Source organism: Candidatus Eisenbacteria bacterium, from assembly GCA_020847735.1.
GTDB lineage: Bacteria > Eisenbacteria > RBG-16-71-46 > RBG-16-71-46 > RBG-16-71-46 > CAIXRL01.
In genome coordinates this window covers 56,739-140,896 of sequence record JADLBL010000024.1, presented here as the reverse complement: position 1 = coordinate 140,896, position 84,158 = coordinate 56,739, and the positions used below count along the sequence as shown (strand labels likewise).

Below are 84,158 nucleotides of genomic sequence, written 5' to 3'. Positions count from 1 at the left end.
GGCCCGCGGCTATCGCGACCCCGAGTACTTCAAGCTGAAGATCCTCCAGCGCTGCGGGCTACCCCACAACCCGTGGGCGAGGATCACGCTGTGAGCGTCTCAGCACGGGACATCGAGAGGAGCCATTTTCTTCCGCTCGACTCGCTCGAGGCGATGACTCCGTCCTTCGACTGGAAGGGCTACCTCGAGCGGCGCCTGGTCCGGGTGGATTCGCTCAACGTGGCACAGCCCGGGTTCTTCCGCGGTCTCGAGGCGACGCTGACCTCGACGCCGCTGGCCGACTGGCAGGACTACCTGCGCTGGCGCGTGCTCGAGGACGCCGCGCCGATGCTCACGCAGGCGTTCGCCGACGAGGACTTCCGCTGGAGCAGCGTCCTGAGCGGGGCGAAGGAGATGCAGCCGCGCTGGAAGCGCTGCGTGCGGGCGACGGACGGCGACCTCGGCGACCTGCTCGGGAAGGCGTACGTGAAGGAGGCGTTCCCGCCCGCGGCCAAGGCGCGCGCGCTGCGCATGGTCGAGAATCTCGAGGCAGCGCTCGACGAGCGCATCGGTCAGCTCGACTGGATGAGCGGGGCGACGAAGCAGGCGGCGCGCGCGAAACTGCACGCGTTCGGCAACAAGATCGGCTATCCGGATCGCTGGCGCGACTACGCGGGCGTCACGATCGGCCGCACGTCCGCCTACGCGAACCACAGGGCGTGCAGCGTGGCCGAGACGGCGCGGCTGACCGCGCAGATCGGCAAGCCCACCGACCGCGGCGAGTGGCGGATGACCGCCCCGACGGTCAACGCGTTCTACAGTCCGACGCTCAACACGATCAACTTCCCCGCCGGCATCCTGCAGCCGCCGTTCTACGACGACGCGTGGGACGACGCCGTGAACTACGGCGCCATCGGCGCCGTCATCGGCCACGAGATGTCGCACGGCTTCGACGATCAGGGGCGCAAATTCGACGCTCACGGCAACCTGCGCGACTGGTGGACGGCGGAGGACGCCGCCAACTACCGGCAGCGTTCCGAGAAGGTCGAGGCGCAGTACTCCGAATACACGGTCCTGGATTCGCTGCACGTGAACGGCCGGCTGACGCTCGGCGAGAACACCGCCGACATCGGCGGCCTCGCCATCGCCTTCGCCGCGCTGCAGCGCGAACTCAAGGGCAAGCCCGCCCCGGGCCTGATCCAGGGCTTCACGCCCGAGCAGCGCTTCTTCCTCGCCTACGCCCGCATCTGGCGGCGCGTGGACCGCGACGAGGCCCTGCGGCGGCAGGTGCTCACGAACCCCCACTCGCCGGCCCACTGGCGCGTCAACGGCCCGCTCTCGGACCTCGACGAGTTCGAGAAGGCCTTCGGCTGCAAGGACGGGGACGCGATGGTGCGCGAGGCCGCGAAGCGGGCACGCATCTGGTGAACCCGCGGCCCGGCGGCCGATGCGCGCGGCCCGTGCCCTGATCGGCGCGGGCCGCGCGCGTCGCGGACCCGACGCGGTCGCCGCCGGGACGGCTCAGTGCGCCGCCGGCGGCTCCTGCCGGCGCGACCACTCGACGGTCCTCGCCAGCCCTTCGCGGAACGCGACCCGCGGCGACCAGCCGAGCACGGTCCGCGCGCGGCTCGCGTCCAGGTAGATGCGCTGCACTTCACCCGGCCGGGCCGGCAGGTGAATCGCCTCCGCCGTGAAGCCGGTCAGGGGCCGCAGTTCACGGACGATGTCGTTGACCGACGTACCCAGCCCCGTCCCGAGATTCAGCATCTCGCCGCTGCCGGCTTTGAGCGCGAGCACGTTCGCCTCGACCACGTCGTCCACGAACAGGTAGTCACGAACCGCCGTCCCGTCACCGAAGATCCGGGGCGGCTGGCCGGCCAGCATGAGCCCGATGAAGATCGCGTTCACCCCGGCCTCGCCGTGCGGGTTCTGGCGCGGACCGTAGACGTTCGGGTAGCGCAGGACCGTGTAATCGAGGCCGTGGAGCAGCTTCCAGATGTAGAGGTAGTGCTCGACCGTGTGCTTGCTCGCGCCGTAGGGCGACTCCGGGTTCACCGGGTGTTCCTCGGGCGCCGGCAGCACGCGTCCTTCGCCGTAGAGCGCGCCCCCCGTCGAGGCGTACACGACCTTGCGCACGCCCTGCGCGACGCAGGCCTGCAACAGGCCGAGGCTGCCGAGGATGTTGACGCGCGCGTCGAAGGCCGGGTCGGCGACCGACTTTCGAACGTCGATCTGCGCGGCGTGATGATCCACGATCTCGGGGCGGAAGTCGGCGACGGCGGCCTCGACCGCCGACGAATCGGCGAGGTCGCCGACGTAGAGCTTCGCCTTCGCGTTCACGAACTCGCGCCGGCCGCTCGAGAGGTCGTCGAACACCGCCACCTCGTGTCCGAGGGCGACGAACCGGTCCGCCACGTTCGAGCCGATGAAGCCCGCCCCACCCGTCACCAGGATGCGCACTGCGATCCTCCCTCCCCGCGCGGTCCGCCGACCGTCAGCGCGGCGCGGTGCGAAGCTCCGCCGGCTGGCCTTCGGACTGCACCCGGCGCATCCACGCCAGGAACCTCAAGCGCTGGAGCACCTGCAGGTCGCACTCCAGCACGATGGGCTCGTCCGGCACCGGAGCGGGCGCGGGCGCAAGAGGCTCGGGCGCCCCGGCCTGATGCGGCGTCACGACCGGGGTCGGAGGCAGCGTCGTCGCGAGCTGCGAGACGCGCGCTCCCAGGGCTTCGAGCGACGCCTTCAGTACGAACGCCAGGTCCATGCCGGAAAAGGCGATGCCGAACCGGGCGGAAAGCTCCGCGGCGCCGGCGGCGGGGCGACCGTGCGCGCCGGCCCACCAGCCTTCCAGCGGCCGGCCCGCGAGCGCGTCACCGAACTCGCGCGCCGTCGAGCGATCCACCACGAACACCACCCGGCCGAAGTGCTGGCGCGCGTCGTCGAGGCACCGGCCCAGGCCCGCCCAGGCGGCGGTTCGCGCGGCATGGCCGCGCGCGAGAAGGTAGAAACCCGGCCGGCCCGCGTACTGGACCAGCCCCAGCACCGGCATGTCGCCCTGCAGACATTCCATGAGACCCCATCGCGCCTCGCGGCCGAGCCGCTCGTGAAGCCTTCCGGCGCCCGCGTCCACCAGCAGCACGCGCGCGTGGCGCGCGAGCGCGTGCGCCGCCAGCTCGAGCGCGCCGCGCACGGTCGCGTTCTCGTTCGGCCCCGCGACCACGTGCAGCCACGGCTGCAACGCACCCGGGTCCCGCAAAGGCGGTTGCGGATCCGCTTTCGCGGCGCGGGGCGCGCCGCGCCTCAGCCAGAGCCCGAGCAGCGCCGCGCACAGGCCCACGAGTCCGCCGAGCCCCGCGCCGAAGCCGAGGAGCGCGGCCCACGGGCCGGGCAACGCCTCGGCCCGCACCGGCGGCGCGGGAGTGATCGCCGAGAGCGGCGCGTACGGATCCCCGAGCGCGTTCGCCAGGGTCACGAGCTGCGCGCCCGCCGCCGCCTTCGCGAGTTCCTTCTGCAGCCCGGTCTGGCCTTCGAGCGTGCGTGCCGCGAGCGCGTCGAGCGAATCGGCGCGCTCGCGCTGCGCGCCTTGCCAGGCGGCACCGCGCACGGCCGCGCTCGCGTCGCGCGCGGGCACGCCGGCGGCGAAGCGCGCGTCTTCGGCGGTCGCGAGCGCGAGCAGCGCGCGGCGGCATCGTTCCGGGTCGGCGGCGGCGGCCGCGGCGGCGACAGCTTCCGCTTCCGGCAGCGCAGGCGTGACGACGAGCTCCGGCGCCGGGCCGGCGTAGGGCGCCGGCAGCGCCTGCGCGAGGTCGCGCCGGCGGGACGCGTCGGCGAACAGCAACGAGGCGCATTCGGCCTGCGGCGTCATGGGAGGCAGCGGCGCGGCCATCAGCCCGGCCCGCCAGCGGTCCGACACCGCGGCGTACGCCTGCCCGAGCGCGGCGACTCCCGCCGAACGCCGGGCCGCGAGCCCGGCCGCCAGGCGACGGGCGCGGGGCGCACGCGGGGCCTGCACTTCGAGCTCAGGCCCGTGACGACCCCGCGCGAGCCGCGCGAGGGCCGCCCCCTCTCCCGGCTGAGCGGCTTCCGGCCACTCGACGTCCGCAGGCGGGCCGCCGGTCCACGGCACGCGCGCCCGGAACAGCGGCAGCGACGCGGGAGCGGTCACCAGCGCGACGACGACGCCGAGCGAGATCCCCGCGAGCGCGGCGAGGATCAGCGTGGTGGTTCGGGCGGATGGTCTGCGTGCGGGTGTGATCGCGTCTTCCCTGGCGCTCGGCGACGGCCGGATCGGGTGAACGGTCGGAGGCCCGCGTCCTGCGAGGCCCGGCGCCAAGTTACGAGCGCGATGCTCCGGCGGTCAAGGGCGCACCTTGCGCGCGCGACGTTCGCGGGGGCCGCCGGATCAGGCCGCGCCGTGCAGTTCGGTCGAGCGCTCCTCGGCAAGCGGAAGCGTGAACCAGAACGTGCTGCCCTTGCCCGGTTCGGTCTCGACGCCGACCTGCCCGCCATGCTGTTCGACGATGCCCTTGCAGATCACCAGGCCGAGGCCGGTGCCGCCCACCTTTCGCGTCGCGCCGGAGTCGATCTGCTGGAACTTGCGGAACAGCTTGGGAACGTCCTTCGCCGCGATGCCCTCGCCGTGGTCGCGGACCTCGACGCGCAGGTCCCGCCCGTACGGACGCGCGGCGACCTCGATGCGGCCGCCGGCGGGCGAGAACTTGATGGCGTTCGAAAGCAGGTTGGTCAGCACCTGCGCGATGCGATGCGCGTCGAGCAGCGTGTCCGGCAGGTCGGCCGGCAGGTCGAGCTCGAGCTGGATGCGCCGCTCCTCGATCAGCATGCGCAGGTTGTGCGCGGCCTGCCGCACGACCGGCTCCAGGTTCTGGGGCTCGATGGTCATGGACAGCGACGCCGACTCGAGCTTCGAGAAGTCGAGGATGTCGTTGATGAGCAGGAGCATGCGCTCGGCGTTCGCGTGCGCGATCGTCAGCAGCTTCACCTGCTGTTCGTTGTTCTGGAAGTAGCGCTCGTCGAAAAGCAGCTCGAGCGCGCCCTTGACGGAGGTGAGCGGCGTACGTGTCTCGTGCGAGACGACGGCCACGAACTCGGACTTGAGCCGGTCGAGGCTCTTGGTGTGCTCGAAGAGCTGCGAGTTGCGGATCTGCACCGCGGCCTGCGAGGCGAACCGCGAGAGGAACTCCTCGTCCCCGGCGCCGAAGCCCGCGGGCTTGTCGAACGCGACGAGCACCCCCAGGGCCTGGCTTCCCTGGACGAGCGGGACGGCGAGCAGCGACGCGGCGCCGCCCTTCACGCCGGCGACCGCGACGCGCGCGCACCCCGGCCCGCCCTGGCGGACGGGCCGCAGGTCGAACGCGCACATGCCGACGGGGCCGCTGCCGGCCAGCACGGGCGGGCGCGATTCGTCCCCGCCCTCCCACTCGACGCCGTGCGCGGCGGCGGGCCGGTATTCGGCCGTTTCCTCGTTCTGCAGGTACACCGCCGCCGCGGGGGCGTCCATGATCTGCGCGGTCGTCTCGACGATGCGCTTCAGCATCGGCTCGAGGTCGATGCCCGCGCCGATCTCCATCGAGGCCCGGTAGAGCGTGCTCAGATGAAAGGTCGCCTGCGCGACCTTCTCGCGCAGCTCCTGCTCGTGCCGCTGGAGCACCTCGTTCTTGATGCGCAGCTCCTCCAGCAGCGCGCGGTTCTCGGCGCGCAGCCGGCGGTTGCGAAGACGCTTCTCGACCATCGTCGGAAGGTCGGCGATATCGTCGAAGGGTTTGGTGACGTAGTCGTCGGCGCCCTGACGCAACGCGTCGATCGCGGTCTGGACCGACGCGTAGCCGGTCATCAGGATCACCGCGACCTCGGGATCGAGCGCCCGCGCCTCGCGCATCACGTCGAGGCCGCTCTTCCTGGGCAGCGAGATGTCGGTGAGGATCAGGTCGGGCGGATCGAGCGCCACCTTCGCCAGCGCGTCCTCGGCCGAGACGGCGAAGGTGCAGACGTACGGCTGGTCCGCCAGCACTTCGCGGAGCACGTCGGCGACGGTCTCGTCGTCCTCGACGACGAGCACGCGCGGCTGGACCGGCGAGCGATAGCCCGCCGACTCGTCGGCCGCGCGAACGCCGCCGTCGGGACCGCTGCCGTCGTCCATGAGGTCGTCGCTTCGCATCCCGCCCGCGCTCCTAGTGGGTGTGTCCGGTTTCGTGCTGCGCCGTGCGGCGGCGTCCCGCCTTCTTCGCCAGCCCGAGCGCCTGCTCGGCCGAGGCCAGCAGTTCCATCGAGTCCATGCCGTCGCGCGGGCTCGAGGCGACGCCCGCCGAGCAGCTCAGGCGTCCCGCGCGCGCGAAGCGGTGTTCCTCGATCGCGTGACGGAGCCGGTCGGCCAGCCGCCTCGCGGGACCGAGGTCGCAATCCGGAAGCACGACCGCGAACTCGTCACCCGCCAGGCGCGCGAGCAGGTCGCCCTCCCGCAGCGTCACCTTGAGCACCAGCGCGACCTCGGCGAGGACCTGGTCTCCGCACTCGCGGCCATAGTGCTCGTTCAGTCCGGCGAAGTGGTCGAGATCGAGCGCGATCACGGCCAGGGGCTGGCCGGTGCGCCGCGACCGGGCTTCCTCCTCGACGAGCCGGGCATGGAACGCCCGGGAGTCGGCGAGGCCGGTGACCGGGTCGCGGCCCGGAGCGCGGCGGAACCGCTCGAGTTCGAGTCGCGCGCCCAGCGCCGCTCCGAGCGCGCCCGACGCCGTGCGGACGAGCGCGAGCTGGTCGGGCGTCCAGCGCTGTCCCTTGCGGGCCCGCAGGTCGAGCGCCCCGACCCGCTCGCGACCGCGGAACAGCGGCGTGCCCACGCACTCCCGCAGGTCGCCGGGCGCGCTCTGCCAGTCGCCCCGCGCACACCAGGGTTCGAGGACTCCTTCCGGCGAGAGCGCGTACAAGGCCACGCCGTCGCAGCCGAACGCCGTGCGCAGCGAGTCGAGCGCCGCGGGCAGCGCCTCGGGGTCCGAGAGCGAGGCGAGCAGCGCCTCGCACGCGTCCCACAGGCAGCCCGAGGCCACGCGCCGGTCGTCCCGGCGCGGCGTTTCGGCCGGGCCGCGCTCGTCGCCCTTGCGCTCGAGCGGTCCGGAGTGGGCGGGCTTCATGTCCGGCTCAGGCCGCGCGCGCGTGGGAAGCGCCGCCACCGAAGCCCGTCTTGAGCTCGGCGATGCGTCCGGCCGCTTCCTGGATTCGGCTCGACTCACGGAGGACCACCTCCAGGCGTTCGCGAAACCCGGGTTCATGGGCCGCGGGGTTCATCAGCAGCAGCTGCGCGTTGCCGCGCACGCCGACCAGGGCATTGTTGATTTCGTGATGCACGGCGAGCACCGAAAGGACCTGCGCGTTCCACGCCTGCTGCTCGCCCCACCAGCACGCGACGTGGGCGCGCAGCGTGGCGGCTCCGGCCGCGTCGCCCGCGGCGGCGAGCGCGTCGGCCTCGGCCTCCAGCCGGTGCTTGAGCGCCTCCCACGGAGGCTTCATGCCGTCCACTCCACCCACGTTCAGGCCGCCTCTTCGCGCAGCGTCATCGCCTTCTGCAGGCGCAGGCGCAGCCGGCTCATCGCCCGGGTGTGGACCTGCGAGACCCGCGACTCGGAAATGCCGAGCGTCCGCCCGATCTCCTTGAGCGTCAGGTGCTCGTAGTAGTACAGCGCGACCACCAGGCGTTCCTGTTCGGGAAGATGGTCGATCGTGTTCAGCATGACCTGGCGCTGCTGGCGATCCTCGAGCGCCGCCTCGTGGTCCTCGGCGTTGGGGTCCGCGAGGTGATCGGCGAGCGTGCCCTGGTCCTCGCCGTCGTTGGAACGCGACTCGTCGAGGGAGACCAGCACCGCGCCGCGCACGTGGTCGAGCAGGCGGTAGAACTCGTCGCGCGACATCTTGAGCTCGCGCGCGACCTCGTCCTCCGACGCGGCCCGCCCGAGCTTCTGGTCGAGCTTGCGGGTCACGCCGTCGAGGTTGCGCGCCTTGCGGCGCATGGAGCGCGAAGCCCAGTCGAGTGCGCGCAGCTGGTCGAGCACCGCGCCCTTGATGCGCCAGACCGCGTAGGTCTCGAACTTGACGCCCTTGCCCGTGTCGAACTTCTCGTGGGCATCGAGCAGCCCCAGGACGCCGGCCGAATAGAGATCCTCGTGGTCCACGTTGCGCGGCAGCGTCGCGGCGACGCGCTCGACGACGTGCCGCACCAGCGGCGCGAAACGCTTGAGCAGGTCGTTCTTGCCGTAGGTCACCGGGGTGGGCGCGGGAGCGGCCGGCTTGCGACCGGGCACGACCTTCAGGACCGGACGACGCGCGGGGGCCGGGGTCGAGGCACGCTTCGAAACGGAGCGACGGTTCGGGGCGACGGCGGCGCGGGGCATGGGGAAACCTCCTAGGCTTCGAGGCGTTCTTGCGTGGGCTCCGGCTCGATCAGCGACTTCGGTCCGGTGGGGCGGGATTTCCACAGCTTCGCGGCCAGGGCGCGGTACGCGCCGGCGGCGCTCGACTTCGGGAACGCGGCGATCACCGGCTCCTGCAGGCGGACGGCGCGGGGCACCGCCGCGTCGAAGGGCACGACGCCGAGGCAGTCGAGCTCGAGGCGCAGGAAGCGGCGCGCGACCAGGCGGATGCGGTGCGCGGTGTCCTCGGCCTCGTCCGCCCCGTTCGCCATGTTCACGACGAGCTGGGGCGCGCGTGCGAGGCCGCCCTGCTTCTGCAGCAGCTTGACCAGCGCGTAGGCGTCGGAGAACGCCGGCATCTCGGGGGTCGTCACGACGATCACCTCGTGCGCGGCGCGGCAGAACTCGGTCGTCTGTCGCGAAACGCCCGAAGCGGTGTCGAGGATCACCAGGTCGGCGTCGGAGTCGAGCGTGCTCAGGCCGCGCAGCAGCAGCTCGCGGCGGAAGTCGTCGAGGTCGGCCAGTTCGGGGACTCCCGAGGCGGCCGGCACCAGCCGCACGTTCTCGGGGCCGTTGACGACGATTTCGTCCATCGTCTTCTGCCCGGAAAGCACGTGCTGCAGGTCGAAGCGCGGGTGCAGGCCGAGCAGCAGGTCGAGATTCGCCTGCGCGAGGTCGCCGTCCACGAGCAGCACGCGGGCGCCGCGCTCGCCGAGGGCGACCGCGAGGTTGGCGGCCAGGTTGCTCTTGCCCACGCCACCCTTGCCGCTCGCGACCACGATCGTGCGCGCGCGCGGCCGGCTCCACTGCGCCGGGTGTTCGCCTTCCGAAACCGGCGCCGGCGAGCCGTGGACGGGCACGAGCTGGATCGGCGTCCGGGCGGCCGCGCGCTTGCGGTTGCGGGCCTTCACGCGCGGCTCCCGCGCTCGAGCGAGCAGACGGCCGAGACGAACGACCAGAAGCGGATCTGCTGGTGACAGCGCGCGAGCGGGACCTCGAGGCCCAGGCGTGAGAGCCGGCGCTGCTCCTCGCGGAGCGAGCCGAGCGCCGCGTTCGCGGCGTCCTGCCGCGCGCCGGCCGAGCCCGGCATTTCGGCCGCTGGGTCGGCGGCACGCGTGAGCGGGACGAACGCGCTCACGCGGCGTTCCGCTGGCCGCGCGCGCCGGAACCGCGCGCGAGCCGCTGCAGGGCCGTGGCGTACAGCTCCCCCACCTCACGCATCGTCAGCTTCAGCGCGCCGGCGGCCTCAAGCACGGTCAACCGTTCGACGAGCAGCAACGCCAGCACCTGACGCTCGCGCTCCTCGAGCCCCCCGATGGCCTCGCGCATGCGGCGGGCGAGGGCGGGGCCGCGCGACTTCGCGATGCGCGGCTTCATGCGGCCTTCCGCAGCGCGGGACGGCGGCGGCCGTCGGCCTCGAGCAGGGCGCGACGCACCGCGCGACGCAGCCCGTCGATGTGGAACGGCTTTGGGAAGACCTCCACGACGCCCGCCCGGCGCAGGTCACGCGCCCGGTCCGCGCCGGTCTCCGCCGTCAGGACGATGACCGGCTGCGCGCTCGGGCCGCGGCGGAGCTTGCGCGCCAGTTCGAGCCCGCTTTGTCCCGGCAGCCGCAGCTCGGTGATGACGAGATCGCTGTCGTGGTCCTTGAGCCACGCCAGCGCTTCTTCGGCGGAGCGGAAGGTGTCGATGGTGAATCCGTCATCCGACAGGCCTTCGGCGAGCGCCCAGGAGGTCGTCGGCTCGTCTTCCACGATCAGGAGATGCGGCATCTCGGATGGGCTCCGTCGTCGGGTCACGTGCGAGGGGACGGCGGAGCGATTTGCAGCACGCGTGCCATGCGCATTCGGGGAGTGCGAAGCGCACGACCCGGCGGGCCCCGGGGCGCGGAGGAACCCGCCCGCACTCGAACGCGCGGCAACAGGTCGTTGTCAGCGCGCGAGTTACCGGTGCGCGGCCGGGCTGTTCCGGCGCGACGTCCCGATCGAGCCGGGCTGAACCGGGCCGAAGCCGCTCGCAGGGAAACGCCGGCGGCTGCCCAACCTCGCACCGTGCGGCGGCAGCGTCCGATTGCTTCTTGGTCGGCCCCGCCGCCGACTACTCGCCCGGATCCGCCTCCTCGGCGTCGTCGCCGAGCGCGAATTCGCTGAGCTTCGTCCTCAGGGTCTGGCGCGAGATGCCGAGCAGCGAGGCCGCGCGCGTCTTGTTGCCGCCGCAGACCTCCAGCGCATGCTCGATCGCGAGCTTCTCGATCTCGACGAGCGGCCGGACCTTGCCGGCGGGGAACGGCTCTCCGCGGGCGACCGTTCCGCCGGAACCGCCCGCATGGGCCAGCTCGGCGGGCAGGTGCTCGGGCAGGATGTCCTCGTCGGCTTCGAGCAGCACGACTCGTTCGATCACGTTCCTCAGCTCGCGCACGTTGCCGGGCCAGGCGTAGGCCTTCATCGTCGCCAGCGCGGCCGGATGCAGCTTCGCGGGCGGGCGGCCGAGCTCGCGGCAGAATCGCTGCACGAAGTGCTCGGCGAGGGTCGCGATGTCGCTCGTGCGTTCGCGCAGCGGAGGAATCTCGACGGGAACCACGTTGAGGCGGAAGTAGAGGTCCTCGCGGAATCGTCCGTCCGCGACCATCTTCGGCAGATCGCGGTGGGTCGCGGCGACCACGCGCACGTCCACGGTGATATCCACGTGACCGCCCACCCGGCGAAAGGTCCGGGTCTCGAGCACGCGCAAGAGCTTCGCCTGCAGCTGCGGCGCCATCTCGCCGATCTCGTCCAGCAGCAGTGTGCCGCCGTCGGCCAGCTCGAACAGTCCCTTGCGGAAGCGCTTCGCGTCCGTGAACGCGCCCTTCTCGTGGCCGTAGAGCTCACTCTCGAGAAGCTGCTCGGGGATGGCGCTGCAATTGAGCTCGATGAAGGGTCCCGCGGCGCGCGCGCTCCGGGAATGGAGAAAGCGGGCCATCAGCTCCTTGCCGGAGCCCGTCTCGCCGCGGATGAGCACGGTGGAGGTTCCGCTCCGGGCCGCGCGCTCGAGGCGGCCGAGCGCGCGCGTGAGCGCCTCGCTCTCCCCCACGATCGGCTGGGCGCTCGGCGCGGTGGCGCGCAGGTGGTCCACCTCGCGCTTCAGCCGCGCGTGCTCGAGCGCGCGCTCGAGCACGACTCCGAGGTGATCGAGGTCGGGCGGCTTGAGCATGAAATCGTAGGCGCCCATCTTGATCGCGCGCACGGCGTGCTCGACCGTGCCGTGGCCGGTGAGCATGACGACCGGCATGGCCGGGTCCACTTCGCGCAGCGCCTTCAGGACCTTGAGGCCGTCCTCCTCGCCGAGCTTGAGATCGAGCAGCACCGCGTCCACGCCCTGCTCCCGCACGGCGGCGAGGGCTTCACGGCTGCCGGCGGCTTCGAGCGGGGCGTAGCCGGCGTCGCGCGCCCACTCGCCGATGCTGAAGCGGAGCGACCGCTCGTCATCGACGATGAGCAGCGTCTGGGCGGACTGCACGCGCGTCGGGCTGTCGCCTTTCGCCATGACGTTTCTCCAGCGGGAAGTTGAGGAGGACCGTGGTGCCGCGGGCCTCGCGACTGTCCACGGAGATGGAACCGCCGTGCTCCTGCATGATCGTCTGCGAGATGCTCAGTCCCAGCCCGGTGCCCCGGGCCTTGGTCGTGAAGAACGGGTCGAACATCTTCTCGAGCACGCCGCGCGGGATGCCGACGCCGGTGTCGATCACGCGCACCTGCTCGTGTGCGACCCAGCCCGGCCGGAGCGCGCGACCGCGGGGGCGGTCGCCGGCGCGGCGGCCGGCACCGCGTGACGGCGTGCGGCTGCGAACGCGCCGCACCTCGTAGCGGAGCGTCCCGCCCGCCGGCATCGCCTGCACCGCGTTCAGCGTGACGTTGAGCAGGACCTGCGTCACCAGGTCGGGGTCAATGTAGACGTCCGGCAGGCGTGGCGCCACCTCCACCTCGACCTCCACGCGCGCCCCCTGGATCGACTCCGCTGCGAGCGCGAGCACGCGCTCCACGCACTCCGCCAGCGAGGCGGCGCGCAACTCGGGCGTGCGCGGGCGCGCGTACTGCAGCAGGCTGGTGACGATGCGGTCGAGGCGTGCGACCTCGTCGAGGATCACCTGCGCGAATCGCGCCCGGTCGTCGCGAGGTTCGAAGCGCTTGAGCAGGACCTGCGCGCTCGTGCCGATCCCCGCGAGCGGATTGCGAATCTCGTGCGCGACACCGGCGGCGAGCTGGCCGAGCGTCGCCAGGCGCTCGTTGCGACGCAGCTCGTGCTGCATGCGGCGCAAGCGGGTCAGGTCGTTCAGCGTCACCAGCAACCATGCCGGCCGGCCGACCCTCCAGGTGCGCAGCCGCACGGGCACGTCGCCGGCGCCGGGCGTGTGCAGCACGACCTCGCCCTCGGTGCGCACCCGCCGGCGCGCGTCCCGCAGCGGGTCGTCGCCGGCCACCACGGTCCGCAACACGTCGCCGGCGGCGGCGTGTCGCAACTGCGGGCCGCCCAGGCCGAGCAGGCGTTCGACCGCCGCATTCGCCGCGCGAACGCGCGAGTCCGGATCCAGCACGAGCACGCCGGTCTCGGCGTCCTCCATGAGCGCGCGGACGAGGGCTTCCCAGGGCGGCGCGCTGCGTGCGCGCGGGGCTCGGCGGGTCATGTGCGTTCCATCGCGCGCGGCAGTATAGGCAAAGTCGGCGCCGCCGCGAAGGCGCGATTGCGCGCCGGCGCGAGCGCGGACGCCGCCGGAAACGAAAAAATGCCGCCGCGTCGCGCGCGACGGCATCGTTCCCGCGGGTCGGATCAGCCCTTGAGGAGCACCTGGATCACGGCGTCGGCGAGCCGGTCCCGCACGTCGTTGCGGTCGTAGTAACCCGACTCGATCCGCTGCTGCGCCGAACGCACCCGCGGAAGCCGGACGAGCGGAGCATCCGTGTCGGGCACGGAACGCCGGGAGGAACTTGAGGAACTTCCGGGCCTGCTGCTCTTGCGACGGCGGGTCCTGGTCATGACTCCTCGAAGACACCCCGGCCCATCATCCCGCGGTCCGGCCCGACCGGAGCCGGGTCCGGCGTGCCGCCTTGCTCAAGGCTTCTTGCCCGGTTCGGCGGGTCCCGGCGGACGTTGTCCGCCCATCGCCTTCCGGTTCTCCTCCTGGATGCGGGCGTAGATTTCCTCACGGTGCACCTTGACCTCGGGCGGCGCCTCGATTCCGAGCTTCACCTGACCGGATCGAACCTCGAGCACGGTGATCTTCACGGAATCACCGATTCGAATGTTCTCTCCTAACTTCCTTGTTAGGACCAGCATCTTCTCGAGCCTCCGCTCAACCGCACCGCGACCATGCGGCACTGTCCTACCGACGCAGTGCCTATCGGCATGGCGGGAATGGGACTTGACCCAGAATACCTTCCGGCTGCGGCCCCACCAAGCACGATGTGGGCTTGGTCGCCCCCCCTTCCGCTGCTAGCTTCCCGTTCGTTCTCTGACCGGAGGGACGGCCGAACGATGGATCGTGGGCTGGCCAATCGCCTGCTGACGTGGCTGATGCTTCCCGCCACCGTGGCCCTCGTGGTCTCGGCCCTGACGCTCTCCCGTCACGCCTACACGGGCCTTTCCCTGCAGGGCGAGCGGGTGGCCGCGGTCGAGCCCGGCAGCCCGGGGGCTCGCGCCGGACTGCGGAGCGGGGACAGCGTCTTCCCGGCGCCGGGCGCGCCGCCGCTCAGCCTGCTGGACGCCGACCCCCTGCGTGGCGCCTCGCCGGGGGTCCCGCTGGCGCTCCGGCGCGAGCGCGGCGGCGACCTCGCGCGGGTGTGGCTCGCGCCCGAGCCTTTGCCCGACGGTGAGCGACGCTACCGGGCTTTTCTGCTCGCCATCGCCTCCGTGTTCGTGCTGCTCGCCGGCTGGGTCTGGAGCGAGCGGCGCGACCACCTGACGCGGGTCTTCCTGCTCCTCGGGCTGGCGTTCGCGGCGATGCTCGCGCCCGCGCCATGGCTTCCGTCCGGCGGTTGGCAGGTGGTCTACGACCTCAGCGTCCTCGCGGCGCAGATCTACGTCGCGATCCTGTTCCTGCATTTCTTCGCGCTGTTCCCGAATCCCGCGCCGCGACCGCGCGCCCGCGCGTTCGTGCGCGCGGGTTACGTGCTGGCGACCGCGCTGCTGCTTTCGCTCATCGCGGTGGTCGCCGAGACCGAGTGGGGCGCCGGCCGGTGGCGCGGAGCGCTCGTCGCGCTCGAGGACGCGCACGTGGCGCTGTTCACCGCGGGCATGCTCGGCGGGCTGGTGCTGTTCGCGACCTCGTTCGCCCGCACCCGGGATCCGGACGCGCGGCGACGGCTGCGCGTCGCGTTCTTCGGCACGGTGCTCGGCGCCGCGCCCTTCGCCGCGATCATCGCCTGGCGAAACCTCGCCCCCGGCTCGGCGCTGCCGGGGGACCGGCTGGTCGTCGCCTCGACACTCTTCGTTCCGGCCTCGTTCGCGTGGGCGATCTCGATCCATCGCCTGTTCGACTTCCGGGTCGCGCTGCGCGCGGTGGTCACGCTCGCGATCGTCGCGGCGCTCGGGTTCGCGACCTACGCCGCGGGCGAATGGATGGCGGCGTCCTGGTGGCCGGCGCTCGGCCGCGACGTCTCGGGTGTGTCGCTCGCCTGCTTCGTCCTCGTCGCGGCGCTCGCGGGTCCCACGCGCACACGCTTCGCGGCCCTCGGCGTGCGGGTCGTGCCGATCGCCGGCGAGGTCTCGCTCGCGGCCTGGGCGCCGGCCGCGGCGGCGGCGCGCGCCGAGGGCCCCGGGGCGATGCTGCAGGAGGCCTGCGAGAGCATCCGCCAGGCGCTGCGACTCGACGGTTGCGGCGCGCTCGCGGTCGAGGGCCGGGAGTTGCGCGTGGCGGCGCTCTCGGGAGCGGGCGTGGAGGCACAGGGCCTGCCCCAGGCACTCGGACCCGGCCTGCTCGAGGCGATGTCCCGGCAGGCCGGCGCGTGCGCGCTGAGCGATTCCGGGCTGGCGGCGACGGACCGCGAGGCGCTGGAGTCGGCGGGGGTGCGCTGGACGCTCGCGATCCCCGGCGCGCCGGTCGCGGCCGTGCTGTTGCTGGGCCGCCGCGTCGCGGGTGCGTGGCTCGATCGCGCCGAGGCGCGCGACCTCGAGCGCCTCGCCCATCACCTCGGCGTGGCGCTCGAGAACTCGGAGCTGCGGCGGGAGGCGCGCCATCACGCGTCGGTGGCGCGCGAACTGCGCGAGGCCCGGCACGTGCAGGCGCACCGACTGCCCCGGCGGACTCCGGTCTACCCGACGCTCGACTGCGCGGCGGTGACGCTGGCCATGGAGTCCGTGGGCGGCGACTACTACGACTTCGTCGAGACCGGAGCGCGCGACTTCGTCCTCGCGGTCGGCGACGCCGCCGGGCATGGGGTCCCCGCGGCCCTGGTGCTCGCGGGGGTGCAGTCGCGTTTTCGTGACCTCGCGCGCGGGCTGCAGCCGCCGGGAGAGTTGCTCGAGGCGCTCAACCGCGACCTGCTCGCGCACGAGCAGCCGGACCGCTTCATGGGGCTGCTGTGCGCGCGCGTGGAGGTGAGCCGCGCGGTCGTGCGCTTCGCCAACGCCGGCCTGACGCCGCCGCTGGTGCGGCGCGCGGCCACGGGGCGGACCCAGGAGCTGCGCGAGAGCGGGCTGCTGCTCGGCGTGGGGCAGGGCGCCTCCTACCCGACCGTCCCGGTCGAACTGGACGCCGGCGACGTGCTGTTGTTCTACACCGACGGCCTCACGGAGGCCTCGCGCGGCGGCCGGCTGTTCGGCCCCGAAGGCGTTCAGGCGGTCCTCGACCGACACGCTCATCGGCGCGCCCCGGACCTGGTCGAGGAGCTGCTCGCGGCCGTCCGTGCGTGGGCCGACGAGCCCCTGGACGACCTGACCCTGGTGGTCCTCAAGCAGGTTTCCCGGCCCGCCGCCCGGAGTCGGCCCGGCCACTCCACCCTCAACTCCGTCCTCGAGGCTGCCGATACGACGCGGTGAGACGACAGGATGCCGTCTCCCCCGCCCGTGTCGCCAACCCACGGGCGGCCGATCGCGACGGTTGACCTCGCGACGGAAGTCGCGAGCCCTCGAAGTCGGAGGTGCACCGTGGACGTCGGGCTTGTGATGGTCCTGCTGGACCTGCTGTGGTGGATCAGGCGCTGAATCACTGACCGGGAAGCGGCTCCCGGGCGCCGTCCGCAGGGAGCCGCTCGCCCACGCCGTTCACCGGGTGGACGCCGGAAGTTCGGGGCGGACTCGGGCCTCCGGACTCAGGCTTCCGGACTCAGGCTTCCGGAGTGTGATTCCCGTCGCTAAGCGCATCCGCGAGTTCGCGGGCCAGCATCGCGACGCGTTGCACCGCTCCGCGCGCGGGGTCCTCGGCGACGCGCCGCATGAACGCCGCTCCGACGACGACCGCGTCGGCCTGCCCTCGCAGGCGAGTTGCGTCTTCGCCGCTCGAGATGCCGAATCCGACCGCGACCGGCAGCGGACTGTGACGCCGGAGTTGCGCGATCCTTTCCGGAATCGAGCCCGACCAGCCCTCCCCACGTCCCGTCACGCCCGTGCGCGCGAGGCAATAGATGAAGGCGCGGCTGCGCGCGAGCAGCATCGGCAGCCGGGCGTCGTCGGTCGTGGGCGCGACCAGCACGATGGTCTCGAGCCCGGCACGATCGAACTCGTTCCACCACTCCGGGGCCTCGTCGGGCGGCAGATCCGAAACGATCACGCCGTCCACGCCGGCGGCCTTCGCGCGCGCCGCGAACGACGCGACTCCCGCGCGCACGACCGGGTTCGCGTAGGTCATCACCACGAGCGGGAGCGACGAGGCGGCGCGGAAGCGCGCCAGCATCTCGAAGATGGCTCCGGTCGTGACGCCGGCGCGCAGCGCCCATTCCGAGGCGCGCTGGATCTCGGGACCGTCCGCGATCGGGTCGGAGAACGGGATGCCGACCTCGGCGGCCAGCGCGCCCTCGTGCTCGAAGGCGCGAAGCATCTCGAACGTGTCGTCGAGGGACGGATAGCCGGCGGTGACGAACGGAATGAATCCGGTGCGGCCGGCGCGGGCGGCGAACGCGGCCCGCAGGCGTGAATCACTCACGCGGGCTCACCAGCCCAGGTACGGATTCCCGAAGCCGTAGCTGCCGTTGCCGTAGCCGTGGCCGTACTGCAACGGCGAACGCAGGTCCTGGAACTGGAGCCGGATCATCGAGTTTCCGCTCGGCTTCCAGCTCAGGTCGAGCCCCTGCAGGAAGAAGGACGCGCCGCGGCCCGCGCCGCCGGTGCCCAACTCGTTGCCGAGGGTCACGGCCATCGTGACCGGCGCGCGGAACTGGTAGAGGAAACTGGTCGTCTGCAGAGCGCTCGTCGTCCCCCAGCCGGAGCCGACCGCGATCGTGCTGCTCATGTGCAACCGCGCGGGATCGAACCACGCCGCGGGTCGCGCCAGCGCGCTGACAGGGACCCTGGGCGTGAAGCCGACGGCCTCCGGATCGAACAGCGTTCCCGAGTGGGCGGTGACGGCCATGCAAGCGACGAACAGGGCGGCGAAGCAGGCGCGACGCATCATGAGGTGGACCTCCGTTCCAGGAGGAAACTAGAAACCCGCGCGGCCCAAGTCAACGGACGATTGGGGACGGCGCGGGTTCCAGGTTCATCTCGTGTCAACAGCAGGTCAGCTTTCGTCCCCCACCTGGAGCTTGATCACGATCTCGTACGTGCCGCCCCGGGCGATCGAGACCGGCACCACGAGCCGGGTGGCCTGCGGAGCGGGCGATGCGGGCGCCGCGGGCGATGCCGCCACCACCGGCGCGGGGGCGGGTTCCGTCGCCGTCGCGCGCGCGGGCGCGGGCGAGGCCGCCACGGCGGGCGCCGGATTGCGCAAAGCCGCGGGGATCTGCATGGACATCGAGGGGCCGGCGCCGGTCGGCGTCGGTTTGATCGGCGCGGGCTCGCTCGCGCGGGCGCCGACGGGTTCGGCGGCGCGCGCCGCCGCGGGCTGCCTCCCGGGCAACTCGATCTCGCGGCCGTAGTCGATGCGCGCGGCGTCACCGCCGTCCAGGGGCGCCGGCGTCGACTGAGCTTCGTGCTGGATGACGTGGGCCGGCGCGGGGGGCGGCGCGCTCGCGCGCACGCTCTCGCGCGGCGGGTGCGTCTCGGCCGGCTCGGCGGGCGCGGTGCGGCCTCCGGGCGAGCGGCGCAGGTCCTTGGTCACCTTTTCCATGAGCAGGTGCGAGATGCCCCGGAAGGTCTCGAAAACGCCCTTGCCCTCGCGCGCCACGCCTTCGAAGAACGGAACCTTGCCGCCCGGATTGAGCTCGGCGTTCAGCTCGTCGATCGAATAGATGTTGGGCAGGTCGCGCTTGTTGTACTGCATGACCCACGGAAGCGAGTCGAGGCTGATGTTGTATTCGCCGAGGTTGGCCCGCAGGTTGGCGAGCGACTCCTTGTTCTCCTCCATCTTGCCGACTTCGGAGTCCACGACGAAGACGATCGCGTCCGCGCCCTTCAGCACGAGCTTGCGCGTCGCGTTGTAGAACACCTGGCCGGGGACCGTGTAAAGGAGGAACCGGGTCTTGAAGCCCATGATCTCGCCCAGGTCGAGCGGGAGCAGGTCGAAGAAGAGCGTCCGGTCGGACTGCGTCTTCATGCTGACCATCTTGCCTCGGCTCGTGTCGGGCACGGCCTCGTAGATGGCTTCGAGATTCGTGGTCTTACCGCACAGGCCGGCGCCGTAATACACCAGCTTGGCGTTGATCTCCTTGCCTGAATAGCTCACGACGACCACGGTTCATGTCCTCCTTGTAGTGACCCCACCCTGTCGCGAGGGAGTCCCATGGAGCCCCTTGCCGCCCTTTCTCCACGGGGCCTTCGAGGAAGCCGAAACGAGTTCCGTCTTCGGATGGGGTCGCCACCTGCGGTCCGGCATCGTGCCGGTCGCCTCGCGCGCTCGACGATGGCGAGCGACGATTCCTGTCCAGCTTCGCGACCGGTATCGGCGGGGCCCGGCAGGGGCTTCACGCTTTTTCTGGGCCGGCCCGGGAAAGCGCCCGGCGGCCGCCCGACGGCGTCGCGTGGAGGGGAACGGGGCCGGGAACTCAGGCCGGGGCGGCGACGGCCTCGCGGTGAATCCAGATGCCCGGACGCTCGTGAACCTGGGTCTGGATGCGGCCCTCGGGCGAGGCGTAGTGGGACAGGAAGATCTCCTTGAGATCCTCGGCCTCACCGCTCGGGAAATAACGCCGCGCCCGCGTGAACATCTCGTCGTGCTCCGAGTAGATGAACGCCGTGACCTCGGTCACCCGCTCGTACTGGTTGGCCGAATAGGCGGCGTCCGGCGAGTCCTCCATGTCGAGCCACAGCGAGGCCCGCGGCCGCACCACCTCGAAGGCGTGCCGGGACTTCATGAGGTGCTCCCAGAGGCCGAAAATCTCGAGCGGGACGAAGCGCACCTGGGCATTGCCGGTGTCCTTGCGGATCAACTCACAGCGCACGAGCTTCTGGCTCGACATGTCCCCTCCTCGCGAAACGGGCGCCCGCGCCGGCCAGACCGTTCCGGGGCCGGCGTGAAGGCGCTGCGGCGTCCCTGCAGCCAGGCGCATCCTAGCCCGGGCCGTTCCGCGACTGCCAGCCGAGAGTACCGGCTGCGCGGGGCGGCGAATCGGCCCGGCGCGGGGACCGGGCCGGGTGCTTGACACTCCCGGAGAGGTCCACCTACGGTCGGGCGGTCACCGGCCAGGCCGGTTCGGCTCCCCCCCGCCCCTCGCGTCCGCACCGGGCCGAGGATCCTGAGGCCAAGGAATGTCCCGACTCGTCTACGGCTCGCTGACAGCGCTCATTTCCGGTATGCCGGCCTGGCTGGGCTATCTGTTCGCCGACCTGCTGACGGAGGTGCATTTCCGGTTTTTCCCCGCCCGTCGGCATGCGGCGCTGGCCAACCTCGCCGTCACCATGCCGAGGGCCGGCCGGCGCGACCGCGTCCGGATCGCCCGCCGCATGATGCGCAGCTACAACCGGATGATGTACGAGTTCTTCCGCCTGCCCCACCTGTCCCGCGCCCAGCTGCTCGCGTCGGTCGAGGTCGAGGGCCGCGAGCATCTCGAGGCCGCGCTGGCCCGCGGCCGCGGCGTCATCCTCGCCTCCTCGCACATCGGCAACTGGGAGCTGGCCGGAGTGATGATCGCCCAGTTCGGCTACGCGCTCCACGCGGTGGCCGGGGTCCAGCTCGGCCGCTGGCTCACGGGCGCCGTCCGCGAGACCAAGTCGGAGCTGAGCATCGTGACGGTTTCGCCCGAGGACGGATTTCGCAAGCTGCTGCGCGCGCTCGAGCACAACGACCCGGTCGCGCTGGTGGTGGACGGCGACATCTACCAGCACGGCGTGGACGTCGAGTTCTTCGGCCGCCCCTACCGGTTCCCGGCCGGTCCCGGCGTGCTCGCCCAGCGCACCGGCGCGCAGGTGATCTGCGGCTACTGCGAACGGCTTTCGCCCGGTCGCTTCCGCATGGTCATGGAGAAGCCCCTCGACCCGGCGGCCTGCGCTTCGACCGCCGAGCTCAACCAGGCGGTCGCGACGACGATCGAACGTCACATCCGCGAGCACCTCGACCAGTGGTGCATCTTCCGGCCGATGTGGGAACCCGCCCCCGGGGGAGCCGCCGAGCACGCCGGGGGCGCGAGGAGAGTCGAGGCGTGAGGATCGGCATCGTCTCGCAGTCGTACTACCCGCGCTATGGCGGCGTCACCGAGCACGTCCACGCGCTGGCGAGCGAGTTGCGGCGCCGCGGGCACGAGGTCACGATCCTGACGAGCCGCTTCCGCGCCGGCGAGGGCGGCGAAGCGGCCGGTGTGCGCCGGATCGGTTACAACATCCTCATTCCCTTCAACCGCGCGGTCGTGGACTTCACCGTCGGCTGGGGGCTCAAGGGCCAGCTCCGGCGCGCCATGCGCGAGCTCGACCTGGACGTCGTCCACGTCCACTGCCCGACCGCGCCCACCCTGCCGGTCTTCGCGATCCAGGTCTGCGATCGCCCGCTGGTCGGAACCTTCCATTCGACCGGCGGGCGGACGACGCTGCAGGATCTCTTCCAGCCCGTGCTCTCGCGCGTGACCGCGCGACTCGACGGGCGGATCGCGGTCTCCGAGACCGCGAAGGCGACCGCCGAGATCTATTACCCGGGAACCTACGAAGTCATCCCGAACGGCGTGGATGTCGAGCGGTTCCACCCGCTGGCGGCGCCGTTTCCGCAGTGGCGCGAGCCGGGGACCGTGAACATCCTGTTCGTCGGCAGGCTCGACCCCCGCAAGGGCGTCTCCGATCTCATCGCCGCCATGCCCGAGGTGCTCGAGCGCACGGACGGCCGGGCGCGACTGCTGGTCGTCGGCGATTCCTACCTGCGCCCGCAGATCGAGGCCCAGGTCTCGTCGGCGGCCCGGCGGCACGTTCATTTCCTCGGACACGTGCCGAGCGCCGATCTGCCGCGCTGGTACGCGACGGGCGACGTGTTCTGCTCGCCGGCCACCGGCAACGAGAGCTTCGGCATCGTGCTCGCCGAGGCGATGGCCTCCGGCAGGGCGGTCGCCTGCTCGGACATCCCGGGTTACCGCTGCGTCGTGACGCCCGGGCGGGACGCCGCGACGTTTCCGCCGGGCGACGTGCGCGCCCTGGCCCGCACGCTCGCGCAGCTCGTGGACGATCCGGAACGACGCGGACGACTCGCCGAGGCGGGCCGCCGGCGGTCGCTGGACTTCGCCTGGCCACGCGTGGTGGACCGCATCGAGGCGGTCTATCGCGATGCCGTCGGGCACCGGCGGGCGCGCCTGTCCGGCCACTCCGCCGCCTGAACGCATGAACGGGGCGGCGGACCGGCGGCCGCTGCTCGCGCAGCGCGATTTCGCCTCCCTGTGGTGGGGCCAGCTGATCTCGATCCTCGGCGAGCGGCTGAACTTTCTGGCGCTGAACGGGCTGCTGCTCGAGCACACGCGCGCGTTCGCGGACCTGCGGCACTCGAGCGTCCTGCTGGGCGTTCTCGGCACCGTGATGCTGCTGCCCGTCCTGCTGTTCGCCCCGTTCGCCGGGCCCTGGGTGGACCGCTGGAACCTGCGTCGGACGCTGCTCGTCTCCGATTCGCTGCGGGCGCTGCTCGTCGCCGCGATCCCGCTCGGCTACGCGGCGACGCACTCGGTATCCGTCGTCTTCACCGTCGTCTTCCTGCTGTTCACCTGCAACGTCTTCTTCCTGCCCGCCAAGAGCGCGATGACGCCGGAGATCGTCGCCCCCGACCGGCTGCTGGCGGCGAACACACTGCTCTCGGTGGCCGGCATCGTCGCCACCGGCGTCGGCGCGCTCGCCGGCGGATGGCTCGTGGACCACTGGGGCTGGACCGCGGTCATGTGGGTGAACGCCGCGACCTACCTCGTCTCGGTCGGTTCGCTGGCCCTGATCCGTTACCGCGGCCGGCCGCGCCCCCACGCGCAGGCGGGCGGCCCGGCCAACTACCTGCACGAGGTCCTCGAAGGCTTCTCGGTGGTCCGGCGCAGCCGGCCGGTCGGGCTCGCGCTGATCGCGCTCGGCGCCGTCTGGGCGGGCGGCGGCTTCCTGCAGGTCGCGGGCATCCAGCACATCCAGCGCGTCGCCAGCATTCCCGGCACGCAGCGCCTGTCGCTGCTGATGGTCGCATTCGCGATCGGCGCTGCGCTCGGGACCTGGTGGGTCAACGCCCGGGGCCGGTCGCTGCCGCGTGCACTGCTGCTGGGAGGCGGCCTGCTCGCGGCCGGCGGATTCCTGGTCGCGATGGCGGTCACGACCCGGTTCGCGGTGTTCGCCATCGCCGGCTTCCTCATCGGCCTGTGCGCCGCTCCGGCCTTCGTGCTGACCGAGACGCTGCTGCAGGAGGGCACCGACCTGCGCCAGCGGGGCCGCGTTTTCAGCCTGCGCGACTTCGCGATGCGGGGGATCAACCAGGTCGCGATCTGGGCCGCCGCCGCGGTCACGCCGCTGCTCGGCACCTCGGCGGCGCTGCTCATCGCGGCGGGAGTCATCGCCGGTTCCGGCGCGCTCACGATCGCGTACGGCCGCCGCCCGTTACCCGCGCCCGCCGTGCCGGATTGAGCCGGCGCGCCGACTCAGGCGCGATCCTGCACGGCCGGGTCGAGATCGACGCGCCAGCGGCGCCGCAGTTCCTCGCGGAAGGCCAGCGCGTTCGCCTGCCCGCCCGCCGCCCGGCGGAACTGGTCGTACGCCTCGAGAAGCTCGGGCCCGTGATCGCGAAACAGCCGCCGCTCGCGGGCCGACCGCGCCAGTTCCGGCCCGCGGCGCCGCTCGAGCGTTTCGAGAATGTCCGCGGCCATGGCCTGCCCGGCCCGCCCGGGACCGTTCGGGGGCGGACTCCGGCGAGAGGGAGCCACGCCGGGGCGCCGATCCGCGGGCTCCCCCGCCGCGTCCAGCTCGAATCGCTGACGGCAGGCCGGGCAGGTCACGCGCGCGCCGAGCGGTCCCAGCAACCCGCGCGGCAGCCGGTAACCGGTCGCGCACGCGGGGCAGTGAACGATGAGTTCGCGGCTCACGGCGGCGATGCTATCACCCGAGGCGCCCGCGGCCGACGCGCGCTTCAACCGACCAGCGCCAGCTCGAGCGGTTCGCGGTAGTTCGCGACCAGAGCCGCGCGCAGCGCCGCGTGCGCCGGGTCGGCGAGACGCGGGTCGGCGGCCACCACCGCCTGTGCGGCCTCGCGGGCCTCGTACAGCAGTGACACATCGCGCCAGGGGTCGGCCACCTTCAGACTGGGCAGCCCGGCCTGGCGCGTGCCCCACAAGTCGCCCGGGCCGCGCATGCGCAGGTCCGCCTCGGCCAGCTCGAAGCCGTCGTCGGTGCCCGCCATCACCGCCAGCCGCTCCCGCCCGCTCGCGGGCACCGCGCGGCCGGCCACGAACACGCAGACCGAGCGGTGCTCGCCTCGACCGACCCGGCCGCGCAGCTGGTGGAGCTGCGTCAGCCCGAAGCGTTCGGCGTTCTGCACGACCATGAGCGTCGCGTTCGGCACGTCCACGCCGACCTCGATCACGGTGGTGGCGACCAGGACGTGCAGCTCGCCCTTCTGGAACGCGTCCATCACGGCGAGCTTCTCCTCGGTCCTGAGCCGTCCGTGCAGCAGGCCGATGCGCCAGCGGGAGAGCAGCGGCTGCGCCCGCAGGCTCTCGACTTCCGATTCGGCCGCCCGGATCTCGGCCCGAGCGCCCTCCTCGATCGCGGACACGACGACGTAGGCCTGCCGGCCGGCGGCCAGTTCGCGGGCCATGAACTCGATCACCTGCGGCAACTTCCCCTCGTCGGTCACGCGCGTGACCCGGCGGCCGCGCCCGGCGGGCCGCGTCCGCAGCAGGCTCACGTCGAGATCGCCGTAGCAGGCGAGCTGCAGCGTGCGCGGGATCGGCGTCGCGGTCAGCACCAGCACGTGCGGCAGCACGCCCTTGCTCGCCAGCGTCGCGCGGTGCCTCACCCCGAAGCGGTGCTGCTCGTCCACGATCGCGAGCCCGAGCTTCGGCATCTGCAGCTTCTTCTCGAGCAGCGCGTGGGTGCCGACCAGCAGCAGCGGCTCGCCCGCCAGCAGCCGCGCCTGCAGCAGCCGTCGCTGCGTCGCCGGGGTCGAGCCGGTGAGCGTGGCGACCTCGAGCCGCGTGCCCCGCCTCAGGCGCCCGAGCGTCGTCGCATGCTGGCGCGCGAGCACCTCGGTCGGAGCCATGAACGCGACCTGATGGGCGGTCTCGATCGCGTGCGCGGCCGCCAGCAGCGCGACCGCGGTCTTGCCGCTGCCGACGTCGCCCACGACCAGCCGGTGCATCGGCCGCGTGCGCGCGAGGTCGGCCGCGACGTCGGCGATCGCACCACGCTGGTCCTCGGTGAGCGTGAACGGCAGCGCCGCCTCGACTTCACGGGCGAGTCCGCCCGAGGACGTCATCGCCAGGCCGCGGCCCTCCTGCGAAATCACGTGCCGGCGCAGCTCCATGACCATCTGCAGCTCGAACAGCTCCTCGAAGGCGAGACGGCGGCGTGCGGCCTCGAGCTCCGCCAGGCTCCCCGGAAAGTGAATCGCGCGCAGCGCGGCGCCGAGAGGGCCGAGCCGGTGCGCGGCGGCGACCGCCGCGGGCACCGGGTCGGGAATCGTGTCCGCCACCGCCTCGAGCGCGCGGCTCACCGCGGTGCGCATGCCGTGCGCGGTGATCCCCCGCCCGAGCCCGTGCACGGGCACCCGCCGTCCGGCGTGCAGCAGCGTCGCGAGATCCTCGCCCTCGACCTCGAACATCGGGTTCTGCATGCGCCGTTCCACGGGGTCGAACTCGCCGCTCACGACCACGCGCGTGCCGGGTACGAGCGTGCGCGCGAGGAAGGCCTGCCCGAAGAAGTAGCAGCCGAGCGTGCCGGTGCCGTCGGAGATCGTCGCGACGAAGTCGCCGCGTCCCCCGCGGGTGCGCAGCGCCGCCGCCCGCTTCACCTCGCCCACGACGGTCATGAGCTGCCCCGGGACGAGGTCCTTGACGAGGGCGAAGTGGCTCGCGTCCAGCCAGTCCCGCGGGTAGTGGCGCGCCAGATGCTCGAGCGTGACGAGCCGCAGCCGCTCGTACGCCCGCGCGCGGACCGGACCGACCCCGGGCAGGAACTGGATGCGGGTGGACGGCTCGAGGCGCGGGCGGCTCGCGCTGGCGGACGGCGGCGTGCGGGACGCGGTCATGGCTCGGGAGTCACCTTACGCCGCGCGCGCGTGCGCTGTCACCGGACGGGCCCGTCCCGGACGCCGGCTTGCCAGCCGCACCCGCCCTCCCCTATAGTCCCGCGTCCTCTTTCGGTTCCGCTTGCCCCGCGGAAGGAGATCCACCGGTCCGGGGCGCGGCGAACGCTTTCAGGAGATTCCCATGGCGAAGTGCTTCGTGTGCGGCAAGGGCCGCATGGCCGGCCAGAACGTCAGCCACGCGAACAACAAGACCAAGCGCACGTTCAACGCGAACCTGCAGTCCGTGCGGGCGCTCGTCGAAGGCCGTGCGAAGAAGGTCGTCGTCTGCACGCGCTGCATCCGCGGCGGCAAGATCGAGAAGGCCGTTCGCGGCCGCGCGCTGGCGCTGCCGACCGCCTGAACCCACCCGGCCCGCGAACCGGCCCGGCTCCCGCGAAGGGGGCCGGGCCGGTTCACGTCCCGGGCTTCCGCCGGCGGGCGGGCGCCGCTCACACTCGGGCGGCGTCCTCGCGCCGGGCGACGAGCCACTCGCGCCAGGCGAGTTGCTGGCGCGGCAGGGCGACGAGCGGGTCCATCTCGAGGGCCAGCGCGAACTGCTCATCGGCCTCCGCCGGTCGCGCCGCGCGCAGCAGCGTCCACCCCAGGTCGGCCCGGGCCGCGGCGAAACCGGGGTTGATCGCCAGCGCCGCGCGCAACGGGACCTCGGCACCGGCCACGTCGCCACGCATCAGCCGCACTCTGCCGAGCAGCGCGTGCGCGTCCGCCCAGAGCGGGTGCGCCTCGGCGACGGCGGCCAGGGTCGTCTCGGCGGGCCCGAGGCGCCCGGTCTCGAGCCACAGACCGCCCAGCTCGAGCGCCGGCGCGCCGTAGCCGGGCTGCAGCTCGAGCGCCTTCTGATAGGCCTGCGCGGCCTCCTCGAGGCGGCCCTGCGCCCGGCGAATGCGGGCGAGCAGCAGGTGCAGGTCGGGGTAGCCCGGATGCACGGCCAGCGTGCGCAGCAGCGCGGCCTCGGCGCCCTCCGCGTCGCCGCCCTCCATGCGCAGCTGCGCGTCGAGCAGGGCGTTCAGCGGGACTTCGCGGTCGCGCGTCAGCCCGCGGCGCAGCGCCCGCAGCGCGTCGTCGTAGCGGCCGAGCGAATGGTAGACGAGTCCGAGCAGCCGGCTGGCGCGCGCGAACTGCCGGTTCATCTCGAGCGCTCGTTCGAGCGCCGCCGCCGCGCCCTCGAAGTCGCCGCCGCGGAAGCGCGCGAGGCCGAGCCAGAAATGCAGGTCCGGATACTGCGGGTGCGCCTCGAGCGCGGCCTCGACGTGAGCCTCGGCCGCACCGGCGCGGCCGCGCTCGAGCTCGAGCCGCGCGCCGAGCAGGCGCGCCTCGAGGTAGCGCGGGTTCAACTCGAGCGCGACGCGAAGGTGTTCGAGCGCCTCGTCCACGTGCCCCGCTTCGAGCAGCAGTCCGGCCAGCCGGCAGCGCAGGTCGGCGTATCCGGGCCGGTCTCCCACCGCGCGCCGCAGTTCGGCGATCGCCCCCGCCAGATCGCCCTCCTGCTCGCGGGCGAGCGCCCGGTCGAGCGGCCGACCCGCCGGCGGTTCACCGGCGCCCGGGGCCCCCGATTGCAGCAGGCGACGCCACTGCTCGGCGGTCCAGTCGCGCGAGACCGCCGGGGTCACCCACTCCGGCGCGTCGAATCCCAGTTCCAGCGCCTCCCCGAGTTCGGCGGCCGAGCGCTCCCGGTCCCCCCTGAGGCCGAGGCAGACGGCCAGCAGCAGGTGAGCCTCGACGTAGTGCGGGTGGTCGGCCAGCGCCAGCTCGAGATCGGCGATGGCTTCGTTCACCCGGCCCGAGCGCTCGTAGATGCGGGCCCGGTAGTAACGCAGGTCGGGGAAGGTCGGGTTCTCCTCGAGGGCGCGCGTGAACTCCGCCTCGGCCCGCGCGTAGTCTCCGGCGTGAAAATGCGCGAGGCCGAGGTTGCCGCGCGCCTCGGCCGCGTGGACGCGCGCCAGGCAGTGATCGGGGTCGTTCGGGTCGCGCACCTCGCGCAGCACCGCGTCGAAGCACTCGACGGCCCGCGCGAACTCCCCCCGATTGAAATGGAGAATGCCCGCGTTGTAGTGCCGCGTGTGCCCCCACTTGACCAGTGAGGACAGGAACCGCATCGGCTCAGTCCATCTGGCGTCGCAGGAACGTCGGCACCTCGAGCGACGAGCCGTTGCCGTTGCCCCGGCCCCACTGCCCGCGCGCCTCGCGCCGCTTCCAGGCGGGCTCGGCGTAGCTGGCTTCGTCCTCGGCGTTCGCGACCTTCTGGCGCGCCGGCCGGTCCACCATCCGCAGGGACGGCGTGGACACACCGAAACCGGTCGCGACCACGGTCACCAGGATCTCGCCGTCCAGACCCGGGTCGATCACCGCGCCGAAAATGATGTTCGCGTCCTCGCCTGCGGCCTCGGTCACGACCTTCGAAGCCTCGTTGACCTCGTGCAGGCTCAGGTCGCGGCCGCCCGTGATGTTGAGCAGCACGCCCTCGGCCCCGTGAATCGAGACGTCCTCGAGCAGCGGGCTCGAGACCGCGGCGCTGGCGGCCGCGATCGCGCGGTTGTCGCCCGTCGCGCGGCCCGTCCCCATGAGCGCGTTTCCGCGGGACGCCATGATGCTCTTGACGTCGGCGAAGTCCACGTTGACGAGGCCCGGAACGGTGACCAGGTCGGCGATGCCCTTGGTCGCCTTGAGCAGCACGTCGTCGGCGATGCCGAACGCCTCCGAGAGCGGCGTGCCGCGCTCGACGACCGCCAGCAGACGCTCGTTCGGGATCACCAGCAGCGTGTCCACTTCGGCACGCAGCTCCTCGAGCCCCTCCTCTGCCTGGCGCATGCGCCGCCGGCCCTCGAACGAGAACGGCCGCGTGACGACGCCGACCGTGAGCGCGCCGGCCTGACGTGCGATGCGCGCGACGACCGGCGCCGCCCCGGTGCCGGTGCCGCCGCCCATGCCCGCCGTCACGAACACCATGTCCGAGTCCGCGAGCACGTCGGCGATCGCCTGCTGGTCCTCCTCGGCCGAGACGCGGCCCTGCTCGGGATTGCCGCCCGCTCCGAGGCCGCGCGTCGCGTTCACGCCGAGCTGAACGCGCGTGGCCGCGAGCGAACCGCCGAGCGCCTGCACGTCGGTGTTCGCGGCGATGAACTCCACCCCGCGAAGCCCCGCGCCGATCATGCGGTTGACGGCGTTGCCGCCGGCTCCGCCGACCCCGATCACCTTGAGCCTCGCGGCGGCCGTCCGATCGATCTCGAGCTCGAACATCGACATGGGCACCTCTCCTTGTGCCGGCGGAACGGCCGTCCTGGCCGCTTTCGCCCGGTGGGAATGGACTGCTAGAAACGACTGCTGAACCAGTTCCAGAGGTCGAATCGCGCCTTCGGCTTCGCGCTCGCGGTGTCGGAGTACAGGCCGTTGCCGCCCGCCTGCGCGGCCGCGTGCAGCACGAGGCCGACTCCGGTCGAGAAGCGCGGGTCGGCGACGTTCTCCGCCAGCCCGCCCACGCCACGCGGCGTGCCGAGGCGCACGGGCATCTCGAAGACCTGCTCGGCCAGCTCGGCGATGCCGGGCAGCAGCGAGGTGCCGCCGGTCAGAACGACGCCGCCGCCGAGCAGGGCCGCGAAGTGGTTCTTGCGCACTTCCTTGTTGGCGAGGGCGAAGATCTCCTCCATTCGCGGCTCGATCATCGAGGCCAGCACGTGGCGCGAAATCTCGCGGTCGGTGCGACCGCCCACGCCGGCGACGGCGAGCAGCTCCTCGGCGGGCACGAGCGAGGCGAGCGCCGAGCCATACTGGAGCTTGAGGGTCTCGGCCTTGTCGATGGGCGTGCGCAGGCCGATGGCGATGTCGCTCGTCACGCTGGCGCCGCCGTAGGGGATGATCGCCGTGTGCCGGATCGAACCCTCGTGGAAGACGGCCACGTCGGTCGTGCCGCCGCCGATGTCGAGCAGCACGACGCCGAGCGCCCGCTCGTCGTCGTCGAGCACCGCCTGCGCCGATGCCAGCGGCTCGAGCACCAGATCGTGCACCTTCAGTCCCGTGCGCTGGATGGCGCGGCAGATGTTCTTCGCGCTGGTCACCGCGCCGGTGATGATGTGGACCTCGGCCTCGAGCCGGACCCCGCTCATGCCGACCGGATCCTTGATCCCGTCCTGGTCGTCCACCAGGAACTCCTGCGGGATCACGTGAATGATCTCGCGATCCATCGGGATGGCGATGGCCTTCGCCGCCTCGACCACGCGCTCGACGTCGGCGGAAGCGATCTCGTTGTCCTTGCGCGCGACCGCGATCACGCCACGGCTGTTGATGCTGCGGATGTGGTCACCCGCGATGCCCGCGTAGACGCCCTTGACCTCGGTCCCGGCCATGCGCTCGGCCTCTTCCACCGCCCGGCCGATGCTGGTGATCGTCTTTTCGAGTTCCACCACGACGCCGCGGCGCAGTCCCTCGCTGGGCGCGTTGCCGACGCCGACGATTCGCACCTCGCCCGAGGACGCCTGCTCGGCGACGATGCAGTTGATCTTGGTGGTGCCGATGTCGAGACCGACGAACGTCCTTGTCGCCTGGGCCATGGGGTTCCCTCCCGCGTGGCTGCGTGCCCTGTGCTTCTATAGGTCGGCGCCGGGTCGGACGGCGCCCCCGAGGGAGCCTGCCCGCGCGTCGCGCACGATGATCTGCTCCGGAATCCGCACGTCCACCTCGGTGGGCTCGAGTCCCTTGCCCTCGAGGTCGGAGAGCGTCGCCCGCAGCCCGGAAAGCTGACGAAGGTCCGGTGGCCAGGCCCGGCCGATCACGCACACGCCGTTCATCAGCACCAGGCGCGTCACGCGATCTCCGGACACGTCCACCTCGGAGACCTGGCCCGCGAGTCGGAGCGCATTGTCGCTCAAAACCTCGGCCCACGCGAGGCCTCTTTGCACCTCGGGGGTGCGCAGCCTCGTTCCCGGGGTGTAGGCGGAGAAATCGGCGCCGGTGAGGATCGGCACGTCGGCGACGACGCCCCGCTGCAGCGGCGCGAGCAGCACGCCGCCGCGGTCGATTTCCCACGGGTCGCCGTGCGCGACCGCGAGCGCCGGCACGCGCTCGGCGATCCGCAGTTCGATTCCCCGCAGACCCGTGCGGCGCACCTCGGCGCGCGCGATGCGCGGGTCGGCGAGCATCCGGGCACGCACCTTCGCGAGGTCGATCGAGAGCAGGTCCTGGCCCTCGGTGAGTCCGGCCGCGCGCTGCACGCGCGCGGCGTCGAGGTAGCGCAGCCCGCTGACCGTGACCCGGGTCAGCACCGCGTAGCGATGGCGGAGATCCCGCCACGGCACGACCGCGAGCAGCGCGAGCGCGCCCATCGCCAGCAGCACGCGCCGGACCTGGCCCCAGCGCGAGGGCCCGGACCGCTCCCGGCGCGGGGCCCGTTCGAGCGCCCGTCCCTGGTAGGTGCTCATGGACGCCCCGTCGGCGCCGGGGCGGCGGACGCGAGCCGGGCGAGCACCTCGTCGGCCAGCCGCCAGACGTCGCCGGCGCCGAGCGTGATCACCGTGTCGCCGGAGCGCGCCTCGCGGGCCGCCGCCTGCGCGGCCTCGGCCCCGGTGGGCGCGTACTCGACGTGCGCGGCGCCCTGCGCGCGCGCGGAGTCCGCCACCGTGCACCCGCCGACGCCCTCGATCGGCGACTCGCCCGCGCCATAGACGTCGAGCACCCAGACGCGGTCGGCGTCGCCGAAACAGCGCCCGAACTCCTCGCGCAGCGCCGCGGTGCGCGAATAGCGGTGCGGCTGGAAGATCACCAGCACGCGGCCGCCCAGCTGCCGCGCGGCCGCGAGCGTCGCCGCGATCTCGGTCGGGTGGTGCCCGTAGTCGTCGATCACGCGCACGTCGCCCGCCACCCCGCGGGTCTCGAAGCGACGGCCGACGCCGAGGAAGCCCGCGAGGGCCTCGGCGATGTGTCCGAAGCCGATCTCGAGCTCGAGTCCGACGGCGACCGCGGCCAGCGCGTTGAGCACGTTGTGGTGGCCGGGGACCCGCAGCTCGATCGCGCCGAGCGCGCGTCCGGCGGCCCCGACCTCGAAGCGGGCGCCGTGGCCGGACAGCGCGATGGACGTCGCGCGCACCTCCGCCGGTTCGCGGACGCCGTACAGGATCGTGCGCTTCTTCACCTCGGGCAGGATGCCGCGCACGTTCTCGTCGTCGGAGCACAGCACGCTGACGCCGTAGAACGGGACGCGGTTGGCGAAGTACACGAACGCCTGCCGGACCTCGGCGAGGTCGGCGTAGTGGTCGAGGTGTTCGCGGTCGATGTTGGTCACGACCGTGATCGCCGGCGCCAGGCGCAGGAAGGAGCCGTCGCTTTCGTCGGCCTCGGCGACCATGAAGCGCCCGTGGCCGAGCTGCGCGTTCGCGCCGACCGCCCGCAGCCGGCCGCCCACGACGATGGTCGGGTCCATGCCTCCGCGTCCGAGCACCGCGGCGACCATCGAGGTCGTGGTGGTCTTGCCGTGCGAGCCGCCGACGGCGATGCCGTACTTCATGCGCATCAGCTCGGCGAGCATGTCCGCGCGTGCGATGACCGGCACGTTCGCGGCGCGGGCGGCCAGCAGCTCGGGGTTGTCCGGGCGCACCGCCGACGAGAAGACCACGACCTGCGCGCCCTCGACGTTCGCGGCGGCGTGGCCCGGAAAGACGCGCCCGCCGAGCGCCACGAGGCGATCGGTGACCTCGGTGGTCTTGAGGTCGCTGCCCGAGACCGAGTACCCCAGGTTGAGCAGCACCTCGGCGAGGCCCGACATGCCGCTGCCGCCGATGCCGATGAAATGGATGCGGTGCGTTCGCCCGTACATCTCAGTGGCCGCTCCCGGTCGCCGCTTCCTCGGAGGTTTGCGGACGACCTTCCGCGAAGCGGATCAGCGTCCGCGCCAGCCGCTCGGCGGCGTCCGGCCGCGCGAACAGACGGGCGTTCGCCGACATCCGCGACAGCGCCTGTCGGTCCGCCAGCAGGTGCGCGATCTCCTTCGCCAGGCGCTCCCCGGTCAGCTCGCCATCGAGGATGCAGACGGCTGCGCCCCGGTCCACGAGGTTCGCGGCGTTGACCTCCTGGTGATTGTGGGCCGCGAACGGATACGGCACCAGCACCGACGGCAGGCCGCACACGGCGATCTCGGCGAGCGTCATCGCGCCCGAGCGGCAGACGACGAGGTCGGCCGCCGCGTACGCCAGGTGCATGTTCTTGATGAACGGCATGACGGTCGCCGGCAGGCCTTCGGCCTGGACCGCCGCGAGCACGCGCTCGTAGTCGGGACGGCCGGTCTGCAGGATGAACTGCACCTCGAGGCGGCCCTTGAGGCGGCGCAGCGCCTCGATCGCGGCCTCGTTGATGCGCCGGGCGCCGAGGCTGCCGCCGAACACGAACACGGTGAGGCGGCCCGGGGTCAGTGCGAACTCGCGCATCGCCGTCTCGTGGTCGCCCGACAGGATGTGCGCGCGGACCGGGTTGCCGGTGACCTTGAGGTTGTCCTTGCGCGCGAACCAGGTGCGCGCCTCGAGGAACGACAGGTGCACCTCGTTGGCGATGCGCGCGAGCAGCCGGTTGGCCAGCCCCGGAATGCTGTTCTGCTCCTGCAGCACGAGCGGCCGGCCGAGCAGCCGCGCCGCGAACGACAGCGGCGCGCTCACGTAGCCGCCCGTCCCCAGCACGACCTGCGGACTCTCGGCCAGCACCACCCACAGGGCCTGCAGAAGGCCGAAGAGGTTGACGAGGGCGGCCCACGGCCACTCCCACCAGCGCCGGCGATTGAACCCGGCCGAGACCACGTAGCGGATGCGGAAGCCGGCCTCGGGCACCGCCTGCGCCTCGAGGCCGCCGCGGGTGCCGACGAACACCACCTCGCAGTTGCGCCGCTGGTGCTTCAGTTCCTCGGCCACGGCGATCCCGGGGAAGACGTGACCGCCGGTGCCGCCGCCCGCGATCAGGACCTTCACGCCCCCTCCCTCGCCCAGCGCTGCCGGGTGAGCGCCTCGGATTCGCCGTTGAGGGCGCTGATGCGGTACAGGATGCCGGCGGCCGCGAGGTTCACGAGCAGCGCCGAGCCGCCGTACGAGACGAACGGCAGCGGCAGGCCGGTGGTCGGAGCCACGCCGGTCGCGACGGCCAGGTTGGCCAGCGCGTAAAGGCCGATCTGCACGGTGAGTCCTCCCGCCACGAGGCCGGCGAAGGGTTCGGAGCAGCGCGCCGCGACGCGCATGCCGCGCCACAGGAACAGTCCGATGACGACCAGCAGCGCCGTCGTCCCGATGAAGCCCAGTTCCTCGGCGATGATCGAGAAGATGAAGTCGGTGTGCGCCTCGGGCAGGAACAGCAGCTTCTGCATGCCCGCGCCGAGGCCGCGACCGGCGAGGCCGCCCGAGCCGATGGCGATGAGCGACTGGTTGAGCTGGAAGCCGGCGTCGTGCGCGTCGGCGCGGCCGACGGCGAAGTCCGCGAACGTCTGGACGCGGCGCATCATGTACGGGTGCGTCGCCAGCGCCACCGCGGCGGCGCCCACGCCCGCGGCCACCGGCGCGACGAGATGGCGAAGCGGAGCGCCCGAGAGGAACAGCATCACGAAGCCGGTCGCGAGCAGCAGCGCCGCGGAGCTGAGATTCGGCTGCTTGAGAATGAGCGCCGCCACGCCGCCGACGATCAGCAGTGGCGGCACCAGCCCGCGCCAGAAACCGCGGTCCGCGACCGGCCGGCGCTTGAGCCACCAGGCGAGGAACACCACGGCCGCGACGCGCGCCAGGTCGGTCGGCTGCAGGGACAGCATGCCGACCCGCAGCCAGCGCGTCGCGCCGTTCGACATGTGGCCCACCGCGACGACCGCGACGAGGAGCGCGCACGCTCCGCCCAGGAGCCACGGCGCGAGGGACTCGAGGAACTTCAGGCTGAGCGCGCGGGCGCACGCCCACAGCGCCCCGATGCCCAGCAGCGTCCGGAACGCCTGCTGGCGGAGATAGAAGTTCTCGTCGCCCTTGCGGACGAAGGCGGTGAACGAACTCGACGAATAGACCATCACGAGGCCGATCGCCGTCAGCACCAGCGCCAGCACGATGATCCAGCGATCCCCTCGGGTCATTCCCGCACGCCTCCCTGCGCGAGCCGGGCCACTTCTTCCTTGAAGCGGCGTCCGCGGTCTTCGTAGTCCCGGAACATGTCGAACGAAGCGCAGCCCGGCGAAAGCAGGACCACGCCCCCCGTACCGGCCGCACGGTACGCGACCGCGACCGCTTCGGCCAGCGTTTCCGCTCGCTCCTGCGGAACTCCGCGCCAGGCGCTCGCCATGGCCGCCGCCCCCTCGCCGATCAGGACCAGCTGCCGGACGTGCCGGCGGACCAGGGCCGCGAGCGGCGCGAAATCCTGCCCCTTGTCGCGGCCACCGGCGATCAGGACGACCGGCCGCTCGAAGCTCCGCAGCGCCACCGACAGCGAATCGGTGTTCGTGGCCTTGGAGTCGTTCACGAACCGCACGCCGTTGACCTCTCCGGCCGCCTCCAGGCGGTGCTCGAGACCGGCGTAGGCGGCGAGAACGCTCCGAAGCGCCGCCGCCGGCGGCTCCATCGGCATGACGGTGGCCAGCGCCGCCAGCGCGTTGGCGAGGTTGTGCGGGCCGGGCAGGCGGACGTCCGTCCGCGCCATCAGCCGCTCCCGCCCGCCCCGGCGGGCCAGCACCAGTTCGCCCGCTTCGTGAAAGGCGCCGTCGTCCACCGCGCGCGCGACCGAGAACTCGAGCGGCGAGGCCAGACCGCCGCGGCCCGCGACCAGCGGGTCGTCGGCGTTCCGAACGGCGTAGTCGCCCTCGTCCTGGCGCTCGAACAGGCGCTGCTTGAGGGCCGCGTAGTCCGCGAGGCTGCCGTGCCGGTCGAGATGGTCCGGGGTCAGGTTCAGCCAGGTCGCGACGAACGGCTTGAGCTTCGCGACCGTTTCGAGCTGGAAGGACGAGACCTCGACCACCAGCAGCCCGGCGTCGCTCACGTCCTCGGCCACCTCGCACAGCGCCCGGCCGATGTTGCCGCAGACGGCGACCTCGCGCCCCGCGGCGCGCAGCAGCGCGCCCGTCAGGTCGGTGGTCGTGCTCTTGCCGTTGGTGCCGGTGATGCAGACGAGCGGCGCGCGCGCGGCGAGGAATCCCAGCTCCAGCTCGCCGATCACCGCCAGCCCCCGCTCGCGCGCGGCCGTCGCGAGCGGATGGTCCGCCCGGATGCCGGGGCTCCAGACGACGAAGTCGCGCCCGTCGAGCAGCGCCGCGTCGTCGCGCCCCCAGGCGACCTCGATGCCCTCGCCGGCGAGCGCGCGCGCCGGCTCGGGCAGATCCGCGGCGCCGCGGCGGTCGCAGATCCGCACCTCGGCGCCGTGACGCGCGAGCAGGCGCGCGGCGGCGACGCCGCTGCGGGCGGCGCCCGCGACGAGCGGCCGGCGACCGGGCAGCGGATGATGCCGGTCGAGGGTCACTGGAGCTTGAACGTCGTCAGGGACAGCATCGCCAGCAGGACGCCGACGATGTAGAAGCGCAGCACCACCCGCGACTCGGCCCAGCCCATCAGCTCGAAATGATGGTGCAGCGGAGACATGCGGAAGATGCGCCGGCCCGTCAGCTTGAACGACGCCACCTGCAGCATCACGGAGGCCGCCTCGGCCACGAACACCCCGCCGACCAGCACCAGCCAGAACTCGCGCTTGATGAGCACCGCCACCACGCCGAGCGCCCCGCCGAGCGCCAGCGAGCCGGTGTCGCCCATGAACACGTTCGCGGGATGACAGTTGAACCACAGGAAGCCGAGCGAGGCGCCGAGCACCGCGGCGCAGAACACCGTCAGCTCGCCGCTGTAGGCGAGATGGGTGATGTTGAGGTACTCGCTGAACTTGAGGTGGCCGCTCACGTAGCACATGCCCGCGAACGACACGGCCGCGATGGCGACGAGTCCCGAGGCGAGCCCGTCGAGGCCGTCCGTCAGGTTCACCGCGTTCGACGAGCCGGTGATGACGAGGATCACGAACGGCACGAACATCCAGCCGAAGTCGAAGAACGTGCGCTTGAGGAACGGCACGTGCGTGCCCGTGGACGAAACGTTCGGCTCCGGGTAGGCGAGGATGAGGGCGCCGACGACGGCGCCGATCGCGACCTGTCCGACCAGCTTCCATCGTCCGAGCAGTCCCTTGGGGTAGTTCTTCACCACCCGCAGCCAGTCGTCGAGGAACCCGAGGCCGCCGAGCCAGACGGTGGTGAGCAGCGCGATCCACAGCTGACGCGAGTGGAAGTTGCCCCACAGCAGGCAGGGCACCACGATCGAGGTGACGATCAGCAGCCCGCCCATGGTCGGCGTCCCTGCCTTGCCGAGGTGCGACTGCGGCCCTTCCTGGCGGACCTTCTGTCCGAGCCTGACGCGCCGCAGCCAGTCGATCATGAGCGGTCCGAACAGGAAGCTGATGAGCAGCGCCGTGACGGCGGCGTAGGCGGAGCGAAACGTGATGTAGCGAAAGACGTTCAGCACCGACAACCCGGCGATCTCGTGCAACGGATAGACCCATTCGTAGAACACGTCAGTCCTCCGTCCCGAGGCCTTCGAGCACCTGCTCGAGGGCGGCGCCGCGCGACGCCTTGAGCAGCACGACCATTCCCGGCGCGAGCGTCTCGCGCAGGACCTTCGCCAGTTCGGCCTTGTCGGCGAACACCCGCGCCTCGATCCCCGTGGCGCGCGCCCCGGCGGCATATTCGCGCGCGTGGGTCCCGACCGTCCACAGTTCCGCGTCCCGCACCTTCGCGCCGGTTTCCCGGTGCAGCCGGGCGGCCGTTCCCCCCAGCTCGAGCATGTCGCCGAGCACGGCGATCCGCCGCCGCGCCCCGGCCCAGCCGGCGAGGGTCTCGAGCGCCGCCGCGGTCGAGTCCGGGTTGGCGTTGTAGCAGTCCACCAGCAGCGTCGCGCCCCGGGCGCGCCGGACCTCCATGCGTCCCGGGAGCGGCCGGTGCGCCTCGAGCGCGTCGGCCACCGCGCGCGGATCGAGCCGCCACTCGCGCGCGACCGCGAAGGCCGCGAGCGCGTTCGCGGCCTGGTGGCGGCCGACGAGCCGCAGGTGCACGGGCGGGAAGCCCTCGACCTCGAGGCGCGAGCCCTCCGCCCCGAGGTCCTCGTAGCGCGACGGCCGCACGTCCGCATCGCGGGCGAAACCGTAGGTCGTCACCCGCGCCTTCGTGCCCTTCACGGCGGCGACCAGGCGCGGCGAGTCGGCGCCGACGAAGGCCGGGCGCCCGGGTTCGAGCGCCAGGACGAGCGACGCCTTCTCGCGCGCGATGCCTTCCAGCGAGCCGACGCCCTCGAGGTGCGCGGTGCCGGCGTTGGTCACGATCGCCGCGTCCGGGCGAGCGATGGCCGCGAGGGCCGCGATCTCGCCCGGGTTGCTCATCGCCATCTCGACGACCGCCACCTCGTGCTCGGGCCGGAGGGCGAGCAGCGTCAGCGGGACGCCCCAGTGGTTGTTGAGGTTTCCGCGCGTGCGCAGCGTCGGCGCCGCGGTCGCGAAGGCGGCCGCGACCAGCTCCTTGGTCGTGGTCTTGCCCACGCTGCCGGTGACACCGATCAGCAGGCCCGGCCACGCCTCGCGGTACTTCTGCGCCAGCCGCTGCAGGCCCGCGGTCACGTCGTCCACCAGCACGAGCGGACCGAGGCCCAGGTGCGCGATCGCCGGGTGCAGTTCGCGCGCGCACAGCGCCGCGGCCGCGCCCTTCGCGAACGCCTCGTCGAGGAACGCGTGGCCGTCCACGCGCGAACCGGGCAGCGGAACGAACAGCATGCCGGGCTCGATCGCGCGCGTGTCGAGCGTCGCGCCGGTGACGGGACGCGCGAGCAGGGTCTCGCGCGCGGCCGGACCCGGCGGCACGTCGGTCACGATCAGGTCGCCGTTCGCCCACTGCGCGAGACGGACGAGCGTGAGCGCGGGGGCGGCCGCCTTCGGGGTGCCGGCGTTCACGCCGGAACTCCGAGGAGTTCGCGGGCCACCGCGCGGTCGTCGAAGGGCTGCACGTTCGTGCCGAGCGTCTGCGTCGTCTCGTGTCCCTTGCCGGCGACGAGCACGACGTCGCCCGGCCGCGCGGAGGAGAGCGCCGCGCCGATCGCCTCGCGACGGTCGAGGATCGTCTCGAGCGCGCCGTCCGGCGCACCGGCGGCGATGGCGGCGGCGATCGCGGCCGGGTCCTCGGTGCGCGGGTTGTCGTTCGTGATCCAGGCGCGGTCGGCGAGGCGCGCCGCGATCGCGCCCATGAGCGGGCGCTTGCCGCGATCGCGATCGCCGCCGCAGCCGAAGACGCACAGCACGCGGCCGCTCGCGTGCTCGCGGCAGGCCGCGAGCGCGCGCTCGAGCGCGTCGGGCGTGTGCGCGTAGTCCACGAGCACCGCGAACGGCCGGCCGGCCGCGACGCTTTCCAGCCGGCCGGGCACGCCGGCGAACGAGCCGAGCGCGCGCTCGATCGTGCCGGGCGCGATTCCGAGCGCGAGCGCGGCCGCGTAGGCGCCCGCGGCGTTCAGCGCGTTGAAGCGGCCGAACATCGGCAGCGTCACGCCGCGCTCCCCCGCCACCACGCCGTCGCGGTCCAGGTGGAGCCGCAACCCGAGCCCCGCCGGACCCACATCGATCCGCTCGAGCGCCACCTCGAGCGGCAGGGCCGGAGGCACGTCGCCCAGGTCGGCGCCGAATGTGCAGGGCGTCTGCCCGCCGCGCCGCGCGGCGTCGAGCACCCGCGGGGCCGCGGGGTCACCGGCGTTGACGACCGCGACCGTGCGCTTGCCGGCCCCGCCGTTGCGGCCGTCGAACAGCATCAGCTTGGCGTCGAGGTAGGCTTCCATGGTGCCGTGGTAATCGAGATGGTCCTGCGTCAGGTTGGTGAACAGCGTGACGTCGCACGCGAGGCCCCACGTGCGGCGCTGCACGAGCGCGTGGCTGCTCGCTTCCATCGCGACCGCGGCGAGCCCGCGGTCGCGCATCTCGGCGAGCAGCGCCTGCAGGTCCGGGGCTTCCGGCGTGGTGAACGCGCTCGGGCGCTCCTCCCCGGCGATCCGGATGCCGGTGGTGCCGATCCGGCCCGCGCTCCAGCCGGCGGCCGTGAAGATCGCCTCCAGCATGCAGGCCGTCGTCGTCTTGCCGTTCGTACCCGTCACGGCCACGATCTTCATCGCGCGGGACGGGTCGCCGTGGAGTCGGCAGGCCATCGCCGCCAGCGCCAGTCGCGGCTCGGGCGTTTCGATCACCGTCGCGCCCTCGGCGCGGGTTCCGGGCGGACCGACGACGACGCGTGCCCCCGCCGCGACCGCGGCGGACACGAAGCGCGCGCCGTCGTCCTTCGCTCCGGCCAGCGCGAAGAACACGTCGCCCGGCCGCACGCGCCGCGAATCGAGCGCCAGGCCCGTCACCCCGACATCGTCGGAGCCTCGCACGCCGAGGCTGCCGAGGCCGGTGAGCAGTTCGCGCAGCCTCACGGCCGGTGGGCCGGCGCCGCCGCGACGCTCGCGATCGCTCCGGGCTTGCCGGGCGCTTCGGGCACCTCGCACCACAGGCGGCAGACCTGAGCGAGCGGCAGCGGGGTCCCGGGCGCGGGATCCTGGCGCACCACGAGCCCGTGCCCGAAAAGGCGCGGCCGCACCTGGCGGGCGGTGAGCTGGCGCAGCGCTTCGCGCATCGGCAGGCCGGTCAGGTCTGGAAGCATCGCGTGCGACGAATCGCCGGGCGGCGAAAGCCAGGCGGTGACGGAGCCGCCGCGATCCACCGGCTGGCCGGCGGCCGGCGACTGCGAGAGCACGCGGAGTCCCTGTCCCTCGAAGCGCGCGCGCAGTCCGAAGCCGCTCAGCAGGCGCTCCGCCTCCCTCGCCGGGAGCATCCGCAGGTCGGGCGCGATGACGCCCGGGACCGCCGGCGGGCGAGCTGCGACCGGACCGTCCACCGGCCCGAGGAGGCCCTCGCGCCGGCGCATCAGGTCGAGGACGATCTCGCGGAAGACCGGCGCGGCCACCTGCCCGCCGTAATAGAGGTTGCGGGGCGGCTCGTCGAGCACCACCACGCCGACGATGCGGGGCCGGTCGGCGGGAGCGATGCCGGCGAACGACGCGATGTACATGCCCCTGCCGTAGCCGCCGGTCGCGGCGTCGTACTTCTGCGCCGTGCCCGTCTTGCCCGCGATCTCGAAGCCGTCGAGCCGTGCGCTCGTCGCCGTGCCGCTGTCCACGACCGCGCACAGCATCCGGCGCAGCGTCGCGGTCGTCGCCTCGCTGAAGACGCGATGCCGGGGCTGCGGCGACCAGCGGCGCACGAGCCGTCCGGTGCTCGAGCGCTCCTCGCGCACCAGCATCGGCTCCATGAGCACGCCGCCGTTCGCGATCGCGCCGTAGGCCAGCGCCAGCTGCAGCGGGGTGACCGCGATCTCCTGTCCCATCGCGATGGTCGGGGCCGAGCGCGGCTGCCAGCTCGACACGGGCCGCAGCTTGCCGGAGGCCTCGCCCGGGAACTCGACGCCCGTCAGGCTGCCGAAGCCGAGCGCGTTCGAGTAGCGGTAGAGCCGGTCGGCGCCGAGGCGCAGGCCGAGCTTCGCGCAGACGATGTTGCTCGAATGCTGGATGGCGCCGAAGAACGTGTAGCCGGCGCTGGGATGCGAATCGCGCAGCCGGAAACCCGGGAAGATCTCGGCCGACCCGGTGGTCGAGGCGGTGAAGTACTCGTTCGTGCGCGCGACGTTCTCCTCGAGCGCCGCGCCCGCGACCACGATCTTGTACGTCGAGCCCGGCTCGTACTGGTCGGTGAAGGTCCAGTTCTTCGCCTTGCCCGCTTCGAGGTGCGGCACGCACGCGGCGGCGAGGATCTCGCCGGTCCACGGGTCGAGGAACAGCGCGAAGCCGCGCCGCGCCCCGAGCGTGTCCACCGCCCGCGCGAGATGTCGCTCGACGATGGCCTGCAGGTCGGCGTCGAGGGTGAGCACCAGCGAGGAACCGTCGCGGGCGGCACGGTGCTCGGCGCCCGGCAGCCGCAGCAGGCGCCGCGTCCCGGCGCGAATGGCGGTGACCCAGCCGGACTGTCCGGCGAGCCGCGAATCGAACTGGTACTCGATCCCGTCCACGCCGGCGTTGTCGCGGTTCGTCCGTCCGAGGATCTCGCTCGCCGCGGGTCCGAGCCGGTACTCCCGGCGCGTCTCGTCCTCGACGTCGAGGCCCTCGATGCGCAGCGCGCGGACGCGCTCGCCGACCTCGGGCGGGAGGTCCTCGGTGATCCACCGGTAGCCGCGCGCCTCGTCGAGCCTGCGGCGCAGCTTCGCGACCGGTTCACCGAGGATGGGCCCGAGCTGCTGTGCCGCGCGAAGCGGGCTCTTCAGCTGCGGCCGGTACACGGCGATACGGCTCACCCGCAGGTCGCGGGCGAGGACCGCGCCATGGCGGTCGAGCAGTTCGCCGCGCTCCGGGATCAGCTTGAGCCGGAGCTGCTGGTTCTCGGCCGCGCGCGCGAGGAACTGGTCGTGCAGGGCGATCTGCAGCCAGCCCACCCGCACCCAGAGCCCCAGCAGCACCACGAAGAGGCCGGCCGCGACCATCAGCACCCGACTCTTGCGCATTTCCCTGTGGGCCACGTTCCCTCCCTGGAACGGCGGTTCACGCAGACCGCCTGCCCCACGTGCGCGGTGCTGTGGCGCGGCCGGCACATTGAAATCCGGTCGCCCCTGTCGAACGAGCGGATCAGTTCACGCCACGACCTCGCGCCGCGGCCTCGGGCACGATCGCCTCGAGCGCCCGGCCCGCGAGCGCGAGCAGCGGCGTGGTCGGTGCGGACGCCGGGCGTCCCGGCGCGGGTTCGAGATACTCCTCCGGAAGCGTCACGATGCGGTGCGGATCCACCGGCTTCAGTCCGAGCGCGCCCGCGACGGGACCGAGTTGCGAGCGGCTGGAGCTCTGGTCGAGCCGCGAGTTCGTCCACGCCCGCTCGGCGTTCGCCTGCTGGAGGAGTTCGGTGCTGCGTCCGAGCCGCATGCTCAGGCTGGCGACCGTCGAGGTCTGCCAGACCTCGATCAGCAGCACCGCGAGCACCACGGCCGCGAGCAGCACGAACTGCGGCCGGACGGCCGGCGCGTCCGGGACGCGCCAGGATGAAAGGGTTCGACGGCTCATCGCGGCTTCCTCCGAAACGCCCTCAGGCGCGCGCTGCGGGCGCGCGGGTTCGATCGCTGCTCCTCACTCGAGGGAACGACGACCCTGCGCGTCAGCTCTTCCCAGGGACCGGCCGACTCCCCGTCGTCCATGACGGGGAGTCGGCGCGACGGCATCACGCGCGGCGCACCGCGCAGCGCGTGCTTCACCCGGCGATCCTCGCCGGAGTGGTACGACAGCGTCACGACCACACCGCCCTCCCGCAGCGCGTCCGGCAACCACGCCAGCGCGGCCTCGAGGTCGGTCATCTCGTCGTTCGTCCAGATGCGCAGCGCCTGGAAGACCGGCGCCAGCGTCTTCGGGCGCGCGTCGCCGAGCTGCCGCGCGACCAGCTCCGCGAGCTGGCGCGTCGTGCGCAGCGAACCGGCGCGGGCCGCCGCGACGATCGCGCGCGCGAGCCGGCCGGCGGCGCGAACGTCACCGTGCTCGCGCAGCACCGCCGCGACCTCCGCCTCGTCGGCGCGGGCCAGCCGGTCGGCGAGCGGCTCCCCGTGCGTGGGATCCATCCGCTGGTCGAGCGGGCCATCGTGCGAGAACGAGATGCCGCGGGCCGGGTCGTCGATCTGCCGCGAGGACAGGCCGAAATCGAACAGGGCGCCGGCGAGCGGCTCGCCGCCCGCGTCGCGGTGCGCCCGCGGAAGGTCGCGAAAGCGCGCGTGGCGGAGCATCACGCGGTCTCCGAAGCGCGCCAGGCGCTCCGCGGAGACGGCGAGCGCCGCCGGGTCGCGATCGCAGCCGAGCAGCCGGACGCCGGGCCCGGCGCCGAGCAGCGCGTCCGCGTGCCCGCCGTCGCCCAGCGTCGCGTCGAGGTACAGGCCGGGCCCGCCGAGCAGGTAGTGCAGCGTCTCGCGCACCAGCACCGGCTCATGACGCACGCTCACCGAACGACCCGTCCTGGCGACTCGACGGCAGGAACGCCTCGTCCGCCGGACCGAAGGCGCCGACGAGGGGATCGCAGCCCGCGAGGCGGAAGAGATCACGCAGGTAGCGGCTCAGGCCGCCGAGCGCCACGCCGCCGGAGCGCGCTTCGAAACGCGTGAGCGCGGCGACCAGCCGCGGCACCAGGCGGTAGTCGATGTGGCGCACCGCCGAACAGTCCACGAGCAGCCGCTCGACCCCGCGCGCCGCCAGGTCGTCCAGCGTCTGTTCGAACCGGCGCTGGGCCGACAGGTCGATCCAGCCGCGCAGTTCGAGCACCGCGAGCCGCCCCGCCGGGCGCTCGTGCAACTCGATGCGCGCGCCCGCGCCGTGGCGACCGCGCGTGAACTGCAGGTGCACGGTGAGCGCGCCTCGCGGCTCGGGCGTCTGGAGTGGAGCGACCATCACGGATTCCCCAGCGACTCTTCGTACAGCTCGTCGAGGTTCGAGACGGTCGGCTCGGTGTTCTGCTTGAACCTCTCCGGCGACCAGATCTCGAGCCTGCCCACTTGTCCGTGCAGGACGGCTTCCCTGCCGAGGCCTGCACGGTTCAACAGCGACGATGGAATCGAGATGCGTCCCTGCTTGTCCACCGTCACCTTGCTCGCACCGAGGAGGAACGCCCTCGCGAAGTCCCGCTGCTTCCGCGTGCCGACCGAGAGCTGGTAGAGCCGTTCCTCGAACTTCGTCCAACCGTCTTCGCTGAAGAGCCACAGGCAGCCGCCGAGACCGAACACGAGAACGAAGTTCTTCAGCGGTTGCTTGCGACCGGTGACCTTGCGCAGCGACGCCGGAATGACCAGCCGACCCTTGTCGTCAATCGAGTAGTTCTCGGTTACGTAGAAGGTCGTCATCCGTCCGCTCGCGCCACCGGGTTCCACCGCCTCCCCGATTTCCCCCCGTTTCCCCAAAAACTACCACCAACGAGGCGGCACAATAGTCGCGTGTTCGACGGGCGTCAAAGAAAAACGTGCGTCCGACCCGCGAAAAATGCGGCGCTGCACGAACGTGCAGCACGACGCTCGCGCTCGCGGCGTTCCGCGCGGCTCCGGCGCCTCAGTGGCGGGCGGCGATCGAGTCGTACACGGCCCACTCGATCCGGTAGAACGAGTAGACCACCGCGTCGGGCCGGGCGATGCCCAGGTTCGGCACCGCGGCGCTGCCGAGCGGAACCAGCGCGTCGCCGAAGCGGCTGCGCGTCATCAGCTCGTCGGCGCGCGCTGCGCGATCCACGAGGTACTGCGGCCGCTCGACACGGGCGAACGAGAAGTTCGCGACCATGTCCTCCGGCGACTCGTGCTCGAGCAGCGGAACGATCCTCGGCGAGACGAGCCCGGCCAGGTCCAGCACCGGGCGCTGACTGAAGTAGCCGATCGCGCCGATGTCGGGAGACGCGATCGTGTCGCCCGGGCGCGTGTGCTCGCCGAACCAGCGTCCCCACGGCACGAGGCTCTGCCGCAGGCCGGCGCTGAACGACCGCACCTGCGGCAGCACCAGGTTCGTGTAGGTGAAGAGGCACTGGATGAGCGCCAGCGCCGCGAGCGCCGTGCCGAGCACCGCGGCGCCCTTGCGCAGTTCCGGCGCCGGTTCCGCCCCCGCCCACCAGCGCTCCACCGCCCGCCAGGCGAGCCAGGCGAGCACGGGCATCAGCGGCAGCAGGTAGCGGGACAGCACCGGCACCCCGCGCATCACGTACAGCACCGGCAGCGCGAACAGCCACACCCAGGGCAGCAGCCGCTGCGCCTGGAACCGGCTCGGCCACAGGCGGGCACCCCCGAAACCGACGGCGGCGACCAGCGCGCCCGCGAGCACGGCATCCGAGAAGCCGACGATGCCGACCTGCCGCTTGAGCGTGTCGAGCACGTAGGCCCAGCCGACGCCGCCGGCGACCTTCGCCGACAGCGTGTTCGGCCAGAAGGTGCCGAAATACAGCCGCGCGAACAGCAGCCAGCCGCCGTAGATGAACGCCGGCGGCAGCAGACCGGCGATCAGCCGCCGCACGCCCTCGCGCGAGTCGGTGTCGATGACCAGGAACACCAGCCAGAGCAGCAGCAAGAAGACGGCCTCCGGACGCGTGAGAGCCGCGAGCGCCCACAGCGCCCCCGTGCGCACCGGGCGCGCGCCCCACTGCCGGCCCTCGGTGAAGGCCACGAAGCCCGCGAGCACGAGCGCGACCGCGAGCGGCGTCTCCATGCCCGAGACCGACCAGCGGATCATCCACGGGTGCGCCGCCCAGACGATGGTCGCGAGGCCGCGCAACACCGGCAGGCGCAAGTTGCGCCGCATGAGCTGAAGGAAAAGCACCACCGAGGCCAGGGTCGCGACCGCGCCCAGCACGCGCGCCGTCGCGAGGCCGCCGAAGCCGAGCGCGATGCCGTCCGCGATGAGCGCGACCCACAACGGACTCGTGCTCCCGTAGACGCGCTCTCCCGGGTTGAAGACGAACCCCTTGCCTTCGGCGAGATGACGCGCGTACTGCAGGTGGATGAAGGTGTCGTCCGTCAGATAGCCGCGCACCGGCCACATCAGCGCCGCGGCCAGGGCCAGCGCCAGCACCAGGCAGACGATCTCGAGCCGCGTGAGCCGCCCGTCGGGGTTCGCGGTCACGTCCGTCCTCCGCCGAGGCCGCCGAGCAGGCCGGCGAGGCGGGCCGCCAGGCGTGGCCGGGCGTGCTCGTCCAGCCAGCCGGGCCGATCGTCGGGTGCGCGTCCGTCGTGCATCCAGTGCGTGTACCTCGTTTCGAGCTCGCGCGCCAGCGCCGCGCGGTCGCCGGGCGGAAGCACCGTCCCTCCCGCGCGCCGCACGAGCTCGGCGGCCTCGTCGCGCTCCGGCAGCAGCGCGACGATCGGGCGCCCCGAGTCGAGGTATTCGTAGAGCTTGCCCGGAACCATCGTGCGGTAGCCCCCGCCGCGGGGCTTCCACAGCAGCAGCACGTCGGCCGCGCGCTGCAGCCGGCGGGACCCGGCGTGCGGAAGCGCACCCGGAAAGCGGACGATGCCCTTGAGCCCGAGGGCCAGCGAGCGGTCCTCGTAGTCGAGGTCGTAGGGGCCCGCCAGGTCCACGCGCAGCCGGCGGCGCATGCCGGTGTCGCCGGCGAGCACGTCGTGCACGGCCTCGAGCAGCGTGCCCGCGTCCTCCATGAGCGAGAGCGTGCCGGTGAACGCGAGGCGGAAGCGGTCCGCGTCCGCCGCCTCCGGCGGGCCCCCGGCTTCGGGCTCGAAACCGTTCGGAAGGTGCTCGGCGCGACGCGCGAGCGTCGCGACCTGCTCCAGGTGCGTGCGCGAGGCGGCGAGCACCAGGTCGGCCTGCGAGAGCACTCGGCGTTCCATCGCTTCGTGGCGCGCCCGGTGCCAGGCGGTCGGCGGCTCGCGGAACCGCAGTCCCACCCACGGGTCGCGGAAGTCGGCGACCCACGCGACTCCGAATCGCCGCGCGAGCGCGGCGCCGGCCAGGTGCACGCTGTCGGGCGGCGACGTCGTGAGCAGGGCGTCCACGCCGCCCGCGGCGAGCCGCGTCGCGGCCGCGGCCTGCGCGCGGCGGGCCCAGCCCGCGTACGCGTCGGGCAGCAGCCACCAGTCCGACAGCTTCCGCAGGCCGGCGAAGGTTCCGCCGCGGCGGGTGCCGCGGCCGCCGCGCAATCCGAAGCACGAGGCGAGCCCGCCGCCGGCGGCGACCCGGATCACCTCCGTCGCGGCCGGGACGCTCGCGAGCAGCGACTCGTCGCGCACCCAGTAGTCGTCCTCGCCGGCGCACACGACGGTGACGTCCCAGCCCTGCTCCGGCAGGTGGCGTGCGAACGACAGCACGCGATGCACTCCTCCGCCCGCGAGCGGCGGAAAGAAATAGGCGAGCACGAGCAGACGGCGGCTCATCGTGGGGAACCCGGGTCGTCGGGCAGCGGCCGCCCGGCCGCGAGCGCCGCGAACGCCCCTTCGATGCGGGCGAAGTTGCGGTGCCAGTCGCCGCGCTCGGCGATGACCGCCGCGTTCCGCGCCCGCGCCCGATCGCGCCAGCCGGAATCGGCGAGCGCCGCGTCGAGCGCCCGCTCCAGCGCGCCCGCGTCGCCGCGGGCGAACAGTCGCGCGCCCTCTCCGTCCGCCACCCATTCGCGATTGCCCTCGATGTCGCTCACCACCGGCACCGCGCCCGCCGACATGGCCTCGAGCAGCGACAGCGACGTCGAGTCGGAGTGCGAGGCCGAAAGGTACAGTTCGGCGCGCCCGAGCCACCGCGCCAGCTCGTCGGGCGCGAGGCGCCCCAGGAAGCGGAATCGCCCCGCCGGGAGAAGCGCCGACGCGAGTCGTTCGTGATCCGCGAGCCTCGAACCGTCGCCGGCGACGGCGAGGGACGCGTGCGGATGCCGCGACAACACGCCGGCCGCCGCCCGCAGGATCACCGGGATGTCGTAGACCGGCTCGTGCATGCGCGTGCTCAGCAGCAGTCCCGGCTCGCGCGAGGGCGCCGGCGCGAACCGCTCCCGGTCCACTCCCCACGGGATGGCGCGCACCGTCGCCGGACGGGCGCCGAGCGCGAGCGCCGCCCGCGCCAGGTTGTCGGCGTCGGCGATCACGAGCGACGCGCGCCGCAGCACGAAGCGCGCGCGCGCGCGCTGCAGCGGATCGCGCCGGCCCGCCACCAGCAGGTCGCTGCCCCACGCGGCCACCGACAGCGGCCGCAGTCCCGCGAGCGCCCCCATCAGGCCGTAGTTGGGAACGAAATGGGCGTCCACGATCCCGGGCGCGAACTCCCGCAACGCCCGGACCAGTGCCGGCACCGCGAGCGGATAGCGGACGAATCCCGGCAGCGGCGGGTTCGGCAGATGCCGCGCCGCCAGCGCCTCGGGTCCGCGTTCGAGCGAGAACAGCCGCACGTCGTGTCCGCGCGCGCGCAGGTGCTCGACCCAGCGGCGCGTGTGCACGACGGAGGCGTTCGAGAGCGTCGCGATCTTCACGCGGATTCCCCGCGCGCACGGCCGCGGCGCCAGCGCGCCTGCGCCCACGCCACCGTGCGCGCCAGCGCGCCAGCCCGTCGCGCATCCAGCCACAACACCGGGTAGCGAATCTCCTCCGCGCCCAGCGAGTGCTTGAAGGCGGCGACCCCGCCGAGACCCGTGCTCGCCCCGAGGTTCACTCGCACGCGGCCCGCGGCGGCCGCCCACTCGACGATGTGCCAGAGAAGCAGCGGGAACGCATGCAGGCGCCGCCCCGTCGGATGAGTCCCCCCCCACCACACGAACGTCTCGTGCGGGCCGTCGAGCGCCAGCGCCCCCGAGACGAGCTCGCCGGAGCGCCGCAGCGTGAAGAGCCGCGCCACCGGCCGGTCCGCGCCCGCTCCGAGCAGCCGCCGCGAGAGCTCGAGCGGCAGCGCGCGGTGGCCCCGCCACGACCTGCCCTGGGCCACGTGCAGCGCGTAGCAGCCTTCGAGCGCTTCCGGCTCCTCGGCGAACTCCAGGCCGCCGGCGCGGGCGCGACGCATCTCCTGGCGGTGCTTTCGATCCACGCGTGCGAGCGCCGCGTCGAGTCCGCCGGCGAGAGCGACGACGGAGCCGGCGAGCCGGCGCAGTTCGCCGCCCAGCGGTGCGAGCGCCGCCGCGTCCGGCGCGGGGCCCGCGGGACGCCACAGCGCCCACTCGCCGCCCACGGCGCGCAGTTCGCGCGCGAGAGCCTCGAACGCGCCGGCGACCTCGCGGTCCACCCGCTCGTGCTCGCCGGGCAGCGCGAGCGGCGCGCCGGGGAGCAGCATCGGCAGCGCGTGCAGCCAGTGGAGCCCCCCGCGACGTTCCACGATCACGGGCGCACCCCCCAGCGTCCGGCCTTCGCGCTCGACGATCGCGACCCGGGCGGCGCAGCCCGGCATCGCCGCCGCGAACGCCTCCCAGACCTCGGGGCGGTGCGCGGGCGAAGCGGACGGATCCGCGGCCAGCAGCGTCGCCCAGTCCCCCGGCGCGCGGTCCCGCCAGAGCGCCGCCATCGTGGCGCCTAGCGCAGCACGACGACGCGCGCGCCGGCCACGTGCCCGCCGCCCTGCGCGCGCACGAAGTACACGCCCGGACGCACGCGCGCGCCCTCGAGGTCGCGGCCGTCCCAGACCACCCGGTCGTTGCCGGAGGCGCTGAAGCGGTGCACGCAGCGGCCGTTCAGGTCGTAGATCTCGCCGGTGTACGCGCTCGCGTTTCCCGACAGCTTCAGGTCGAGCCCGATCGCGGGGAACTCGGCCGGATTGGGAAAGACGACGAGCCGCAGTGCCGGGATCGAGGGCGGCGGAGGCGGCACGTAGCCCGGGTCGAACCGCGAAAGCCCGCCGGCGGTCGCGAACCACACGACGCCGGTGACCGGATCCACGGCGATCGCGCGCACCTCGTCGTTCGCCAGCGGCGAGTTCGCGGTCCGGTAATCCACGGTCCCTCCCCCGCGGCGATACCGGCGGACACCGTCCACGGAACCGACCCAGACCGTGCCGTCGGGCGAGACGGCGAGCGGGTTCACGGCGCCGAGCGGCGCCGGCGCGCCGGGAATCTGCAGCGACGAGACGTAGTTGAAGTTCGACGAGTTGTAGCGCTGCAGATCGGTCGTCGAGAGCACCCACAGCGAGTCGCCGTAAAGCGCCAGCCCGAACACGTCGAGTGTCTCGGAGCGCGGCAGGGCGGTGAACGCCGGCACCACCGCGGGGTCGTCCGGAAGGCTGGCGTACGCGACGCCGCTGCCGGGAAAACCGGCCCAGATGCGGTTCGGGGTCCGCGAGCGGTCCACGACGAGCGCGCGAACCTGGTTGTCCGGAATGCCCGAGTTGGTGGATTTCCACACCGCCACGAGAGCGCCGCCCGGATCGAAGACGTCAATGCCGATCGGCGGCCGGCCGCCGCGATCCCACGTGTCGCCGCCGATGTAGACACGATCGAGGGCGTCGTAGGCCGCCGACCATCCCGCCGTGTGGGTGAGGAGCGAATCGGGACCGCCGCCGTACGGCAGGATCGGCCGGATCACATGGGGGGTGCCGGTCGAATCGTCGTAACGCTCGATGGCGAATCCCCAGAACGAGAACCACATCCTGCCCCGGGCATCGCGCAGCAGCGTGAAGGCGTTCTGGGGATTCAGGAACGAGGTGTCCTGAGCCGCGCCGCAGCAGTCGGACGGCCAGTTGCGCCAACGCCCGTTCTCGAGGCGCGCGACGCCCTGCGCGTTCGTGTTCACCCACACCCGGGCTCCGTCCACGGCCACGTTCTGGAGGTTGTTGCCCACCGGGCCCGGCAGCGCGACGTCGCTCCAGGGCGCGCCCTCGACGTGCAGGACGCCGTCGCGCATGGCGAACGTGGTGCCCGCGGGATCGGTCGCGAACTCGACCTCGCCGGGCGAAGGGCTGGTCGCGGTCGGCGAGGCGGGCAGAAGCGTCCACGCCGAGCCCGACCAGCGCCACAATCCCGACGCCGAGCTCGCGGTGATGCGGCCGAAGTCGTCACGCAGCAGGCGCACCACGCCCGCTCCGCCCGCGATGCTCCAGCGCCGGGTGGTCATGTTCCAGCGGTAGGGGTTGTTGTTGGCCAGCGCGAAGACCTCCCGGCCGTCGGTCGCCATGCTGAAGACGTTCCGGTTCACCAGCCCGGAGTCGAGCGCCGCCCAGCTCCTGAGGCCGGACGAGAGCAGCGACACGTAGACGCCGTCCCCGGTGCCGACGAACACGGAGTCGCGGACCACGACGACCCCGCGCACGCGATTGTCGCGGAACGGCGACGGCGTGCCGAGGTCCGGGACCGCTCCGGCCACGCGTGCGCCGTCCCAGAGCGCCAGCCCGCCCTGCGTGCCGATCCAGACCGAGTCCCCGAGCGCTCGCAGCGTGTTGACCGAATCCGACGGCAGGCCGTCGAACGCGTTCACGAGATCCCAGCGCGAACCGTCCTCCGACAACCGGCTCACTCCCATGCCCGGCGTGCCCGCCCACAGGCGCCCGCGGCGGTCGAACTCGAGCGCCGTGACGTCGTTGCTGGCCAGCCCTCCCGGCTCGCGCGTGAGGGACTCGAAGCCGCCGCTCGCGCGCAGGTAAAGGAGCAGTCCCGCGTCGTGCGACGCGATCCAGACCGTGTCCGTCAGGGCGATCATGTCGCTGCAATCCGCGAGCCGCACGTACGTCGTCCACGCCCCCGCGGCGCGGCCCGGCGCGGGCACGAGGGACAGGCACACGAGCGCCGCGATCGCGGCGAGCGCGGAGGGCCGCGCGTCCAACCGGCGAAGCATGGTGCGCTACTCCAATCGGCCGAACAGGTCGAGGAAACGCAGGCGCCAGACCATGCCGGCGGCCTCCCAGATGATCCTGCGGCTCATCTTCGAGACTCCCGCGCGGCGGTCCACGAACAGGATGGGGATCTCCTTGATCCGGAATCCGCGCTTCCAGCAACGGAACGACATCTCGATCTGGAACGAATAGCCCTCGGACTTCACGTGATCGAGCCGGATGCCCTCGAGTGCCCGGCGCCGGAAGCACTTGAAGCCCCCGGTCGAATCCGCGAGCGGCAGGCCGGTGACGATGCGCGTGTAGACGTTCGCCGAGTACGACAGGATGAGCCGGCTCAGCGGCCAGTTCACGACCGTCACGCCGTTCAGGTAGCGGCTGCCGAGGACGATGTCGGCGTCCCGTGCCGCCGCGAGGAACTCGCCGATGGCCGCCGGGTCGTGCGAGAAGTCCGCGTCCATCTCGAAGATGTACTCGGCGCCGTGCTCGAGCGCGTAGCGGAAGCCGTCCCGGTAGGCCGAGCCCAGGCCCAGCTTGCCGGGCCGCTTGAGCAGGTGGACGCGCTCGGAACGGCGCTGGTGTTCCTCGACGAGCGTCGCGGTCCCGTCGGGGGAGTTGTCGTCCACGACCAGCACGTCCAGCCCGAAGGGCAGCTCGAGCAGCTTGTCGAGCATCGGCGCGATGTTCTCGCGTTCGTTGTAGGTCGGGAGGATGACGAGCTTGTCCATCAGGACCCTCCCGCTCCCGCCGCCACGGCCGGATTCGTCCGCCGCCGCCCGAGCAGCACGCCGGCGGCGAGCAGCGCCAGTGCGACCGCCAGGCTGACGAGGGACACGACGAGGCCGCGCCGCACGCTCGGCGAGGCGAAGCGGAACACGACCTGGTGATGACCGGCCGGAACCACCACCGCGCGAAGCAGGTGGTCGGCCCGCAGCATCTCGGCGGGCTTGCCGTCCACCTTCACCGTCCAGTCCGGATACCACAGGTCCGCGAGGCGCAGGATTCCCGCGCCCGGCGTGTTCACGTCCACGTCCACCTCGTGCAGCGCGTACTTCGTGATCGTCGCGGTCGCTCCGTCCACCGGCCCGAGCTGGACTCCGGGATTCTTCGTCAGCCACGTCCACTTCGCGACGTCGCGACCGCCGGCCTCGACGGCGTCGAGCGCCGCGTGGCTCGAGTCGGGCACCACCCCGTACTCGCCCACCACCGTCGCGCGCGGCAACGCCGCGCTGTTCTCGTAGATGACGCGTGAACCCTGATGAACGATGTGCAGCCAGGGAGGAGTCTGCGCGGGGTCGAGCGGCTGCGAGAGCACGATGTAGCGGACGTTGAGCAGCCGCCACCAGTTCGGGTTGTCCAGCGCCTGCGCGTCCATGAGGTCCTGGAACAGCCGCGGCTTGGCGGCGTGCGCACCGCCGACGGTGGCGATGCCGAAGCCGGCGAGACGGTTGTCCTGGAACTGCTCCGGCACGAATACGCGGAACGAGCCCCACGGCCCGGCCTTCTCGAGGAACTCGACGACGTCGTCGCGGCCGTAGTCGAGGCTCTTCGCGACCGGGTCGCCGATCACCGGTTCCATGAGCTGGCGGCCGACCGGCCACAGGTTGAAGAGCAGGACGACCAGCACGAGCACGCTCGCCAGTCCGGCGTTCAGCCTGCGACCGGCCGCGAACCACGCGACCGCGGTGACGATGAGCCCCGTGAACGCGACCCGACCGAGGTCCGCGGCGAAGGCCGTGAACGCGGCGTTCGCCTGCTGCAGCGTGAACGACTGCTTGTGGGCGAGCGCGGTCGCGACGTACGCGCCGCGCAGGGCCTCCTGCCCGAACAGCGCGAGCAGCCCCGCCAGGGCCAGCAGTCCGCCGAGGGCGAGCAGCAGCCGGCGCAGGACCCCGCGCCGTGCCTCCTCACCCGTGTCGAGGACGTTGGTCCACCCCCACGCCATCGCCAGCGCGACCGCGAGGTGGAAGAGCAGGATGACCATGACCGGGACGCGGAACTTGTTGAACTGCGGCAGGTGATCGTAGAGGAAGCCGTAGAGCGGGAAGTGGCTTCCGAACGAGACGAGCAGGGCGAACGCGCCGAGCAGCACGGCCCACACGCGCACCGCGCCGCTGAAGCGCACGAACATGAGCACGGCGAGAAGCAGGGCGACGACGCCGATGTAGGCGTTCGGGTAGTCCGTGAACGGCATCGCGCCCCAGTAGGTCATGCCGCCGAAACCGACCCAGTTGGGCACGACCATCGCGCCCAGCTCGTAGGGCGCCATGGACCAGGCGGTCGCGTACGGAATGCCGACGCCGCCGGCGGCGTCGCCGGTGCCGCGGATCGAGTACTGCGAGTAGTCCTTGAGCGGCAGGTTGTAGAAGCCCGCGATCCCGAACGCCAGCGCCGCGGCCGCGCCGATTCCCAGCGCGCGCAGCAGCCGCGGCGCCAGCTGCGAGGGCGTGCGCAGCGAGGCGATCACCTCCACGGCGGCGAGCAGCCCGACCGCCATCCAGGTGTAGACGCAGATCTGCAGGTGACCGCGCAGGAACTGGAAGCCGCCCGCCAGCGCCAGCCAGCCGAGGTCCGCGAGCGAACCGCGCCGCAGCCAGCGCGAGGCGAGCCAGACCATGAGCGGCAGGTACGCCGAGTCCACCAGCTGGCTGCCGTGACCGTGCGAGCCGACCGCGACCAGGTTGGGCACGAACGTGAAGGCGACCGCCCCGAGCAGCGCGCCCTCCGGCCTCGCGCCCCACTCGCGCGCGAGCAGGAAGAAGAACAGCGCGCCGAGGAAGTAGTAAAGGAGCATCCAGGTCATGTCCGGCAGCGGCACGACCTTCTGGATCAGCGCCAGCGGCCAGTCGGGCGGGTAGATGAGCGGGTTGTACGCGCCGCTCGCGAAGGACGGCATGCCGAGGAAGACGAACGGATTCCACAGCGGATAGACGTGGTCCTTCCACAGCGACTGCTCGCCGATCCGCACGAAACCCGCGGGCGCGGTGGCGTCCGGCGCGACGAAGGTCTTGCCGCCCACCGAGACCTCGTGGAAGAACAGCACCGTCAGAAGCGCGAGAATGACGGCGGCCCACGCGGCCGTGAGCGTCAGGGGGCGCGCCGGCTTCGGCCCGGTTTTCGGTGCGGCTTTCTCTTTCGCCATCGCTCCGCCTGCGGAAGGGTTTCGCGCGGCCTTCAGAGCCGCGCCTCGATCTCGTGCACCATGCGGGCGGCCAGCGCGTCCCAGTCGTGGCCGCGCGCCAGCGCGCGCCGCCGCCCGGGGTCGCCGGGAGCCGAGAGCGCCCGGTCCAGGCTGCCTGCCCAGTCGTCGTTCGTGGTCGCGAAGAGGAGGTCGGGTGGGCTTTCCTTCAGGTCGAGGACGGGCGTGGTGATCACCGGGAGGCCGGCCGCCAGGTACTGGTAGACCTTGTTGGGGTTGATCCCCTGCACGAACGGATCGTCGGCGCGAAACGGAATGACGCCGACGTCGAGCGCCTGCATGCAGGCGGGCACCTCCGCATAGGCCCGCGGCCCCAGCACCGCGACGCCCTCGCGCCGGCCGAACTCCGCGACCGCGCCCGCGGTCGCGGGCGAGCCGGGCCCTATCAGTACCACCGTCCCCCCGCGCCGGTTCCGGCGCAGCGTCTCGAGCACCTCGAAGTCGAGGAAGTGGGAAAGAAGCCCCACGTAGCCGATCCGCGGTCGCGGCAGCGCCGCGAGATCCAGGGGGGCCGGGCGCGACGGCTCGAAGTGCGCCATCTCCACTCCGTTGCCGAGCAGGATCAAGGGCCGATCGGTCTCCCCGGCGAGCTGCCGGCGGTAGAACTCGGACACGACGAACACGGCCTGCGCCTGGCGGACCGTGCGCGACCAGTAACCCCGCGCCCAGGAAGGGCTCACGGAGAACTGAAAGGGACTGTCGTTAAAATCGTACAGTACCAGCTTCTTCGGAAGGCGAGAAAGCGCCGCGGGGCAGTAGATGTTCGAGGTCAGAACGACCGGCTCGGGGGCGACTCCCAGCCGCCGCAGCTGGTGGCCCAGCCACAGCTCGGCGCCCAGTTCGATGGCCGCCCGGCCGGCGCTCGAGCCCGCGAGCAGGTTGTACATCGCGCTCCGGGTGCCGGGCTTGAGGAACGGCACCGTGAAGTAGGTCACCGCCCCCTCGCGTCGCGGCTCCCACGGGTCGTCCGCCCCGACCGCCGGCGGCTGCGCGAAGAACACGCGCCACGACGCGGGAAAGCGCGACAGCAGGAACTGCTTCCGGGTCCGGAAGTAGCCCCAGCGCACCTCGGACAGGACGAGCAGGTCCACCCGGCGCGGGATCCCTACGTCCCCGCCGCGATCGCTTCCGCTTCCCGCGCTTCGACCTCGACGACGCCGAGGTGGCGGCCGGCGTTGGGCGAGGGGTCGTCCTCCCGTCCGAAGACCCGCGGATCGCTCGCGACGAAGCGGTGCGACCACGCTTCGAGACTCAGCCAGCGCCACACCTGAAGCCCGATGTCGCGCCGGCCGTCGAAGTAGCCCTCGAGCTCGCGGCGAACAGCCGCGCCGTCCACCCACTCCTGGAATGGCCCCGGCCGCGCCAGCCGGCGTCGCACCTCGCCCGCGTACCGGCCCCGCAGCCACACGTCGGCGGGCGTCTCGAAACCCATCTTGTCGCGCCGTGCGAGCACCGACGGCGGGACGCGGTCGCCGAGCGCGCGGCGCAGGATCGCCTTCGTCGTCGCGCCTTCGAGCTTCTGCCCGTCGGGCAGCGCGAACGCCAGCTCGACGATCCGCCAGTCGAGGAACGGCAGCCGCGTCTCGATCGAGAACGCCATCGAGTTGCGGTCCTCGTAGCGCAGCAGTCCCGGCAGCTGGCGCCGGAGCGTGTCGAACGCGAGCTGCCGCCAGAGCCACGAGCGTTCCGCGCGCGGGGCCCTCGGGGCGCCGGACGGAACGCTCGCGAGCGAGCGCGACAGCACGCGGTCCTTGCCCTGCCCGTAGCGGGTCCGCAGCGAGGCGACGAGCGGCGCCGGCAGCCACGGTTCGAAGGTGTGCAGCAGCGTCGTGGCGAACCCGAGGCGGTCGGTCACGCTGCCCCACAGCCGCGCGAACTCGCCGAAGCGCGCCGCTTCGGCCAGGTCGCGCAGGCGCGCGGGCAGGTAGCGGAAGTAGCCCGCCAGCAGCTCGTCGCCGCCCTGCCCGTCGAGCAGCACCTTGAGCCCGGTGGCGTGCGCCAGCTCCATCACCTTCCACTGCGAGTAGACGCCGGGGCCCGCGGTCGGCTCGTCCTGCTTCAGCGCCAGCGCGTCGAACACCGGCCAGAAGTCCGAGCCGTCCGGTACGACCAGGTGGCTCTGGGCGCCGCTCGCCTCGGCCGCCGCGCGGATCCACGGTCGCTCGTCGAAGGAGGGGCCTTCGTCGTAGGCGCACGAGAACGCGTGCAGTCCGCGGCTGGCGAGCCGGCCGGCGGTCGTCACGACGGCGCTCGAATCGAGCCCGCCCGACAGGCACGAGCCGACTTCGACGTCGGCACGCAGCCGCAGGCGCACCGAGTCCGTGAACAAGTCGGCGAGCTCGCGCGTCCAGTCCTCCGGACGGCCGTGCGCGTGCGCCTCCGGGTCGATCTCCCACCACGCCCGCAGGTGCAGTCCGTCGGGGCCGACCGTGAGGGCGTGTCCCGCCGGAAGCTGCCGCAGGCCCTCGAAGAAGGTGTGCGTCTCGTGATCCACCCAGTCGAGCGCCAGCAGGTCGCGCACCGCCGCCAGGCGCGGCACGATGCGCGCGGGCTGCGTGAGCACCAGCGCGCGGGGCTCGGAGGCGAACGCGAACCGGCTGCCGTCGTACTGGAAGTAGAAGGGCTTGACGCCCAGCCGGTCGCGCGCGCAGAAGAGCGCGCGCCGATCCGCGTCCCAGAGCGCGAACGCGAACATGCCGTTGAAGCGGGACAGGCAGTCCTCGCCCCACTGGCGATAGGCGGCCAGGATCACCTCGGTGTCCGAGGCGCCGAGGAACGCGGCGCCCAGCGATTCCAGCTCGGAGCGCAGCTCGACGTGGTTGTAGATCTCGCCGTTGTAGACGATCCAGCAGCGCCCGCCCGCGTCGCTCATCGGCTGATGGCCGGACGGCTTCAGGTCCACGATCGAAAGCCGCCGGTGAACCAGCCCGACGCCGAAGACGGACCCGGCCGCCTCGCCGCTCGAGCGGGCCGGCGCGAACGGCAGTCCGGAGCGGAAGGCTTCGGCCGGCGTGTCCGGTCCGCCGTGCGACTGCCAGGTGCCGCGCGCGGGATCGATCAGGACGAGGCCTTCGTCATCGGGTCCGCGATGGCGCATGAGCCGCGCCATCGCGCGCAGTCGTCCGATTTCGGCACGGCCGGTCCGCTCGTACAGCCCCGCGATTCCGCACATGGTTCCGTCCCTCCGGTCAGCCGTTCGCGCCGCCGTGCCGCACGGCGCCGCGATCCTTCCACACCTCGAAGACCACCGCGAGTCCCGCCCACGCGAGCACCGCCCCCGCCTTGAGCGCGACCCCGGCCGGCCCCGGCGGCGCCCAGCGCACCGCGGCGAGCCCGGCGAGCAGCGCCGCGGCGAACAACACTCCCAGCCGCGCGCCCCGGTACGGCATGGGCCGGACGCGCTGGGCGATCAGGTAGACGAGCACGGTGGACGTCGCGTGCGCGAGGAACGTGGCGATCGCCGCGCCCTCGGCGCCCAGGCGCGGCACCAGGGCCTGATTCGCGCCGATGGCGACGAGCGCCGCCGCGCCCGCGGCCCCGCCCAGCAGCGGCGTGCGGAGCGACAGGTTGATGCCGAGCGCCGCGACAGAGTAGGCGCCCTGCGCGACCGCGGCAAACGCGAGCCACATCGCCGGACGCGCCGCCGAGGCGTAGTCCTTCGTCGCCAGCAGCGAGACGATCAGGGGCGCGAACAACCCCGTGACCAGCGCCCCGAGCGAGGCGAGCCCGACGTACAGGGCGAGTACCCGCGCGTACAGCTTCGGCGCGTCCGCCTCGTTCGCCTTCGCGTAGGCGAACGGCCCGAACGCGAGATTGAACGCCGAGACGCCCAGGGTGATCACCGCGAAGAACTTCATCGCCACCGCGTAGACGCCGACCGCGTCGAGAGAAGCCGTGCGCTGCAGCGTCTCGCGGTCCACGAAGCCGATGACCGCGTAGGCGAGGGACACGGGCACGAGCGGCAGGCCGTAACTCAGCATGCGGCGCAGCAGGGCCCGGTCGAACACCGGCCGCAGGCTGTGCCGGCACAGCACCAGGCCGGCGAGCGCGGCCGCCGCGTCGCCGAACAGCTTGCCGTAGAGCACGCCCGCGACCCCGAGGTCCTTCGCGAGCACCAGCCAGAGCGTCAGCCCGCCGACGAGCAGCGTCTGCGTGACGTTGAGGGCGATGAATTTCCACGGCTGGAACGTGACGCGCAGCACGTCGTTCGCGAACAACGCCAGCAGCGTGAACGGCAGCGTGGCCGCGCCGATGCGCAGGTACTTCGCGTACACGACGCCGCCCAGCACGCGTTCGGCGAGCGGCGTCGCGAACGCCGCGAGGGCGAGCGCCACCGCGCCGCCGCTGACGATCCGGAACAGGAACGACGACGAAACCATGCGCACGCGCGAGGCGCGCCCGTCCTGCTCGTAGAAGAAGCGCGCCAGCGCGCCGTCCATGCCGAACACCAGCACCAGCAGCGCGCTCGCCGAGTACGAAATCACGAGGTCGGAGACTCCGTACTGCTGCGGCAGCAGCACGCGCGTCAGCACCGGCACGAGCAGCAGGTTCACGGCCTTGCCGCTCACCTGCCCGAAGCCGTAGACGAGCGAGTCGCCCGAAAGGCGCGCGAGGGACTCGCGGACGCTCAACGGGCCCCCGCGGCGCGGTAGATCTCGACCAGTCGCCGGGCGATCACGCGCGCATCGTGTTCGCGTTCCACGTAGGCGCGCGAGCGCTCGCCCAGTTCCCGCCGGCGCGGCGCGTCGCGGAGCAGCGCCTCGAGGTCGGCGGCCAGCGTCTCGACGCCGGTGCGCACGATCGGGCCGTCGCCGAGGCGCGCCTCGAAGTCGGGACGGATGTAGGCCATCGTCGGGCGCCCGAGGGCCATCGCCTCGGCGCTCACCATGCCGTACCAGCCCATCTGCAACTGGTCCACGAACACGTCGCATTCGCCCATCGCCACCCGCAGGGCCGCCCAGTCGAGCTTCTCGACCACGCGGAACTCGACGCCCGGAAACTTCGGGCGGAGCGCCTCGAACGCGCGCTCCACGTAGCGTGTGCCCTTGATGCCGCGGTTCGTCGGCGCGTGCAGCAGCAGGCGCGGCGTCTCGCGGAACGGCTGCGGCGTGTAGTCCGGCAGCCAGACGGCCACGTGCACCTGCCGGGCCCGCGGCGCCGACTCCAGCAGGTCGGGCGTCGAGACCAGTTCGGCGTCCGCGTACTTCGCGGCCTCGCGCAGGATGCGCTTCTGCCGCGCGGGGATGCAGAACGGCGGCGAGCATTCCGCGCACGTCGAGTGCACGTGCGTGGCCAGCATGTGCGCGCGGTTGCGGATGTCGCAGCCGTGATAGTGGAAGACGATCCGCTTGCCGAGGGCGCGGTAGAGCGGCAGGTCGAAGTTGTGGGGCGGGATGAGCGTCCGCCCGAAGTGGAAGTGATAGACGTCCCAGCGGAGCAGGTGCTTCGCGGTGAGCCCGAGGTAGCCGGCGTAGCGCGGCAGCGCGCCGCGCGCGTCGTAGGGCCGCATCTCGTCCACGCGGTGCGCGGCGAACGTCGGGTTGGTCGCCAGCGACCAGGCCTCGACCCCGATCTCGCGCAGCGCGCGCGCGAGGATGCTCGTCTGGCCGGCGATCTCGGACGGCGCGTGCAGGACCTTCACGGGCGCGGCCTCCCGAACGGGTTCGGCCTGCCGCACCACGGGCAGGTCCAGCGCCGCGGCCATGGCCGGCCCGCCTCGACGATCGCGTGCTCCCCGCACTCGCGGCAGACGTGCGTGACCCGCCGGGCTCCCGGCAGCGCTTCGCCCGGAGCGCCGGTCGCGCCGTGCGTCGTTCCGGCCTTCGCGAACGTCAGGACGAAGTTGGCGTCCTTCGCCAGATCGAGACCGGTCCCGCGGTGCAACGCGGCGAGCGTTTCGGTGAACGCGCCCTGCAGCGGCTTGGTGCGCGGATCGTTCATCCACGAGAAGCCGGCCGGCACGAAGGCGTGCGCGGTCAGCGCCATGCCGCGGCGGCGGAAGAGGCCGAGCACGCCGCGCAGATCGAAGCGCTGCTGGTGCTCGATGCGCTTGCCGAACTTGAGCAGCGCGTACTTCGCGAAATACCCGGCGAAGCGGTAGAGCCGGTCGTCGAACGCCGCCGCCCGCGGCACCGACAGGTAGAGCGTCCCTCCCGGCCGGGTCACGCGGACCAGCTCGTCACAGCACGCCTCGAGCTCGGTGACGTGCTCGAGCACGTAGTGGCAGACCGTGAGATCGAAGCTCCCGTCCCGCAACGGCAACCGCGCGAGGTCGCCGCGGAAGACGCGGCGGGTGGTCGCGCGGTCGGGGGGGCCGGGCGGAAACTTGATGTCGAAGCCGGTGATCGCGAGGTCGGGGCGCTCGGCGTAGGGCCACGAGCCCGGCCCGCAGCCGGCGTCGAGCACGCTCGTCCCGAGGGGCAGCGCTTCGATCACCTCGCGGAGGAAGACCGGGGGCTCGTGCGGCGCGCGCAGCGGCCGGTGGGCGACGGCTTCGCTCATGGCCGCACCTGCGACGGGTCGCGGCCGGCGAGCGCGTCGAGCAGCGCGCGGGGAACCGCGGCCGCCGCGGCGAACCGGCCGCGGCCGAGGAGCGCCACCCAGAGCAGCGCCTGCTGCGCGACGAACGCGGGTCCCCAGGTGAGCCGGGCGAGGCCGCGCGCGTGCAACGACCACAGCCGGACGCCGGCGCGCAGGCGCTGGTAGATCTTCCACGCGTTCACCGCCCCCCCGCTGCTCGCGCTCACCTCGTGCCACAGGCGGGCGGTGGGCACGAACAGCAGCCGGTAGCCGGCCGCGCGCGCGCGCAACGACCAGTCGGCGTCCTCGGCGTAGATGAAGTAGCCCTCGTCCAGCGGCCCCACCTTTCGCCACGCCCCGGCGGTCGCCAGCAGGCAGCAGCCGGTCAGGTAGCCCGTCGGCTCGATGGAGCGGAACTGCCCGTGATCCCGCTGACGGATCGCGCGGTGCGAGGTGTGCGCGAGCGCGGGCACGCAGCGCCCGCCCGCGTACCAGATGAGGTTTCCGGGAGCCGCGTGGTAGATGAGCGGCGCGGCGGCCCCCGCGCGCGGGTCCTCCTCGAGCGCCGCCAGGAGCTTTTCGTACAGCGCCGGATCGGCCTGCACGTCGTTGTTGAGCAGCATGACGGCGTCCGCCCCGCTCTCGAGCGCGCGCGCGAGCCCGGCGTTGTTGCCGCCGGCGAAGCGGCGGTTCGCGGGCAGCGCGAGCAGCTCGACGCCCGGGTATTCGGCGGCGATCGCCGCGGGCGAGCCGTCCGTCGAGCCGTTGTCCACCACCATCACCCGCGCGCTCCAGCCCCGCGGCACGCGGCAGCGCGCCAGCGAATCGAGGGTCGCGCGCGTGAGCGCGAGGCCGTTCCAGCCGAGCACGACGACCACGAGCGTCTTCATACCGGGTGCGCGCGCTCCCGCGCGAGCGCGCCGAGCGCGGCGGCCCCGGCGCCCGCCGCGGCGGCGGCGAGCACGATCGCGGCGAGCGCGAGCGGCCACCCGGGCAGCCCGGCGTAGCGCGCGTACAGCCACCAGACGTCGATCGCGCGCAGCAGGGCGTGCTGGTCCGTCGCCGAGATGCCGAGGCGCGGATCCACCGGCCCTCCCGAGCCGAGGACCGGCAGATCGCCGTGCAGGTGAGCGGTGATGTTGTCGGCCAGCATGCGCCAGTGCACCGCGATCGGGCTGAAGCGCGGATTGAAGTGGCTCGCCTCCATGAAACGCGGATCGTCGAGCGCGGTCGTGTAGGGATAGTCGCCGACCTCCCGCATCTCGGCCCCGTAGTGGATGCCGACGCCGCCGAGCGTGACGAGCAGCCCGGCGATCCCCAGGGCCCACGCCGCCCGGCGGCGCGCGCGCGTCGCGGCGGTGAGCGCGAACGCCACCGCCAGCAGCGCGGGCGGCAGCAGCGGCACCAGGTAGCGCGGTCCCCACGAGCCGTCTCCCGCCCAGTGCTGGAAGGTCCCGAACTGGAGCAGCGCCACGGCCCACATCGCGACCGCGGCCCTGCCGGCGCGGCGCGCCGGGCCGCCGTGGCGGGCTTCTCCGGAGTGGGAACGGGAGCGCGTCATCTCGGCGACACCGGCGGGGGCCAGCCACACGGCCGGAGCGAACCACAGCACGCCCTTGCCGGAGGACAGCAGCAGCCCGTACAGGCCGACGAGCAGCGGGGTCGTGAACGCCGCGGCCGAGGCCTGCGCGCCGTAACCGCTCTCGAGCGGGTTGCCGAAGCGCGCGACGTTGTAGGCGAGGTGCCCCGCGGCGGCGAGGGCGACACCGGCCAGCGGCACGAGCCATCGCGAGGGCCGCTCCCGCCCGAGCGCCGCGAAGGCGACCAGCACCAGCGGCAGCATGCTCGCCTTGGCCGAGACCGCGAGGAAGCCGCCGAGCCCGGCGTGGATCAGGCGGCGGCGCTCGTCGGGCAGGGGCTGAGCGCCGCCCGCCGAGGCGAGCGCGGCGTTGCCGAGCGCCAGCAGCAGGCCGAGCGCTTCGAGCGGCTCGGCCATGAAGCTCTTCGCGTACACCCACAGCGGTGTCGTGAAGCCGAGCAGCACGGCGGCCGCGAACGACGCGCCCGGCGTCGCGCCGAGCCGGCGCGCGAACGCGTACAGCGCCGCCACCAGCAAGGCGCACACGAAGGCGTTGAAGAACGAGGCGACGAACCGCGACGCCAGTTCGGCACGCTGCGGAGGCAGACCGGAGACAGCGGCCGCCGCCTCGCCGGCCGCCACGAACGGCGCCGCGAGCATCGCCTGACCCGCGTTGTTCTTGCTGTAGAAGCGTCCGTCGGGTCCGCGCAGCGTCGCCCCTTCGGGCACCGCGATGCCGCCGCGCAGCAGGGCGCGCGAGAGGTCGTACATCGTCACCTCGTCGCTGCCGGTGATGCGGCCGCCGCCGCTGACGGCGTACACGAGCAGCGCCGCGAGCGCGAGGAGCTTCGCCGTGCGCCGGAGCGGGGCGCGGTCCTTCACGCCCATCCCCTCGCCGGCCGCAGCTCGTCCACGAGCCCGACGGTCGAGGCCGCGAGCGCCTCCCACGAGTGCTCGGCCCGCAGCTTCGCCAGGTGCGGGGCCATCCCGGCGCCGAGGCTGCCCGCGAAGAAGCGGACGATCGCGTCGGCGAGCGCCGCCGGGTCCTCGGGGGGCGCGGTCAGTCCGGTCTCGCCGTCGCGCACCGTCTCGGCGATGCCGCCCACGCGGGTCGCGATCACCGGGCAGCCGAGCGCGTAGGCGACGTGCGTGACCCCGCTCTGCGTCGCGCTGCGGTACGGCAGCACGGTGACGTCGGCGGCGCGGAACAGCGCCTCGACCTCGTCGTCCGGAATGTAGCGATCGAGCATCCGCACCGCCCCCTCTCCCGCGGCCCTGGCCAGCGCCTCGTAGGGTTCGGCCTTCTCGTAGAACTCGCCGGCCACCACCAGCGTCGCGCCCGGGCGGCGCTCGCGCACCCGCGGCCACGCGGCGAGCAGCGTGTCGAGCCCCTTGTAGTGACGAACGTAGCCGAAGAACAGCGCCACGTCGCCCGCCAGCCCCAGCTTCGCGCGGGCGCTCTCGCGGGTGAAGCGACCGCGGTCGAACTGCGCGTAGAACGGGTGCGGAACGCGTCGCCGCGGCGCGCCGGGCTTGAGCCGGTCGAGGTCGCGCTCGACGGCGTCCGACATGACGAGGTAGCCGTCGGACTCGCGCAGCATCCAGCGCGTGCACAACGCGTCGTAGAAGCGCGGTTCGTGCGCCACCAGGTTGTCGCACACCAGCACGACGCGGCTGCCGCGGCGGCGCGCGCGCGCGACCGAGCTCGCGAACGACGGGGCGAAGAATGGCATCCACCACTTGAGCACGATCGCGCCCGGCGCGAACGCGTCGAGCGTCCGGGCCGCCCGGCCCCAGGTCCACGGGCCGATCGAATCGAGCTGCGCCTCGACCGGGAAGCTCGGCCGCGGCGCGTCCGGATCGAGCTGGCTGCTGCCGGGAAACAGGAAGCCGGGGTACTGGCGCGTGAAGGTCACCGCGCGCACCTGCGCCAGCGGTGCGAGCGCCTCGCCGAGCAGGCCCAGGTACTGCGCGAGCCCGCCCCGCCACGGATGCAGCGGGCCGAGCAGGCCGACGCGCCGCGCCGGCGGGGTCCCCGTCGCGTCCTGCGAGGCGCGCGCGCTCACGAGCGGTGCGCCCTCAGCGGCCGCGCGAGACCGACCACGAGGTCACGCCGCGCGCCTCGAACTGGAACGGCACGACCTGGCCGCCGTGCTTCTCGAGCGCGGCCGCGACCCGGTGGCGCCGGTCGAAGCGCGTCAGGAACAGGAAGTAGCCGCCGCCGCCCGCCCCCGTCATCTTGCCGCCGAGCGCGCCCTCCCGCCGCGCGACGTCGTAGAGCCGGTCCACGTGCGGGTTCGAGATGCCCTCGTCGAGCCGCTTCTTGTGCTCCCAGGCGCGGTGCAGCAGCTCGCCGAAGCCGTCGATCGCGCCGAGCAGCAGCGCGCGCTTCATTTCGTGCGCCTGCGCCTTGAGGGCGTCGAGCGCCGCCACCGTCTCGCGCCGGCCGCTGCGGTAGGACTTCGTCTGCCGCTCGATGATCTTCGCCGACTGTCGCGTCTGCCCCATGTAGCAGAGCAGCAGCCGGTACTCGAGCTCCTCGAGGTTCTCGCGGCGCAGCTTGAGCGGCGTCACCACCGTGCCGTCGGGATTGAACTCGATGAAATTGAAACCGCCGAACGCCGCCGCGTACTGGTCCTGCCGTCCGCCGGCCAGCCGGAGATCCACGCGCTCGACGCGGTAGGCGAGCTCGGCGACCTCGTACGGGGTCAGTTCGACCTTCAGCCACTCGCGCAGCACGCCGAGCAGCGCGACCATCATCGTGCTCGACGCCCCGAGCCCCGAGCCCGGCGGCGCGTCGGAATGCGTCCACAGGTCGGCGCCGCGTTTCACGCGCAGCGCCCGGACCGCCGCCTTGAGAAGGTCGAGCTGGCCGTCGAACTTGAGCCGCCGCGGGTGGTCGTACTTGGCGACCAGGTCGTAGTCGAGGCTCGCGAGCGTGAGCCGCGAGTCGCGGCGCGGGCGCAGCGAAGCGTACGCATAGTGGTTGATCGTCGCCGACAGCACGCAGCCGCCGTGCTCCTCCGGGTAGGGCGAGACGTCGGTGCCGCCGCCACAGAACGAAATCCGAAGCGGCGCGCGGGCGCGGTAGTAGCGGCCGGGCGCGGTCGTCGGGCTCACGCGGAAAGCTCCCGCTCGGCGCGCGCGTGGTCCTCGGGGGTGCCGATGTCCCAGAACCTGCCCTCGACCTCGCTGCCGGCCAGCAGGCCGCGCGCCGCGAGCCCGGGCAGCACGTCGCGCTCGAGCGACGACACGCCGGCGGGCAGGTGGCGCCAGAGCGCGGGCGAGAACGCGTACTGGCCGCCGTTCACCCACGCCGGCCCGCGAAACGCCGCGTCCTTCTCGACGAACCGCGACACCCGCCCGCCGGCGTGCTCGACCCGGCCGCGCGCGCCCGCATCCTGCACGCGGTAGAGCGCCACCGCGCCGAGCGCGCCCCTCTCCCAGCGGTCGCGCTCCAGCACCCACGGGTCGCATTCGCCGAGCGTGTCGCCGTTGACGACCAGCGCCGGGCCGTCCACGAACGGCGCCGCCAGGCGCAGAGCGCCGCCGGTGCCGAGGGGCTCGCTCTCGACCGAGTATTCGAGCGAGACGCCCAGCGCGGCGCCGTCGCCGAGCGCTTCGCGCAGCTGCCCGGCGCCGTAGCCGGCCAGGATCACCGCACGGGCCACGCCACGGTCCCTCAGCCACTCGAGCTGGCGCGCCAGGAACGGGCGGCCACCGAGCGGGGCGAGCGGCTTGGGCAGGTCGCCGAAGCGGGGCTTGAGCCGGGTCCCGAGTCCGCCGGCGAGCACGAACGCCTTCACGGTCAGGAGTCCAGGTTGAAGCGCTTGCGCACGGGATAGTCGGCGCGCGCGGCCTGGTGCGCGATCATCTCGCCCAGCAGCCCCATGAGGATGAACTGGATGGCGAGCAGCACGCAGGCCGCGGCGAACAGCATGAGCGGCCGGACGCGCAGCGGGTCGCCGTGCAGCCACTGGGCGGTGAACCACACGCCGAGCCCCAGGCCGATGGCGAGGAACAGCACGCCGATGCGCCCGAAGACGTGCAGCGGCTTGAGCGCCGAGGTCGAGATGAAGGCGGCGGCGAGCAGGTCGAGAAAGCCGTTCACGAACCGGGCGGCGCCGAATTTGGAGCGCCCGAAGCGACGCGCCCGGTGGTTCACGCCCAGCTCGCCGACGCGGAAGCCGCGCCAGTGCGCCAGCGCCGGCATGAAGCGGTGCAGTTCGCCGTAGACCTCGATCGCCTCCACCACTTCGCGGCGGTAGAGCTTGAAGCCGCAGTTGAAGTCGTGCAGCCGGATGCCCGCGACCCGCGAGGTCACGGCGTTGAACAGCTTGCTCGGCAGCGTCTTGGTGATCGGGTCGTGGCGTTTGACCTTCCAGCCCGAGACGAGGTCGAGCCCGTTCTCGAGCGCCGCCAGCAGCCGCGGCAGCTCGGCCGGATCGTCCTGCAGGTCGGCGTCGAGCGTCGCGACCAGTTCTCCGCGCGCGGCGCGGAAGCCGGTCGCGAGCGCCGCCGACTTGCCGAAGTTGCGGCGCAGCAGGATCGCCCGCACGCGCGGGTCGGCGGCGCACAGCCGTTCGTACAACGCCTCGGAACCGTCCCGCGAGCCGTCGTCCACGTACACGATCTCCCACGGCATGCCGAGCGCATCGAGCCCCGCGACCAGCTCCTCGTGCAGCTTCGCCAGGCTCTCGGCCTCGTTGTAGGCGGGAACCACGGCCGAGATGCGCGGCGCCGCGCTCACGCCTTCGCCCCGTAAAGACCGCGCGCCCACGCCGCCTCGGCGGCGAGCCCGTCGGCGATGGCGATGCGCGTCGCGTAGCCGAGGTCGGCCTGCAGCCGCGCGGCGTCGGCGCGGGTGCGCAGCGGATCGCCGGGCGGGCGCGGTTCGAAGCGCAGCTTCGCCTTCGCGCCGAGCGCGCCGGCCAGCACCTCGATCGCCTCGAGGACCTCGACCTGCGAGCCGCCGCCGACGTTGTACACGCCCTGCGGCGCGCTGCTCCGCCAGGCCCGCACGTTCGCCTCGATGGCGTCGCTGATGAAGGTGAAGTCACGGGACTGGCGCCCGTCACCGTAGACGACGATCTCCTCGTCGCGCAGCAGGGCCCGGCAGAAGCGGTGGAACGCCATGTCGGGGCGCTGGCGCGGGCCGTAGACCGTGAAGTAGCGCAGCGCCGCGACGTTCATGCCGAAATTGCGGCCGTAGAGCAGCACCAGATGCTCCCCCGCCAGCTTGGTCACGCCGTACGGCGAGAACGGCCTCGGCAGGAGCGTCTCGTCGGTCGGATAGCGCTCGGCATCGCCGTAAACGGACGACGAGGAGGCGTAGACGAAGCGATCGAGCTTCGCGTCGCGGTAGCGCTCGAGCAGCCGCTGGGTGGCGAGCACGTTGTGATGCACGTACGAGGTGAATTCCCGCCCCCACGACGCCCGTACGCCGGCCTGCGCCGCCTGGTGGAAGACGACGTCCACGTCGGGCAGCGCACCGAGGTCGGCCGCTCCCAGGTCCAGCTCGAGCAGCCGGTAGGCCGGGTGCGAAGCGGCGGCCTCGAGGTTGCGGCGCTTGAGCGCGGGATCGTAGTAGTCCGTGAAGCAGTCCACGCCGGTGACCCGGACGCCGTCCGCGAGCAGCCGCTCGGCGAGCGTCGAACCGATGAAGCCCGCCGCTCCCGTCACCAGGGCATGGGTCGCCACGCGCTTCCTCCTAGGTTCTGTCCGAGAACGCCGCGCGGTGCCGTTGCGGGCGCCGGTGGCACGGTCGCAAGGAACGCCGACGAGACGAGGGTGTGCCCCCTGTCGAGGAGGCGTGACGCGGCGACCGTGCCGCCGCCGCCCGCAACCCGAAGGGCGGTCCCGGGAATGGCCGTCGGGCCGCGTTGCTCGTCGTCCACAGAGGGATCAACTCTCGTGTCCTCCTCGCTCCTTGCGCGACGGCCATTCCCGGGACCGCGGCGCCGCGGGGCGTTCTCAGACAGAACCTAGGGCACCGGCACCGTCGGAGGCCGCCGGGTCGGCGCCTGCGACGCGTCGAATCCGCGCTCGGCCTGCAGCAGGCCCGACGCCTGCGGATCGTTCGGGACGTTCGTGAGCCAGCGCTGCAACACCGCGATGGCCGCCTCGCGGTTGCCCATCTGCCGCAGGCTCGTGTACAGGCCGTAATACGCCTGAGCGTAGGTCGGGTCGAGCTGCACCGCCATTTCGAACTCACGGATCGCCTCGTCCATGCGCCGCTCCATCGCCAGCGTCGCGCCCCAGTAGTAGCGCGCCTCGGGGCTGCCCGGGAAGCGCTTCGCGAGCTGTTCGTAGAAGCCGAACGCCTTCGCCGTGTCCCCGGACTCCATGTAGAAGAGGCCGAGCGGCGTGTGGATCTCGGGGAAGTTCGGAAACATCCGGGTGATGCGCTCCATCTCGGAGATCGCCTTCGGCAGGTCGCCTGTGCGCCGGTAGTAAAGCGCCAGCTGCAGGTGCGCGGCCGCGTAGTTGCGCGACAGCGTCTCGGAGTTCTCGTCCTTGTACACGCGCGGGTCCCACGACCCGTCGGCCGTGAACAGCCCGCGGTAGAGGAAGGTCTTGTAGAGCGCCTTCGTGGTCGCCGCCACGTCGAGCCCGGCCATCGTCGAATCCGACTTCACCTCGTAGACCAGGCCCTGCAGCGAAAACAGGTTGTCGTAGCCGTAGTGCTCGGGAACCGTGACCGCGAAATAGGGCTGGCGCTTCCAGCTGCCGTCGGGATTGCGGTCCTCCTGCAGCAGGTGGTGGACCATGAACTCGTTGGTGTAGATGACGCGTCCCGTCTGCGGGTCGCGAATCGCCCCGAGCCCGAGCTGGTCGATGGTCGCGTCGTCGAGCACGACCGGGAGCTTCGGCGGCTCGTCGCGAAGCTGGCGGATGTACCAGTCGGTGTTGAGCAGGCTCAGGTTGACGATCCGCACGTCCTTGCGGAAGCCCTCGACCTGCTGGATGTACCAGAGCGGGAAGGTGTCGTTGTCGCCGTTGGTGAACATGAACGAGTTCGGCGCCAGCGGGGCGAGCATGTTGTACGCGTAGTCGCGGGCGATGTAGTTGCCCGAGCGGTCGTGCGTGAACCACATGTTGCGCATCAACTGGAACGGCATCGCCACCATCAGCGCGAGCGTGCCCCACGTCGCCCAGCGCCGCAGGCCACCGTCGGCGAAGGACTCGCGCACCCAGCCGATCAGCCACACCGCCCCGAGCCCGATCCACAGCGTGTAGGCGTGATAGCCGCTCTGGAAGAAGTAGTCGCGCTGGCGCACCTCGTGGTCGCTGAAGTTGAGGAACACGATCAGGCCGGCGGTGTTGAGCCCGAAGAACGCGAGATTGAACAGGAACCCGCGGCGCGGGTCGCGGCGCGCCTGCCACAGCGCCCCGGCGAGGCCGAGCAGCAACGGCACGATCGCGCCCGGCGGAAACAGCAGCCGCCGCGCGTAGTCGAGCCCGCCGAGCACGTCGCCGTTGGCGCGCGTCGCGCCGTAGTACTCGACCGCGTCCCAGTCGTCGCCGCCGAACAGCAGCCACTGGCGGCGGAAGTAGCGCCAGAACTCCTTGTTGAGCTGGATGTCGGCGATGCGCGAGAACGACGTCATGCCGCGGCGGTCGAAGACGCCGTCCCCGTCGGAGTCGGTCATGTTCATCTCGCCGTACTGCTTGCGTTCGAGCAGGTCGCGCAGCTTGTCCCAGGTCGCGGGCGCGCCCTCGTTGATCGCCGGATGCTGGGCCGCGCGGATCGGCAGGTAGAGGTGCGTCGAGTAGCCCGCCACCATCAGGAAGAGCGCGAGCAGGAGCACGCGGCCCTCGCGATGCCTGCGCGACATCCACAGCCACGGCACGACGAGCGACGCGACCGAGGCGAGCGCCGCGGCCGGGGTGAAGTTCGCGTCGGAGGCCGCGTAGCGGACCCCCCACAGTCCCGCGGCGGCGCTCAGCAGCACCAGCCAGCCGGGCAGCTTGCGCTGGAACCCGAACCAGACGATCTGGGCGATGCCCAGCACGAGCACCGCGCCCGCCATCTTCTCGAGGCCCGCCGGCACGCGCAGCAGCGAGAGGAACGGCATCGCGAACAGGATCGCGACCTTCCAGTCCACGAACGCGACCAGCACGATCAGCGGCGCGCCCATGACTCCGACCCCGAGGTGGAGGCCGACGGACAGCCACATCAGGTAGGTGGCGAGCAGCAGCGGGCCGACCGTGGGCCGGCGGTCGTGCGCCTCCCACCATCGCAGGCCGAGCCAGAAGACGAGGATCTGCGCCAGGCTCATGAGCTGGTAGACCTCGGCCTCGACCGAGTTCTCCCAGAAGCCGTCGCTGAAGGCGAGCATCAGCGCGCCGCACACCGCGCCGCCGATCGCCGCCCACTCCTGCCAGTCCTCGCGCGACTCGCCGAAGGCGCGGCGCGCGAGCCGCAGGATCGCGAGATAGCTGATGAACACCGCCAGCGCGCCGGCGACGGCCGAGAGCGCGTTGACCTGCTGCGCGGTCGTTCCCCACGGAAGCATCGTGAAGATGCGTCCGATCAGGACGTAGAACGGCGTGCCCGGCGGGTGCGGGATTCCGAGGATGCGCGATACGGCGATGAACTCGCCCGCGTCCCAGAAGGGCACCGTGGGCGTGAGCGTCTTGAAGTAGGCGAACAGCGTCGCGGCGAGCACGAACAGCCCCGCGATCGCCGGCACACGCGACTTCAGGTTCATTCGGGGAGCCTCCGGCTGCTCCGGGCTTCGGCACGGCGGTGCGGGATGCGCACGAGGAACACCACTCCTCCGATCAGGCTGACCGCGACGGCGACGAGGTAGGTCGTGAACTGCAACGAGAAGGCGCGACCCGGGGAAAGGCCGACCAGGCCGAACAACTGGATTCCCGCCGCTTCGCGCACACCGATGCCGTTCAACGAGATGGGCAGGGACACTATCACCGCGAGCAACGGCACGAAAAGGAAGAAGTAGGCGGCGGGCACGGCCAGCCCGAGCGCGCGGGCGGTCAGGACGTGCACGCCGACGCGCATGACCTGCACGATCAGCGCGACGATGAACAACTCCATGAAGAGTCGCCGCTGGTGCCGGAACCCCTGCAGCCGGTCGGCGAGCTCGTCCAGCGCGGGCTTGAGCCGGCCCAGCCCCAGGCCCGACAGCAGCCGCTCGACGGTGGCGAGCGACCGCGGATGAAAGATCGCCCACAGCAGCATCCCCGAGGCGACGAACACGAACAGCAGCCCGGCATAGACGACGCCGAGGTGAAAGTGGTCAATGGCCGGAAGGGTCGTCACGACCGCGAGCCCGGCGAGCGTGACGGTGCCGATCATGCGGTCGAGCAGCACGGTCGAGAACGAGGTCGCGCGCGAGCCGGTCGTGCGTGACGCGTCCATGACGCGCGCGAAGTCGCCGCCGACGTTCGCGGGCAGGAAGTTGTTGAAGAAAAGTCCGACGTGGTAGTAGGCGCACACCTTCCAGAAGGGCAGACCGATGCCCGCGCCGCGAAGCAGCCGGCTCCACTGGTAGGAGCCGAGCACGTTGCTCGCCAGCATCAGCCCGAACGCGACGGCCAGCCACTCGAGGCGCGCGTGCCGGATCGAGTCCACCTGCGACCAGTCGATCTTGCGGAACAGCCAGGCGAAGAGCCCGAGGGACAGCACGACCTTCGCGCCGAGCAGCAGGGCGGTTTTCGGCGACGGCCGGCCGGGCCCGCTCACGCGCCCTCCCCGGTGAGCGCGTCGAGCGACCGCCGCGCGCAGTCGTCCCAGCGGAATCCCGCGGCCCAGCGCACGCCCGCGTCCGCCAGCCGCGCGCGCAGGCCGGCGTCGCCGAGCACGCGTTCCAGCGCGCCGGCCAGCGCCGCGTCGTCGCCGTAGGGCACGAGCAGGCCGGTCTCGTCGCGTCGCACCGAGTCGCGCAGCCCCGGGCTGTCGGCGGCGACCACCGCGGTTCCGCACGCGCCCGCTTCGATCACCGTCAGGCCCCAGCCCTCCTTGGGGCTCGGCTGGATCAGCGCCCACGCCTCGCGCAGGCGGCGGACTTTTTCGGACGGCGGCAGGAAGCCGTGGAAGCGGACCGTTTCCGCGAGCCCCGCAGCCCGCGTCCGGCGCTCGAGATCCGCCTGCCACGGTCCGTCGCCGATCACGTCGAGGCGCAGGGAAGGGAACTTCGCGCGCACGCGCGGCAGCGCTCGCAGCACCCAGTCGAGGCCCTTGTAGCGTCGCAGGCGGCCGACGAACACCAGCGTCGGTTCGGCCGCCTTGGCGACCGAAGGGTCGGGGGTGTAGCGCTCGTGGTTCATGCCGCAGTGCACGACCGTCACGCGCCCGGCCGGCACGCCGCGCGCGACGAGGTCGTCGCGCGTGCTCTCGGAGATCGCCAGGAAGCGCGAGCCGCGGTAGGCGGCGGGAATCAGCCGCTCGAGCGCGACCACGTACGTGGCGATCGCGGCGTTCGCCTCCTGGAAGGCGGTGACGCCGAACAGGTGCGGCACGATCACCGCGACCGGGGCCTTCGTCCACTGCGCCGTGAAGCACGGCACCTTGTTGATGTCCTCGATCACCAACTCCGGCGTGCGCGCGCCGCCGAACTCGCGCGCCAGCACGCGCGGCACCGCGAGGTTGAAGCTCCACCAGTCGCCGCGCCGCACGATTCGCATGCCGCGGTGCTCGCCCTCGGGCGGCGCGCCGCGAAAGGCGCTCGCCAGCCAGGTGACGTCCCATCCGCGCCGCACCGCCTCGAGCAGGATCTCCTCGAGGTGCAGTTCGGCGCCGCCCGCCTCCGGGTGGGCGGGGTCGCGGAAGTTGACGGCCAGCAGGCGACGCGCAGCGCTCATCGCCGGCGCGCCACCGTGCCGATGACGTGGCAGGTCCACAGCGCCCAGCGCCGCCGGCGGAGCCTCGCGCGCACGGACTCCCAGCCGTTCGACCAGAAGGCCGGTCCGCGCGGATGCAGCGGCAGCCGCAGGCCGAGGCCGCGCTTCAGGACCTCGCGCACGACGCGGTAGCCGAGCCCCGGCACCATCCAGTCCCCGTAGGTGCGGACCACGTCCAGGCCGGTGGCCGCGCACAGGCGCTCGAGCTGAGCGGGAGTGAACTGCGTCTCCCAGCCCGCGAACCACCGGTTCGCGAGGATCAGCGCGTTCTTCATCAGCGTGTAGGCGTGGAAGGTCTGCGGAACGTCCACGATCATCCGCCCGCCTCGGGCCGTCACGCGCGCGTTCTCGCGCAGCAGCGGCATGGGATCGCGGAAGTGCTCGAGCAGGCCCTGGTGGAACGAGACGTCAATGGCGCCGTCCCGGAAGGGCATGCGCGTGGCGTCGGCCTGCACCAACAGGACCGGGACGCCCTGCGCGGCGGCCACCTGCCGCACCACCGCCAGCGAGGCGGGCGAGTAGTCCAGCACGACGCCGCGGGCCCCGAGCTTCGCGAGCGCGATCAGGTCGCGGCCGGAGCCGGCGCCGATCTCCATCACGACGCGGCCTTCGACCGGACCGTCGGCGAGCACCTCGCGCACGAGCCGCCCGCCCGTCGAGTACGTGTCGTGGATGTCGGCCTGGTGCCCCTTCCAGTAGGACTCCCAGTGGTCGAGGGTGGACTCGCGCGCCAAACGGTCCCGTCCTTTCCTATTCGCCCCACTGCAGGCGTTCGGCGAGGAACGCCGGCAGGCCGGCTTCGCGAATGCGCCGCATGGCGCCCGCCACGTCGTACTCCAGCCGCACGTGCTCGAACGTGAAGTGCACGTCGTCGTACACGAGGTAGCCGGCCCGCGGATCGCCGTCGCGAGGCTGCCCGACGCTCGGCACGTTGACGAGGTAGCGCCGTCCGGCGGTTCCCGCGACGCGCGCGTCGCGCGTGTAGCTGACGCGCGGTCCCGCGAGCTCGAACGTGCCCGGGTAGTGCGAGTGGCCGATGAAGCACACCGACTCGGCGCACGACTCCATCTCGTACGCGGCGTCGCCCGGCGAGAACACGTAGTGCCACTCCTCCGGTTCGGACGGCGACGCGTGCACGAGGCGCGTTCCCCGCCACTGGACCGTGAACGGCAGGCCGCGCAGGTAGGTCATGTGCTCGGGCGTCAGCGTCTCGGTCGTCCACACGGCGGCCCGCGCGGCTTCCGGATTGAAGTATCCGAGCTTGATGCGCCCGCACGCGGCCAGGTCGTGGTTGCCGGCGACCGCCGCCTCGATGCGCGGCAGCAGCCGGTCAATGCAGTCGTTGGGCGCCGCGCCGTAGCCGACGAAGTCGCCCAGGCAGGCGATCGCGTCGGGCCGCCGCTCGTCGAGGTCGGCGAGCACGGCGTCGAGCGCCTCGAGGTTGCCGTGGACGTCGGAGACCAGCGCGAGGCGCATCAGAACTCCTCCGGCCGCAGCACGCGCGCGGCGCGGTCGAGCACGCCGTTCACGAACCCGCCCGATTCGGCGCCGCCGTAACGGCGCGCGATCTCGATCGCCTCGTCGAGCACGACGCGCACGGGCGAGCCCGGCCGCGCGAACAGCTCGGCGACGGCGATGCGCAGAACCGCACGGTCGGTGGCCGCGAGCCGGTGCAGCGGCCAGTGCTCGGCGGCCGCGCGGAGGACGTCGTCCACCTCGGGCCCGCGCGAGTCGAGCAGCTTGATCAGGTCCTCGATGAGCTCGAGCTGGTCGTCGGTGAGCTCCTCCTGATCCCGGCGCAGCGACCAGGCGAACGGGTACGAATCGCCGGCCACGTCGGCCTGGAACGCGACGCGGAACGCCACCTCGCGCGCGCGCCGCCGCAGGCCCAGCGCCGGGCCGCTCATCGCGCGTCCCCCGGGCGGCGCAGCGCCGCCATCTGCACCGCGGCCAGCGCCACCTCGGCGCCGGTGTTTCCGTGCTCGCCGCCGCTGCGCGCCATCGCCTGTTCCGCGTCGTGGGCCGCGAGCACGCCGTTCAGGACCGGCACGCCCGTGTCGAGCGCGACGCGCATCAGGCCGCTGGCCGAGTTGTCGGCGACGAGCCGGAAATGCTCCGTCTCGCCGCGGATCACGCAGCCGAACGCCAGAACCGCGTCGAACCGGCCGCTCTCGGCGGCCCAGCGGGCCGCCAGCGGAAGCTCGAAGCTGCCGGGCGCCCAGCGCACCTCGAGGTCGGACTCGGCCGCGCCGCGGCGCACGAGCACCTCGAGCGCCCCGTCCACGAGCCGCGAGACGAAGGCTTCGTTCCAGCGGGCCGCGACGATGCAGAAGCGGTAGCCCGCGGCATCCGTCCCGGGCCGGACGTGGCGCACGCTCACGTCTCCCCCAGTCTCAGGTCGAGCAGGTGCCCGAGCTTGTCGCGCTTGGTGGCCAGGTAGCGGCGGTTGTGGCGGTTCGGCTTCACCGCGACCGGCACGCGGCGGACGATCTGGAGCCCGTAGGCCTCGAGCCCGACGATCTTGCGCGGATTGTTCGTCAGCAGTTCGATGCGCCGCACGCCCAGATCCACCAGGATCTGCGCGCCGATGCCGTAATCGCGCAGGTCGGCGGGAAATCCCAGCTGCAGGTTCGCCTCGACGGTGTCGAGCCCGCGCTCCTGCAGCGCGTAGGCGCGCAGCTTGTTCGCCAGGCCGATGCCCCGCCCCTCCTGGCGCAGGTAGAGCAGGACGCCCGAGCCGTGCCGGGCGATGGCGCGCAGCGCCGCGCGCAACTGCTCGCCGCAGTCGCAGCGCTGCGAGCCGAACACGTCCCCCGTCAGGCACTGCGAATGGACGCGGACGAGCGTGGCGCGCCCCGGCGTCGGCCGGCCCTTGACGAGCGCGACGTGGTGGTCGCCCTCGAGCACGCTTTCGTACAGGTGCAGCTGGAACTCGCCCTCCGGCGTCGGCAGCGTCACGTTCACGAGCCGGCGCACCAGGCGTTCGCGCTGGCGGCGCCACTCGATGAGGTCGCGGATCGTGAGGATGCCGAGCCCGTGCGTCTTCGCGAATCGGCGCAGCTCCGGCATGCGCATCATGCGCCCGTCGTCGGCGAGGATCTCGCACAGCGCGCCCACCGGGCGCAGGCCCGCGAGCCGGCACAGGTCCGGGACCGCTTCGGAATGCCCGGCGCGGCGCAACACCCCTCCGGGCACGGCGCGCAGCGGAAAGATGTGGCCCGGGCGCGTGAAGTCCCCGGCCTTCGCGCCCGGCCGGGCGAGCGTGCGCAGCGTGCGCGTCCGGTCGAAGGCGGAGACACCCGTCGTGGTCCCGACGCGCGCGTCCACCGACTCGGTGAACGGCGTGCCGAAGCGCGAGGTGTTGCTCACGACCTGCAGCTTGAGCTCGAGCCGGTCGGCGATTTCGGGCAGCATCGGCGCGCACAGGATGCCGCGTGCGTGCCGCACCGCGAAGTTGACCAGGGCGGGGCTGGCCTTCTGGGCTGCGAACACGAAGTCGCCTTCGTTCTCGCGGTCCTCGTCGTCCACGACGACAAGCCCGCGGCCCGCCTTGATGCGCGCGAGAGCCTCCTCGACGGTCAGCATCACGCCCTCTCCGCGCGCCCGGCGGCGGGCGGAGGAGGAGGCGGTTGCGCGGCGGGGGCGAACGGCGTTCATGACTCCCTCCCCTGCGTGCCGGCTCCCTCCAGCAACCTCGCCAGGTAGCGCGACAGCAGGTCAACTTCGAGATTCACCCGATGCCCGGGCCGGTACGCACCGGCCGAGGTGAGGGCGAGCGTGTGGGGAATGTAGGCGATTTCGCAGCCCGTGTCCGTGAGCGCCGCGACCGTCAGGCTCACGCCGTCCACGGCGAGCGAGCCCTTGCGCGCGACGAAGCGACGCAGCGGTGCGGGCACCGACAGGGTCACCCGCCGGCCGTCGCCCTCGGGGCGCACCTCGAGCACCTCGCCGACGCCGTCCACGTGCCCCTGAACGAGGTGGCCGCCGAGTCGCTGATCGAGCCGCAGCGATCGCTCGAGGTTGACCGCGTCGCCTTCGCTCCACCCGCCGAGGGTCGTGAGCCGCAGCGTCTCGGGCACCGCCTCGACCGCGTAGCGGCCCTCCGCCAGCTCGACCACCGTCAGGCAGCAGCCGGCGTGCGCGATGCTGTCGCCGACGGCGGCGTCCTCGCGCACGGCCCGCGCCTCGATCCACAGGCGCCGGGCTCCGGTGCGCGGCTCGATCGCCGCGACGCGGCCCTGCTCCTCGACGATGCCGGTGAACATCTACGCCTTCCCCCATTCCACGATCAACAGCGCGCCGTCGCCGGCCCGCTCGAGACGGGCCAGCCGTCCGCGCGGCGCCTTCGCGAGCGCACGTCCGGGCCCACCCAGCCACGACAGCCCTTCGCCCAGCAGCAGCGGCGCCGCGAACAGCGCGACGCGGTCCACCAGCCCGGCGCGCAGCCACGCCCCGCCCAGCGTCGCGCCCCCTTCGAGCAGGACCTCGTGGCGGCCCGCCGCGACGAGGCGCTCGGCGAGCGCCCCCGGCGAGACGCCCCCGCGGAGCACCGGCAATCGCCAGACGGTGACGCCGCGCTCCTCGAGGGCGCGAACGCGCGCCGCGCTCGCGCGCGACGAACAGGCCACGACGGTGCCGCGGGCCAGCGGCGGCGAGAACAGCCGCAGACGCGTCGGGAGCGAGAGGCGCGTGTCGCAGACGACGCGCAGCGGCTGGGCCGCTCCGGCGCCGATCCTCGCCGTCAGGCGCGGGTCGTCGGCGCGCGCCGTGCCGGCGCCGACGACGATCGCATCCGCCGCGGCGCGCAGCGCGTGACCCCGGCGGCGGGCTTGCGCGTCGGTGATCCAGCGCGAGCGGCCGAGCCGGTCGGTGATGCGGCCGTCCAGCGAGGCGGCCACCTTCCAGGTGACGCGCGGGCGGCCTTCGCCGTGCGCCATCCGGTAGCCCGCGAGCTGCTCGCGCGCCTCGGCCGCGCACAGGCCGGTCTCGACCGCGATGCCGCCGGCGCGCAGGCGGCGCAGCCCGCGGCCGTTGACGATCGCGTGCGGATCGCGAACGGCGACGACGCAGCGCGCGATCCCCGCCGACAGGATGGCCTCGGTGCACGGCGGGGTGCGCCCGTGATGCGCGCACGGCTCGAGCGTCACGTAAAGGGTCGCGCCCTGCGCGCGGCGCCCGGCCCGCGACAGCGCCTCGACCTCCGCGTGCGGCCCGCCGAGCGTGCCGTGCCAGCCCTGGCCCACGACCCGGCCGCGGCGCACCACGAGCGCGCCGACCACCGGGTTCGGGGCGGTGCGCCCGCGCCCGCGCTCCGCCAGCCGCAACGCGCGAAGCATGTACTGCCGGTCTTGTGGGCTGAACGACATCGAACTCCCGGACTGGACGAAAAAAAAACCCGCGGCGGGCGGCTGCGGGGTGACGGATTCCGAGGGCAACGCGGCATCGCGGCCGCCCGCGCGCGCGGGCGGTCCGGGAACGGACGCGATTCCCTCCTTCTTCCATCCCGACTCTGACGGTCGGCCCCGGAATCTCGCCGGGTCTGCGGGCGACAGGCGACGTCGTCCGCTCGCGGGCTCTACCGCCGGTGGGGACTTCCGCCCCGCCCCGAAGGAGAAAAGCGGCAGGGAGCATAGCGGGGTGCCGCCGACGGGGTCAAAGCCTCCGGCGCGCGCTTCTAGAAGTGCACGGTGAGCCGCGCGGTGAGCAGGGTCCACGTGCACTGCTCGACCGGAATGACGCGCAGGCCCAGCTCGGCTCCAACCGCGACGATCGTCTGCCGGCGCGGCAGGAAGGCCGCCTCGAGGGCGAACTCCGGCTTCACCTCGCCGACCGGCAGGTCGCGAAACAGCGCTCCGCCTCCCGCCACGGACAGTTCGGCCCGCGCGCTCGCCAGGCCGGGGCCGATCGATACGCGCGTGACCGGTCCGCGGGGCGGCAGGTAGGTCGCCAGCAGAGCGACGTCGAACAGGCTGTAATCCAGCGCGGCGGTCACGCTGCCGCGGGTCACGGTGCTCGAGCCCAGAAGGTTGAAGGCCGCGGTCGCGCCGACCCGCCAGCGCGGCGCGACCGGGTATTCGAGTCCGCCGGCCGCCGAGATCGAACCGGCGGGCGCGAGCGAATCGGACCAGACCCGGCCGTAGCCGACCGACAGGTGTCCCTTCCACGCGTCGAGGCGCATGCCCGCGGCCGCCGGCTCAGCCGCGCACGCGGCCGCCAGCGTCAGGGCCAGCAAGCCGGCCGCGCGCACGATCCATCGGTTCATGCCCCGGACCCTCCTTCGCTGCGAGTTCTACCCCACGGCCTCAGGCGTTGTGCCGGATTTCGAGGCAGTCGCCGTCCTGCACCCCGTAGTCACGACCCTCCAGGCGCAGCACCCCCTTCTCGCGCGCCTTCGCGTACCCGCCGAGCTCGACGAGCCGGTCGTAGGCGACGACCTCGGCGCGGATGAAACCGCGGGCGAGGTCGGAGTGGATCTCGCCCGCGGCGTCCACCGCGGTGTCGCCGCGCCGGATCTCCCAGGCGCGCACCTCGTCGGGCCCGACGGTGAAGAACGAGATCAGGCCGAGCAGTTCGTGGCAGGCGCGGATGACGAGCGAAAGCCCGTCCTCGCGCACGCCGAGCTCCTCGCGGAAGGCGGCCCGCTCCTCGGCGGGCAGCGCGACGATCTCGCGCTCGGTGTGCGCGCGCAGCGCGACACCGATCGCCCCGCGGCCGAGGGCCGGCGGCGTGCGCGTCGAGTCGTCGTCCTGGTTGAGCACCACGACCAGCGGCTTGAGCGTCAGGAATTGGAAGCCGCGCAGCAGGCGGAACTCCTCGGGGGTGAAATCCACCTCGCGCAGCGGCGTCTCGGCCTCGAGCGCCTGCCGGCAGCGGCGCAGCGCCTCGCCCTCGGCGGCTGCCTCCTTCCGGCCGATCCTCATTTCCTTCTCGATGCGGTCCAGCCGCGTCTCGACGATCGCGAGGTCGTTCAGGACGAGTTCCGCCTCGAGCTCGCGAAGGTCGCGTGCCGCGTCCACGCCGCCCGCCGCCGGCACGGCCGCGTTCTCGAAGTCGCGCACGACCGCGACCAGCGCGTCGCACTGACGCACGCCGGCGAACAGGTCGGCGCCCTTGCCCGGCTTTCCCTTGCCCGCGGAGGCGCTGTCCACGAACTGGATCTGCGCGTACGTCGTCTTCTTCGGCTGGAACATCCCGCTCAGGCGGTCCACGCGCGCGTCGGGCACCTTGAGCACCCCGACGCGGTCCTTCGCCGAGACGCCCGGAGCCGGCGCGGCCCCGGCGCCCTGCATGAGGATCTCGAACAGGGTCGTCTTGCCCGACTGAGGCAGCCCGAGGATGCCGACTCGCTTCATGGTCTCGATCGCGGAAGGAAGGTGGAGTGACGCCATCAGCGAAACGCCCGCGGAGTCACTCCGCGGGCGGGACGGAAATCGGGCGCAACCCTACGGGCGCCCCGGAACGGCGTCAATCCGACGTGAGGCGGTCACGCTCGCGGTAGGCGCTCGCGAGCGCCGCTCGAATCCGGTCGCTCAGGTGAATCGGAACCCCCACGGGGTCGTCCACGCGGTAGAGCTGGATGGTGGTGCGGATGGTGTCCACCTCGAGATGGCAGTGGCGGCAACCGTTCAGGTGAGTCTCGATCTCCGCCCGCAACTCGGCGGCGAGTTCCTCTTCGAGAAATACGGACAGCTGGTCCAGCACTTCCTGGCAGTTCAGCTTCCTCACGACGCCGCACCCCGGGCCGGCACCGTTTCCGTCCGTCTCATGTCGCTCCTCCGCGCCCGCCCCGTGCACGTCGCGACGCTCGCCCGACCTGTCACGGAACGCACACTTCGATGCGGGGGACGTGTGGCGGTTTTCGTGAAGTTCTGCGTGGCCGCATCCGGCGCGACGACGCCCGGCCCCGCGGTGCGCGGCTTCCAGCGGATGCGGCCGAGCCTTGCCGCCCGCCTTTCCCGGTCCGGCGCCCACCGACGAAACCCAATACCGCCCATCACGTTGTCCGGATAACTGAAGGTGCTTTCGAGATGGTGACCCGTGCTGGGATCGAACCAGCGACACCCTGATTAAAAGTCAGGTGCTCTACCGACTGAGCTAACGGGTCAATTGATTTCGGCGCGGGCCGCGAGCCGCGAGTGAACGCCGTGATCACGTGGCGAATCACCAGCGTGGGGCTCGGGGGGCTTTGGGGCTTCATCGCCTTCGGGAAGCGACCGGGGTCCGGGCGGGCCCCGGCGCTTCGTTCGACCGGCGGCTACTTGCCGTCCTTGTCGCGCTTCTTCAGATACTCGACCACCTGCTTCGCTTCCGACTCCGTCAGGCCCTGATTGGTCATCTGCAGCTTGTAGACCTTGAAGAGCGAGTCCGCGATCGGGTCGGTCTTGACCATCACGTCCGGGTGCAGAATCTGGTGCTCCATCCAGACCGCGGTGCGCTGCCGGGTCACGTCCTTCAGGTCCGGCCCGGTGAGCTTCTTCCCCCAACCGTGGCAGGCGGTGCAACCCTTCTTCGTGAAGAGCTTCTCCCCCGCCGCGGCCGCCGCGGCGTCCACCGGGGAGTCGGCCGCCCGCGGGCCATCGTCATACAGCGACTTCGCAAGCACCTTGCTCGCGGCGGGAGCGGGCGCCGCGGGCGCCGGGCTGGCCGAAGTGGAGGCTCCCTGGTCCTCGGCCTTGCCACCGCAGCCGGCGAGCACAACGAGGGCGGACGCCAGAAGCACGACAACTCGTCGGTTCATGGATTGGATCCTTTCAGTGCCCTTGAGGGGCGGGTGGTTCTGGAGACGCACGCATGAGCGTGTCGAGGCCGGCCGTCAACGCCGCGGTCTCCGCGCGCGAGAGCGCGCGGGCGGCCACGTCGATGACGACGGACTCCTCGCGCGAGTCGTTATATCGGCTCGTCCCGGGGGAAGCAAACCCGCCCTGTGCGCCCCTGTCCGGCGGCACGGGCCACCGGCCCGGGCGGGCGCCGGCTACCAGTCGCGGCGGCGGAAGACGCGCTGCGCCAACGCGAGCGGCACGGCCACCTGCACGAGCATCGCGAGCAGCACGGCGATGATGCCCGGCACGGTGCCCAGCGTCCGCACGAGCGTGGCCGCGGTCGGACCAAAGAGCGCGCCCCGGCCCACGGCCATCGTCACGAGCACGCGCGCCAGATCCACCGGGTTGAGCAGCAGCGCGGGCAGCAGGATCGCCTGCAGACCGACGCCGCGAAAGGTCGTCGTCGCGCCCAGCACCGCGAGGTCGTAGGCCACGACCATCAGCAACCAGAGCGCGAGCGCCGCGCCGGTCGCCCGCAGGCGATCGGGCCAGAGCGAAGCGATCGCGAGCGCGGACGCCACGCTCAGCACGGCGAGTCCCAGCGAGACCCCGCACAGGACCGCGAAGCCGCCGAGCTGGTCGGGTCCGGCGTTGAGAGCCACGACCAGGCCTCCTCCCCCGAGCCCCAGCAGCTGGGCGACCGAAACGGCGGCGGAGACGCCGACGAACTTGCCGGC

The 84,158-nt window shown here is 72.6% G+C and carries 75 protein-coding genes, 1 tRNA gene, 1 pseudogene and 1 riboswitch (1 of these 78 only partly in view); of the genes and pseudogenes, 6 read left to right on the top strand and 71 right to left on the bottom strand.

Annotated features, from left to right (window positions below):
- Positions 1–90: 90 nt before the first annotated feature.
- Entirely contained in the window at positions 91–1,407 is a 1,317-nt protein-coding gene (locus IT347_13810) for a M13 family metallopeptidase (protein MCC6350656.1), read from the top strand.
- A gap of 93 nt (positions 1,408–1,500) precedes the next feature.
- Here the strand turns inward: IT347_13810 and IT347_13805 are convergent, their stop codons facing one another.
- The 14 genes from IT347_13805 to csrA form a co-directional block, all read right to left on the bottom strand.
- Positions 1,501–2,439: an NAD-dependent epimerase/dehydratase family protein gene (locus IT347_13805; GenBank protein ID MCC6350655.1), complete on the bottom strand. Its 939-nt coding sequence runs from the start codon at positions 2,437–2,439 to the stop codon at positions 1,501–1,503.
- Between the two features lie 34 nt (positions 2,440–2,473).
- Positions 2,474–4,312 carry a hypothetical protein gene (locus IT347_13800; protein MCC6350654.1) on the bottom strand — a complete coding sequence of 613 codons (1,839 nt, stop codon included), beginning with the start codon at positions 4,310–4,312 and terminating at the stop codon, positions 2,474–2,476.
- Positions 4,313–4,381: 69 nt separating this feature from the next.
- Complete coding sequence (locus IT347_13795; GenBank protein ID MCC6350653.1) at positions 4,382–6,154, bottom strand: response regulator; 1,773 nt, start codon at positions 6,152–6,154, stop codon at positions 4,382–4,384.
- A gap of 13 nt (positions 6,155–6,167) precedes the next feature.
- Entirely contained in the window at positions 6,168–7,124 is a 957-nt protein-coding gene (locus IT347_13790; protein ID MCC6350652.1) for a GGDEF domain-containing protein, read from the bottom strand.
- Positions 7,125–7,131: 7 nt separating this feature from the next.
- Entirely contained in the window at positions 7,132–7,500 is a 369-nt protein-coding gene (locus tag IT347_13785) for a hypothetical protein (protein MCC6350651.1), read from the bottom strand.
- Positions 7,501–7,520: 20 nt separating this feature from the next.
- Positions 7,521–8,378: a FliA/WhiG family RNA polymerase sigma factor gene (locus IT347_13780; GenBank protein ID MCC6350650.1), complete on the bottom strand. Its 858-nt coding sequence runs from the start codon at positions 8,376–8,378 to the stop codon at positions 7,521–7,523.
- An 11-nt stretch (positions 8,379–8,389) separates the two neighbouring features.
- Complete coding sequence (locus IT347_13775; protein MCC6350649.1) at positions 8,390–9,307, bottom strand: MinD/ParA family protein; 918 nt, start codon at positions 9,305–9,307, stop codon at positions 8,390–8,392.
- Entirely contained in the window at positions 9,304–9,534 is a 231-nt protein-coding gene (locus IT347_13770; GenBank protein ID MCC6350648.1) for a hypothetical protein, read from the bottom strand. Before IT347_13770 ends, IT347_13775 begins: the two co-directional genes overlap by 4 nt.
- Positions 9,531–9,773, bottom strand: coding sequence for a hypothetical protein (locus tag IT347_13765; protein MCC6350647.1), 243 nt, complete (start codon positions 9,771–9,773; stop codon positions 9,531–9,533). Before IT347_13765 ends, IT347_13770 begins: the two co-directional genes overlap by 4 nt.
- On the bottom strand, positions 9,770–10,168 hold the full coding sequence (locus IT347_13760) for a response regulator (GenBank protein MCC6350646.1): 399 nt from the start codon (positions 10,166–10,168) through the stop codon (positions 9,770–9,772). The genes IT347_13765 and IT347_13760 overlap by 4 nt, the downstream gene beginning before the upstream one ends.
- Before the next feature lie 325 nt (positions 10,169–10,493).
- Positions 10,494–11,918 carry a sigma-54-dependent Fis family transcriptional regulator gene (locus IT347_13755; protein MCC6350645.1) on the bottom strand — a complete coding sequence of 475 codons (1,425 nt, stop codon included), beginning with the start codon at positions 11,916–11,918 and terminating at the stop codon, positions 10,494–10,496.
- The gene (locus IT347_13750) at positions 11,857–13,056 is read right to left on the bottom strand and encodes a PAS domain-containing protein (protein MCC6350644.1); all 1,200 of its coding nucleotides are present in this window, start codon (positions 13,054–13,056) and stop codon (positions 11,857–11,859) included. The genes IT347_13755 and IT347_13750 overlap by 62 nt, the downstream gene beginning before the upstream one ends.
- A 143-nt stretch (positions 13,057–13,199) precedes the next feature.
- Positions 13,200–13,340 carry a hypothetical protein gene (locus IT347_13745; protein MCC6350643.1) on the bottom strand — a complete coding sequence of 47 codons (141 nt, stop codon included), beginning with the start codon at positions 13,338–13,340 and terminating at the stop codon, positions 13,200–13,202.
- 141 nt (positions 13,341–13,481) lie between these two features.
- Positions 13,482–13,706, bottom strand: a complete 225-nt coding sequence (gene csrA / locus IT347_13740; GenBank protein MCC6350642.1) for a carbon storage regulator CsrA — start codon at positions 13,704–13,706, stop codon at positions 13,482–13,484.
- A 198-nt stretch (positions 13,707–13,904) separates the two neighbouring features.
- Between csrA and IT347_13735 the strand changes: the two genes are divergently transcribed.
- A complete protein-coding gene (locus tag IT347_13735; GenBank protein ID MCC6350641.1) occupies positions 13,905–16,406 on the top strand; it encodes a SpoIIE family protein phosphatase in 2,502 nt (833 codons plus the stop codon).
- A gap of 286 nt (positions 16,407–16,692) precedes the next feature.
- Here the strand turns inward: IT347_13735 and IT347_13730 are convergent, their stop codons facing one another.
- From IT347_13730 to IT347_13715, 4 genes and pseudogenes are all read right to left on the bottom strand, one after another.
- Positions 16,693–17,508 (bottom strand): tryptophan synthase subunit alpha, encoded by an 816-nt coding sequence (locus IT347_13730; GenBank protein MCC6350640.1) that lies wholly within the window; start codon positions 17,506–17,508, stop codon positions 16,693–16,695.
- Between the two features lie 6 nt (positions 17,509–17,514).
- Positions 17,515–17,976, bottom strand: a complete 462-nt coding sequence (locus IT347_13725; GenBank protein ID MCC6350639.1) for a hypothetical protein — start codon at positions 17,974–17,976, stop codon at positions 17,515–17,517.
- Positions 17,977–18,621: 645 nt separating this feature from the next.
- Positions 18,622–19,194 (bottom strand): annotated as a pseudogene (locus IT347_13720) (GTPase domain-containing protein).
- A gap of 310 nt (positions 19,195–19,504) precedes the next feature.
- A complete protein-coding gene (locus tag IT347_13715; GenBank protein ID MCC6350638.1) occupies positions 19,505–19,918 on the bottom strand; it encodes a hypothetical protein in 414 nt (137 codons plus the stop codon).
- A 289-nt stretch (positions 19,919–20,207) separates the two neighbouring features.
- Here IT347_13715 and IT347_13710 point away from each other — a divergent pair, with 289 nt between their 5' ends.
- Genes IT347_13710 through IT347_13700 form a run of 3 tightly spaced genes read left to right on the top strand, consistent with a single transcriptional unit; the run spans position 20,208 to position 23,516 of the window.
- Positions 20,208–21,101 (top strand): lysophospholipid acyltransferase family protein, encoded by an 894-nt coding sequence (locus IT347_13710; GenBank protein MCC6350637.1) that lies wholly within the window; start codon positions 20,208–20,210, stop codon positions 21,099–21,101.
- On the top strand, positions 21,098–22,249 hold the full coding sequence (locus tag IT347_13705) for a glycosyltransferase family 4 protein (GenBank protein ID MCC6350636.1): 1,152 nt from the start codon (positions 21,098–21,100) through the stop codon (positions 22,247–22,249). The genes IT347_13710 and IT347_13705 overlap by 4 nt, the downstream gene beginning before the upstream one ends.
- A 4-nt stretch (positions 22,250–22,253) precedes the next feature.
- The gene (locus tag IT347_13700; protein MCC6350635.1) at positions 22,254–23,516 is read left to right on the top strand and encodes an MFS transporter; all 1,263 of its coding nucleotides are present in this window, start codon (positions 22,254–22,256) and stop codon (positions 23,514–23,516) included.
- A 14-nt stretch (positions 23,517–23,530) separates the two neighbouring features.
- Here IT347_13700 and IT347_13695 read toward each other — a convergent pair whose 3' ends face one another.
- The gene (locus IT347_13695) at positions 23,531–23,971 is read right to left on the bottom strand and encodes a zinc-ribbon domain-containing protein (protein MCC6350634.1); all 441 of its coding nucleotides are present in this window, start codon (positions 23,969–23,971) and stop codon (positions 23,531–23,533) included.
- Between the two features lie 44 nt (positions 23,972–24,015).
- Complete coding sequence (recG, locus tag IT347_13690; GenBank protein MCC6350633.1) at positions 24,016–26,133, bottom strand: ATP-dependent DNA helicase RecG; 2,118 nt, start codon at positions 26,131–26,133, stop codon at positions 24,016–24,018.
- Positions 26,134–26,314: 181 nt separating this feature from the next.
- Between recG and IT347_13685 the strand changes: the two genes are divergently transcribed.
- Positions 26,315–26,533, top strand: coding sequence for a 50S ribosomal protein L28 (locus IT347_13685; GenBank protein ID MCC6350632.1), 219 nt, complete (start codon positions 26,315–26,317; stop codon positions 26,531–26,533).
- Positions 26,534–26,621: 88 nt separating this feature from the next.
- On the opposite strand, the gene IT347_13680 is transcribed toward IT347_13685, so the two are convergent.
- From IT347_13680 to IT347_13430, 51 genes are all read right to left on the bottom strand, one after another.
- Positions 26,622–28,286 (bottom strand): tetratricopeptide repeat protein, encoded by a 1,665-nt coding sequence (locus tag IT347_13680; protein MCC6350631.1) that lies wholly within the window; start codon positions 28,284–28,286, stop codon positions 26,622–26,624.
- Between the two features lie 4 nt (positions 28,287–28,290).
- On the bottom strand, positions 28,291–29,427 hold the full coding sequence (ftsZ, locus tag IT347_13675) for a cell division protein FtsZ (GenBank protein ID MCC6350630.1): 1,137 nt from the start codon (positions 29,425–29,427) through the stop codon (positions 28,291–28,293).
- 71 nt (positions 29,428–29,498) lie between these two features.
- The gene (gene ftsA, locus IT347_13670; protein ID MCC6350629.1) at positions 29,499–30,734 is read right to left on the bottom strand and encodes a cell division protein FtsA; all 1,236 of its coding nucleotides are present in this window, start codon (positions 30,732–30,734) and stop codon (positions 29,499–29,501) included.
- Between the two features lie 36 nt (positions 30,735–30,770).
- A complete protein-coding gene (locus IT347_13665) occupies positions 30,771–31,601 on the bottom strand; it encodes an FtsQ-type POTRA domain-containing protein (GenBank protein ID MCC6350628.1) in 831 nt (276 codons plus the stop codon).
- On the bottom strand, positions 31,598–32,992 hold the full coding sequence (locus IT347_13660; protein ID MCC6350627.1) for a UDP-N-acetylmuramate--L-alanine ligase: 1,395 nt from the start codon (positions 32,990–32,992) through the stop codon (positions 31,598–31,600). The genes IT347_13665 and IT347_13660 overlap by 4 nt, the downstream gene beginning before the upstream one ends.
- Before the next feature lies 1 nt (position 32,993).
- Positions 32,994–34,130, bottom strand: coding sequence for an undecaprenyldiphospho-muramoylpentapeptide beta-N-acetylglucosaminyltransferase (murG, locus tag IT347_13655; protein MCC6350626.1), 1,137 nt, complete (start codon positions 34,128–34,130; stop codon positions 32,994–32,996).
- On the bottom strand, positions 34,127–35,263 hold the full coding sequence (gene ftsW, locus IT347_13650) for a putative lipid II flippase FtsW (GenBank protein ID MCC6350625.1): 1,137 nt from the start codon (positions 35,261–35,263) through the stop codon (positions 34,127–34,129). Before ftsW ends, murG begins: the two co-directional genes overlap by 4 nt.
- Positions 35,260–36,636, bottom strand: coding sequence for a UDP-N-acetylmuramoyl-L-alanine--D-glutamate ligase (gene murD / locus IT347_13645; protein ID MCC6350624.1), 1,377 nt, complete (start codon positions 36,634–36,636; stop codon positions 35,260–35,262). The genes ftsW and murD overlap by 4 nt, the downstream gene beginning before the upstream one ends.
- Complete coding sequence (locus IT347_13640; protein MCC6350623.1) at positions 36,633–37,724, bottom strand: phospho-N-acetylmuramoyl-pentapeptide-transferase; 1,092 nt, start codon at positions 37,722–37,724, stop codon at positions 36,633–36,635. The genes murD and IT347_13640 overlap by 4 nt, the downstream gene beginning before the upstream one ends.
- A gap of 1 nt (position 37,725) precedes the next feature.
- Positions 37,726–39,150 carry a UDP-N-acetylmuramoyl-tripeptide--D-alanyl-D-alanine ligase gene (locus IT347_13635; GenBank protein MCC6350622.1) on the bottom strand — a complete coding sequence of 475 codons (1,425 nt, stop codon included), beginning with the start codon at positions 39,148–39,150 and terminating at the stop codon, positions 37,726–37,728.
- Complete coding sequence (locus IT347_13630; protein MCC6350621.1) at positions 39,147–40,652, bottom strand: UDP-N-acetylmuramoyl-L-alanyl-D-glutamate--2,6-diaminopimelate ligase; 1,506 nt, start codon at positions 40,650–40,652, stop codon at positions 39,147–39,149. Before IT347_13630 ends, IT347_13635 begins: the two co-directional genes overlap by 4 nt.
- Entirely contained in the window at positions 40,649–42,784 is a 2,136-nt protein-coding gene (locus IT347_13625) for a transpeptidase family protein (GenBank protein MCC6350620.1), read from the bottom strand. Before IT347_13625 ends, IT347_13630 begins: the two co-directional genes overlap by 4 nt.
- A 106-nt stretch (positions 42,785–42,890) precedes the next feature.
- Positions 42,891–43,319 (bottom strand): hypothetical protein, encoded by a 429-nt coding sequence (locus tag IT347_13620; GenBank protein MCC6350619.1) that lies wholly within the window; start codon positions 43,317–43,319, stop codon positions 42,891–42,893.
- A complete protein-coding gene (rsmH, locus tag IT347_13615; protein ID MCC6350618.1) occupies positions 43,316–44,239 on the bottom strand; it encodes a 16S rRNA (cytosine(1402)-N(4))-methyltransferase RsmH in 924 nt (307 codons plus the stop codon). The genes IT347_13620 and rsmH overlap by 4 nt, the downstream gene beginning before the upstream one ends.
- Positions 44,223–44,681, bottom strand: coding sequence for an STAS domain-containing protein (locus IT347_13610; protein ID MCC6350617.1), 459 nt, complete (start codon positions 44,679–44,681; stop codon positions 44,223–44,225). Before IT347_13610 ends, rsmH begins: the two co-directional genes overlap by 17 nt.
- Entirely contained in the window at positions 44,681–45,130 is a 450-nt protein-coding gene (locus tag IT347_13605; GenBank protein ID MCC6350616.1) for a division/cell wall cluster transcriptional repressor MraZ, read from the bottom strand. Before IT347_13605 ends, IT347_13610 begins: the two co-directional genes overlap by 1 nt.
- A 202-nt stretch (positions 45,131–45,332) precedes the next feature.
- Positions 45,333–46,883: a hypothetical protein gene (locus IT347_13600; GenBank protein MCC6350615.1), complete on the bottom strand. Its 1,551-nt coding sequence runs from the start codon at positions 46,881–46,883 to the stop codon at positions 45,333–45,335.
- Positions 46,880–48,148, bottom strand: a complete 1,269-nt coding sequence (locus IT347_13595) for a glycosyltransferase (GenBank protein MCC6350614.1) — start codon at positions 48,146–48,148, stop codon at positions 46,880–46,882. The genes IT347_13600 and IT347_13595 overlap by 4 nt, the downstream gene beginning before the upstream one ends.
- Positions 48,145–49,227, bottom strand: a complete 1,083-nt coding sequence (locus IT347_13590; GenBank protein ID MCC6350613.1) for a glycosyltransferase — start codon at positions 49,225–49,227, stop codon at positions 48,145–48,147. Before IT347_13590 ends, IT347_13595 begins: the two co-directional genes overlap by 4 nt.
- A complete protein-coding gene (locus IT347_13585; protein ID MCC6350612.1) occupies positions 49,224–50,246 on the bottom strand; it encodes a GNAT family N-acetyltransferase in 1,023 nt (340 codons plus the stop codon). Before IT347_13585 ends, IT347_13590 begins: the two co-directional genes overlap by 4 nt.
- A gap of 8 nt (positions 50,247–50,254) precedes the next feature.
- Complete coding sequence (locus IT347_13580; protein ID MCC6350611.1) at positions 50,255–52,504, bottom strand: T9SS type A sorting domain-containing protein; 2,250 nt, start codon at positions 52,502–52,504, stop codon at positions 50,255–50,257.
- A gap of 6 nt (positions 52,505–52,510) precedes the next feature.
- On the bottom strand, positions 52,511–53,227 hold the full coding sequence (locus tag IT347_13575) for a polyprenol monophosphomannose synthase (protein MCC6350610.1): 717 nt from the start codon (positions 53,225–53,227) through the stop codon (positions 52,511–52,513).
- Entirely contained in the window at positions 53,227–55,641 is a 2,415-nt protein-coding gene (locus IT347_13570) for a hypothetical protein (GenBank protein MCC6350609.1), read from the bottom strand. The genes IT347_13575 and IT347_13570 overlap by 1 nt, the downstream gene beginning before the upstream one ends.
- Before the next feature lie 32 nt (positions 55,642–55,673).
- Positions 55,674–56,789, bottom strand: a complete 1,116-nt coding sequence (locus IT347_13565) for a glycosyltransferase (protein ID MCC6350608.1) — start codon at positions 56,787–56,789, stop codon at positions 55,674–55,676.
- 14 nt (positions 56,790–56,803) lie between these two features.
- Entirely contained in the window at positions 56,804–58,870 is a 2,067-nt protein-coding gene (gene asnB, locus IT347_13560; GenBank protein ID MCC6350607.1) for an asparagine synthase (glutamine-hydrolyzing), read from the bottom strand.
- Positions 58,871–58,886: 16 nt separating this feature from the next.
- Positions 58,887–60,329 (bottom strand): oligosaccharide flippase family protein, encoded by a 1,443-nt coding sequence (locus tag IT347_13555; GenBank protein ID MCC6350606.1) that lies wholly within the window; start codon positions 60,327–60,329, stop codon positions 58,887–58,889.
- Positions 60,326–61,402, bottom strand: coding sequence for a glycosyltransferase (locus tag IT347_13550; GenBank protein MCC6350605.1), 1,077 nt, complete (start codon positions 61,400–61,402; stop codon positions 60,326–60,328). The genes IT347_13555 and IT347_13550 overlap by 4 nt, the downstream gene beginning before the upstream one ends.
- Positions 61,336–62,199, bottom strand: a complete 864-nt coding sequence (locus IT347_13545) for a class I SAM-dependent methyltransferase (protein MCC6350604.1) — start codon at positions 62,197–62,199, stop codon at positions 61,336–61,338. Before IT347_13545 ends, IT347_13550 begins: the two co-directional genes overlap by 67 nt.
- Entirely contained in the window at positions 62,196–63,107 is a 912-nt protein-coding gene (locus tag IT347_13540; protein MCC6350603.1) for a glycosyltransferase family 2 protein, read from the bottom strand. Before IT347_13540 ends, IT347_13545 begins: the two co-directional genes overlap by 4 nt.
- Positions 63,104–64,678: a hypothetical protein gene (locus IT347_13535; protein MCC6350602.1), complete on the bottom strand. Its 1,575-nt coding sequence runs from the start codon at positions 64,676–64,678 to the stop codon at positions 63,104–63,106. Before IT347_13535 ends, IT347_13540 begins: the two co-directional genes overlap by 4 nt.
- Positions 64,675–65,862: a glycosyltransferase gene (locus IT347_13530; protein ID MCC6350601.1), complete on the bottom strand. Its 1,188-nt coding sequence runs from the start codon at positions 65,860–65,862 to the stop codon at positions 64,675–64,677. Before IT347_13530 ends, IT347_13535 begins: the two co-directional genes overlap by 4 nt.
- 13 nt (positions 65,863–65,875) lie before the next feature.
- Entirely contained in the window at positions 65,876–66,916 is a 1,041-nt protein-coding gene (locus IT347_13525) for a GHMP kinase (GenBank protein ID MCC6350600.1), read from the bottom strand.
- A complete protein-coding gene (locus IT347_13520; protein MCC6350599.1) occupies positions 66,913–67,602 on the bottom strand; it encodes an NTP transferase domain-containing protein in 690 nt (229 codons plus the stop codon). Before IT347_13520 ends, IT347_13525 begins: the two co-directional genes overlap by 4 nt.
- A 2-nt stretch (positions 67,603–67,604) precedes the next feature.
- A complete protein-coding gene (locus tag IT347_13515) occupies positions 67,605–68,546 on the bottom strand; it encodes a glycosyltransferase family 2 protein (protein ID MCC6350598.1) in 942 nt (313 codons plus the stop codon).
- Complete coding sequence (locus tag IT347_13510; protein MCC6350597.1) at positions 68,543–69,496, bottom strand: NAD-dependent epimerase/dehydratase family protein; 954 nt, start codon at positions 69,494–69,496, stop codon at positions 68,543–68,545. The genes IT347_13515 and IT347_13510 overlap by 4 nt, the downstream gene beginning before the upstream one ends.
- A gap of 284 nt (positions 69,497–69,780) precedes the next feature.
- Positions 69,781–72,510, bottom strand: a complete 2,730-nt coding sequence (locus IT347_13505; GenBank protein MCC6350596.1) for a DUF2723 domain-containing protein — start codon at positions 72,508–72,510, stop codon at positions 69,781–69,783.
- Positions 72,507–73,505, bottom strand: a complete 999-nt coding sequence (locus IT347_13500) for a flippase-like domain-containing protein (GenBank protein MCC6350595.1) — start codon at positions 73,503–73,505, stop codon at positions 72,507–72,509. Before IT347_13500 ends, IT347_13505 begins: the two co-directional genes overlap by 4 nt.
- Positions 73,502–74,623: a glycosyltransferase family 4 protein gene (locus IT347_13495; protein MCC6350594.1), complete on the bottom strand. Its 1,122-nt coding sequence runs from the start codon at positions 74,621–74,623 to the stop codon at positions 73,502–73,504. The genes IT347_13500 and IT347_13495 overlap by 4 nt, the downstream gene beginning before the upstream one ends.
- The gene (locus IT347_13490) at positions 74,620–75,396 is read right to left on the bottom strand and encodes a class I SAM-dependent methyltransferase (protein MCC6350593.1); all 777 of its coding nucleotides are present in this window, start codon (positions 75,394–75,396) and stop codon (positions 74,620–74,622) included. Before IT347_13490 ends, IT347_13495 begins: the two co-directional genes overlap by 4 nt.
- Before the next feature lie 16 nt (positions 75,397–75,412).
- Positions 75,413–76,138, bottom strand: a complete 726-nt coding sequence (locus tag IT347_13485) for a metallophosphoesterase family protein (GenBank protein ID MCC6350592.1) — start codon at positions 76,136–76,138, stop codon at positions 75,413–75,415.
- Positions 76,138–76,569 (bottom strand): transcription antitermination factor NusB, encoded by a 432-nt coding sequence (gene nusB / locus IT347_13480; protein MCC6350591.1) that lies wholly within the window; start codon positions 76,567–76,569, stop codon positions 76,138–76,140. Before nusB ends, IT347_13485 begins: the two co-directional genes overlap by 1 nt.
- Positions 76,566–77,036, bottom strand: a complete 471-nt coding sequence (locus IT347_13475; GenBank protein MCC6350590.1) for a 6,7-dimethyl-8-ribityllumazine synthase — start codon at positions 77,034–77,036, stop codon at positions 76,566–76,568. The genes nusB and IT347_13475 overlap by 4 nt, the downstream gene beginning before the upstream one ends.
- Before the next feature lie 2 nt (positions 77,037–77,038).
- The gene (locus IT347_13470; protein ID MCC6350589.1) at positions 77,039–78,250 is read right to left on the bottom strand and encodes a bifunctional 3,4-dihydroxy-2-butanone-4-phosphate synthase/GTP cyclohydrolase II; all 1,212 of its coding nucleotides are present in this window, start codon (positions 78,248–78,250) and stop codon (positions 77,039–77,041) included.
- Between the two features lie 65 nt (positions 78,251–78,315).
- On the bottom strand, positions 78,316–78,927 hold the full coding sequence (locus IT347_13465; protein MCC6350588.1) for a riboflavin synthase: 612 nt from the start codon (positions 78,925–78,927) through the stop codon (positions 78,316–78,318).
- Positions 78,928–80,028 (bottom strand): bifunctional diaminohydroxyphosphoribosylaminopyrimidine deaminase/5-amino-6-(5-phosphoribosylamino)uracil reductase RibD, encoded by a 1,101-nt coding sequence (gene ribD / locus IT347_13460; protein MCC6350587.1) that lies wholly within the window; start codon positions 80,026–80,028, stop codon positions 78,928–78,930.
- A 120-nt stretch (positions 80,029–80,148) separates the two neighbouring features.
- Positions 80,149–80,278: riboswitch (FMN riboswitch) on the bottom strand.
- A gap of 58 nt (positions 80,279–80,336) precedes the next feature.
- Entirely contained in the window at positions 80,337–80,924 is a 588-nt protein-coding gene (locus IT347_13455; protein MCC6350586.1) for a hypothetical protein, read from the bottom strand.
- A gap of 40 nt (positions 80,925–80,964) precedes the next feature.
- Positions 80,965–82,014, bottom strand: coding sequence for a redox-regulated ATPase YchF (gene ychF / locus IT347_13450; protein MCC6350585.1), 1,050 nt, complete (start codon positions 82,012–82,014; stop codon positions 80,965–80,967).
- A gap of 112 nt (positions 82,015–82,126) precedes the next feature.
- On the bottom strand, positions 82,127–82,387 hold the full coding sequence (locus IT347_13445; GenBank protein ID MCC6350584.1) for a zf-HC2 domain-containing protein: 261 nt from the start codon (positions 82,385–82,387) through the stop codon (positions 82,127–82,129).
- A 303-nt stretch (positions 82,388–82,690) separates the two neighbouring features.
- Positions 82,691–82,766: transfer RNA gene (locus IT347_13440), tRNA-Lys, on the bottom strand.
- A gap of 150 nt (positions 82,767–82,916) precedes the next feature.
- Positions 82,917–83,399, bottom strand: a complete 483-nt coding sequence (locus IT347_13435) for a cytochrome c (protein ID MCC6350583.1) — start codon at positions 83,397–83,399, stop codon at positions 82,917–82,919.
- A gap of 234 nt (positions 83,400–83,633) precedes the next feature.
- Positions 83,634–84,158: the 3' portion of an ABC transporter permease subunit gene (locus IT347_13430; GenBank protein ID MCC6350582.1), read on the bottom strand. The gene runs 321 nt beyond the window's last position; the window shows 525 of its 846 coding nt (coding positions 322–846); its start codon lies beyond the right edge, outside the window; the stop codon is at positions 83,634–83,636.

Excerpts from the sequence above, each read along its gene's own strand:
- IT347_13795 (MCC6350653.1), bottom strand. The coding sequence starts at position 6,154 with ATGCGAAGCGACGACCTCATGGACGACGGCAGCGGTCCCGACGGCGGC.
- IT347_13790 (MCC6350652.1), bottom strand. The coding sequence starts at position 7,124 with ATGAAGCCCGCCCACTCCGGACCGCTCGAGCGCAAGGGCGACGAGCGC.
- IT347_13785 (MCC6350651.1), bottom strand. The coding sequence starts at position 7,500 with ATGAAGCCTCCGTGGGAGGCGCTCAAGCACCGGCTGGAGGCCGAGGCC.
- IT347_13780 (MCC6350650.1), bottom strand. The coding sequence starts at position 8,378 with ATGCCCCGCGCCGCCGTCGCCCCGAACCGTCGCTCCGTTTCGAAGCGT.
- IT347_13765 (MCC6350647.1), bottom strand. The coding sequence starts at position 9,773 with ATGAAGCCGCGCATCGCGAAGTCGCGCGGCCCCGCCCTCGCCCGCCGC.
- IT347_13760 (MCC6350646.1), bottom strand. The coding sequence starts at position 10,168 with ATGCCGCATCTCCTGATCGTGGAAGACGAGCCGACGACCTCCTGGGCG.
- IT347_13755 (MCC6350645.1), bottom strand. The coding sequence starts at position 11,918 with ATGGCGAAAGGCGACAGCCCGACGCGCGTGCAGTCCGCCCAGACGCTG.
- IT347_13750 (MCC6350644.1), bottom strand. The coding sequence starts at position 13,056 with ATGACCCGCCGAGCCCCGCGCGCACGCAGCGCGCCGCCCTGGGAAGCC.
- csrA (MCC6350642.1), bottom strand. The coding sequence starts at position 13,706 with ATGCTGGTCCTAACAAGGAAGTTAGGAGAGAACATTCGAATCGGTGAT.
- IT347_13735 (MCC6350641.1), top strand. The coding sequence starts at position 13,905 with ATGGATCGTGGGCTGGCCAATCGCCTGCTGACGTGGCTGATGCTTCCC.
- IT347_13725 (MCC6350639.1), bottom strand. The coding sequence starts at position 17,976 with ATGATGCGTCGCGCCTGCTTCGCCGCCCTGTTCGTCGCTTGCATGGCC.
- IT347_13715 (MCC6350638.1), bottom strand. The coding sequence starts at position 19,918 with ATGTCGAGCCAGAAGCTCGTGCGCTGTGAGTTGATCCGCAAGGACACC.
- IT347_13710 (MCC6350637.1), top strand. The coding sequence starts at position 20,208 with ATGTCCCGACTCGTCTACGGCTCGCTGACAGCGCTCATTTCCGGTATG.
- IT347_13700 (MCC6350635.1), top strand. The coding sequence starts at position 22,254 with ATGAACGGGGCGGCGGACCGGCGGCCGCTGCTCGCGCAGCGCGATTTC.
- recG (MCC6350633.1), bottom strand. The coding sequence starts at position 26,133 with ATGACCGCGTCCCGCACGCCGCCGTCCGCCAGCGCGAGCCGCCCGCGC.
- IT347_13685 (MCC6350632.1), top strand. The coding sequence starts at position 26,315 with ATGGCGAAGTGCTTCGTGTGCGGCAAGGGCCGCATGGCCGGCCAGAAC.
- IT347_13680 (MCC6350631.1), bottom strand. The coding sequence starts at position 28,286 with ATGCGGTTCCTGTCCTCACTGGTCAAGTGGGGGCACACGCGGCACTAC.
- ftsZ (MCC6350630.1), bottom strand. The coding sequence starts at position 29,427 with ATGTTCGAGCTCGAGATCGATCGGACGGCCGCCGCGAGGCTCAAGGTG.
- ftsA (MCC6350629.1), bottom strand. The coding sequence starts at position 30,734 with ATGGCCCAGGCGACAAGGACGTTCGTCGGTCTCGACATCGGCACCACC.
- IT347_13665 (MCC6350628.1), bottom strand. The coding sequence starts at position 31,601 with ATGAGCACCTACCAGGGACGGGCGCTCGAACGGGCCCCGCGCCGGGAG.
- IT347_13660 (MCC6350627.1), bottom strand. The coding sequence starts at position 32,992 with ATGTACGGGCGAACGCACCGCATCCATTTCATCGGCATCGGCGGCAGC.
- ftsW (MCC6350625.1), bottom strand. The coding sequence starts at position 35,263 with ATGACCCGAGGGGATCGCTGGATCATCGTGCTGGCGCTGGTGCTGACG.
- IT347_13620 (MCC6350619.1), bottom strand. The coding sequence starts at position 43,319 with ATGAGCCGTCGAACCCTTTCATCCTGGCGCGTCCCGGACGCGCCGGCC.
- IT347_13610 (MCC6350617.1), bottom strand. The coding sequence starts at position 44,681 with ATGGTCGCTCCACTCCAGACGCCCGAGCCGCGAGGCGCGCTCACCGTG.
- IT347_13605 (MCC6350616.1), bottom strand. The coding sequence starts at position 45,130 with ATGACGACCTTCTACGTAACCGAGAACTACTCGATTGACGACAAGGGT.
- IT347_13595 (MCC6350614.1), bottom strand. The coding sequence starts at position 48,148 with ATGAGCCGCCGTCTGCTCGTGCTCGCCTATTTCTTTCCGCCGCTCGCG.
- IT347_13585 (MCC6350612.1), bottom strand. The coding sequence starts at position 50,246 with ATGGCGGCGCTCTGGCGGGACCGCGCGCCGGGGGACTGGGCGACGCTG.
- IT347_13580 (MCC6350611.1), bottom strand. The coding sequence starts at position 52,504 with ATGCTTCGCCGGTTGGACGCGCGGCCCTCCGCGCTCGCCGCGATCGCG.
- IT347_13575 (MCC6350610.1), bottom strand. The coding sequence starts at position 53,227 with ATGGACAAGCTCGTCATCCTCCCGACCTACAACGAACGCGAGAACATC.
- IT347_13570 (MCC6350609.1), bottom strand. The coding sequence starts at position 55,641 with ATGGCGAAAGAGAAAGCCGCACCGAAAACCGGGCCGAAGCCGGCGCGC.
- asnB (MCC6350607.1), bottom strand. The coding sequence starts at position 58,870 with ATGTGCGGAATCGCGGGGCTGTACGAGCGGACCGGCCGTGCCGAAATC.
- IT347_13550 (MCC6350605.1), bottom strand. The coding sequence starts at position 61,402 with ATGGCCGCGGCGCTGGACCTGCCCGTGGTGCGGCAGGCCGAACCCGTT.
- IT347_13545 (MCC6350604.1), bottom strand. The coding sequence starts at position 62,199 with ATGAGCGAAGCCGTCGCCCACCGGCCGCTGCGCGCGCCGCACGAGCCC.
- IT347_13540 (MCC6350603.1), bottom strand. The coding sequence starts at position 63,107 with ATGAAGACGCTCGTGGTCGTCGTGCTCGGCTGGAACGGCCTCGCGCTC.
- IT347_13505 (MCC6350596.1), bottom strand. The coding sequence starts at position 72,510 with ATGAACCTGAAGTCGCGTGTGCCGGCGATCGCGGGGCTGTTCGTGCTC.
- IT347_13495 (MCC6350594.1), bottom strand. The coding sequence starts at position 74,623 with ATGAGCGCTGCGCGTCGCCTGCTGGCCGTCAACTTCCGCGACCCCGCC.
- IT347_13485 (MCC6350592.1), bottom strand. The coding sequence starts at position 76,138 with ATGCGCCTCGCGCTGGTCTCCGACGTCCACGGCAACCTCGAGGCGCTC.
- nusB (MCC6350591.1), bottom strand. The coding sequence starts at position 76,569 with ATGAGCGGCCCGGCGCTGGGCCTGCGGCGGCGCGCGCGCGAGGTGGCG.
- IT347_13465 (MCC6350588.1), bottom strand. The coding sequence starts at position 78,927 with ATGTTCACCGGCATCGTCGAGGAGCAGGGCCGCGTCGCGGCGATCGAG.
- ribD (MCC6350587.1), bottom strand. The coding sequence starts at position 80,028 with ATGTCGTTCAGCCCACAAGACCGGCAGTACATGCTTCGCGCGTTGCGG.
- IT347_13455 (MCC6350586.1), bottom strand. The coding sequence starts at position 80,924 with ATGAACCGATGGATCGTGCGCGCGGCCGGCTTGCTGGCCCTGACGCTG.
- ychF (MCC6350585.1), bottom strand. The coding sequence starts at position 82,014 with ATGAAGCGAGTCGGCATCCTCGGGCTGCCTCAGTCGGGCAAGACGACC.
- IT347_13435 (MCC6350583.1), bottom strand. The coding sequence starts at position 83,399 with ATGAACCGACGAGTTGTCGTGCTTCTGGCGTCCGCCCTCGTTGTGCTC.